The sequence below is a fragment of the Sphingomonas sp. H160509 genome (assembly GCF_024124765.2).
Lineage (GTDB): Bacteria > Pseudomonadota > Alphaproteobacteria > Sphingomonadales > Sphingomonadaceae > Sphingomonas.
In genome coordinates, this window is record NZ_JAMXSR020000004.1 from 1 (window position 1) to 115,343 (window position 115,343).

Sequence of the window (115,343 nt, forward strand, 5' to 3'; positions counted from 1 at the left end):
GATGCGCAGGAAGATCTTAGTGCAGACCCGGTCGACCTCATCATCGATCTGAACCTTTCAGCCCGGAATACGAACAACCCGAAGCTGTCCGCTGGTATGACCTTTCTGGGCCAATTCCTTGATCACGATATGACGTTCGACCCGACCTCTAGCCTTGAGCGACAGGCGGATCCAGAGCACATCGCCAACTTCCGTACGCCGTCTCTCGCGCTCGATAACGTTTACGGAAGCGGACCTGGCGGAAGCCCACACCTCTACGACCGCACCGACGGCGACAAGTTTCTTCTCGAGGAAACTGGCACGCCGAACAAGTTCGATGTTCCCCGCAACAATCAGATGGTCGCGCTGATCGGTGATCCTCGTGATGATGAGAACCTTATCATCTCCCAGCTACAGGTCGCGTTCCTATGTTTCCACAATGCTGTCGTCGACTATGTCCGCGACGAGCTAGGCCTGACGGGCGGCGACGTCTTTCCAGAGGCTCAGCGCATCGTCCGGTGGCACTATCAGTGGATTATCATCCACGAGTTCCTGCGCAAAACGTGCGGCAACGCAGTCGTGGACGACATTCTGATCAACGGGAGAAAGTTTTATAAGTGGCGCAACGAGCCCTACATACCGGTGGAGTTCGCGGTTGGAGCCTACCGCTTCGGACACAGTCAGGTGCGTCCCTCCTACCGTGCCAACTTCGCAGGCAACCCGGATGGCAGCCCGTTCTTCGCCATGATCTTTCGCGAGACGGCGACACCAGCAGGTGACCCGGATGATCTGTCGGGCTCAGTGCGGGCTGCTAGGCGTTTTATCGACTGGCCGACTTTCTTTGATTTCGGCGATAACAACGTGAAACCGAACAAGAAGATCGACACGACCCTGTCGACAGCCCTGTTTCGCTTGCCTTCGACGGTCGTGGGCCAAGTCAATCCCGTTGGAAATCCCTCATCCCTCGCCCAGCGTAACCTGCTGCGACACCTCACCTTCTCCCTGCCCTCCGGACAGCGGGTGGCAAAGGCAATGAAGCTGGAACCCCTGTCAAAGGACATGCTCTCGAAGCTCGCCCCTTGGGGGCTCGACGACAACACCCCGCTCTGGTTCTACGTTCTTCAGGAAGCCGAGTCTCTGGAGAGCGGCGAGCAGCTTGGCCCCGTTGGCGGCCGGATCATTGCAGAAGTTTTCCTCGGCTTGATCGAAGGGGATCGTTCCTCCTACCTTTCACAGGAGCCTGACTGGCAACCGTTTCTAAAAACAATTAACACCAATCATCAGAACGAGCAGTTCTCAATGATCGATCTTCTGCGGTTTGCGAAGGTGGCATGACCTGAGTGTGGATCCCGCCGATCAGCGCCTGATCGTCAAAGCCTAGAAAAGGCATTATGCAAAATGCAAAGGCCATGAACGATGCTTGGACTGCTCGCGCTCGCCGCTTCCTTGATCGCCAAATGTCCCGTAGAGGGGCGCGCACTGTGCTCTGCGCCACTACTTTTAGTGGTCAGATCAATATCGCAAGGTCGACAGCGGGCCAGATTGGCTTAGCGGCTTCTGGGAACAGCCACCAGCTTCAATCATAAACACTAGTCCGCGATGGCGCGGCCTTCTGTCGTCGCCACGATTTCGGTGGCCGCTACGAAATGTAACTGCATTGCCCCCCGTAGATCTGGTAGAAAACGCGTCTGGCTTTGCAGACTGGAAATTCGTACGGTTGTCTGCAGTTATCAGGCCCCAAGCATCGATCGAGTTGCGCACATTGTGGGCTTGGCATGCAAGCGGTGTGGCCGTGCCGTTCAACCGAAGAAATGGATCGCGCTTGTTAGGGTATCGGCGCTATCGCGTCCTTGAGCTAATCGGCAGTGGGGGCCGCGATAGTGGCATCGGAATCTAAGAGTATGTGGCTTGGATTGCTGGTTCTCGTTCTAAGCTTAATGCCGCGGACGGCGTCGGCGGCAGGCGTTGACTTGCGTCAAGCAACCTGTGCTACGAAACTTGCCGACATTGCTACGGATACGGCGGTGGTAGCTGCAAGCTACCGCTGCGGCGCCGACGCGCCGACCGACGGCGGCGATTGGTTGTGGCTGCGTCTGGACGCTTCCCGCCTGAACAGTCTTCCGCCTGGTTGGAAGTTGTTGGTCGATCAGACTCGGTTCGACCGGATCGCAGTGTTGGTTACCAGCAAGAGTGGCGCAACACGTCAAACCATGATGCATTCCGAGCTGAGGGACCACTGGTCGCCCGGTGGCTTACTGGAAATTTACGATAGAGCCGCCCGGTCACGACGTTCACGGTCTTTACCTTGGATTTCGCCACCTCGACGACATCTCGCTCATGCGGAAGATTGTCGCGACGCCCAGCTCGGCGACATCCCCCGATGACACGACATGGTTGCTGCTCATGGGGATGTTTGCCGGAACGCTTCTATCGGCGCTGCTCTACAACGCCGTTATCCATACGGGGCAACGCCATGCGTTTCAACGTTGGTACCTCCTTTGGGTCGCCGTGGCTCTCGCCTATGGGCTGACATGGACGAACGTTGCTGCATTTGTCGTCCCGGGTCTTGTCGGCCCGTTGGTGGTTCGGTTGGACTTTGTGCTCATTGGCCTGATGGTCGCGGCCGGCAACATGTTCTTTTTTGCCGTAATCGAAGAAGGCATCCTGCCGCAGCCTCTGGTTACCGCTGGTCGCCTGCTTTCAGGTGCGGGAGCTGTGCTTGGATTGATGGCCGCAGCGGACATGTGGCTTCCTGTCGTTCTGACCGATCGGCTGCTCAATTATGTGATTGCGGCCACAGGCGTGATTATAGCGGGCTCGTGCTGGATTGCTGTTCGGCGCGGCAGCCGCGTGATCTGGTTCTATCTGATTGGCTGGGGACCAGTGATCTGCGTGTTTCTGGCGCGGCTCGCACGCAACCTTGGTTTCCTACCCCAAAGCGATGCCGTAGACATGGCGACTTTCGCGGCGCTCGCGTTCGAGGCGCTGATATTGTCGCTTGCCATCGCAGACCGGTTTCACCTGATGCGAGGTGAACTTGAACTCGCGCATCGACGTCGCGAGATTGCCATTACAGAGGCGGAAACGCTGCGGACCGCGGCAGAGACTGATTTCCTGACGGGGCTTGGCAACCGCTCCGCCTTTCACGAGAAAGCGCATGCATTCGTTTCCAGCGGCACGCCATTCGGCTTGTTCTTGGTCGACGTAGATTTTCTTAAGGCCGCCAATGACCATTTGGGTCATGCCGGCGGAGACGCCCTGCTTCGTTGTGTAGCGTCGGCGCTTTCGGCTACGGCCGGCCAGTTGCAGGACGCTCTCGTCGCTCGGGTCGGGGGCGACGAGTTTGCAATTCTGTGCCCAGGCGATCTCTCTGCGGAGAGCGCGCTTGCTAGCGCGATCGCTGCCCTGCAAGGCGAGACTTGGAACCATGCAGATGAGAATTGTAGAATTTCGCTCAGTGTCGGCTCCGCACGCTTTCCGGACGACGGCAAAGCGGTGGATATACTCTTTCAGAACGCTGATCTCGGACTTTACACTGCAAAGCGCCTAGGCCGGGCGCGATACTGCCGCTACGATCCACTACATCGTGCGTTGCGCGACCTCCAAACCGGGTTTACTCTCGATGCCGAAGCCGCTCTGAAGCGAGGTGAATTCCGGCTGTACATGCAGCCGATCGTGTCACTCGCTACTGGAACCGTCTGTGGTTATGAAGCTTTGCTGCGCTGGAATCATCCTCAATACGGCCTTATGACGCCGGATCGTTTCGCGGATGTGCTTGTAGCGGAGAGGATCGGACTGCGTATTCAAGAGCACGTCCTGGAACTTGCTTTGCACCAGTTGCGCGAGCACGCTGATCAAATCGGGGTGCTTAGCGTCAATTTCACCTCGGCTCAGCTGACAGGACCGCATGCAGGCAAGCAGGTGCTCGACCGGTTGGCCCACTATGGGGTCTCCGCAGAGTCACTTTGTATCGAGGTTACGGAAGGGGTGATGCTCGATCGTGCGGCAGATAGCATCCTTGCGAACCTGCAGATGCTACATGACGCCGGAGTATGCATTGCCCTCGACGACTTCGGGACGGGATATGCCTCTCTCGTTCATCTTCGTCGAGTGACGGTAGACCGCATCAAGATCGATCGCTCCTTCGTATCCGGCATGGATCAACCCAACGGCGGAGCGACGGCTATCGTGACCGCCATTATTGGTTTGGGTCGTGGCCTCGGGAAAGTGGTCGTTGCTGAAGGCATCGAGACCGAGGCACAGGCAATTTGCCTACGGCAGCTGGGTTGTCAGCTTGGTCAAGGTTTTTCTCTACGGACGCCCCGCTGCGCAACTTCTGGAAAGCGCGGTGCAAATTGCCAACGAGGTCGCGGCTGTCCCAACTAAGAGACAAGCTATATCTTTGGCTCTCCCCAGCTGAGGTGAAAGCTCAGTGGTCGAGGGCATCAAGTTCAGACAGGCGATTTAGGTGAGCCGGGGGGCTCTCCTGCCATACTTATCGCGGTTATCTACATAGTCGATTCGACCAGTTTGCCCCGGTGCGTTTTGGATATAGCTCTGACGGAGTGCACGTAACGCCGTCCCGAGAAGATCTTTTTTGAAAAAACTTGGGATGACCAAAAGCGCTCAAAGCCGGAGCCGTTCGCGCCGCTCTGGCGTTTAGGGTCAGGACCCATTGATCTGAGCGGCTTGATCTGATTCAGGCTCCGTGAGGAGACCGAGGATGAGCGACCTGTACTGGCTGACCGACGAGCAGATGGCGCGGCTCGAACCGTATTTTCCCAAGAGCCACGGCAAGCCACGGGTTGATGACCGGCGAGTGTTGAGCGGCATCGTTTTCGTCAACCGCAACGGGCTACGATGGTGCGATGCCCCTCGGGAGTATGGCCCACACAAGACGCTCTACAACCGGTGGAAGCGATGGGGCGAAAGGGGTGTCTTCCTCCGCATAATGGAAGGACTGGCGGCCGCGAGCGCCACGCCGAAGACGATCATGATCGACGCGACCTATCTGAAGGCGCACCGCACGGCGTCCAGCCTGCGGGTAAAAGGGGGGCCTTGGGCGGCTCATCGGTCGCACCAAAGGCGGTATGAATACGAAGCTGCACGCCGTCACCGATGCAGAAGGCAGACCGCTCAGCTTCTTCATGACCGCGGGCCAGGTCAGCGACTACACCGGCGCTGCCGCGCTGCTTGATGATCTACCCAAGGCGCAGTGGATGCTGGGCGACCGCGGCTATGACGCAGACTGGTACAGGGACGCCCCTTCAGGCAAAGGGCATAACGCCCTGCATTCCGGGGCGAAAATCCCGGATCATCCCCGTCAAATATGACAAGCGCCGCTACCGAAGCCGGAGCCGTATCGAGATTATGTTCGGTCGTCTGAAGGACTGGCGCCGCGTCGCTACCCGCTACGATCGATGCCCGACCGTCTTCTTTTCCGCTATCGCGCTCGCCGCCACCGTCATCTTCTGGCTCTAATCAATGAGTCGTGACCCTAGGTGACCGATCCTGTCTCGCTCTCGCTGTGCAGCTGGGAGTCCCTGCCCTCACCGCCGATCGCGAATGGAAGAAGGCGAAGGTCAAGAACTTAAAGCTTGAGCATATCCGATAGCCCAAGCCTCGGCGGTCCTGACCTGCGCCGATGACTTCGTGCTTTCAACGACGGTCGGCTCTCTGGCTGATGCCAAAGGGTGGTGATCTGTCTGTCCGCGTCTTGGCAAAGGCCCCTGCCCTTGACCCGTAGCGATTCGGCCTTTCAGCGCCATTTCCATCCCTTGCTGGATGATGCTGTAGGGGTTGGCCAATTCGGGTTGGACGCTATGCCCGTAGGCCTAGATCCCCTCGTCGTCCGAGGCTGCTGCGATTCTGAGGGGCCTGTCGTGCGCCGCTGGTGATCTTCCGCGCGAGGTAGAGCTTGAGGACGCCGGCGGTGTGAAACTTACCCGGTCGGCACATCGACAATCACTGTTCCGCATCCACTACAGCAGCATTTTCTGCAGTGCTTTGTAGTAGCAGGAATTACACTTATCGCTACCACGCAGATGCAGCAACGCGCGGCGTCGAACTAACGAAAGCCAGCCTCTGCCCCGGCGACGCAAGGTCATCGGGATCAGCGCTGGCTTCCTACTTCTCAGCCCTTTTCGTAGTGATCGAGCAGAATTTCGAGAAAGGCGCCATAGGTGTACCGTTCCTTCTTGGCAGCCGCCTTAAAGCGCGTGAGCATATCGTTTGGCGCGCGAATGTTCAGCTGCCCTTCTGCGTCAGCTTCACGGCTGGGAAATGCGGACGCTCGATCAACAACCCGACGCTGCTCGTCCGCCGTTGCCTCTGGCCGTGCGGTCGGTCGACTTGGCTGAAAGTCATCTAGGCTCCCAAAGTCAAGTGCCTTACGCGCGGAGTCCGTCATGCTACCCTCTTCAGACCTGCGCTATAGTAGCGCAGCATGGTTACGACCTCGGCCGCAAAGTCGGCCGCGTTCCTGACTGCGGCCTCCACATTGTTAACGTCTTTTGAGGACAAGCCACGCGGGCCACCACCAACTGAAAACAGCGCTGAATAGGCATCACGGTCGTGGATCTCGGTGGCAAATACGGGTGTTTTCTCGTTTGCCTTAAATTGCCCTGATACGAAGCGAGCTGTACGCGACTTCGCAACGACGCGGGTCTGTGTAAAAAAGCACCGCAAACGGGATATCACGCCGCACCGCTTTCATGTCGCGCTTGATCTCTTGGATGACGTCGATAGCCGCCAGCGCATCTTGCTGTTGCTCTTTCATCGGGATCACAACCAAGTCCGACTGACTGATTGCATAGCTCGTCAGGCGTGATGCCGTTCCCTCGAGATCGACAATCACGAACTGGTTGTCAGCGCTCGCAGCATCGATCTCGTCCAAGATCGTTTTCTCGGATGCGTTCGTTACTACCGTCAAACGCTTGGGTTTCCCCGGGAGCGTCGACCAGGTCGTCAGCGGTCGCCTAGGGTCTGCGTCAATCAAGCAGACGCTGGCGTGCTCCGCTAGCTCGCATGCCAAGATCAAGGCGGAGGTAGTCTTACCCGATCCGCCTTTCGAGTTCGCAAACGTCACAACGGCCATTAGCCCCTCCTGATAGCATTGGCTAGCATGTGCTACGCATCAATATCCTACAGCGTCGTAGCGTAAGCTACGCTATCGAACAATACCCTATGCTATGCTATCGTATCCTATAATATTCTATCTAAGGCTAGCACGCACTATAGTAAGGTAGCATATCCTAGCTTTCGCTAGCATCGGCTAGGCCACAGATTTTTCTCGTAACTTTCAACAAGCTAGCTCAATCTAACATATGCTAGCACTGACTGAGTTGTCACAATCCTAGACCGATCACCACGAGCCAAAAACCAGAAGCCGCTGAAACAATCTTACAAAGGCCCATCACGATATCGAGGGAACCACGACGCGTCACGTTCCACGTCCGGTCAATCCTTGTACGGTGGCTTAACATCTCGTCGACCGCGAGCAGTGAGCCCACCACAAAGAGCAGGATCGTTACCGCTTTCGCGAAGGTCTTCGCATCCATGTCGAAAATGATGAAAGTCATTATCAGGAGGGGAAGTGGGAATTCCGTAGATTGCCCCTATCAAGTCGATTACGTGTGGATCGGCGCCGAAGGTGGGACCCCGGCAAAGTCTCGTAAGCTAATGAATTTGCCTCGAAGCTTTGCATAGCCAAGGATCCCAATCAGCACCCCTCACAACCCACGGCTTCCAAAGGATTACAGGTAGTTGTCTCGCTTAGAGCGGGGTTCCGCTTTCGGCGCCGATCCACACCACGAGTCCGTGTCCACTTTATGCACCCTAGTGGATGTCGGCTTTATATCCAAGGCGTCGCCAACCATGATGCGTACTAGCCCTCCGCTTGAACGGTCGCCGAAAGCACGAAGGTGGACAGGCCAAACTGGAAACGGTCGGCGAAAGCACGAACTTTCGCACTCGATTACCGCCACGCTCAGGCCTATCATCGTCCTCAACACCCAATCTTCGTGCTTTCGCCGACCGATTGCCCGGTGTCAGGGAGCGAGGCATGAGCCTAGCAAGACCACAAGGCGACCTGTTCTCGCTCGACAGCCCCCTCCTAACCGAGGTCCGGGGCGAACAATCCCTTATGGCGTTCCCGTTTTTTGCCCTCAGCAAGGGCAAGTGGACGAAGCCGCTCGCCTATCGGAATGAATCCGTCTCGATCGAAATCGTCGCCACCTCTAAAGGCGTCGCGACGATCTACGACAAGGAAGTGCTTCTCTACATCGCCAGCTTGATGGTGGCCAAGCTCGAGGCCGGTGTGGGCGTGTCACAAGAGTTCTATTTCACGGCGCACGATCTATTCCGGATTACTGGGATCAGCGGCTCCGCCCGGTCCTATTCTCGACTGTCAGACGCTCTGGAGCGCCTACAGGGTACGCAGATCAAGACGAATATCGAAGCTGGCGGCGAGGGCCAGGCCGGTTTCTTCTCATGGCTGTCGGAAGCCCAACTCCATTACTCGAAGACGAAAACGGGCGTTAAGCGACTGAAGGCCGTGAAGGTACGCCTCTGCGACTGGCTTTACCGCGCCATCCTTCGCGACCGTCGTGTCCTCGACTACGCGCCCAGCTATTTTCAGCTCGGGCCGGTCGAACGACGCCTGTATGAAGTGGCGCGTTCCGCCTGTGTCATAGGTCCGATCGACGTCGACCTCGATGAGCTTCGCCTGCAGCTCGGCTACCAAAGCTCCCTCAAGCATTTTCGCTTCGAGTTGAAACGTATCGCCGACGAAGATGTCATTCCCGGCTACGCGTTCGACCTAGTGGACGCTCCCGTAACACCGGCCAGCGGCCGCGCGCGACGCAATGCAGGTGCTGCTCGCGTCAAGATTACCCCACGCGCACTGGTCGCAGCCGCTTAACACCCTTCTCATAGCTGCTGCGAATCGGGTTCGGAGTCCATTTCAATCGGTCGGTGAAAGCACGAACTTGGGTCGGCGAAAGCACGAATCTCGGTCGTCAAAAGCACGAACCGCGCCAGCAACGGTCGGCGAAAGCACGAACTTATTCGTACCTCGGTCGGCGAAAACACGAACACTAGCTGTTTCGCAAAGCCGTCGCTTTAGCCACAATCAAATTTGGACTGGTTGCACGACGCGACTGGCGAGACAGGGTGCGGGCTGTGACCACATAAAGGAAAGCCCGGCGCAATGGCCGGGCATCCCAGAAGTCTTAATGTGAGAGCCTTGCAGGGCTTCCACGGGTCCATTTAACGACCTTCACATAGCGACTTTCGAGCTTCGGTTCAAGGATGCGCGCTTTGCGCCACGGCATTTCTTTGCCCGGTCCCAGCCCCAAAAGGGGATGAAAGATGCAAGCCGTATCAGTCGCACGCGCGAGCTTCATGGCGCTCGAGCGCATAACGATAACTCAGACCCACGCACGATCAGGCGGGCCTAATCCCACCCGCGGCAAGGTCCACCCGAACAGCCGGCTCGCCGGCACGTTCGAAGACGATTTCTTCTACAGCTACGCAAAAGGCGAGACCGATCGGATCTACGCCCGTGCGGCCGAGCTCGAGGACCAGAAGAACGCAATCCGACGAAGCGCCAAGGCAGAGGGGCGCGTCCTCACCCCGGACGAGCGACGCATAATGCTGCTAACTCCAGGGGCTCTGAAGATCCTCAAGGTACTGCTCGAACTGGCCCGGACCTGCGCCGGCAAGGTGTTCCCGACGTGGGAGTGGATCGAGCAGAAAAGCGGGCGATCGCGCGCGACGGTCCACCGTGCCCTTAAGAACCTGGCCGCGGTCGGCCTATTGGATAAGCAGCGCAGATGCGTCCCGATCAAGCCGACCGCCGATCGGCCGAAGACCAAGAACGAGCAGACATCGAATGTCTATCGGATGCGCTTCCCCGACTGCTTCGTCAGGTTTCTGCCACGCAAGATGCGACCTGTACCGCTCCCCGACGATGTAGTTCAAGGCGAGGTCGATCGGATCGAGGCAATCGCCGCCATGCGGCTCTGGCGGTCGCCGCGGCAGGTCGCGACCGAGGATTTCGAAGAGGCGGGCCTGCGCCGCATCATGCTCAGTCTCGCCACAGCGATCGAAAGGGAAGAGTCTCAAAAAAATGGTCAACCGCTGATAGATTCATTTATTCTGCGAACAGACGGAGTTGGCCTAATCGGCCAACGCTTTACCGTCTGACAACGTAATGACGTATTACCAACGAAACAGCTGTTAAAGACGCAATACCCGGCACAACGGTGAGACACTAAGCTTCGCTTCGCGGTGCACCCGAGGGGCGCATACGTTTTCTGCTGCGTTCTGATAGCTGTCGTGGCGCTTGCTGATCCGGTTTTTCCGTACGAGTGGCGTCTGGTCGGATACCGAGATTCACGTCTGGCGCGACGGCCGAGGCCTTCCGCTTCGCCGCCAGCCTGGTTTGTGCCGCTCGAGGCGATCGGCATGACCCACAAGCCAGTCTATCTCGCGACCGCGCACCTTAGGGTCACGACTCATTGATTAGAGCCAGAAGATGACGGTGGCGGCGAGCGCGATAGCGGAAAAGAAGACGGTCGGGCATCGATCGTAGCGGGTAGCGACGCGGCGCCAGTCCTTCAGACGACCGAACATAATCTCGATACGGCTCCGGCTTCGGTAGCGGCGCTTGTCATATTTGACGGGGATGATCCGGGATTTTCGCCCCGGAATGCAGGGCGTTATGCCCTTTGCCTGAAGGGCGTCCCTGTACCAGTCTGCGTCATAGCCGCGGTCGCCCAGCATCCACTGCGCCTTGGGTAGATCATCAAGCAGCGCGGCAGCGCCGGTGTAGTCGCTGACCTGGCCCGCGGTCATGAAGAAGCTGAGCGGTCTGCCTTCTGCATCGGTGACGGCGTGCAGCTTCGTATTCATACCGCCTTTGGTGCGACCGATGAGCCGCCCAAGGCCCCCTTTTTTACCCGCAGGCTGGACGCCGTGCGGTGCGCCTTCAGATAGGTCGCGTCGATCATGATCGTCTTCGGCGTGGCGCTCGCGGCCGCCAGTCCTTCCATTATGCGGAGGAAGACACCCCTTTCGCCCCATCGCTTCCACCGGTTGTAGAGCGTCTTGTGTGGGCCATACTCCCGAGGGGCATCGCACCATCGTAGCCCGTTGCGGTTGACGAAAACGATGCCGCTCAACACTCGCCGGTCATCAACCCGTGGCTTGCCGTGGCTCTTGGGAAAATACGGTTCGAGCCGCGCCATCTGCTCGTCGGTCAGCCAGTACAGGTCGCTCATCCTCGGTCTCCTCACGGAGCCTGAATCAGATCAAGCCGCTCAGATCAATGGGTCCTGACCCTAGCCTTGTGGTCCCGCACCCAATCTACGACCCTCACCGCCTTCGCTCCTTGCCGCCACGCCGGTAAGTTATCTCGGGAACGGAATGTCTGCAATTGGGCGTTCTGGACGTTGCCCCCTTTTGCGACGCGACACAGCCGTTATCGGCCTCGAATGTCGCAAAAGCAGCGACATTCGAGACGTTCGAAACCTAGGACTTGCGCGACATGACCAGAAAGCGAAATTTTCGCCGCGGTTGGCGCGGGCGCGTTGCCGTAGTCGAAAAGGGCGCGCAGGGTTGCTGCGCGCCCTTTAGGTTCACCAGATATGGACCCGGTCGGCGGGGGCAAGATACAGCGCATCGCTAGGCTTCACGCCGAACGCCGTGTACCAGGCGTCGACGTTCCGAACGATGCCGTTGACCCGGTAGAAGGGCGGCGAGTGTGGATCAGTGAGCAGGCGCGCGCGGGCCGCACCCTCGCGCAACTTCGCCTGCCACGCCTGCGCATAGGCGAGGAAGAACCGCTGGTCGCCGGTCAGCCCGCCGATCACCGGTGCCTTGCCGTGCACCGCCTGGTATTTCTGGTACGCCGAATACGCCGTTTCGACGCCCCCCTAGATCGCCGATATTCTCGCCGAGCGTGAGGGGCACCCTTCACGTGCACGCCAGGAATTGGTTCGTACGCGTCATACTGCTTGGACAGCGCAGCCGTACGCTGCGTGAAAGCAGCACGCGCTTCGGGCGTCCACCAATTTTCGAACTTACCGGACGCGCTGAACTGGCTCCCCTGATCGTCGAAGCCGTGACCCATTTCGTGGCCGATGATCGCCCCGATCGCGCCATAGTTGACCGCCGCATCCGCCTTCGGATCGAAATAGGGCGGCTGCAGGATCGCGGCGGGGAAGGTGATCTGGTTGTTGAGCGGATCGTAATAGGCGTTCACGGTTTGCGGCGTCATGCCCCACAGCGTGCGATCGACCGGCTTGCCAAGCCGCGACAGGTCGAGCCGATGCTGGAACTCGCCCGAGCGCATCGCATTGCCGACCGGATCGGCGCGCACGACGTTCAACGACGCATAATCGATATACTTCACCGGATGACCGATCCGCGGATCGAACGCGGCAAGCTTGGCAAGCGCCTGGGTCTTGGTCGCCTGGTCCATCCAGCCGTTCGCGCCGATCCGCTCCTTGTAGGCGGCGCGCAGGTTGGCGATCAGCTCGCCCATCTTCGCTTCGCTCTCGGGCGGGTAATGGCGCTTCACATAGACCTCGCCGACGGCCTCGCCCATCGTGCCGTTGACCAGCGCGATGCCGCGTTTCCAACGTGCACGCTGCTGCGGCTGATCCGCGAGCGTCTTGCCGTAGAAATCGAACGTTGCTTGGTCGAACGCCTTTGGCAGCATGCTCGCGCTGGCGGATGCGAGCCGGAATTTCATCCAGTCCTGCCACGTCGCGACGGGCGTGGCGGCGAACAGCTTGCCGAGCTCAGTCAACGCGGTCGAATTGGTCATGTAGACGATCGGAAAATTGCCGTATCCCGCGGTCGACAGCAGCAACGGCCAATCGAACTCGGGCGCCAACGTCTTGCGGCCAGCAGCATCCATCGGCTTCAGCATGGCCTTGAGGTCGCGCGACTGCACCGGCGACCACTGGACCTTGGCCATCGCTGTTTCCAGCGCGACGATCCGGTCAGCCTTAGCCGACGCGTCGGCGATACCCGATAGCGTCAGCATCTTCTCGACATAGGCGCGGTACGCGATCCGAAAGGTGTCGTACTTGGGCCCCTGTTCGAGGTAGTAATCACGCCCGCCCATGCCGAGCGAGCCCTGCCCCGCGGCAACCGCATAACGCTTGGGATCAGCTGGATCTGGCAGTTGGCCGACCTCGACTGGGGCGGCATAGCCGACCGTCGAGAACAAGGTCTGGAGCTTCTGCTTGTCGTTCGCTGCGTCGATCTTGGCGAAATACGGCTTTAGCGGCGCGGCACCGGCGCGCTCGATCGCGGCCTCGTCCATGAAGCTGGCGTAGAGATCGCCGAACTGCTTCGCACCGGGGCCAACCGCGGCCGGATCACGCGCAGCATCGTCAAGGATCGTGCGAACCTGCTGCTCGGCCTGGTCGGCGAGGATCACGCTACCGCCGGCGGACGTGCGGTCCGCAGCGATCTCGGTACGCTTGTTCCAGCTGCCGTTCGCATAGGTCCAGAAATCGTCGCCCGGCTTCACGCCCTTGTCGGCCGCGGTTAGGTCAATCCCGAACGTGCCGTAGCGGGTGCCGGTCGGCGCCGTTGACCTCGTGCCCGCCGGTGGCGCGGTCTGGGCCAGTGCTGACGCGGACAGCGCTAGTGTGGCGACGCCTAGCGACAGGCGGGAGAAATGGTTGAACGGCATCGCAGCTCCTTCGGTATGGAAAATTTCAGGACGTGAAAGTCGTTTAAGAGGGGTCCCGTCGCATCAGCCGCGCCAGCGCGGCGAGATTTGGCTTTTGTCCCGCATTCAACAAGCTGGCGCGAAAAACGCGCGCGAGCAGGACGAATTCTATCGCGATGAAAAGCGCGAGCGTCAGCGCGCTGCCAACGATTTCCCACACCGACACGCCTCCGCCGAGCCGCGCCAGCATCGTGAACGGCGTGTAAAGCGGTATCCAGGTCAGCACTTTGAGTGCGGTGGCGCCAGTGTTTGACAGAATCCCCTGCGCGACAACCGTGAACGGCATCGCGATGACCATAAGCACCGGCGTCAGATAGCTCTGTGCATCCCGCATTGAATCGCTCATCGCGCCGATCGCGAGAAGGATCATCGAGACCATGAGATAGCCTGCCAGGAAGAAGTAGAGCATCACCAGGATGATCCACGGCGAGGCGAGAGGGGCTATCGCCATTCGCAGGAAAGTGCCGACCGCGCCCTGCGTGACGAATGCAGCCCCTGCCGCGCACAGCGCCCAGACCAGGACCATCGTCAACCCCACCGCGACCGTCCCCGCAAGCTTGCCGTACAGCAGTTCGTCTGGGCTGATGCAAGCCAGCACCGTCTCGATCAACTTGTTCGACCGCTCCTCGACCAGCCCTTGGAGGATCCAGTTGCCAGACAGCAGCAGCGACATCAGCAGAATGTATGCGCTGAGCAACGGCACGATCGAACGCACCAGCATCCGTTCGCGGCCGCCACCCGGTGCCGGCGTCGAGATAGCAATCGCTGGTACCAGCGTGGTCGCAGCGCCGGCTTGGTCGGAGGAGAGCCCGGTCGATTGTAGATATGCCGCGCGCACCCGCAACGTCAGCACCGACTGCAGTGACTGGACGAAGTTCGCGGTCGGCTGTTCGCTCGACCAGAGGCGCGCGGCAGTCGTACTCTTCCCGAACCCGCGCGGGATGTACACTGCGTAGTCGAGCGGCTTGGCCTTCGTGTCGCCGAACTCGCCGGGCTGAATCAGCGGCTTGAGCAGCCGATCGAGCGCTGCGGGGTCGGCCTTGGCGATCACCGGCGGGGTCGAGACGATCGTGAAGTCCTGCTCGGGCGGATCGAAGGCAGGCGTTTCAGGTGTCGTCACACGCTTCATCGTCACCAGCGCGGCCGGCATGCCGCCCGCCTTCACGAACGCTGCGACCTCCGCATCGTCGTAAAGCCGGTCGTGCTGCGCCCAGAGCGCTGCGGGATCCGCCCGGTCTAGATCGTAGCGTTGCGCATACCGTGATAGCGCGGTGAGGATGCGCCGCTGCCGATCGCTGTCGAGCCGCGCGCGGATCGCGATCGCCTCGCGGCCTTCGGGATCGATCAGCATCACGCGTTGAACCTTGTCGGAACCCATCAGCTTGGTGGCGATCGGTCCAATTGCGAGCGCGATGGGCAGGATAAGCAGCGTCAGCCAGAAGCTGCGCATGCCGGTGATCTGCCGGAACTCGCGCATCGCGACGAGGAGGATGTTGTGGATCATGACGGCTGCCCCTGCGTATCGGCTGAATTGGTACCGACGAGGTGGAGGAAGACCTCGTGCAGGCTAACCTGGTGCTGGTCGAACCGGCGCAGCGCGATTCCCTGTTCGGTCAGGCATTGCAGGACGTCGGCCGGGTCAATGCCGTCGCCAAGCGTCACGTCGTACGTCCGCCAACCGTCCGGGTCCGTTGCGACCTCCTCCGCGCGATCCACGCCAGGGCACCGCATCGGCGTATCGCGCGAGACGATCCCGAGCCGTGCCGGCAACCGGCCGCGCGCTTCGGGCTGCGTCCCCCTCGAACACCTTGCGCCCCTGCGACAGCAGCAGCAGTCGATCGCACAGCCGCTCGGCATGCTGCATGACGTGCGTCGAAAAGATCACCGTCGCGCCACCGCGCGCGGCACCCAGTATCTCGTCTTCGAGCAATCCTTGGTTGACCGGGTCCAGCCCCGAAAACGGCTCGTCGAGCAGCAGCAGTTTCGGGCTGTTTACCAGGGTGGCGGCAAGCTGGACCTTCTGCGCCATGCCCTTCGACAACTTGTCGATCTGCATCTTAGCCGAGCCGGCGAGTCCGAACCGCTCGAGCAGGTCGTGCCCCTTGGCGCGCGCCGCGGCGGTCGTCATGCCCTTCAACCGGCCGAAATAGGTGACGGTGTCGATCGCCGACATCCCGCGGTAGAGCCCGCGCTCCTCGGGCATGAAGCCGAGTTCAGCCGCATTCTCGCGCCCCGGCGGACAGCCCAGCACCGCGATCCGCCCCGATGTCGGACGCAGGATGTCGAGCACCATCCGCAGCGACGTGGTCTTGCCCGCACCGTTGCCGCCCAAGAATCCGAAGATTTCGCCCGGCTTTACAGTGAAACTCAGTGTGTCGACGGCCGTCCGCTCGCCGAACCGCTTCGTTACGTCGTCGAGAACCAGTGCGTCCATTCTCTATTTCCCCGTTTCTGTCATCGCGGTCGGTACGTCCGACGGTTCGTCGATCACCCTCAGTAGGTCGCCGGGCTGACACTCGAGCACCCGGCAGATCGCTTCCAACGTCGTGAAGCGGATCGCCTTGGCCTTGCCCGTCTTCAGGATAGACAAGTTGGCGAGCGTGATATCGACCGCCTCTGACAATTCGGTCAGCGTCATGCGGCGCTTGTAAAGCATGTCGTCCAGGCTGACCGCGACCGGCATCAGACCGTCGTCGCTAGATCGTCGCGCATCCGTGCACCAATCCGGAAAACACGTGCCAGCACAAAGATCATGACGACCGCGATCCACCCGCCGAGCGACGGGCTCCAACCAATCGCGTCGAGCTTGAGGGCGGCGATCCAGCGCATCAGCGCGCCCAGCACTAGATCGAGGCACTGAAGGACCAGCAGTGCCCCGCCGATCCGACCGAGCAACGTGGCGTTTGCGTCGACGAACGGATCGCCTGCCTGCACAGTCGCGACGATCCGGAGCAGGCTGGCGAGGATCGGATGGATTGCGAGCGCGGAAGCGATCCCCAGCACGACCATCAGCCGCATCGCCATCACCGCGTCCGCGACATCGAGCGACGGCCCGTATTTCGCACCAAGCCGGAGCGCAAGCGCGTGTCCGAGTGGCCAGGACAGCGCGAGTGCCGCCGTGAACATCACCAGCAGGACGATGTTCATGACTAACATCAACCTTAGTAGGATCGTCGCACCTGTGAGAACGCGATCCTTCTGCAGTATCGATCGGCGCCCCTCACCCACCACTTCCACCCCCGGCAATGTATTGGTAAACGATATTTTGCATACTGATAATCGACAAGCGGATTTTGGTTCGTTTCCGTTCTTGTTGGGCGGGACCCGGGATAGCGGGCACTGTTCGCATTTGAGCTAAGTTACATGTTCACCACGCAATCGGCGAACATGCGGGTGATGAATGTGCCGGTAGCAGGTCGAGCTGATCCCGCGGCGCCGTCGACCCAATCGCCCTTTTGTGCAATTCCCGCCGTGCTTCGTATTCTCAAAGGAGCCGAGACAGTCTGCATGACCGTTCCGAGGGCGGCGACACTGTCCTGCTCGAGCGCCGCGCACCCGGGGCGACGATATGCCCGAGCGAGGTGGCTCGCTAGATCGCAAAGGACTGGCTTAGCGCGATGCCTGCGGTCCACGAAGCAATGATAAGTGAGACAGCGACGGGCCGATACGTCCAAGCTCGAAGGGACAGCTGTTTGAATTGTGATCGGGAAATACAAGATCCGCCGTAACAACCTAATAAGTTTTTTTGGAGCTAACTATTTCCACGGATGGCACAAATATGTAACCCCCTCCATGCACAGTCTGTATAATAGCATTTTGCTTATCAGAATAGGATAGCTTTTTGCGTAATCGTGATATTGTTACATCAATAGTGCGGACTTTACACGATGTTTTTCCACCGGTGCCCACCTCATACAACTTATCTCGGGTTTGCAGAATTCCTCTGTGCTTAATAAAGTGAACTAAAAGCCTCACTTCTGTAGCTGAAAGCATAATGTGGCTGCCACTCGAAAATGTGATACTTAGCATCTCAGCATTGAATAGTAGCCCACTAAACGTATATACTAGAGATTCCCGTACCAGAGATCTCGCACATTCAAGATTACTGATGACGCCCGACCGTCTTTTTTAGCAAAGATCGTGATCTAGCCAGTATTTCCAAAGCGTCTATATTGGAAGATAAGTGCCCGTCCAGCCCAAGGTCGAGTGCGAGAACCCGGGAAGGGTAGCCGGAGTTCACCCCGTATAACAATATCGCAGGAAAATTTGGCAATGACGCCAGTGTCCTAATCAGGACGAACTTATCTATTGAAGCATCATCTTCACAGATGATGAACAGATCAATGTCACTCTTTAACTCGTCATCAAAAAGTGACTTGGCATTTGCAGATCTTACAACGTTTATACCGTATCTCAAAAGCATAGTGTCGAGATTGGGATATCTATTTATGATATCTTCTACAATGGCTACGTTAAAACTACCGGATTTTATGAGATAATCTTTGAAAACAGACAATGTCATATCTTATGCCCAGCAGTGATATGTGCATCTACGTACGTTATTATATCAATAAGTTAAATATCAGGAGGCCTCGATTGCTCAAGGCCTCCATCTAAGGCTAATATGTCTTTAGAACTTAAAGTTCGCGTTAGCAAAGAATGACCGGCCGACATAATCGTAACCGGAATATAGTGGAGCATTGCCAATGGTCGTAAAGCCAATAGCGCTAATCCGGGGCGGGGCCTTATTGAACATGTTCCGCACACCGACCGTGAACTGATACTTTTTCTCAACGTTAAACTGTACCGATAACGAATGAAGAAAATAGTCATTCGCTTCTAAATAGTAGCTGTCCTTATACGACTGTACTAAATCGGGATCGCTAATACCTGTAAGATTGTCATACGCGAAATACTTGTACGTCTTGCTATGATCGCCATCGATCCAGTCGAGACCGTACCGTACAGTTACCGCACCTGAGGTGTATGTAGCGTCGAAGTTACCCGTCCAATCAGGCGATGTCACAATGCCGTTGGAATCCGTGAGAAACTCCTCGGGAAAAAGGCGTGTCGATTGTTCGGTATATTTAGTAACGCTGGCATTCAGAATGAAACGCCCGCCCAACAGATCGTGGGCATATCGGCCGTTAAATTCGTAGCCCTTCACGATATTCTCGGAGAGGTTGACGAAGCTGCTGACAACGGAAAGTGCTTGGTTGCCATCACGTGTAACAAACCGGCAGAACCCAGCGGTAGGATCAAAGTTAGCAGCTGAATAGCAACGGTTTAGAATGGTACCAGCGTCAAGGTCCGAAACTCCGTTCTCAACCTTTACATCGAAATAGTCCAACGAAAGCGATATTGAGCCTAGAGCGTCCGGTAGCTTCGGGCTGATGACCGCGCCGAAGGTCAAATTCTTTGATGTTTCCGCGCTCAGACCTGCTTCTGCGCCGCCCACCCGGAACGTTGTTACACCACTTCGCTGCTCAAAGTCCGCAGGCAATCCGATCGCTGCGCAATTGCGCGCCACGATCTGCTGGTTAGGCGATTGATCGCCGGCAACCGGCAGAGCACTGCATGGGTCAGAGTTTGAGCCAAGAAAGCCGCTGGTTGACCCAAGATACTGTTCCGCGAGTGCCGGTGCGCGATACGACGTACCATAGCTGCCCCGGAAGCCAAAGCCGCGGAAGGGCTCCCACTCGCCAGCGATCTTGTACGTCGTGTCCGAACCGTAGGATGCATAATCTGTATAGCGGGCGGAACCAGTTAGATTCAGGCGGTAAAAGAACGGTTTGTCAGCGAGAACCGGTAGGAAGATTTCGCCAAACCCTTCCTTCACGTTATCCTTGCCCACAGTTGGCGTCGCTGCCGTTAGGCCAAACAGGTTGCCATTGATCGAGTTTGCATCCGGTTGATCATTAATGCTTTGGCGACGATACTCTGCGCCCAGCGATACTTGAATATCCCCGCCTGGAAGTGCGAACAATGGCCCATCGATATTGAAGGCGAACGTTGTTTCGCGAAATTTTGTATTTCCGATCGTGTTGGCAACGATGTAATTACGAAATGCTGCTGGTAGATTGCCGCCGATAACGGCTGCGCTGAGAGCGGGTGCAGCGACGCAGGTAGGGTTGGATGCTGCGCTCGCGCAGCTAAATGTTCCGTTTGCGTTTGCGACGACGTTCAGCGAGTTTGCAAGACGGTCGGTAAGAAACGATTCAGCGGTATAACGTGCATCGTTCCAAGACTTGCCAACATAGGCGTCATACCGCCACTTTGGGAAAAAGAAGTCGCCACGAACACCACCGGAAGCACGGACATAATCCACTGTTTGATTTGACGATGTCAAACCGTAACCAATGAAAGCTCTCGCAGCGATATTTTTGCCACTAGACGTTACTGTTGGATTGGCGAACAGACCATTTTGAAGGTCTGCCGGAAGGAGCGGGCTACCCTGCAAATAGTCCAGCGAAAGCTGTCGGTACAGTGGCGAACCAGATTTACGGCGTGTCCCCAGCAGTTCTGCGTAGACTTCGGCATGGCCTAAAATATCGAGCTTATACGTGCTCGAGAGGTAGCCGGTGTATGTCTTAACACCAGTAATGAGCGGCTCTTTTTCTTGCTGCGGATCAAAAGTGTCCCGATCATAATTCCCAACACCTAAATAACCCGGGAATGGGCCAGATGTGACTCCCGAAGCCGGAACGAAGCGATTGAACCTTCCAACGACGCCACTGGTACGGCCAATGGCATTACGGGTTGGCAGGCCAAGCGTGTTGATCGTTGTACCGCCGTTATCAAGCGTGAAACATGCTCTCGGATCATCCGGGGAAAAGTTATCGCCAGACCCGAACGCCGAGCCTTCGCCGTCCAAAAATCCTCCAATTGGACACTTGAAGAAGGGCACATCGTTTCGAGCTAGTGCCTCACGCTTACGGTATTCGATGGAGCCGATAATGCTCAAACGATCAGCTTGCACACCGAACGTTGCGGCAGCACGTCGATCGATACCCGCTCCAACCTGTGGGACGTTAGTTTGAAGGTCGAGTTGGAGACCTTTCAGCTTTTTATCGGTGATGATGTTCACGACGCCGGCAATTGCGTCAGAACCGTATACCGACGATGCGCCGGCCTTTAAAATCTCGATACGATCAATGATTGCCGTGGGAAGCACATTTAGATCGGCCGCAAGGACCGATCCCCGTGATCCACCGGGAGCAAGGCGCCGGCCATTCAAAAGAATGAGAGTACGGGCTGGCCCGAGGCCACGCAGGCCTAGGGTATTTGCGCCAGTACCTCCGTCCGTAACAAAGCCTCCATAGGCGTTATTAATCTGCGAAGTACCTTGCGTAACTGCGTTGCTCTGCAGCGCGTCGGCAGCGCTGTTGAAGCCGGCCTGAGTTATCTCTTCCTTGCCGATAACGGTGATCGGCTCTGCAACGGAATATTCGTCGCGTCGAATGCGCGAGCCGGTGACCGTGATATCGCCATTCGTATTGGCGCCGGCCTCATCGGCTGACGGAGCCATTGGATTTTTCGCATCATCTGGGACCTGAGTAGCATCCGGCCTTGGACTTGTTTGATCAGTTGCTGACGTTTGGGCTGTTACCGTGGTTGGAAGACCCGCGAGAACACCGACTAGCGCCGTGGCGCCTAACAAGCTCTTCACATTCATAATTTGCCCCCTGAAGCACCCGTCCTGTTCCCGGGTTTCTTACCGTGGCAGTTTCGGTCGCATTCATTCGATCACGCAAGCGCCGATGAAACGCATGAGTCAGATTATGAACGTTTATTTCCTCGCTGTAGCAAATTTGCAACAATCAGAGCCTGGTATCGATCGTAAACGACTAGTTATTATGGACAACGGATGGAAATGAAACCGTTTCCGTTCGCATTGGCGCACCGCCATCACCTCCATCACCGTCGACTAACTGCGCTACACTTTGGCATGCCCCTTGATGCGTTGCGACCGACGGTCCGGCCGTCGCGGCGCTGACCTGCTCGCTATAGATCGTGGTGCAACCGGCCGCATCTAGCTTGGCGAGCCGTTGTGCCAGGTCCTGGTCGGTGGGTGAAACGCGTGCGTGGCTATAAATCATGCCAGCAACGTGCACTGGATTTATGGGTCACGGAAGTGCCCGGTTTTGTACGGTTTTTCGTTTGATGCAAAAATTGTGAATTCCGTATCAGCGACACTAAGCTCGTGGAAGGCAGGCGTTGCTGCTGTAGCAAGGGCTGCATGAGCGACGCCCACAACACGCAGACTGACAAGCAGGCAGAAGCCGCCCTCGCTAGATTAACCGCAAACGAAAAAGAGTGCTTACGCCGCCGGTTGCTACCTCAGACCGCAAAGGAGATGGCATCCGATCTAGGCATTTCGCCACATGCCGTAGAGAAGCGGCTGAAGATGGCGCGTGCCAAATTGGGTGTCTCCACATCGTTGGCCGCGGCACGGCTTTTGGCGGGCGCTGAAGGGGACCAATTACTGGTACCTCATATTCCGGACCTTCCGGACGGCAGAAACCAGCCTCAAGACAGCGACGTCGCGGTGCCTTCTGTATGGGCAACGAGCCTCCCAAAAGGATTGACCATGATTGCTGCTATCTGCCTGATCGCCCTAGTTGGCCAAGACGTTCCGACAGTGTCAATTGCTACACAGGCCCACTCCGTTTCGGAAAATTCAAAAGGCGTCTCAACAAGATTAGGTGTGGATATACCTAAAGTATCTATTAACAACTCAAAAGAATATAGCGGTTGGAAAGTTCCTCAGCCGACGCGACGTGAAAGTATAGATCGTGTCCGTCGGGAAACTGTTTTTATGGCTCAAGGTATCGCATGGAATATAAAAAGGCACCCTTTCGGCTCCCCCGATTTTTACGGATATTTATTAAACGAGGTATACATTCGCTCTTTATCAGAAGCGATAATATTCAAGTATTCTAGAGAATCTGGTTTACAGGTGATAGAAAGTGTAAATCCTTACAATCGCTTTATCGAAAAAGACATTAAATATAAAGATATCAAATCACTCAATTCGATAGGTGACAGTATATCCGTATTTTATAATGGTTCTTTCGGCACGATTGTACGGATGCCAATGGCAAACACATTCGTCTATGCGACTCGACGTCCGTATAATATCAAGACATAGTCGCCGCGCTCTCGATGCCGGCGACGTACCGCTTCCCGCCTCGCCTCTCCTGCTAAAGCCGGAGCCGTGCTGTCGACCTGCCCACGCGATAACGTTGATGCAAAACTTTTGATTTTTGCATCAGGAATGTCCGGGATGGGAAGAAAGCCGCCCGTCCGATTTTAGCCTGCGATTCACCCATTCAGAGTATGCATTCGGTGAGCGCCCCTCTAGTTTGGCGCGACTGATGCTACGCGGCTTGCGCGATGGCTTCGGGGCGCTGTTGTCGAGCTTTCCACTCCCACGGCAACAGCTCGTGAAGTCGTGTCTGCGGATGGTCGGAGATCTGCGCGATGACGTCGCGGAGCCAGGCATGCGGGTCGACGTCGTTAAGGCGGCAGGTCTGGATCAGCGTGTATATGGCGGCCGCACGGTCACCGCCGCGGTCAGAGCCGCAGAAGGTCCAGTTCCGGCGCCCGACCGCGACGGTTCTCACCCGGCGTTCCGCGGCATTGTTGGTCATGCAGATCCTGCCGTCAGACACGAAGCGGGCAAAGCTAGCCCAGCGTGACAGCATGTAGCTGATGGCTTTGGCCAGATCGCCCTTGCGCGACAGGCGGCCATATTGCTGGCGCAGGAACTGCTCAAGGTCGGCGACGAGCGGGGCGACGTAGACCTGCCGCGCGGCGAGCCGTTCGCTTGCGTTCCGACCCCAGATCACGCGCTCGGCTGCGAAGATCGCATCCATGCGGGTGACGATGTCGACCGCAAGCGGCGTCCGGCTCAGGCGAGCTTCCTTGAAGAACGGGCGACGGGCGTGTGCCCAGCACGCTGCTTCCAGGATGGGTCCTGGCTTGCGGCCCGCGGCGTAGAGTGCGTCATAGCCGCTATAGGCGTCCGCCTGCAGGATGCCGGCATACCGAGCAAGCTGCCGCTGCGGATGGGCGCCTGTGCGGTCGCGGGTGTAGTAATAGCAGACGGCGGGCGGGTCGGTCCCGCCAAAGGGGCGGTCGTCGCGAACGGATGCCCAGATCCTGCCCGTTATGGTCTTGCCGGCTGCCATGACCGGCACGGTCGTATCGTCATGGTGGATGCGCTCGCCGGCGAGGATGTGCGCCTCGATGAGATTGACCAGGCCGCGCAGCAGGACGGTGCCGTGGCCGACATAGTCGGCAAGAGTCGACACGCTGATGTTCATGCCTTCGGCGGCATAGGTCTCGCTCTGGCGGTTGAGCGGCTGGTGCAGGCCGAACTTGTTGAACAGGACCATCGCCAGCAGGTTGGGGGCAGCAGATGCACGCGGAATGGGGTGGAAGGGCGCTGGCGGCTGCGTGATGGTCTCGCAGGCCTTGCAGATGAACTTTTCGCGGACCGTCTGCACGACGATCCACTGGCGGGGAACGACCTCGCGGCTCTCCGTGATGGTCTCGCCAATCTTCTTTAGCTCTGCACCGTGACAGCATGGGCAGCTCTCTGGGGCGGGTACGACGACGCGGTGGCGGGGGGAGATCGGCAGATAGCGGAGCGCGGGTCGGCTTCTTGCGGGTGAACGGCACCACGGGAACGCCAGCTGCACTGGCTTTGGCGACCGCTATCTCAGCGGCGAGCTCATCCTCGGTCGCAGTGGCAACAACGTCCTCGAGTTGCATTTCGAGCTGGTCGAGCAACTGCCTGTGCCGCTCGGACGACTGCCCCCATTTGTCCTGGCGTGCCTTGGCGATGCGTAGCTTGAGATCTTCGATGATGGCGTGTGCATCGGCGACCTGAGCCTGGGCGATGGCGGCGAGTGCCTCGGCCTCGAGCTGAGCTGCACGAGCGATGACGACAGTGTGACGCTCGGCGATCAGCAGCGCTTTGAGCGCTTCAATATCATCGGGAAGGGCCTCGATGCCGGTGTTCATCGAAGCTCATTTTACAGCAGAAAACCGTCAATTTGTCGAGTAGTTTAGCGCCAAAACGCCAGGAAAACCGGGCGTTTTAGCCCGCCAGTTCGGGCCTGAACGTGTATTGTGGATTCCGCCAGTCGATGCCTTCCAGCAGGAAGCCGAGTTGCCCCGCCGAGATCGAAATGACGCCGTCAGATGTCGCCGGCCAGGTGAACCGACCGCGCTCCAGCCGTTTTGCGTAGAGCGACATTCCGAGGCCATCGTGCCACAGAATCTTCAGTAGATCGCCGCGGCGACCTCTGAAAACATAAAGGTCGCCGGCATGCGGGTTGCGTCCGAAACCCTGCTGGATCTGCATCGCCAGCGACGACATACCCTTGCGCATGTCCGTCTTGCCGGCGGCTATCCAGACCCGGGCCCCGCCCGGAACAAGAATCATGCTTTGAGCTCGCGCAACGCCGCCACCAGCAAGCTCGCAGACACGCCGCCAGCCGCACGGATGGTCACACCGCTGAGCTCGATGACCAGCATGTCGGACGCACCGTGGTCGATCTCGGGCGGATCTGCATGAACGGCCACGGCTGCAAAGCCGGTCGGCTGCGCAAGCTTGCTGCACAGTTTGCGTCGCCAACGGTAGATCGACGAGGGCGAGATATCGGCAGCGCGCGCGATAGCGGCAACCGACGCGCCAGGCACGATGGCTGCCTCCACCAGGGCAAGCTTCCGCTCGTCGCTCCAGTGGCGACGCCGCTCAACGCCGGACAGTACAGTGATCTGGGTCATCGCCACGTCTCTAACCACGGTGCAAACCACAGCGCTTGCACTGTGGCTAACATCTCAGCTCAGACCGTCACCCGCCAGATGCCCCTCACCGGATGCAGACCATTCAGACAGACCTCCGCGCATTCTGCGGATAGGCAAGCTAAAACGACGCTATGGTTGCAGGCGAGCAGGCGTCTCCGCAGTAATTTTCTCGCCTAGACGGCCGTCGGGTCGTTCTTACAGTTCGCAAACCCCGCCCGAACCTGCTTGGCTGTCCAAAGCCCGCGAGGCGATTTCGAAACGACGAGTGCAGAAGTTGCATTGTATGTAGGTACGGTCGCGTCGCCTGACCGGCCGAGACCACGATCATGAAAGCAGAGCCGTAGGGAACCCGGACCTGCTGATAATACCCGAAAGCTCATCACCCATCCTTTGTCCCTGCGGAATATACTCGCGCCTTTCGCGCTCTTTTCCACCATCACGAACCCATAGTCGGCGAAGCTTGTCCTACCCGCCAACCGGCGTGGACCGACAGAATTTGGAAAACTGGTCAGGTTCAGGTTCTTTATGATCCCGTTTATGGTTCCAGCATCGGAAGACGCAGCTTGAGCTGATCCACTTACTGCGAGCGCAGTGAGGGTAATCAGAATGCTCTTTTTCATGCTGTTCACCTTTTCCGCGGAAACGCGACGATATGCAACGATATGTCCCCTTTCAAGCGGAGCAGGGTGCCGCCTAACGACCGTCTTTGGACGTTCCCGCCCGATCTGGCTTTCTCGGAGCGGATCCCTTGTGAGACGTCCAAGCCGTCCCGCTGATCGTTCCCAATCAGGAATGTCAGAATTTAAGGTTTGGCATCCGTTTCTCTTGCGAACGGCCAGTCGAAAGATCCCATAACGAGCCGCCCAGTGGCCTTAGGATCACGGTTATTCATACGCAGTACTAAGTCGGTTGAAAGGACGAAGTAGCTGTCAGGTGCCGAGGCATAGAGAGGTTCGCTGACACCCTCCTTAAGCGAAATAGCCAAGCTCGGTCCGTTCGCGGTGATCGAAAAGGAGCCGAGATCGGACACGGCGTAGGTTCCGATTAGGCGAGCGCGGATGTCGGCCGGGATCGGCACGCTCGCGCGCTCGATGCTGTGGTAACTCGGCCAGCCGTAGGTGGCGGCAACGCTGCGGGTGATTTCTGATCCCAGCTCGGCACCCTGGGCACCATTCGTCATGACCGCCACCCCGTCGCCCGACTCGGTATAGGCGACCATGAAGTTCTCGTATCCCTCGTTGCTGCCGCCATGCGCGAAGGCGCGATCGGCAGGTGTCGGGTGAACCTCAACGCCGAGGCCCCATTCCCCCTTGCCGGGTGTGAGCATTACCGTCGCCAGCGATTGAGCGAGAATGCTGTCCTTCTCACCGCGCGCACTGTCTCGCACGGCCATAGTGAAACGCAGCAAATCACTTGGGGTGCTCCACAGACCAGCGGCGGCCAGCTCTGGATAGGTGTGTGGCCCGCCGGGCACTGGCTTGCCCGACCCGTCATGCGGCCATGCGGCAGTCGCCAGCGAAGCGGCGTCGAGCGGCTGCGCGAAGCTGCTGCGCGTCATGCCGGCAGGCTGAAGCACCTCGTCTCGAAGAACCTCGGTGAATGGCCTGCCCGTCACATCGCCAATCAGTTTTTGAATGACCGTGTAGCCACCGCCGGAATAGCGCCACATCGTCCCCGGTTTCGTATCCACAACAACCGGCTTGGTGTTTGCAGGGGCACGTCCGGCAAGCACGTCGTCCACGCTCGGCACAGTGATCCCCGCAGCGTAGCCTGGGAAGCCATGCACCGTGGTTCCCGCCGTATGCGACAGCAATTCGCGCAGCGTGACGTGTTCACCCGGTGGCGTAGGCAGCTTCCATCCCCTGAGTTGCGCGTTTACAGAGCCGTCCAGCGTCAAGTGGTGCTGCTGGACGAGGCGCAACGCAGCCAGCGCCGTAATCGGTTTGCTGATCGAACCGGCCTGGAACAGCGTATATGGCGTTACGGATGGCCCACCCGCTCGCGTGATCCCGTACCCTTTCGACCATTCAATGATGCCGCCATGCAGAACGGCGACGCTGACGCCAGGCACATTCAGCCGGCGCATCTCCGCTTCGATCGTGCGGCGTGGTGCTGGTGTACCCGCCAGTACAACGGCAGACGTCAGCCCCTGCTCGACCACAGCGATCCTAGATGGCGTGGGAGCAGCCTGCTGGGCTGTTGCGGGGATGGGCAGCAGGGCCATCATGTACGCTACTCGAACCAACTTGCTCATAGCCTCACCACCACGTGTACTATCAAGGTAATACACACGGTATTATCGCGCAGCAAGCGCCTTTCGTGCTTTGGTGTCTTCGAGTGGACACCTACGCGGATTCCCATTTTACCATCCCTCGCGAGAATGTCGGCTCGGGCAAGAACGCCCAGTTACAGACCTATTCGCCTTAATGCAGGGCGCCTTAGAGCAGCCGCTTGTTCAGCCTGCAGGCGCCGACTTTTTCGCTGACATCAGAGCGAGAAATTTTCTCGTTACGACCCAGTTGCCGGCAAACCGGAATTTTTCCTCCGCCGAATACACTATGGTTTGGGTGCAGGATTTATCTGCAAGTAAAAGCCGGCTACCTTCTTCCCAATAACGAAATAGGTAGTGGTAAGCTCGTGCTCGCCAGATTTGGCTGATACCGCTCCATACGGGCATGCACGTTTAACATCAACAAATTGCATGTTATCTCTATTAGGTATCCTAAAATTTGTTTTTCGCATAGATATTATGCGGCAACCATATTTTTCAAGTGCACTTAATATCGATATTGAGTCTTTGTTTAGCGGTCCGCCAACGTCACCCATCCCGAAGGTGGCGTCAGTAGTCAGCATAGCCAGTACGGTAGTCCAATCGTCCCTCGCGCTTGCTTCTAATAAATGTTTAACAACTATGACTGGAGTTTCGACGCCTGACATCGCAACGATTGGAGAAATCGCAACTAATGCAGCAATGAGGGACATAGTCAGCTACCTTGCCATCAAAGCACTAGCTTAGCTGCATAGCGAACTGTCGCAAACCAATTGGGTTGCCGCTAATCGGCCGTTGCCTTCCTACTAAACAAACGTCCGCCTACCCGGATCGCGGACCGAAAGCGGCCCAGCCGCTAACCTTCCCATCCTGGACATTCCCGAAATTCGATCCCTCATGAGAATGCGGGATCGTACGAGAACGCCCACGTTCGGACGTTCTCAAACGCTCTTGCCCTGCCTATTAGCGGACGTCAGGATGCCGAAATGACGAGAATCAAACGGCTGCTTCAATTGTCTTCGCTCGGTTTATCACTCGTAGCATCACTAATTTCAGCACCTGCGCAGGCGGCACCCGATCAGGTTAAGTCGGTATCCACGTCAGGGGCCGAAGACATCGTCGTGATGGGTACGACGAGAGCACGAATTAACGGCACAGTAAATCGAATGACTGCCGCTAATGGTGCGCAAATTCCGCGTTGGAACACCTCTATATGCATTGCCGTGCGAGGCGTGCTGCCAGACCGAGCCTACTCTCTCGCTGACACACTCAAACTGAATGCGCGAGCGGTAGGGGTGTAGTTGAGGGGCGGATCATGTTCTCCGAATGTCGAAATCTTCATTTCGGGACAAGCAGACGCGCTCGCGAGTCAGTTCTTGCGTCATCAACCCAATATGTTTCGGGACGTTGCCCGATACGGAAGACCGCGCTCGCGTGACCGGGCAGAACTGCTAGGTCCCGAACCGGTACGATGGACCGTGGGCACGGTCAGAGAATTGCGCTTGGGCGTCGCGTCTCGGCTTTCCCAACCATCGAGAGAAAACAAAGATCGGTTGCTAATAATTGTCGATTTACCTCGATGTGGCAATGTAACGTGGGAGCAACTCTACGCCTACCTTACTATGGTAGTGTTATCTAACCCCGAGCATACGAAAGATGGAACTAGTGGAACGATTATGTCGCTGTTCGATGTTGGTATGACTGAAGATAAACCCAACAGTTTAACTGACCTCGACCGCTTCCTGCTTAAAGCCTTGTATGCCACTGAAGAGCAGGTTCCAGCAATTTCCCAGTGGATCGCCATGACGGACTTCATTCTTCGTCAACGTGACAAACCTAATTTGAGATAACTCGATCTGCCTGCTGTCTTCATTGATCAAAATGCCGTTGTTGTAGGTTAGTCAGATGGTTCACAACGCGGTATCTTTTGCCCAATAGCGGACGGGCCGCTTTCCTTCTCATTCCGGACATTCATGATGCAAAAATCAAAAGTTTTGCATCAGGAATATTGGGACGATGACCACCGCTGCCGGCCAGCACGTCTATGATTTCATTGGTTGTGGTTGGCGCTGTCCTGCTGAGCGCACTGGTCTGCCAACCAGCGTTGCGCAGCAGTCTCTGTGCCCGCGGATCCTAACTGCTCGTCCGGCATAATTGCGCCGACGTAGTCCTTTCCCGTTCGGTCCTGAACGCTGGTCTCGGTTAGCACGAGGAATGCTCTATCTCTGAGCGGGTACACCTTGTTCGCGGTAGTAAGACCAGCGGAAGGCAACCCGAAAACGCGGGTATGAGGGCGCCCAATGAAAGCGATTGCCGCCATCTCACCGGAACTGGCTGTGCGCGGCCCGATCAAAATGGCGACGGGGGCAGAGGGATTGCTTGATCTCGAAGGCAGGCGGGCTCGGTGGAAGCGCTTCGGCAGAAGGAAAGATATTCCCCATCGACCGGATCCATGCCTGCTTGGTGCCGTCTGGGAGAACAAAAAAACCGAATGGCGGTTTCCCGAGCAGAGGATCCAAACCCCAAAGCATTGGCCACATGTTGCCGCCGCCATTGCCTCTCAGGTCGATGATCCAGCCACACAAGGGAGACTGCTCCATACGTAGGAGAGCGCCGCGCACTGATGAGGTGTATGCGGCTCCCAACGACTGCCCATCCGATCCCAGAGTATTTAACTCTGGAAGGCGAAGATAACCAAACCGCCCGTCCGTAATCTTTGATGTTGGCATCGGGGGGCTGACAGGTGATCTTTCGCTTGGCTTCGCAGACGCGCTGTCATTGTTGGTCGGAATAGAGGAGGGCTCAACCAAAAAGGAATGGGGTTCGCGCAGCGCTCCGAGGATAAAGCGTATTGCAGGATAGGTATCTGCAGGTCGCTTCGCGTCAGCCATTAAGATTTGCGCGCGCGGGACTAACTCCGCCCAATTTACCTGGCTGCGGTTGCGGTGATGCTGCCTGATTAGACCCAGAGCTTGCTGAAAGTACTTGTCGGCCGTGTCACTCGGCGCAGCGGGTTCCCCGGCCGCAGCCAAAACCACGCCAGCAGCGAGAAAAAACATCGCTTTCCGCACGGACTGCCTCCCCGTTTTATCTACATTATGCCGTCGAGAATTCCACGCGCAAGCATACTCGATCGCTATGACCTTGGCATTCCATCAATTGGCATCGCTTGGCCAAGGTCGCATTACAGCGATCCGACATGCATGATGCGAAAGTCACGAGTTTTGCATCACATTCGCGGCGAAAATCGCCGGCGTTAGAAATCTGCGCCGCCCGTCTGGATCGTCTGCGCGGTGTTTCGGAACGGATGCCGGCTTGATGCACCCAATATATCCGCTTTCGGGTGAGCCCTACTTGGCCGCCGACCCGTTCAGTCGCTGTTGGGTACCCCGAATGCATTTGGGCCGGCCGGTCCGCCCTTGGCCTGACCACTGGGGGCGGGCCGTTACCTACTTGGGAACACTCGGCAGTACATGCGTTCGCATCGGGCCGATCCGTGCTCGCCCATTCAGACGGCAGTCGCCATTGCTCATTATATGGTGGATTGCGACGGAACGCCTTCGAAGCTGCCCGACCGCTCGTCACCGACGCCCGCTGATGACGGATGGGTGGTCGTGTCAGGCCGGCTTTCGTCAAAAGTTGTTAGGCGGGGTCCGCCCCTTGCGTTCGGTACAGCCGGGATATCGTCGCCTGATCGACACCAAATAGAGCTGCGACGGTGCGCTGCGTATCGCCATCAGCGAGCCGTTGTAGCGCCACCGCCTGCTGATGAGGGGAAAGGGCAGCGCGCCGGCCGAACTTCACGCCACGGGCCTTGGCTTGGACCCTACCGGCAGCGGTGCGCTCGCTAATACGATGGCGCTCGTAGCTCGCCGCCACACCCAGCACGGCAATGATAACCTCTGCGAATTGAGACGTGGTGTCCACCATCGGCTCTGCGATCGAGCGAAAGCCGGCACCGGCTTCTTTCACCGCATAAAGAATGTTCAACAGGTCGCGGGTATTGCGGGCGAGACGATCGGTCGCCATCACCATCAACACGTCGCCGGCATCAAGCACACCGATCGCACGCTTGAGTTGCGGGCGCTCGGTCGTCCCGCCGCTGACTTTCTCCTGATAGATCCTCGTGCAGCCGGCTGCGCTGAGTTCGGCGAGCTGCTGCGCCAGGTCTTGACCGGTAGATGAGACGCGTGCGTAGCCGTAAATCATGCACCGGTTGTGCATTGGATTTATGCATCACGGAAGCGCCTGATTTTCGACCGTTTTTATCATGATGCAAAATTCGTGAGTTCCGCATCAAAACCATGCCGTGCTGAGTTTAGATGCGGTCGTTTCAGGTCAAGGCGTTAGCCGCCATTGGTGAGAGAAGCGCTTACGACCGAGCCGCCGCTAATCTATATGGCATGCATAGAGCTTGCATCGTGCTTGGAGGCTGACACGTGATTTTCATTTTGATGCTTATTGCTGCGGCGACGGCGCTCTGGCCACCAGCTCAAGCCGATTGGCCGGTCGGCAAGAAAATCAAGCTAGCCGTGGTGCTGGAACCACGATCAAATAAACAAGGTATAGCTGAAGACTTTGACGCAGCCGTTCGTATTACAAGCGTCGACAAGGTTGGACTCGATCCCGCCATGTCTTTCACTCGCGGTATAAGTTTGCAGGTTTCAACAATCGACGGGATACCTGTCTTGCCTGTGTTTCCGCCGGCTGGATCACCGCCCACTCCGCCCATTACTGACACTACCTACTTGACGAAGGTAGGTCATGAAAAACCGATGTTGGTAAAGCTTAAAGAAAACCCCCCACACGATATTCCCTGGCGCTGGGCGATACCGCGTGCGCGCGATCGTTTCGATATTCGACTGGCGCCACAAGCCTGTACGCTACGAACAGTTCACTTCACCCTCGGTCATAATTGATGTCAGCAATAGCTAACTGATAGCCGACCGCCGGGATCTCGTTCGTGATGCAAAACCTTTGATTTTTGTATCAGAATGCCCGTGTCTTTGCATTTCAGACGGTAGGCAGCTCGGGGGTAATCTGCTCCTGTTCGATTAATTTAGTAAGTCGGAGTCTACCAAAGAATCCGAAAGGCCAAACTGTACGATCAGGTAGGTCGATTCGAAGCCGATTTCGGTCTGTCGGTCGCAACGCTGCTATCAATCGAACTGCTTCGCGAAGAGTATCTGTGCATAGCAGATCCTCTTCGTTTCGGTATCTCCTAGACGCTCTACGCCGCCACAATAGCGCGCGATCGTCCCAAGGGATGTTGCACATTCCGGCCTCTCCGTCTTTCAGAGCGTATCGTAGCCGCGATCGTCACCCCTTAGGTCGCACCATGCGCCGAAACCTGCGTTGCAAAATAGACCCCTTTTGCGACGCGGCTAACCGCTTTCGGGCTTGCGTAATTTGGAACCTGTCAGCGTTTTTTCGGTGGTGTCACTCGTGATGATTGGTTTGGGCCATGCCTTGGTACATCCAAACCTTCGGCCCGCCGTTGAATGGCTCTGTAGGCCGTCAGAAGGATACAGGCGAAAAAGGGCTGAGCGCCGGCCGGGTACGCTACATGGCAAAGGCGCTCAGCATCGAGGTTAGGGAGGGAGAGTCGTCCCAGGCCTTTCTGGCAGAATATGGTTAACATTTAGATAACCTGCGACCGTCCGCCGAATTACTCGGCGAACACATTGCAGGCTGATGCAGAATTTGTGATTTTTGCATCGTGGACGCGAAAGTTGGTAGACGAGCTTGACGCGCCGTGACTCTCAAGTCCGTCAGTTGGCCAATCTTTTCCGCCGGACGACAACGTACAGCACGCTTGTTGCCAGCGTTACCGGAAGGGCACTGACCGAAAGCACGAGTACTGCAAAAACGAGGATGCCACCTCCGTCAGTACCCTCGGGGTTGCTCCGTGTTGCTACAAACGCCAGCACATTCATGATGAATGGCAAGAAAGCAGCCCCAAGCAGAATGGCAATAATGGAGCTATGCCCCATCACCCGCCGTCCTGCAGTCGCCATAAATCCAGCGGTGATTAGTGCCACGATAGCAGCCAGCAGTACCAAAGTGCCGATACCGTCACGGCCGGCAATGGTGTTTGGATGCGATAATGCAGACCAGAGCGCTTCTAACACGGCGTTCTCCGAACGTGAGGGCGATAAATCAGTCTGCCCGATAGCTAGCCGCTACGACCGAATTATTGGAACGGTAGCGCGTGCGTATTGCTACGGCGCTACACCTTCGATGTTACGATCGACCAGCCTCTGAAGCCGGCGCGCGGCGGGGGTGATGCATGACCAATCGGCAGGGGCGACCAGACGCCGCGCACCGTTGCGGATCATGATCACCGGGATCGGAGCGTTGGTGATGATGAGGTCTTGCAGTCGATGCTTGTGGCCCTCGCAATCGGGATAGCCCACGCCCTCGCGCAGCGCAGCGTCGAACGCGGAGCGGATAGCGGCAAGGCGAGGTGCGGGAACCGTGCCGCTCCGATCCTTAGGTTGAGGATAATAAGTGGGCCAAACAATCCCAGCCGGCGTCATGATCCGGTATCCGCCGCTAACTAGGTCGAGGGTCAGCCGGCGCGGCGGTGTGAATTCGGACAGTTCGACATCGATTTCGAGCGTGCGGGGTGCCGAAACATCCTTGGCCAATGAACCTTCAAGGGCGAGGACCAAGGTGAGGATCGAAAGAAGCACAGGCCATTCCTTCGCAGCGTCATTGCCGCGCAGACGATGTCACCTAAGCCTAAATGCGTCCAGATTTGTTCGGGGCGATTCCGGCCGATCGCGTACCCGCCGACTTGATGCAAAACTTTTGATTTTTGCATCACGAACGACCGAGATGAAGAAGTCAGCGGACAATCGCCCTAGCTCGAAAACTGAGTTGATCCGTTCGATAAAGGCCACTAGCTCCGCAAAGATGCACAGCAAAAAAGCGATCCAATATAGTTCGTAGTCTAATTGTGGCTTTTGGGATCGGGGGAAGCTTTATATTTGTCGTTAAGCCCGTAACTAATCACCCTGTGCCCGCTTGGCTGATTATCCCTGCCTGTCTCAGCATCGTATTAAATTGCGCTCTAATTTACTCAATATTTCTTGATGTTCGCGAATCTGGTGCGATGAAGACAAATAGCCCGTTGACGTCAAAGCACTTTATACCGATAATATGTGTAGTTCTTCTGTTTCAGGCGCAGCTGATTATTTTGTCGTTTGGCGATCTACAACACCGACTATTAAATTTCTCGCTCATAGCACTGCCGATCGGTATTGGCATCCTGCTCGGCCAACGGGCGTTAGATGGTGGCGTTCGATTGTCTTTGATTTGGTTGCTGACGCTGGCTGCTTATATCATTCCAGCATCATTTCTTATATTGAGCCCACCGGAAACCGTAATTGCAAAGTTCGCCGTCTTGTCACCGCTGCTCTTTGGGTTGCCAGCTCTTGCTACATGGTTGGCAAGGCGTGTCTCTTGTATAAGCTCAGTTCATTGACCGTATACAACGTCCACTAATGGGTGTCCCTGACGTTGCAAAAGGGACCCTTTTTGCGACGCGGCCCGTGCCAGCTTCGATTCTGGGAATAGGATCAATTTCTAGACTGCGCGAGCCCTTAAAGACATTATCGCACCGAGAATGCCAGACGGGCAGACGGGGGGCCTTGAAACGATTTAAATTGCACCGGGGCGATCCGCTTCCAGCGCCTCGTCAAATATTATGAGCGCTACGCCAAAACACTCGCAGCATTCAACGTCGTTGCCTTCGCCTGCCTCATGATGAAGCGGGCAGTTGCCGTTGCCGCAATTTCATAACCGCCTTTACCTGTGAGATTTCCGAAAGATTTGAAAAAAACCATGGCGATCCCAGCTTACGGCGCTCGCAAAGGCTTGGGTTTGGTCTCGAGCTCCCTTGGTACTCTCGTCGTCGGTGGTGATCGAGCTAGTGTTAGCGGGCGATGAACTGCCAGATTACGCCCAATATAAATGACGGACGGTTACAATTAAGCGACAATCGGAGGGTCTAAAGCGGTAAATAGAGCGTTTATAGATTCGACCGGTTTAAAGGTCACGTCACTAGAAGGACAGACCTATGCGTATTGCAACCCTTACTGCTATTGCCGCCATCACACTTTCGTCTGCGGCACTTGCACAGACCACTTCCACGGCGGGTGCTCCGACTACCTCAGCTCCTGCGACGACAACGCCAAATCCTGCGTCGCCTAGCACGTCCACTCCGCCCGCCTCCGATCCGGCAATGACCGCGCCCGATCCGATGGCGAGTGCCCCCCGCACCCGACCCGATGGCAAGTTCGTCCACATCGACCGATTCTACGATGACGACCCAGACCCCGGGCGAAACGACGGCAACGACGACCAAGACCAAGTCGAAGAAAAAGCGCCCTATGTGATCGACCCTGCATCAAGGTAACGTAAACCCCGGTCGCGCGAAAGCTGGCCGGGGTTTGTATGTCAACGCTTGATGATCCATTCTAGAATTTGAATTGGGGTTGAAGAGGGCATGCTACGAATGTTCAAAACGTAATCTAATTCACTTGTAAGAAACTAGCCACGCTCCTGTTTGTTACAAAATAGCGGTCATGCCGAAAGTGATAATCGCCATTAAGATTATGAAGAAATAGCGAAACGGCCTCCACCGGATTATCAGATACAGACTGGTAACAGTCACTGCGGTGATCAAGGCAATTCCGGAAATTCCTCGAGCTATGCCCGTCGCCAGCCCATTTCCGGCCGCATCGCTACCACCGATCGTTACGTTCATTCCGATAACCCCAACCAGGCAGCACCAGGCGAACATACCCCACATAGCGTATGTCATAGGGCGAGGTTTTCCACCGCGGGGATGGCGCTGATTCCGGAATATGATCAGACATGGAATGGAGCATGTTACAGGTGAAGAGGGTGATCTACGCCACGATTATTTGACGGCGAGAAGGCAATAGGCGCGCGCAAGGAAAAGGGTAAAGCATGCAATTGAGCGGTTTGATCGCACGACTGGGACGGCATCTCGATCTCACCGACGCCGAACGCCAGGCGATCCTGCACGCCGAACGCGGCGAGCGGCGGTTGCGTGCGGGCGACGTGCTGGTCGCGGAAGGTGGTGAAAGCCACGCGCTGTATGTCGTGCGACAGGGTTGGCTGCACTCCTCAACCAAGCTGTTCACCGGCGGGCGCCAAATTCTGCGGTTCCACTACGCTGGCGACCTGATTGGGACGTCAAGCATGGCGTGGTCGCAGGCAGCAGCGACGCTGACCGCGATCTCGGACTGCATCGTGATCGATTTGCCAAAAACCGAACTCGGGCTGCTGTTCCGCGCGCAACCGCGGATCGCCGGGCTCCTCTATGCGATCGCCGCAGCCGAAAACGTCGCGATGAGCGACCGGCTGACTACGATCGGGCGGATGGGGGCGAGCGAACGGCTTTCCACGCTACTACTCGACATCATGGCGCGGTTGAGGGTGACGGCAGGCGGGATCGTCGATTCCTTTGACCTGCCGCTGACGCAGACCGATATCGGCGATGCCCTCGGGCTGACCAAGGTGCATGTGAACCGGACGATCCGGGCGCTGGAGAAGGCGGGCGTGATCGAGCGGAACGGGCGGCGGTTCCGGATCGTCGACGAGGCGGCGCTAGTCGCGGCAACGGGGTTTACCGATCGATACGGCGAGATCGAGACAGCGTGGCTGCCGCCGGCGGTTTGAAGGCGGCCAGTTTTTGATCCTCTCTACTAGGGAGAGGGATCATTCCAGATCAGCTACGATCAACGACGAACAGCGTAACGCGGTCGTACGTCGCCGGATGGGCTTATCTGCCCAATGGTATGAATGGTCATTAGGTCGCCGACGAGGCGCGCCGGCTCCGCTTAGGGTTGAAATTGCTGTTCATTACCTGCTTCGCAGAGAACGCGGCAGTCGGAAACGGTCATCTGGAGCCGGGTTTGGAACTGCTCACCAAGCCGTTCACGCTCGAAGCCCTCGCAAACAAGGTTGGAGACATGATGAAAGCGGTGGCTGCCTAACGGGCCAGATACCGAACGGCGTTCCCATATCGCCATGCTTTTGGGAATGGCTAAAACCACCCAATTTGAGACGCTGAGCAAAGCATCTGGCTATCCCGATTGCGGACCTTGGTGGTTGGTGCAACGCGACGTCAGGCAAACACAAAAATGGGCGACCGAAGCCGCCCTAAGGTAAGCTGTCGAAAGGGGCCCTAACGACATGCAAGAATTAGGTTAAGCTGACTGTCCCATCAAGGCAACCCACATCATGAAAATTCTAACTTCAAGACATGAAGTACGCGTTTCGGCGCCAGATCCAACGCTTTCCGCGCCCCGTTATTGTCGCAACGTGTACGCCCAAGTAGGTCTTTGCAAACTGTTGTCGTGTCTTTTGGGCAACAGCCCCTTCGCCAAAGTCAGCCTACTCCCTTACGTTCTTTACAGATTGGGACAGCCCCCTCCTACCTTTCGCTACGTCCTTCAGGGGTCACGTTCAGGCGTGATGGAAATGGGGCGTCGCATCCGGGGATCGCAGTGCGGCCGACCGGTTCAGGTAGGGGATAAAGATGAAAAGTATTTCGCTCACGACCAAAGCACTTTTGCTTGCCGCGGCCACGCCGTTCGCATTCGCAGGGACGGCAGCATTTGCGCAGGACGCGACAACGCCCGCGCCGGCACCGGCGCAGGAATCGCCTGCCGCTACTCCGGTTCAAAACGCGGTGAACGCTACCACTGACCAGACTGATCCCGCGACCGCGCAGACGCCCGGCGACGAGATCGTTGTCACCGGCTCGCTGTTCCGTCGCACAGACACCGAGACGCCTTCGCCTGTCACCGTCCTGACCAGCGAGACGCTGCAGCGTGCGGGCGTGACCACGATCGCCGATGCGCTGCGTTCCGTTTCTGCCGATAGTGCGGGCTCGATCCCGACCGGCTTTCAGGGCGGCTTCTCGGCCGGCGGTTCCGCCGTGTCGCTGCGTGGTCTGGGCGTTTCGTCGACACTCATCCTGATCGACGGGCTTCGTTCGTCCGCATTCCCCATCAACGACGATGGTCATAACTCGTATACCGATCTGAATTCCATTCCGTTCAGTGCGGTAGAGCGGGTCGAAGTCCTGAAGGATGGTGCATCGTCGACCTACGGTGCCGACGCGATCGGTGGTGTGGTCAACGTCATCCTCAAAAAGCACTTCACGGGCGTTACCGGCACGGCCGAGGGTGGCATCAGCGAGAAGGGCTATGGCTCTCGGTACCGCGCGAACATGACGGCAGGTATTGGCGACTACAACACGCAGGGCTTCAACTTCTACGTCAATGGCGAATACCAGCGCGATGGTCGCATCTCTGGTCGCGACGTCGGTTTCCCGTACAATACGAACGACCTATCTTCGATCGGCTTGGCCGACAACAACGCCGCTGACAGTTCGCTAACCACCGCCACGACGAACGCCGTGGTCGTACGCGCAGGGCAGACCAATCCGAACAATCCTTTTGCAGGCAGCATCACGAACACGCCGAGCGGCACGTACGTCAGTGGCACAAACCCGACGACCGGCGCGCCCATCCTGTCGCCGTTCTACAATTTTCAATTGTTGAACGCCAACTGTCCTACCGGCACGTTTACGTCGACGAGCGGGGCCAACCGGGGCACCGGCTGCGCCCGCAATCTGATCAGCGATTATAGCCAGGTTCAGCCGTTGCAGGAGAAGTTCTCCTTCACCAGCCGGCTCAGCTTGAAGATCAATGACAATATCGATGCTTATGTCCTGGGCAGCTATTCGCACAGCCAGGTCAACATCATCTACCCGACGAGTTCGCCGACCCAGATCCGGCAGCGCCAGCCTTATGGCGCGTCGCCGCTGACCGCGTCGAACAATCCGGGCATCGTATTACCGCAGTATGTCTGCGCCGCAGGCGTCAATTGCTCCGCGGCAAACGGTGTCGTCAACCCGAACAACCCGTTCGCTCTCGCAGGCGAGAACACCGCGGCCCGCATCTATTATCTGTTCGGCGATATCGCCAACGGCTCCAATCGCGGCAACGAGGTGATCCGCGGCGCGATCGGTTTCAATGGTCGGTTTGATGGTGGTTGGGACTGGCGTGTCGAGGCTGTCGGTGCGCGTGACAATCTGAAGATCGAGCAGTTCGGCACGCCGAGCATTGCCGGGCTTCAGCAGGCGGTGAACACCGGCGCCTACAACTTCGTCAACCCGGAGTTGAACACCGAAGCGACCCGCCAGCTGGTTGCGCCGAACATCATGGCCCGCGCCTCCACGTCGCTCGCCTCGCTCGACGCGTCGATCTCCAAGGAGCTGTTCCAGCTGCCCGGCGGTCCGTTGCAGCTCGCCGTCGGCGGACAGGTGCGTCGCGAGACGCTCGATAATCCCGGCACAAACCCGGATCTGCTGAACTACAGCAACACGGCAGCGGCGTTCGGCAAGCACACCGTGTCGGCCGGATATTTCGAGCTGAATGCCCCGATCGTGAAGCAGTTCGAAGTGAACGCGTCGGGTCGCTACGATCACTATTCGGAAGGGTTCAGCAAGTTCTCGCCAAAAATCGGCGCCAAATTCACGCCGATCGAGCAGCTTTCGATCCGCGGTACCTTCTCGAAGGGTTTCCGCGCACCGACCTTCGCCGAGAGCAACCCGCGCTCGAGCTTTCCCGGCTTTGTAACCTATTCGCTGCCCGCATCGTTCGTCGCACAGCATGGCGGCACGGCGAGCAACAATCCGTATAACCTGCCCTACAGCATCGGCGGCGGATTCTCGGGCAATCCCGACTTGAAACCGGAGCAGTCGCGCAGCTTCACAGGTGGCTTGGTGTTCGCACCGAACCGCGTATTCAGTCTGACCGTCGACTATTACAACGTGAAGAAGACGGATGTGATCGTGGCCGGTCCGAACGCCGGTGATGCACGTGCGGCATATTACTCGCAGACGAACCTGGCCGCAGCGACGGCAGCGGTAGCGGCTATTCCGGGATACTCGGTGGGTGTGACCGACGCGATCGATCCGCTGTTCCCTGATGCATTGCCGCGCTTGCTTGTGGTCAACGGGCCTTACGTCAACGCCGGCTACTTCAGGACGCAGGGTATCGACTATTCGGCGACGGCCGCCGTGCCCATCAACGACACCATCAAGTTCACCAGCCGCCTCGACGTGACCCAGGTCCTTAAGTTTAACGTTGATTTCGGCGATGGTGTGGTTCGCAAGTATGTCGGTACGCTCGGACCATACGAGTTGTCCTCGGGCGCAGGCACGCCGAAGTGGCGTGGTAACTGGCAGAACACGCTCGAGATCGGACCGCTCTCGCTGACCGCGACCGCTTATTATGTTTCGAAAATTCGCCAGGTCGCGGCCGACGAAGAGTCCGCCGATGCCAATGGTAACATTGACCTTTCCTGCGGTGCGGCTGCGGCAAACCTTGGATATAGTTACCCATCGGATGCATCACTTGCAAAGTATTGCAATATCAAGCGCTTCATCTACGCGGATCTGAACGCGACGATGAAGGTGAACGAAGACTTTTCGTTCTTCCTGAACGTTGGCAACTTTACCAACGAAAAGGCGCCGATCGCAAACGCATCCTACTCGGGCATCAACTATCTGCCAAGCTGGCACTACGCCGGTGTGGTTGGCCGTACTTTCCGTGCAGGTGCTACTTTCACGTTCTAAAGTCCGCGTTGTTACAGAACAGGAGTGCGTGTAAGCGGCTCCTGTTTTGCTAACACGACGTTGATGACGGTGAAGCAGACGTGGAATAAGCAGTCTTGAATATTGTGTAACCTAGCGAGGTTCGACGACGAGCCGGAGACTATCATCGAACGATTCGGTGCAAAGTGGCTCGCCGAGAAACCAGTGGACAACCGTTTCAACCCGGTCGAACTAGTGCCGCGCGGTCGGGCGTATGCAGTTCGGCGCGATGGCAAGGCCAACGGCTTGGACGTTATGAGCTGGGATCTTGTCGGCAATGGTTCGGCCTACCCAATCACAAATGTCCGTGACCTCAAGCGCTGGCGGCCGCGGCTCGAGAAGCCCGAGGGCCGATGCCTGATACCACTCACCGAATTTTGTGAGTGGACGCCCGAGAGCTTCAAGGTGGGAGAAGGGCGGCCGGTAAAGGGCGAGATGTGGTTTGGCGTGACCGATCAAGAGGTTTTTGCAGTAGCCGGTGTGTGGCAGCAGCTGGGCGCCAAGCGATGGTTTGCGATGCTTACATGCGATCCGAACGAGTTGGTGGCGCCGATCCATCCTAAGGCGATGATCACGATCCTGCGGCCGGATGACCACGAGCGTTGGCTGACCGGTAGCTATGACGACGTCCTGGCTCTGCAGCGGCCATATCCGGCTGACCGGATGACCATACGTGGGCCAGTGTTTCCGACCCGCCAAAGGGTAGTATGAAACCGCGCGCGCCCATCTGCTGTCGATGCCGCGACGGACGGAAGGGTGCGGTACATGAAGCGCGCCGTTAGGTCAGAATCACCGTGGCAACGCCGAGTATGGACAGTAAAATGCTGGTCACTACTAGCCACCTGCCATTCGGTCGTGGGGACGACAAGCTAGCTCGGTGCACCGCAACCAGCAGAAGGGCGGTACTGAGGAGGACGATGGCACTATCTAGCAGATCGCCCTGCGTCTCTGTCATTACCGGTTCCGTGATTTTATTGTCTAACGGCCATGCTAAGTTTTGTCTGTCGTCGTCATGATAGCCGGATGAAGATCTGTGCGCTGCCGTCTGCAGCTTGCCTAAGTGGCTGCTCTGACTCGAGAAGCAGCTCTTCCGCTTTACTTCTCAACCCTAACATTCCGAAAATTCGTTCCTATTTGGGAAAGGGGTCATTGGCAGGCGTACGCCATCGGTGTGCGAATTGCGTGCGCTCCCAGACATGCAGCGCTGGATCCAAAAAGGCCGCAAGCTAAATGCCAGCGGCCTCCCTGAGTTGGTTGTTAATACGAGTTTGCCAGCCGGCACCTCCACTTTTGAACCATTCGACTAAGTCGCGATCCAACCGTAACGTTACAGGCTGCTTCGGATTCTCGGATTTTGGTCGCCCACGACGGACTAGTTTAGGCCCTTGGAAAGCATCCGCTTCCTCAAACCAAACGTCATCCAGCTCTGGGCGGACGTCATCCGCTTCGATCACGCTGTTCGTGATACTTTCGTCTCTCTTTCTCATTGGCTTTCCACATCGTTATGATGCGGCGCTCGCCGTTGCGGAGTGTCCAGACCACAAGCGTCAGCTCGTCATCTAGCATTCCCAATGTAATTACCCGAACTTCGCCGTCACTATGTTTCGTGTCGGGTCGGGAAAGATGAAATCCTTCAAAAACTTTTCCCGCGTCCGCAAGGTCGAGGCCTCGTTCTAGTACCTTCGCACGTTTAACCGCGTCGTATGTACACCGCATCATTAGTTATTCCCTTAAGGCTTTTTGCCCGGAGGCTGCATGGCGTCGTCATCGAGGGTCCTTCCCGTGGCTAGGATGCAGACGGCTAATAACCAGCTGCATTTATGTACATACGGAATATGCGGTGAGTGTCAATAACGTACGTACATAAAGGTGGTGATGCCCGTAACAATTAGGGCCATTACGCTGGTGTTGCCGCTGCAAAGGGCTGAGCGTGTCGCATCCGGGGCGATCGATGAGTGGGCGGATAGCCTCTCTGCGGTGACCATAGATTGCGAGAAAGCCCTGCGTCCCGATCCCCTGCCAGCTGCCATTGAAGTTCAAGGGCTGCACCGTGTGATCACATGATGATCCTGAGCATCGTCATTCCCAACAACCCGTCGGATGCCGACCGCGAGGCGGTTCTTAAACCGCTTCTCGCCTACAACACGGCGCGTGCAGGCGATCCCCGCTTCCACCCCGTCGCCATTTTGCTTGCCGATGAGGCCGGCAACCACGTCGGCGGTCTATGGGGCAAATGTGCTTATGATTGGCTGTTCGTGGACCTTCTTGCCGTTCCGGAAGAGCATCGGGGCGAGAACCATGGAAGGACGCTCATGGAGCAGGCCGAGGAGATCGCGCGCGCCAACGGCTGCGTCGGAGTTTGGCTTGACACCGACGAGTTTCAGGCGCGCGGTTTCTATGAGAAGTTAGGCTTTGAGGTATTCGGCACGCTAGACGACCATCCCGTTGGTCAGAAAAAGTTTTTCCTTCGCAAGCGATTCTGAAAATTGGCTTGGCTACGGTTCGCACCAATAGCGGATTAAGAACACCACCAACCCTGGCATTCCCAAAACTAGATCCAGACCGTGCGAAAACTCGCTGGGTGATTCCACAAGGTTGCTGACGGGCGTATGCTGTAATCATGGCATATATCGAGGGTCATGCGCGCGACCAGGCGCTGCTGCTGCCGGCATCGGTAGAGGATTATGTGGCAGCGGATAGTCCGGTTCGGTTCATAGACGCGTTCGTTGATGACCTCGATCTGGGCGAGGCCGGTTTTCATCGGTCGCGGCCGAAGGCGACGGGGCGCCCAGGCTATGACCCGGGCGACATGCTCAAGCTGTACCTGTACGGCTATCTCAACCGGGTGCGGTCGAGCCGACGGCTGGAAGCCGAGGCGGCACGCAACCTCGAGCTGATCTGGCTGCTGCGTGGGCTTCGGCCAGACTACAAGACCATCGCTGACTTTCGGCGCGACAACCGGAGCGCCTTCAAGGCAGTGTTCCGCGCCTTCGTCGTCCTATGCCGCAAGCTCGACCTGTTCGGGCGCGAGCTGCTGGCGGTGGACGGCACGCGGCTGAAGGCGGTGAACAACCCGGCACGCAACTTCTCCCGTGACAAGCTGGCCAGGTATATTGCCGCGGCCGACGAGCGGCTTGAGGGGTATATTGCCGAGATGGACGCCATCGACCGCGGCGAGGATGGCCATGCGCCTGGCCGCAGCGGGGCACTGGCCGCGAAGATCGCCAGGGTGCGCGAGCGGCGTCAGGCCCAGGAGGCGATGCTGCACGAGCTGAACGCCAGCGGCGAGAGCCAGATATCGCTAACCGACCCCGATGCGCGCGCGATGGTCACGGGTCGAAAGACCACGGTCGGCTACAACGCGCAGGTAGCGGTGGATGCGAAACACAAGCTGATCGTCGAGCAGCACGTTACCAACGCCGGCACCGACATGGGTCTGCTGGCACCCACTGCTGGGGCGGCGAAAGACGCGCTAGACGTCGAGCAGATCGATGTGGTCGCCGACATGGGTTATTACAAAGGCGAGGACATCGAAGCATGCGAGGCGAATGGTATCACACCCTTCGTCGCCCGGCCGAGACGGGGCAGCGCCATCGCCAATGGCCGTTTCTCTAAGGATCTCTTTCGTTACGATGCCGAGGCGGACGCGTACCACTGCCCGGGTGGCCGGACCCTCGACATCAGCTATCGCGCGGTGACGCGCGGCCACGCCAACATCCAATATTCCAACCCCGCCGCCTGTTCGGACTGCGCAATCAAGTTGAACTGTACCAGCAGTCGCTGGCGGCGCATCAACCGTTGGGAAAACGAGGCGGTGCTGGACCGCATGGCGGCGCGCTTGGTTGCGCGCCCTGATATTCTTGCCGTTCGCCGCGAGACGGTCGAACACCCGTTCGGCTCGATCAAGCAATGGATGAACCAGGGCGCATTCCTGATGCGCGGGCTGGAGAAGGTTCGCGCCGAGTTCAGTCTGACCGCGCTCGCCTACAATCTAAGAAGAGCCATTACCCTCATCGGCGTGCCGGGGTTGATCAGGGCCGTACAGGCCTGATCAAGCTCGCCAAATCTGCTGCGCAGCGCTCAATGGCTTCCCCTTGAAGCCACCACAGCGCCACCAGAGCGCCACCACGGCAGTAACTCAAAAATATTTGCGCCCAGCTCCACCGTTTAACAAAAGACGTCCGTGCTCATGTGACGGCGAGTTCTCGCACGGTCTGAGATCCCTCGCGAGAATGCGGCATCGTACCAAAACGCCCGATTCTGTTGAAAAAGTCGGGCTTGCAGTAGTGTTGTCGGTCTGATTCAATCTTCGCCAGGCAAGCGGAGACAGGCCGATGATGGGCGAGCGGACGGTGGCGCAGGAGGCGCTGTTCTACAGCTTCAGTCTGGAGCGACATGTCCCCGCGGATCATATGCTGCGCTCGGTCGACCGGTTCGTCGATCTGTCGAGCATCCGCGAGCACCTGAAGCCGTTCTACAGCGAGATGGGACGGCCATCGATCGACCCTGAGTTGATGATCCGCATGCTCATCATCGGCTACTGCATGGGGATCCGTTCCGAGCGTCGGCTATGCGACGAGGTGCATCTGAACCTGGCCTATCGCTGGTTCTGCCGGCTGGGGCTTGAAGGAGATGTTCCCGACCACTCCACCTTCTCGAAGAACCGCCATGGTCGCTTTCGCGACAGCGACCTGCTGCGCAAGCTGTTCGAAACGACGGTCGAGCGCTGCATGGCCGAGGGGCTGGTCGGTGGCGAAGGCCCCGCTGTTGATGCGAGCCTGATCCGGGCCGGTGCCAATCGTCAGACCGGAGACCCGGGTAGCGAGGGTCTGCCGCCCGAGGCCAACAATCGTGCCGTTCGCGAGTATCTTGCCGTCCTCGACGATGCCGCATTCGGGGCGGCTACGTCGGTCGTGCCGAAGTTTCTGGCGCCGGCAGATCCGGCGTCGCGCTGGACCTGCGCGCATGGCGGGCAGGCCTATTACGCCTACTCGACCAACTACCTCATCGATCTCGACCATGCCGTCATCATGGACGTGGAGGCGAGCACCGCGATCCGGCAGGCCGAGGTGACCGCCTGCAAACGGATGATCGAGCGCGTGCAGGACCGGTTTGGCGTCTGGCCCGAACGGCTCGCAGCGGACACAGGGTATGGCTCGGCCGAGATGCTGGCGTGGCTCGTCCACGAGCGCGATATCCACCCGCACATCCCCGTATTCGACAAGTCGGTCCGCCGCGACGGCACCTTCGAGAGGGCAGACTTCCGCTATGACCTGAGCGACGACAGCTATGTCTGCCCTGCCGGCAACCGCCTGCGTCCCCGCAACCGCAACTTCACGCAAGCCCGCGGCGATGTCGGCCAGGACGGCTTCATCCGCTACCGCGCCCGCCAGCAGGACTGCGCGGGCTGCGACCTGCGGCAACGTTGCACACCCAACACGCCAGCACGGAAGGTAACCAGGTCCATCCATGAGGGCGCCCGCGATCTGGCGCGCGATATCGCCGCTACCGACGCCTATGTGACATCCCGTCGTGAGCGTAAGAAGGTTGAGATGCTCTTTGCGCACCTCAAACGCATCCTGAAGCTCGGCCGCCTCCGCCTACGAGGACCAAACGGCGCCAAGGATGAGTTCCTCCCTCGCTGCCACTGCCCAGAACCTCCGCAAGATGGCCAAGCTCATCCCGATGCCGGCGCAGATGGCACCTGCCTGAGACGGCAGGAATGCTTGCCTTGGTTTTATGCCCGGGTCCGCCCCGCACCAAGGCTGGCCTTTTCAACACAATCGCCCAATAGCGGACGTCCGTGAATTTAGGCCTCGTTCCATCCGCCGTTGCGGTTCAAGAAGAGGCGAGCGATAATGTTGCAAGAACCCACGTCGGAGTTGCGCAGCTATGGCGGATGCACCGGTTAAAGGCCCCTCATCCTACTTCCCCTCCATCGAGAAGAAGTATGGTCGCCCGATCGCTGAATGGCAGGCGTTGGTGCGCCAGAACCTCCCGGCGAAGCACATGGATCTGGTTGCCATGCTGAAGACCGACCACGGGATGGGTCATGGTCACGCGAACGCCTTGGTCGCGCACACGTTGGCAGCAGCCAAGAACTAATCGAAGCGGCGATCGGGCGAACGTCCGCTTTCCTCCCCAACCCGGGCATTCCCGAAACTCGATCCCTCGTGGGAATGGGGGGCGTTGGAATTGCCCACACTAGGACGTCGCAGTAGGCCATTTCATCTTCCAGAAGCGGACATCCGTTCAGCCAGGTGCTGCCCAATTTTTCCTTTCCAGGCGGTCATTCTGATAAAGTAGATACCCCTAAGTCTACCCGATCCGGCTACGCCAGCGTGAGCTATCGATTTGTATCTTGCGGGAAAAAATTAATCTAGGGCACCGAACATCGCTGTGACTAGCCAACGGCATGGCGGCGACTGAGAGACGCTGTAGCGCTCCCGCTTACCGGTACCGGGAGCACGCGCATGGCCGAATTCAATGAACTCAACGACCTTATCCAACGCGAGGAAAGAGCCAGGGAACAAGCCGAAGCGGCCAGCAACACTGCGGCACGCTTGGCTCACCTCGCCAGAGCCGACGGGTATCTCAAGAAGATCAACGGCTTGGCCAAGGATGGGTCTGCGTGATCGCCTTTGAAACACCCCAAGAGCATCTGGTCAGGCTGATCGCCGCCATCAGCCATGCCTTGGCGATCGCTGATGAAGGAAGCCAGGCGGTGGTCGGTGCGCATCTGGCGAGTTGTCTTGAAGTCGCAAAAATGGCGCAAACAGCTGATGAGTAGAAATGCGCCATACCCGGTAGATCTCTTCACAATTGGCGGACCAACGGCTCCTGACCAAGCGGATGGACTGTCCGTATGCCGGCGCTGAACCGTGAGCGCAGTGATACCGGTTCTGATGCCGCACGACAGCATCTGGCGCTAACCCTGCTTGCCGTCGGTGGCGAAGACCGAGAAGCCTTCAAAGAGCTTTATCGTCTGACAAACGCAAAACTGTTCGGAATATGCCTACGGATTTGCGGTGATACCGGAAACGCAGAAGACGTTTTGCACGAGGTCTATCTTCTGATCTGGAAACGGGCTGGAGCGTGGCAGCCCGGGCAAGCCAGTCCGATAACCTGGCTCTGCGTCATCACCCGCAATCGTTGCATCGATTGGTGCCGTGCTCAGGCTATCCGACCGGGCGCGTCGAGCGAGCCACTGCCCGACCTGTTCGACGAGCGTCCGAACCCGGAAACAGCTTTGCTGGCAAAGGACGAGAATATTTATCTCATGCGGTGCATGAAAGAACTGGAAGTTCGCCGCCGTGACGCAATCTCCAGGGCCTTCTTTGATGGTCTCACCTACACAGAGGTGGCGGTTCAGGCCGGCGTGCCGGTTGGTACGGTCAAGAGCTGGATCCGACGTGGCCTCAAGCAGCTCCACAGCTGCCTGGGTTGTTCAGAATTCTCCGATTGAATCCCGGCCTTTGGCTCTTCAGAAAAACTCGATCATTTCGTTGAAACCATCTGTGACGGATAGTTCGATCGAGGCAGACAGCGCTTCGTTCTGAAAGGCCCATTGTCAGATCGATCATATGCGGACCGGCACCGTTCTTCGTCGGGAAGGTCCGCTCGTTTTCAGAGGATGCCAGCCCCCGACTTGGCTACGGTCCAGACCGACAGGGCATGGAGACCGTAATAAAAGAGCATGAGCACCGCGAGCGTACCAACATACGCCCGGCCCACCTTCCATCCCGATATCAGCATGCCGGAATCACTCCCCCGGCACATGATCTGGAGCGGAGTCTCGCCAGCAACGAGGGCGATGACGAGGATAAGGATAACGGGGATGTGGCCGACGATATCGAGCATGCCGAATTCAGGCATGGCAGCGACAAAAACGATCCCCAGCAACATGGCGCCTACGCGGCCGAGAATCTCGCGCCCGGCAAGCAGGTAGAATGCCAGGGAAAACTCTACAAAGCCGGCGATCGTGGCAACCGTTGAGAACGCCTGGCCCGCCGTGATACCCGGGTGTGAAACCAGTATCGAGATCGTCCACTGCGGAAACAGAAACTTCTCCACTGCCGTCCACATCAAGCTGAGGCTCAACGACCCGATGAGGATGGGCACGCGATACCGACTGATCACTAGACGTGACGCTATCGGGCTTCCCAGCGCAAGATGCGCTGCAATTCCGATAAAAAAATAGATAGTCGATCATGTAGAAAAGACCGAACTTTGCGACCCCCATCAGGTACAGGCCGACTAAGGCCGCTGCCGCGAAAATCGAAAGTCGTGGTATCAGGACTACGACTGCAGTCGCCAGTTGGACATACCCCACCGCCTGACCGGCGCCATACAGGTCCGGGGTCAGAAGCGATCCGCTCGATGGATCGGCCCACATCACGACGGCAAGATCGCCCCATAGGCAAAGCGCGTAGACTGCCACGCCCGCCCGTACGATCAGATCACTCGCAAGTCCCGCACGCTTGGGATCAACAACGAGTTTTCCTGCTACCCGCGTTGCCACGGCGTCGAGCATGGCGCCAAGCATCACGAGACCGACAAAAATGGCAAAGAGTTCAAGGAACAATGGGGTCAGGACCTGCCCGACAGGCAGCGGCGGTACCGAACCATCGATTGGTCCGCAGAACCATTTCACATGGGCTTCCGCGACACCGGGCACGCCCAGTACCATGACGAGCAACAGGCCCGCTGGCCGTATCGGGAACTTGCTGCTCATCGCCATTCCCTCTTGCGTCGATACAAGAGGTACGAAGGTCATCAGCGGTTAGATGCCCCAATCATCGGCGTGCTGCCGCTCTAACGGTCCGGCACTGACTACGTCTTCCGTCTCAGCATCAGAATTAGTCAATCCTCAAAATGCCATCCAAATCGAGAATGGGAAGACGCCTAGCCGAGTGCCGCCTTGTAGGCCGCAACTGCTGGTCCGAACCCCATCACTAATGCGTCTGCCGTCAGTTCGTGGCCGATGGACGCCTCGGCGATCGGCGGCATAGCGCTGATCAAATCAGGTAGATTGGTGAGGTTGAGGTCGTGACCGACGTTCACCCTCAGCCCGGCAACATGTACCGCCCGCGCTGCCAACGCTGCCGCCGCGAGAGTACGACTGGGACCATTGGCGCGATGCTCGGCTGCATAGGAGCCGGTGTAGATTTCCGCGCCATCAGCCCCGCTTTCGATGAGGCCGCGTACTGCCGTTGGGTCTGGATCAATGAACAGGATTACGCGTCCGCTGACCGCCTGGAAGCGGGCGACGTCATTATAGATACGTATTGCTGCATCTCGATCGTCAAACTTCCAGCCCTCCTCCGATGTGAACGCGGAGGGAGGATCAGGAACGAGTGTGCATTGCTCAGGCCGCACAGCAGACACGATGCGGAATAGCCGATCATCGGGATAGCCCTCGATATTCAGTTCAAAGGTCGGTCTGAGTGGCTTCATCCACTCCGCGAGTGCCGATACGTCGTCATCACGGATATGGCGTTGGTCGGGGCGCGGATGCACTGTAATCCCGTCCGCGCCAGCCTCATGCGCAATGCGAGCAAAGGCCAGTAGATCGGGCACGCCTGTTCGCCGCGAGTTTCGCAGTAGGGCAACCTTGTTTAGGTTCACACTTAGACGCACCATAAACACCGATCCCAAATCGCCTTTGAGACGGGAATTATGGCATGGAGCGGCCAATGGCGAGAGCAAGCCATGGGTTAAACGGCAGGGCAACCGCTGTTGCCTGCAATTCCCGTTTCACGATCCTTTTGGGAACGGTTCCGCTTTCCCGGCCGCGCCTCGTTTGCGGGAATGTTATTGGGGCGTGCTGTTACGCCATCATCTGAATGCACCGCGCCAGTCGTAGAGCGTCGCCGTTGTGGCATACTCACGCAGGTACGAGAGTTTGCCGTCGCGCAGCTTCGCAATAGTCGCACCGTCGAAGCTCTTTTCCTCCCCACGCCACGTGTAGCGAAACGTCCATTCGGCGGTTTCGTCCTCGACTGAGGATCGCACATCGCGGATTGTCCAGTCGATGACCCGGCCGTCTTCGTCGAGCCATGTCGAAACCCATTTTGCGACCCAGTCGTGTCCTCGGTAGATTGGGCCGAAGCTCTCGATGACGACGCAGTCCGGGGTAAGCGTCGCGAGGATCGCATCCACGTCGTGCGCCCGCCAGCCGACGATATATTGCTCCAATAGCGTCATTGATCCGATGCCTTCCTATCGTACTTGAGGCGACGCTCCCACTAATTGCGCGGGTAATGGAGCCGCCTAGCGAGTGATTTCTTTAATTCGAGAACGGTTGCGAGAACCATTTCGCTTTCCCGATTTCCGATCGTTCTTGAGAGTGGGGGGCGGTTGAAATTGCTCAGCCTCGTACGCTCAGGTTAAAATCAAAGCCCCCAAACACGTCCATCACAACCGGCATTCCCACCAACTGAGGAACAAGGAGTGTGCCCCGTCATAGGCGATGTTCGTCTGCTTCTGTAGCCAGATGGCTGAGGGGATCTACATCGTTGCAAACGATAGAGAATTTGATAGTTCGTTAGGCGTGGCCAACGCTCTGCACCCGATTGCCCTCGCACACGCACAGGGGTTGCTGGCTGGGAAGACATCCGGGGTGATGCCCGCCGCGTGTCCATGGCCTATGCAAGATCACGACGCAGTCCTTGCATGGTTTGCAGGGTTTAGCATCGGGGCATTGGTGAGCGCGAAATGCGATCTACGGATGCAGACCCAAATGCCTGTCGCGATAAAGTTTCAGGATCGTTAGCGCTCCCCAGCCACTCCTAATGATGAACATGTGAGCCCCTGTTTTATTGTCGCGTTCTGCACAATCTCTCGCCCAAGCGCACCTGCCGAATTGCGGGCCGTTGGGGGAGGCAACACTGGCAAGCTAATCAGGACTGCGGCATGATCGAACAGGCGCGACCGATCTGAGCGCGCAGGGACGAAACACCGCATGCCAACAATTCTCGTCGCCGCCATCGTGTTGATCGTGATCCTGTCGGTCGTGCTGCGCACGTTCGGCGTAAATCAGGAATACGAACGCGCCGTGCTGTTCCGACTGGGCCGGCTGGGCACGACGAAGGGGCCGGGCTGGTATTGGCTGATCCCATTTGTCGACCGGGTGGTAAAGGTGGATATTCGCACCGTGACTGTGCAACTTGAGACGCAGGAGACGATTACGCGCGACGGCGTCGCCGTGAGGGTCAACGCGGTACTTTGGTATCGCGCCGTAGATCCGGCTCGCGTTGTAACCTCGGTAGAGAAGTATCAGGCGGCAGTTGTCCAGGCGGCGGAAACGGGCATGCGCGACGCCATCGGCCAGAGCGACCTCGATCAGATGCTCAAGGATCGGATTGGCATCAACAAGCGATTGATGGATCTACTGAGCGCGGCGGCAGGACGCTGGGGTATCGAGATCGACGCCGTCGAACTCAAGGACGTTGACATTCCCGAACAGATGCAGCGCGCGATTGCCCGCGAAGCCGAGGCTATCCGTGAAAAACGCTCCCGCATCATCAAAGCCGAGGGTGAGAACGAAGCCGCCCAGAAGCTGGCGGAGGCGGCGACGATGATCGGCAGCGCACCCGGCGCACTGGAACTGCGCCGTCTGCAAACGCTTACCGAAATCGGGGTCGAGCACAACAGTACGATCATTGCCATGCTGCCGGTCGAACTGCTCCATGCGGCCCAGAAGATTGCCGGGCTGCCGCTAGCAGCTTCGGATTAGCCTACAACTCAAACCGCCCTCGCTGCTGAGCTGTTTGCGCTGGAACTGGATGCCAGGCAAATCGCACTATTCGTTCGCGAAATCTCAGCGGACGAATAGTGTCAGTTCGCCTGGCAGTCTCTTTTGTCAATCGTACGGATCACAAACTGGCCCTGTCATGAAAGCACACAGTGCTGCCGTACGATACGGCGTATTTTATAAAGTGTATTATGCGATTTTGGTGCGCATCCGCTTTGCCCGTTTGGCTGGATCGGGATGAGTTTTCAGCAGTCCGATACCACCGCCGCTATCTAGTGTCGCCAGTTTGTCCATCGCAGCCGGGCATGCATGTTGCCGATATCCCTTGGCGGTCATGAAAGTCAGAGCGTAGTCATCAGCCGCGGTCTCAGCTCCTTGCGAATACTGAGCGCTGACCACGTTCTGGATCAGTCCGCCAAGCTCGGAACTGGCGATCGTACGCGCGCCGTTGCTGGCTGTTCCCGCCACACTCAGTGCGGCATCCTGTTGAAGCGCACGCTTCAAACGCTTCTGGCCATGCTGAAGTTTGACATGCCCGATCTCGTGACCGATCACGCAGCGCACTTCATCGTCGGTAAACTTGTCCATCAGTCCGGCATAGACCCGTACTGTCCCATCGCCCATCGCGAAGGCATTCACGTCTTTGACCAGATAAGGCTTGATGTTGAGTTTCAGGCCATCGTAGCTGGTAATTCCCGTGGTCAGTTTGGCCAGGCGGACGGCATAGGGACTCTTAGCCGGGGCGACCGGGTTCTGCCGGTCCATTTCAGCAGACATTTGTGCGAACGATGCGACTACCTGTTCGTCACTGATAGTTGCCGCCTGCGCTACCTTCTTGGCAGACCCTAACAAATTGCCTAGACTTTGCGAAAATGCCGAAGATCCTACTGGAAGCGTTGCCAATCCTACAATCAAAGCTCCAGCGAAAAACGGCGACATTGCGAATGTAAATTTATTGTTATTTTGCATGATTTACCCCCTTACAATATTGAGTGTCGGTATTTTAACGTCATGCGTTTATTAAATGATGCCGTAGCGGTAACGTTCATTGTTGGTTATGGCTTCAATTCGTTGGACTTCAGCGTTTTACCGTCTGTGGCAAACTCGGCGTAGCCGGTTTCCTTGATGTCGTTAGTGGCGAGCCGGCCGTCGATATCGAGCCGCAGCACATGGACGTTGTTGAACGCGCCCGGCGACATCAGCCGCACGCCCGACCACGCGAAGCGGCTGTAGATCTTACTCATGGCATCCTTCTGAGCCGCCATGAACGGCGCAAGGCCAGCGGCGTTCACCTGCGCGAGCGGGGTAACATAATCCGCCAGCTTGAACGCGGCCGCATCACCCCCGCTGACGGTAATGTCGACCGGGCTCGGCGCCGCGAACTCGCCCGTCCGCACGTTTAGGGACGTACCGAGCAGCTTTCGCGGATCAGCCGGATCCTGATACTGAACCGAACAGACAGTCAGCTGGCCTTGCGGTTCGTCGTCGCTGCTGTCGATATCTTTGCCTGAGCTGAAAAAGGAGTTGATCTCCGATACCTTGGCATCTGGGCCGAGATGCTTGGCGATCGCACGGAAACACACGTCCGGCCCTTGCGAGATATTGAGCGCGGCGACCGCCGGTGCATCCGATGTGCTGGCCGGGCCGGCGTGGTTGGCAGTGACATCGGCCGCACCGGTGGTGGCATTGTTTCCCTTGCCGCACGCGGATAGGCCGAGAGTTGCTGTGGCGAGCAAGCACAATGTGGTGAAACTTGGTTTGAACATGGTGGACGTGCTCCCGGGATCGTGACGACCCTACATAGTAAGGCGCTCGTTCCCGTGATGTCGACCAGTAAGCGTCGCGCTCCGCCACGCGACGTACTATGCAACGTTTATGGAACCCGCAAACCACGCTCCCATCCGCACTATAACCCGTACTGCGTGGTGGAAGCCGACCAAGCTTACTCTGTTGATGTGGGCGCTTGCCGGTTGGAACGGCCTTCTTTTGTGGCTCGCGCTAGCTGGGCCGCGTGGGGGGTTATAACAGCGATGCGGCCGGTAATGGCATGGCCAGCATGTTTCGGTCGGTGTTCGTGGAACTCGGCGCCATCGTTGTCGCCGTGCTGGCGCTATTGTTCCTTGTGATCCGCGTTCGCGTCATCCGGATTGCGCTGCTGTGCGTGCTGGCGCTGGTCAGCCTCTTCGTAGTCGCGCTGCTGTAATGCGCGGACTGGCCATGTTTGCTGCTTCGGCGCTTGCATCGATGACGATAGGCACGGCTGCGGCACAGACCACGGCCAGCCGGATTAACGCCGGCACTGCACTTGCTCGACTAATCTATCCACCCGAACTTGACGAGGCGGTGATGACGCTCACGTTCAATGCGGGTGTCGCACCGACCTATCATGCGGATCTCGACCTAACGCCGCTCGAGGCGGCGCACCCTGGCCTGATCGACGCGATGGTAGCGGCCATGCGGGTAGAGTACCGGCGTGCTCGTACAGCCGCGCTGCCGACGCTATGGGCGCGTACAGGTGCGGTCTATGCACGACGGCTGGATGATGCTGAACTGCGCGAGGCGATCGCCTTTCACGCCAGCGATGGGGCGCGGCGCATCCGGGCGCTGGAGATCGCTGTTATAGCGAAAGCGCCGCCTGCTGATGCGGGGGGCGACGCGATCCAGCTGTATCCAGCGGACCCGACGCCCGTCGACGGGGTTGCGCAAGGCATGTTCAATGCAACGCTTGCGGGCGAGAAACTCGCTGCGATTCAGGCAGAGGTGCGCGCGATTAATGACGACTGGAGTGGAAAGGCCGCGCCCCCCGCCGCAATAGTCGAGGCCGCGCTGGCGCGGGTCATGGTCAGGTTCGGCGCGGTGTATGCGCCCACGGCGCCAGCCACGTCGCGGTGATGAAAAGCGAGAACGCTCTCCGCCTCCTTATCGACCATCTCGTCCGCTGTTTTTGCTCTCCTAAGGCCTGACAGTGGGCCGGCTAGAGGATGTTCGGAATCGTACGCTAAGCGCGATCGTCTCGATTGGGATCAATTTCACGAAAGCCGGTGTTGTGCGCCGTACCGGCGAACGCGCTTTGGGTTTAAAATTTATCCTGGCGAACAGGCGTTCGCTACGGATGGCCGTGGATGAGCGAGACTAGCATCAATAGCGCGAAAGCGTTGAGCCCAAGCAAGGTCACCATCACCAATCTGAACCACCGTTTGCGGATCAGCATGAATACAAGGGCGAGGATGCCGACGATGGACAGCGCGACATATTCGATCAGTGCCGTGAAGCCAGCACTCATGCCATTCCCAGCTGCATCGCCTCCCGCCGACGGGGATGATAATTCCACCTCGAAGGCGAGGTAAATTAGCAGCAAATTGACAAGTAAAATGACGGCAAAAACCATCATCAACGGCGATGGCCACTGCCGCTCTAGTTGCGTTGTTGTACGTGGCGGGAGGGTGGTCTGTTGGGTTGCGGAAGTGCGAACCCGTTGCGCGCGATCGGCCATTTCCTCCCACCGCCCGGCCGAACTAAGCGCACGCATACGATCTTCGGATTGGATGGCAGTAGCAGCCTCTGCTCTTGCGGCTTGCGCGCGTTCCCGATATAATTTCGGATCGTCAGTCATGTCGCTCGTCTATCCCTTTCCCCATCACGCTGCCAGCAGTGCCGGCCGGCAGTAAGCGGATCCACCGCCCCCTGATGTCGTAGAAGGAACGCCGTTCGCAGCGCGGCGTGTGTTAGCTTCGATTCTCGAAATTCGATCCCCTTTTGAGAAGGTCGGCCACGATTCCGTAATACGAGGCAGCACGTGGCGATTGGTCATCTGATGACGATCAGATTACGCTCCAGCAGGGTAAGACGCCAGGGAAGTCGGGCTATGTGGATTACACCGGGTGATGGGTCTCCACCAAGGGCGGCGATCTAACAGTCATTCGTGAGTGGTAGCCAAAGCTGTTTTAGCGCGGAAGAACTCAGTGCTGTCGTTCTTCCAGCGAGGTTTTTCGTGATAGCGTGAGCGCGTAATATTGAGCTCCGTTCCGCAATGACAGAACGTATCGCGGCGGGTATCGACCTGTTTGGCAACCGGCATTTGACGAGGGGCATAATGTTCGCATTGTTGAAGGACATGATCGCAGCGGTACGCGAGGGGGCCAGCGAAGGGCTTGCGGAAGCTCGAGAGGAAATCGACGCGGAAAAGGCCTCCAAAACGCTGGATGTTACGGAGCGCTTATCCGCGTTAAAAACGCGTCTCGCTCTTGCTCCGCCGATGGAGCGGATCGTGACCGCGTTCGCCGCTCCGTATCGCGAAACGTTCCTCGGCGAACTTGCCGCTGCAGCTACCGAGACGCGTCCGCCAATCCACCTTCTGTGCATGGATCTTCCACCAAAAGAGCTTAACTATTGGAAGACCCTTATCGCGCGCGATTTTGACGTGGAGGACGCCGAGAGCGCTGAAGTGCTGACGCGGGCACTGCTTGAGAAGGCTCGTAATGCTCCAGAGGAACAATCCGCGGTCTCGCTTGTCCGAGCGTGCCATGTTGCAGCCGGTGCCGCTGGTCTGGGATATACCGATGCCGATCAAGCGTTGATTTGGGCCGCACCTGCCATTTCTATCGCAGCAGCGCGCTTCGCGTCTTGGAACGCGTACGGACAGGCGTTCCTGCATAGTGAGTGCGACGCTGCAGGCAGTAACGTGCTCGGCCGCAAGGTGTTAGCACGCACGGTCCAGCGACTGGTGGACGATCCGATAAGCCCTTGGCGAACGCTGACATGGCCCGCTGCATGACGATCGAACAGAAGGCACGCCGTCTATGATCCTTGGCATCGATCTCGGCACAACCAATTCGCTGGCGGCGATCTGGCGCGACGGCGTGGAGCTGGTTCCGAACGCACTAGGTAGCGTGCTGACGCCATCGGTGGTCAGTCTCGACAAGACGGGTGAGATCGTGGTCGGCGCGGCCGCGCGCGAGCGGCTGACGAGCCATCCAGAGATGACCGCGGCTGCGTTCAAGCGCTATATGGGGACGTCGCGCCGCATCCCGCTCGGCACGCGGTCGTTCCACGCGGAGGAATTGTCGTCCTTCATCATTCGCTCGCTACATGCGGATGCGGAAGCGTTGCTAGGGGAGCCGATCAACGAGGCCGTCATCACGGTGCCGGCTTATTTCAGCGATGCGCAGCGTCGGGCCACGCGGTCAGCGGGTGAGCTTGCCGGACTGAAGGTCGAGCGGGTCCTGAACGAGCCGACCGCTGCTGCGCTTGCCTATGGCTTGGCAGAGCGTGACACTGCCGATGGACCGGTGCTGGTCTTTGACCTGGGCGGGGGCACATTTGATGTGTCCGTCCTGGAAATGAACGACGGCATCGTCGAGGTCCGTGCCACGGCGGGCGACAACTTTCTCGGCGGCGAGGACTTCGACGATGTGGTGGCCGCATGGTTCGCCGGGGCGGTTGGTATGGCGATGCCCGATGGGCTGAGGCCGGAAGGCCAAATGCCCACGGCCCGCCTGCGTCGCGCGGCGGAGGCGGCACGCCGCGTGCTAAGCGGCGCGCCGGTCGCCAGCATGTCACTCACGTTGCCCGACGGAACGACGCGTGAGGCGGAACTAACAACTGAGATCTTCGCGCGCGTCGCGGAGCCGTTGCTCGAACGGCTGCGCACGCCGATCGCGCGGGCGCTGTCGGACAGTCGCATCCGACCCGAGGAATTGTCCCACGTCGTGTTGGCAGGCGGCGCAACCCGGATGCCCATTGTGCGGCGCGAGGCGGCTCGACTGTTTGGACGCCTGCCGCTGCAACGGCTTGACCCCGACGAGGTGGTCGGGCGCGGTGCCGGCGTGCAGGCGGGACTGAAGATGCGGTCTGCTGCGCTATCAGACATCGTGTTGACCGACGTCGCGCCCTACACGCTTGGCATCGAGGTGAACGAGGGGCGACCCGGCGCGTCGTCTCTGGGACGGATGCTGCCAGTGATCGAGCGCAACACCGTCGTGCCGGTCAGCCGGATGCGATCGGTGGTGCCAGGGCGCGACTTCCAGCGCGAGGTGGAGGTCCGCATCTTCCAAGGCGAGGCGCGGTTGGTACGCGACAATATTCCGCTCGGCAGTTTCGAGCTGGCGCTGTCGCCCCGGCGTATTGCCGACCAGTCGATCGAGGTGCGCTTCACTTACGACGTCAACGGCATCCTTGAGGTGAGCGCTAAGGCGGAAGCCGACGGTGCGTCCGAGCGCATCGTCATCCAACACGGACCGGACACGGCCACACCGGAGGAGGCGGAAAGTCGGCTGGCGGCGTTAGCCGCACTGAAGATCCACCCCCGTGAGCAGGCGGTCAACCGGCTGCTGCTGGCGCGCGGCGAACGGGTTTTTGAGGAACGGCTCGGCAGCGACCGTGACCAGTTGGGCGCCATGCTCGGCCGGTTCGAGGCAGCGATCGAAACGCAGGAACCTGCAAATATCGAACAGGTCGGGACCGAACTTGCTCGCCTGCTTCACGAGCTGGAAGCATACCGATGAGCAACATGCCAACACCGGAAGACTGGGTCTGCCTCGGGATCGCGCCGACCGACGCGGCTGACGTTGTTCGTCGAGCCTATCGCGAGCGATTGAAAACGACCGGACCGGAGGTGGATCCGGAAGGCTTCCAGCGCCTGCGTGCTGCCTATGAGGCTGCCTTGCAAGCCTGCCGTTCGACACCCGCGCCTATTATTCAAAGCGCGGTGGATGCGGATGAATTCATTGCCGCGCTCGCCGCACGCCGTACCGCGGGTGACGAAACGGGCGCAATCGCATTAGTTGATGACACCCGCGCATCGTACCCGCCCGGATCTGCCGCCAGCGAGGTAATCGAGGGCGCTTTGCTGGACCACGTCGCGCTTGAACGGACGCTCTCTCCTTCCCTGTTCTTGCATCTCGTCCGCCTGTTCGATTGGCGCGACACGCAAGGCTACGCAGCGCGGCGTGATCCCGAGCATCATGCGATGGTGCTCGATCGAATTGCGGCGGAGGACTTCTTTGCCGCCTTTTCCGCCTATGCGCGGGTGCCGGAGGGACAGCTCGAGGCACTGGTGCTCGCGCCTTATGGAGAGGCACTGGAACGGCTGACCAGAGACGGGATCGGCCCCGAGCAACGCGCCGAGATCCGTGGCATCTTCGATCAGTTCCTCTCGCACGGTGGGTTGCTGATCAGGCGGCTGGACGGAGGGACGCTCGCGCTGCTGCGGCAGGCGGTCGAAGGCCCGCCGCTTCTCGGTGAGCCTGTCACCACGTCGAGCCAGGCGGCGGTGTCACCGCCGGTCGGTACGGTAACACCCATCATCCCGACCCTTTCCGGCAAGACGAAGTGGAAGATACGCGCCGCCACGGTTGCGCTCGTCGGCGCGGTCGTTCTCGGCAAAGTCTTCTACAAGTCAGATCGTCCTACGTATGGCGGTACCGACACCGCGCTGTCGGCAAGCGTCGCGCTCCCGCTGCTTAAGGATCCCAAGGTGAGGTGGGTCGACATGGTGCAGGAGCCGGACGGTGTCCGCGTCGACTGGGCGCCGGTCATGCGGATGCGACATGCGATCCAAGACCTGCGCGTAGGCTACAACGACGAGAAGCCGAACACCGTCTTTCCGCTACCGCAGTTCGACGCGCCGATCGGCTTCGTCGCGCCGCCCAGCATCACCGCGATTTCGATGCGCATACGCACCAGTGACGGCGTGTGGTCGGAGATCCGCCGCTATCCCGTACCGCAGGAGAAGAAGTGATGGCGGACATCGCGGTGTTCGGCGCCAAGCGCCCGTTTGCATCGGTTGAGCAGCGCTGGGCCTACGCCGTCGGGGCCCCTTATCATGTCGGCCATGGTCACCCGGTCGACGGGCTCCCTGAGGCAGTCGAAGCCGATGGCGAGCGCGCCATGCTTGCGCGCGATTGGGGGAATTGATGACCGAGCGTCGCTGATCGAAGCGATGAATCATTTGGGCAGCGAAGGGCACCGCCATCGTCTGGCGTTGAAGCTGCGCTATTATGCGATGATCTGGCGCCCCGCGGTTGCCTCGATGCGCGAGGAACTACGCGCCACCATTCGTGAGGGGGGCGACGAGGCAGAGGAAGCAACGGCCAATCTATGGCGGCTCGATGCAGTCCAGGCCGATCTGCAGGGTATCCGATCATCGTCGTTGCTGGCGTTCGACGCCGCACGCGGGATCATGCTGGCGCGCGACGGTCTTATGCTTGGCTGGCTCGAGGAGGACGAGGCATGGGCGTACATACTCGATGTCGCTCGCGATGTTCGCCGTAGCTATGCGTCCTGGACGGCATTTGGCGACGACTTTGTACTGTCGCGCAACGTGTGGGCGGGTAACGGCGATCCGGACGTCTTCGACACGGTAGTGGCGCTGCTCGGCCGTAATGCGGCTAGTCCATGGCGGACCCTGGCTTGGGACGCAGGCTATCTGTCCGTTCCGGCGCCAGTGCGTACCGGTGCCGATCTGGTCTGGACGCTGGAGCGGCGCTGATGCGAAGCGCTGCGCAACTGTCCTTGGCGCTTCGTTGCGCGCTAGCCTTCCCTGCCGCTGTCGCGGCGCAGGCTTTGGCGCGCCCGGCCTTTCCGCCAGGCATCCAGCCGCTTTACCGCGAGATCGGAGACTGGATAATTGTCTGTGACAACACGCGTCAGTGTGTCGCCAAATACCTTCTTGGCGATCATGACGGCGACACCAATCCGTATGACGAGGATGCCGGGATTGTAATCGCCCGCGGGGCTGGGCCGGCTGGAGACCTAACTGTCGACGTCACGGCGGGTTCGAGCTTCGACCCGAACACCATTCGGATCGACGATGCTATGCCGCGGCGTCGACCAAAATGGGAAAGGTTCGACGAGAACCGCGGCGCGAGTATTGATGACGTCGATGCGCTGTCGTTCGTCCGCGAAATGCGCGATGCCAAAACGGTATCTTGGTCAGGAAAAAGCCGCGGCTCGCGCGTACCGCTTCGCGGGCTGGCTGCGGTCCTGATCGCGATGGATGAGGCGCAAGGCCGCATCGGCAACGTCAGCGCGTTGGGACGCCCCGGCCCCCGCTCCGCTACAACCACGCCCGCGCCTATTCTACCACCGACGGTGACCCAGGGGCCGAAGCCGAGTCCCTTGGCGAAACCCGACGCGCTCGCCCGAAGCGTGCGTCGGCTGCAGGGGCCTGTACTAGCCGCCCATGATTGCGACCGGGAGGCTGGCGTCGGCGACAGCGCTGATCCGCTCGATGCATCCAGTGCAATCGTCCTGCTGGGCTGCGGTCGGTTCGCGTACCAGACCTCGGTGCTCGCTTTCATCGTGCCGCGTGCTGATCCGGGCAAAGCTAGGCTGCTGATGCTGCCGGATCCCCTGCCCTCTGCCCCGCAAGATTCCGAGAGTCGCGGCGAATATGTCGAGGGCAGCTATGACGCCGCCAATCGCGTCTTTGGTCAATATGCGAAGGGGCGCGGCATGGCCGATTGTGGGTCAGCGCAGGAATGGACCTATGACGGCGCTAATTTCCACCTATCGTCTTACACGCTCCAGCAGCGGTGCGGCGGCGGGTCTGGCGATTGGCCAACGCTGTTTCGCACCCGCATGCAGCCTTCCTTCAGGAACCTTAAATCTGGCAGTACGCCTTCAGCTAGATAGTATGCACAAGACCATCTTCTGCCGATTCAAAGCTCCAAGCTCGTAGTCGATCGGTTCGGTGCAGGCTTGCGATCCTGTCGCTCGTCATGCCTGGCTGACATCGGTATTAGTGACGATCGTTCGCCGCCAAATCGGCGAAGCCGGGATGCCGCATCGACGCCGGACCGTATGCCAGCGGCCGTCGGTCTTCGTCTGCAGGGTAACCCAGAACGGCGCCGTAGCCCCCAACGTTTGCCGGATCACAACGCGTCCCGCCCCACAGACAAGTGCATCGAGCGCCGCTTCGAGCTCAGGCGGCAGTCCCTGCTCCGGACGATGCAGATCGATAGGGTCCAGATCCCATCCTGCCCCCCAGCAATGGATCGTGCCCTTCTCCAATGCCAGCGACAGCTCGAACGACAGCCCCGGTTGAACGAGAAACGTACAGGGCACCTCAAGTGGCACATCGCTGCGCCACGAAGGGTCGAGTGCATGTCTTCGCGCAAACTGCTCCAGCGAGGCCCGCGTGGCAGATTGATAGCTTGCCCAGGTCCGCCTGCCATCCGCCCACACCCGCTGCGGGGTGAGAGCAGGCGGGATTGGTGACGATACCGGCCAGGCGAGGATTTGTACCTTCCCCTGTAAAAACTCGTCATCGTTGATGAGCCCACGCTCGCGCATTTCCGCGAGCCCATGGATCTCGTCAACGATGGAACGCTTCGGGACGGGTGGCGTCAAGGCAGGTCGCTTCGATGGTTTCCCTTCCTTCCGATTAGAAAGACACAAGACCAGCGCTACCGCGATAGGACCTGTACACAGGCCAAGACTCATCCAAAGCGCAGGCGAACGTCCCTTGAAGGATGCGATTACTCCGCCGACGCCGGCGCTGATGAGCATTGAAACGATCAAAAGGTTCATGCTGACATGGCCTTGACTACCAGGGCGCAATTCGAAAGCGGCACGGAAGCGGGGATCAGCGACAGGACGTGAGCGGCAAGCGGCACAGTTCCAAGATTAGCGCTGAACGTCAGCAAGGCACCACGGAAGGTGACATCCAAATTGACGGTGCCCGGGGCCTGGCGGACGTCGATGCGCTCGATCTCGTCCCATGATCGCCGGTGCCGGCTAACCACCCGAAAGTCGAGTCCATCTGGCGTAACGACCAAGGACGGCTTGGCGTTGTTCGTCGCTACCGCATACCACCAAGGCAGACCCCGCACGCCTGCAAAGGTCGCAAGTACCGGGATATGCGCCCCGCCCATCTGATCTATCGTGATATTCGCAGTAGTAGCGTGCTGGTAACGGCTGCGTGCCAGCAGCCGGATCACCCAAGGCCAACCCTTGATTGAGGCATAGATAAACCCGATGAACGTCAGGAGCTGAACGATCCACAGTATCGCCGCGCCTGCCGTCCAACCGCTGGTATTCGCCGATGCTTTGCCCTCACCCGTGCTCCCGCGCCGATCTGGACAGGGGCCAACATAACGCGCGCGGAGCATGGTCGTCGGCAGAATTTGTGGAGCGCCCCCGATGCGATCGATCCGGCTGGTAGTGATGATGGTGTAATCGCGATCGCTGTTCTCGGTCAGTTCGCGTCTGATGGCCAGCGTGACGCTGTTCCCGCTGCGACACGCCGCCTGGACGAACGCTCCAGATTGAGTCTCGACCGGGCCGATCACGCTGCAATCGGTCGGCCACCGAGCCATGGCGCGCCGCGGGAGATCGGCGGGCATGCACTCCCGGCCAGCAGGCATTGCGGGCCGTCCGGCCACCTCGCTGCGGCTTTCCCACAAGCCAGCGCGCTGCGCCTGTGCGGTAGTGGACAGATTGCCGATCCCGTAAAGCAGCAGCGATAGGCAGTGGCGCCAGAACATCATACGGATGTATTCGCTTCTGACGACGTGTCCAGGCGGCAGCGACACCGCCAGCATCTCGCTAAATATCCCGGCAGGACGTATTCGATCCCCTGCTCAAACCGTAAGTGCCGCCCGCCCGGAGGATCGATGCCCTATCTATTCGTCATTGCCCTGCCGCTTATCGTTTTGTTGGTCGTGGCATCCCGTACGTTCGGGATAATTCAGGAGTATCAGCGCGCGGTCTTGTTTCGCCTCGGCCGACTGGGGACTACCAAGGGACCGGAGTGGTATTGGCTGATCCCCTTCATTGACCGGGTCGTGAAGGTTGCCGTCCCACCCGACGTTTTACTCAGGCGTGGCGCTCAGAAAAGCGTGGTCAATAAGACGCCAATGACGATCACGCTGCCTGCTATAATCTACCGGACGCTCAACACCTCACGAAAGAACCTATGTTCGGCGATAGCGGCACTCGGATCTTCCATCCGAGCGCTCGAACGGGTGCGGCAGGCGATAGGGCAAGCGCTACAAACCAGTCGACCGAAGCGGACAACGAGGGTGACAAGGCTTTCCCTAACAAAGTCGAAGGCCGAAGCGACAGCGCTACAAGCGTTACGCAATCGGCTTCTTTCGAGTAGATACCGCTCGACCGAACGAATAAGTTCAGGGTCGCCCACGACCAATATCCAAGCCATCCTAGATTACGCTGGTGATGGGCGGACTGGCTGCCATTTGCAGGAATATTATCTCAGTTTTTGACCCCGCCAGCATCGCTCGGGCGTTTCAATCACTCGCCACCGTCGAAGTGCCGCAGCAATGGTCATCGCACCGGATCAAACTACTGGTTGCGCAGCGACGATACCATCTCCCGAATTCCAGGAAAGACGACCGTCATGACCCGCCAACGCGCTATAGTAATCGGATCGGGGATCGGCGGCATCGCCTGCGCGATCCGCCTGCAGAGCCTTGGCTTCAATACGCAGATCGTTGAACAGCTCGCCGATGTCGGCGGTCGCGCCTACGTCCGCCGCGTCGACGGCTTCATCTTCGACATGGGGCCGACCGTGCTCACCGTCCCGCATTTCATCGAGGAGCTGTTCTCGCTCGAACGGGACGTAGCGATGCTCGACGAACCGGACTTTCCGCCATCGGTGCTCTCAGAGGGCAGCCGTGTTGTATCAGGCGCCAGCGGGGGCCCAAACACGCGCCGGTATGTCGACATCGTGCCGATTCTGCCGTTCTACCGAATCTATTTCGATGACGGCACCTTCTTCGATTACGACGCCGATCCGGTCAACGTGCGCGCGCAGATTGCGCGATTGGCACCCGAGGATCTCGACGGCTACGAACGCTTCCACGAGGCTGCGCGCGCGATCTTCCAGCGCGGCTTCCTCGAACTGGGCTATACGTATTTCGGCTCGCTAGGCTCGATGGTCGGCGTCCTTCCCGACCTGCTCAAGCTCGGCGCGATCCAACCGCTATTCTCGCTGATCTCGAAATATTTCAAAAGCGACAAGATGCGGCAGGTGTTCAGCTTCGAGCCGCTGCTTATCGGCGGCAACCCGCTGAAGGTCCCCGCAATCTATGCGATGATCCATTTCGTCGAAAAGACCTGGGGCGTGCATTTTGCGGTCGGCGGCACCGGCGCGCTCGTCGCGGCGATGGTTCGCAAGTTCGAGGAACTGGGCGGATCGGTACGGTTGAACGCCAAGGTTGATCGGATCGATGTCGAGAAGCGCGGCCGCAAGCGCGTCGCGACCGGCGTGAGGCTGGCGAACGGCGAAACGCTGGCGGCCGATCTCGTCGTCTCGAACGCGGACTATGCGACGACCTATCTGAGGCTCGTCGACAAGGCGCACCGGCGGATCAATCGCGACGCGCTCGTCAAGTTCCGCAAACAGAGCATGTCGCTGATGGTGATCTATTTCGGGTACCGGATGCAGGATGGCGACCCCGACCTGCGTCATCACAACATCATCCTCGGCCCGCGCTACGAAGAGCTTCTGACCGACATCTTCGAGCGCAAGATCCTCGCCGATGACTTTTCGCAATATCTCCACATCCCGACGATTACCGACCCCAGCCTCGCCCTGCCGGGGCACCACGCGGCGTACACTCTGATCCCGGTCCCGAACAACCAGAGCGATATCGACTGGGACGCGATCGGTGAGGGCTTTGCCGATACGGTGCTGAAATTCCTCGACGAGCGGGGATACATCCCCGGCCTGCGTGAGCGGATCGTCCATCGCAGCTTCGTGACGCCGGACTATTTCAAAGAGGTGCTGGGATCGCATCTCGGCAATGGCTTCGGGGTCGAGCCACGAATGACGCAGACAGCATTCTTCCGCCCGCACAACCGGAGCGAGGATGTCGCCAACCTCTACCTAGTTGGCCAGGGTACGCAGCCCGGCGGCGGGACGCCCTCGGTGATGATGTCCGCCAAGATGACCGCACGGGAAATCGCGCGCGACTTTGTCATCGATCCGCGGATCGTCGCCGGCGTTCCGCTCGTGCCTGTCGATGAAGCCTCCGCAATGGCTTGGTGACCATCTCTCCGCCCTCACCCACTCGATTGTCAGCTAGCTGATCTGCAGGATGAAAATCACGCCATGCCAGGCACCGAAAGCCGAGCGATGCAGCGCAAAACAAAAGCTCTGTCCACAATTCCCACTGTCAGCATAGGCATATCGCCATACAGGGCAAGCAGCGGCAAACGCTGACATAAAGGGGTATCATGGCAGCACATCCGTCATCGACGACGCGCGCGCTCTCGGCGCTCGCACTCATAGCAGGCATGGCAGCTTCGCCAGTTACCGCGCAGTCGACTAACGCGGTCGAGGTCGGCCCTACGGACGACGTTGGCGAGATCACGGTCACCGCTCGTCGCCGGGAAGAGAGTCTGCTGACCACGCCAGTTTCCGCGACGGTTCTATCAGGCAAAAACCTGGTCCAGCAGAACATCCGCAACTTCCAGGATCTGCGCGGCGCCGTATCCAATCTAGAACTGGTACCCCTGCTGTCGGGCGGCACGAGCTTTACCATTCGCGGAATCGGGCAGACCTTCAATCAGGTCAATTCGGACACCAAGGCCGGCTTCTACGTCGACGAGATGTACGTCAGCCGGCAGGAAGGCAACGACCTCTACTTCTACGACGTCGCGTCGTTGCAGGTCCTGAAGGGTCCTCAGGGAACGCTGTTTGGTAAAAACACGACGGCAGGCGCGGTGTTGCTCACGACACAGCGTCCGACCGATCGATTCGAAGGCTATGCGCAGGTCCGCGCTGGCAGCTTCAGGCGGATCGATACCGAGGGTGCGCTCAACGTGCCGCTGACCGATGGCGTCTATGCCCGGGCAAGCTTTCGCACGCAGAGCGTACGCGGCTATATCAAGCACGTTCTAGACGACGACCGCAGCGGGATCGTCAACAATCAGTCGGGCCGCCTTCAGCTGCGTGTCGACAAGGGCGGGCCTTTGACGATCGATCTGCTCGGCGAATATAACCGGTCGAAAACCGATGGCGGCGCGACCATACCCGTCGGCTGCCTTTCCACGGCGGGATACATCCAAAACTACGATGCCCTCCACGCCGTCCCCTATTGCACGGCCTATCCAGTGCTGGGGGAAGGACTACACCGTCTATGGCGGCGCCACTCTCCTTGCGCCTACCAGCGCGGCCGTGACAGACATCGCGCGCGGTGGCGATGCGGGCGGTATCTCTCGTTATGCGGGCCGTGGCCCCTTCAACAACACCGACGCAACGACACTAAACGGCCGGCTCGGCTATGATCTAGGCGGCGGCATCGCCCTGCACTCGATTACCGCGTATCGCCGCTCGCGCGCCCAGTTCTACACGCCAGTGAACGACGCCCCGACTGACATCTACGCGGAATATGATGACACTCGCAGCACGCAGTTCACACAGGAGCTTACGATCGGGGGCACCATTCTGGACGACCGCCTGACGTTTCTCGCGGGCGCCTTCTATTTCCAGCAGAAGACGGACTTCCTCCAGGATACCGGACCCGACTGGATCGACCCGCTTGGCTACGTCTACGACGCCTCGCTCAAGTATCGCAGCTACGCAGCCTTCGCGCAGGCGTCGTACAAGATCACGCCGAAACTGGAGGCGACTCTCGGCGGGCGTTACACCTATGATCGCAAGACGGGCTCGAGCTACGTCTTCTTCGCCGGCCGGGAGAACACGTTCCTCTACAACGGCGTGCCGACGCAGTGCGGCTATTTCAACGGCGACTTTCTCGGAGGGATCGCCAATTGCGGTGGTGCCCCATTCACAGCGCGCGATACCGATCACTGGGACGGCTTCGATCCGAAGCTTCAGCTTTCCTATCGCTGGTCCGACACGGTCTTCACCTATCTAACTGCCGCACACGGTTACAATTCCGGCGGCTTCAACCAGCAATTGGGCGGCCCTTCAGCCGACGGACGCTTCCCGTCTTCCTACGACCCCGAAAAGCTGTGGTCGTACGAAGCCGGCGTGAAGCTCGACCTTCTCGACCGGCGGGCAGTGATCAACCTTTCCGGCTTCTATCAGAAATACACCGACATCCAGGCGAGCGTGAACGTCCTGGTCGGCAACGTCTCTACGCGCCAGGTTCAAAGCGCGGCGTCTGCTCACGAGGCAGGGTTCGAAGGCGAATTCGTGCTGCGGCCGGTGCGGGATCTGACGGTACGAGGCAACGTCTCGTATCTGACGCAGGGCTATGACAGCATTCGCCCGAACGCCGTAACGCTAACGCTCGATACGCCAGTCAATTCCGCACCGAAATACACCTACAGCGCGGCCGTAGCCTATGATCTGCATGTTGGAGGTGGGCTTGTGACACCCAGTGTCGACGTACGAGGTGTTGGCAAGAAGCCCGCGTGCCAGTCGGGTGCCGACTATGTTTGCCGCTTGCCGGCTTATGCACTGGTCGGGTTCCGGCTCGACTACTCGCCTGACGCTGACGGGCGCTGGCGGATCGGCGTTTACGGGACTAACGTCTTGGACAAGGTGACGCAGCAGGCCCGTACGGGGTATTTCGGCGGTTTCGGCATCGACCGCTACACACCCGGTCGGCCGCAGGAGTTCGGTGTCGAAAGTTCGTTGCGGTTCTAAAAATATTGGGTCGAAAAGGCTGAATAGAATTCAATTGACTTGCCGTAGGGGTGAACCTTCGGATTAGCACAGAATCGCGACCGCCTCCTCCCGAAGGACAAGTATTTTAAAATGAGCAATACCACGACTTTGGGGGGGCACGATCTGCGCTCATCGGGATCCCTTCTAATCCCAGCTTGGGTTGGTTCTACAATTGCCCGGGCTAGTTCCGACGAGTGATCGCTTCGATGCTTATCGACAAGCCCCGTTTTGCCGAGCCACCTTGTTCGCAGTAGTCGTTACGAACGACTGCCCACTACTGCAGATAACGATCCGTCCGGATTGCGCCCCCTCACGAACCAGTACGGCATCCTGCTGCGCTTGTCGGATATCTTCCGGGCTGCCTTCTCTTGCCGCTGGAAGTGCAACCTCGGCAATCCCCCGAAGTTAGCCGAACCATGCAGTGCACCTTCTATCTCACGATCGAATTCGCCTGCTTTGATTGCGGATCGCATGTTCACCAGGTAATCGGCAAAGCGATCAGTGGGAATAAAGTTCGTCGTTTGACCACCGATGGTCAATGTTGCCCCGTTTCGCGTGGTGGGTGTAAATGCGACATACTCCCCATCACGAACGAACCATGTCCCTGAATGAACACCGTCGGTCGCCCACGCCTTTTCGGCCAGATCCATATCCTCCAAAACTTCGTTGCGGTCGGAAACCGGGTCGGCAGACGGCGATGAGACTGCATCCTGCAAAACGGATTTAGCCGCGTTAACAATGCTTTCTAGTGACATTTCATTTCTCCAATACTGCGCCGGGACGTTGAGGATGCGATGTGTACAGAGGATGCGATGTGTACATTCGCCTCGTATAGTCGGCTCGAGCCAATCTGTTGGTTCTGTGCACCGTTATTGGGATGGGCTCGTCCCATCACCGGATCTTTGCCCAAGAGTTCGTCATTGCATCCCCCTAAGTCTTGCCGAAGCGGTTCGTCGCCCCGTCGTAGCGTACTTAACGGCCTAGTCCGCAAATCGGGTGCAGGCTCAGTATAGGGCTTGGTAGACCGGAGTCCCATGGACCGCATGCCGCGACTTCGCGGTTTACTCGTACCTAGCGGGAGGATCGAAAATGCCGGCAACTCCACCCAATCTCTACGCACAAGCCCCCGTCTGAAAGTCAGACGGCACGCCACTGTCTGATAACCACCCAGATTCCTTGCCGGGCTTCAACAACCCGGCGCCCGCTTTGATTGATCCGGACGTTCCAGGCGACGAACCGAGCGATACGCCCATGAAGTGTAAGTTCGGATCAGTGTAGAACCGTGCCCCGTCAAGATCTTACTAACTGCCCGTCATAAGCAATAAGGCTAATACTCAAAGTACCTTGATCGGCGTGAAACGAAATCCCAAAGAAGTTACGTTTCGGGGTGTTTTGCGTTGTCAATGACCAATGCGTCTTTTTTCGACGCCTATCCAAAGGTTCCGCGTTCGCTCACAGCCTCCTCGCCTTGATCATTTCGGCATACAAAGCAGCGCGCCCCTAAATGCGCGATGCGAGCCGAAATATCATTGCAGGTTTCGGCTTGTTCTCTTGCCTTCTGTTCGTTTCGAACAAAGTCATCGAGCCTATCAGATTTATCCACGGCGTCCCTCCCATCAAGCGGGAGCGTTGAAGCGTCTCTCAGTCACCGTCATGCTGTTCGCGAGTCACGGCAATGATCGGTGTTAACGCAAAGTCGAACGTGAAGCGAATTTCTACTTTACTTCGTCTTGATGCCGCCTGCTCGGCAACGAAGGGAGCAATCCGACATGGCCCTGGCCGTTAGCTCCTAATGCGTGACAGGACGCGGGCGGCGACATTACTCCGGGCGGCAAGCTTGCGTCCGTAGCGCAACGCGGTGGACGGCGACGACCAGCGCAACGCCTGCGCAATACCAACACCGTCCTCGCCGGCCGCGAAGAGATCTTGGGTGAGCCCCACGCGCAACGAGTGGCTCGACAACGCGCGCGCCGCCTCCTCGACCTTCGCGATCGGCATCTCGACCAGCCCCTGATCGAACGCACTCAGCGCCACCCGCCGATAGATCCCGTTGACGCCCTGCCGGCTCAGCGACGCGGTCCCAACGGTATAGACCGTCCGCGCCGGCTCCGCCCTCTTGCCCTTCAGCTTCTCCTGCCAGTGCCGCGTGTGCCCAGGGATCGCCTCGTACGCCATCGGCGGGACCGCGGCGCGCAAACGGCGCCGATCAACCCCAACGCGGCGGAAGACCGGCCCCTCGGTGATAGCACTCGCGACCAGCCAGGCGCCGACCCGGCGCATCGTGTCCGCGGACAGCCAGCCCCAGGCCCCCTGCCCTTCCTGATCGGTCTTGGACGATGGTATGAACAGGAGCGCCGAGCCATCACTGTGCGGATCGATGTGCGCGACGGTGACCGCGACGAGTTCACTGACGCGCAATCCCGCATCATAGCCGAGCGACAGTAATGCAGCATCGCGCAAGCCCTGCAAATCGCCGCCACAGGCGCCGAGCAGTGCGGTCAGCGTGAAACCCTTGGTATGGGGATCTAGCGAGGCTCCGAAGCGCAACGGGGCAGCCTGACGCTGAGCAGCGCCACGTCGTCGGCGCAGGCCCTTGAGCGCGGCACGGACCATGACGTGGCTGGTGGGCGCATGCCCCCTCTCCTGCATTCCTGACAGACCGTGTGCGGTGGCGAGACTGGCAACCCGCCGGGCGACCGTGGCGGGCTTGGCGCCGCGCGTCTCGAGCATGGCGATGTAGCGGACCAGGTTTTCGGGCTCAGCGGGCAGCGGGGCGACACGGGTGTCCTCACACCAACGCAGATAGCAGGCCAGGTCCGACGCCAGTGCCGCCTTGCTCGCTGCTGCCATCGCGCCAAGCTGCGCGTCAAAGCCGATCTCGCTGACAGGGCCGGCATCAGCGGACAGCGCAAGACCCAGCAACCGGGTAACGCGGGCATCGATCGGCTCGACGATCCCACGCCGCGCGCGGACCGGCAGCCCCTCCCCGTCGGTACGATGGACTACGATCTCGCTCATACCGCACGTGTCCGCTGGTCCGTTTTACCCTGCATTCCGCCTGTGTATCACATCCCTGTAGTTACCATAATGTCCGATTATGGTAAGTGGAGGAGGAAGGCAGATGGCGATGCCTAGTAATTTGTCTATTGCTAGCGTACCAAACTGCTTGGGTACGCGTTCGGTCGACTGGCTGGCGCAGCGCGCTTTGCGTCCCCCAAAATCCGCAGGATGTCGGCCTGGCAACCGTTACAGGCGCTTGGCGTGCGTATCGGCACGACGCCGGCGCCGGTGATGTCGGCCCTGCGCACCAGCCAGCCAAGTAGCGACCCTAGCTCGATCCTTATGACCGACGACCCGCGCCGCGACGCCGTCGTGCTTTGGCTCGCTGCCAACGGTGTGCCGGCAATCGCGGACGTCGCGACGACCGTCGTTCGCATGGTCAACGCGACCCGCGGTTTCGAGGTCGAAGCGCTGGCGTTGCTCGATGCTGCGCAAGACGCGGTGTCAGATGTGCCTTCCAATGGCACCCTCACCCAAGCCTGCGGGCTGGTGGACCTAGGTCCAGATCATCCACTTCAGGGTCTGGCTTGCGCCACAGCTGCAGTCGACAGTCTGATTACTATGGCGGATTTCGCTGAAGGTCAGGGACGTGATGCGATGCTCCCCCCCTCCCGTACGATGCATCATTACATCGCACCCGATCCGGCGGAATGCTGGGCCCTGAACTTCGCGTTTGTCGCCCGCAGTGTCGCGCCGTCCGTGACAGGAATCGTCCCCCCCTACGGTATTTCGGCTCGATCTGAATGACACCGAACGATCTGCTGCGCTCGTCGATCATAGCATCCAGTCGGCGTCCGCAGCGTTCAGGGGCCTAGAGGACATCGAGAGCGCTCTTTACCGCGGTCGCGACGCCCTCGCCGGCCTATCGCGCAACGCCCGTGCCGCTGACGCTTGGGCTCTCAGTACCGCGTTCGGGCCGATCACGCGTGCACAGATTGGACGTGTGCTTGGCCTGTCGCGCTCGGGTGCGGATATACAGGCACACGCGCTCGCCGCTGCCGGACTCGTTAGCTTGAAACCGGGGGGCCGGTTAATCCCCGCCCCGCCCAACCCGTCCGCGTCAGCACCGGCATTCCTTGATGCAGGGCCGCTGGGTGCAGCGAGCGCGGATCTCGACCTTGCGATGGAGGAAATAGACCACCTGTTGTCGATTAGGCGCGACGCTGGCTGAATGATATTTAGGCGCAGTCTAGCGCCGCCATGATCACGGTCGGGGTAGGTGATTTAGGTTCTTCGGCTCTGCTACATTCCTGTCAAAGCCGCCCGAGCCGGTAGCGCAGTTTACCGGGTTTGTTCGATAACCCGATTAGCGAAATGCCACGAGTAAAATTGGCATCACCCGCGCCTACTCGTGATCATGTTGCTGTTCTATATAAAGCTTCCAGGCCTCCTCAAGAATAACCCCCTGCGTGACGCCCCTTCTCTGCGCTTCGTAGGCTATCGCGTCAGACACGTCCGGCATTACTTTCGCATGGATCTGACCTGTCCTCGGGCTCGGTTGCCGACCGCGGCGCCTTTCGGTTCCCTCCCTGGCAACGAAGCCGTGGTCCACGGCCGCGGCGTCGGCGGCGGCAACCGACCGTTGATCTGAGCCCTTGCCGCGCGATTTCAGACTACCGAGGTCAATTTTGAACGGTGCCTCGTCAGTCATTTTGTAATCCCTTCATCAAACGCTGCAGTACAGCTTTCGCAAATAGTTCAGCATTCTTACGCGCTGCGTCGGCATTACCTTGCGGCGGCATCGTATAAAGGTCGCCGCCAAACTCGAAGAGGCTTGAGAACGCGGCTCGTTCGAGCAGGTCAGGTTCTATGACATCGATCCCCTGCCCTCGCAGAGACGCTGCAATCCCGGAATGTTGTTTTGACTTCACTGTCTTTGTCATGGTGAATACTATCGCTAAGGGAATAGCGCGCCCAAGCGCTTCCTCTTCCTCTTGGATCAAAGCGATCGTTCGCGACCCAACTGTTGCATCCAAGGTTGTTGCCCGCATCGGGGTGACCACGAGATCGGCTTGTGAAATGGCTCGCGACATCAACCGGGATGCGATCCCTTCAAGGTCAACAATGACGATTTGTCCGTCACGATCGTTTTCCTTGATCGTTTTGATGATGGTCGCGTCAGTAATGTCGGCGATGACCTTCACACGGTTTGGCTTTTCCCCACGAGACGCCCAATGGCTGACCGATCTGTTAGGGTCGCAGTCGAGAAGTGTAACGGGTACACCAGCGTGAGCAAGTTGCGTTGCCAGAATCACAGCTGTCGTACTTTTCCCGGCGCCACCTTTCGGAGACGCGATCGCGATCGTAGGCATCAGACCCTCCGCGGATTAGCCAATTTACCGGATAAACACATTACAAGGCAAATCCGGTTATTCGTCTTATCCGGTTCCGCCTCGTCATGGTTTCCTTCGAAGAGTGTTAGATATACCGGATTTATATAGCAACCAGATATCACTTGAAATTGGATTTCTCTGATCATCCGGTAACTAGGTTTATCCGGTTAGTCCATAAATCCGATTTTATGGCTTATCAGGTTGCGTTGTCACCGGTTCTCTGCTGGGCCTTGCTACGTAGGCACCATGTGAGGTCTAACTCGCGCAAAAAAACGATAGTTGGAGACCATTCGTTCCTCCCTTCTCTTCCCCGCACGGACCGGGTCACGAAGGCTAACCTACTTACCGGATTTATCGACCAACCGGATAACAATAGTTACCCGGTGCTCGTGATAATCTGGTGCGATCAGCAGCCTGCTTCGATTGCCGTCCGAACCCAATGATCCATGAAAATTAATCCAATGTGGCGGTATGGGCGGGACCCCGACCAGCCCCAATATCCGACGCTGCAAATAAGTAGTAAGGCCGGGCCAATATCAAAACCAGATATTTGAGTCATCCGGTAGTGGAAGACACCCGATTTTTAGAGTCACCAGATATGTCAATTTACCAGATAGCTAGGTTAACCGGATAGGTAGGTTTACCAGGGAGGCATTCTAACCCGATAGGTAACTTGTACCTGATAAGCTGTGTTACCGGGTAGGTTGGGTTACTCGAAAAGTTGGGTTATCTGGTGGTCCGGTAACCGGTAGGTACGGTTGCCCGCTAGGGGCGGTTACTCGATAAGTCCAAGCACCGGATAATCCTGCTAACCGGATATGCGCAGCTATTGGATAGGGCTAAGTGCCGGAGTTCACAACTATCGGCAAATCGCGTCTACAATCATGTACTTACGCCAGACAGGATCAAAGGCGAACTGATTAGCAAAAAGTTCGGTTATCACAGAGACCCGATAATTGGTTTAACCGGGTCGACTAACCTGATATGATCACATATCGGATCCAACTTCAAGTAAGCGAGTTGCTCGGCCAGGCGACCTATGAACCGTGAGAGCTTCAACTCGGATTAGGGACAGACCCGGTTGGAAACTGGCCCCGATAAGCCAACTGACGAACCAGCCGTGTTCGCGTGAGAAGAAACCGGCTTCGTCGAACCGACCGGGTAGCGGACCATGTGATGCCGAAACTTGGCTATAAACAACGGCATATTTGGCCTGATATGTAAGAGCGGTACGTCTCTGGCGTCAGATCATGCGCAACATGTGCGACTTGAGGGGCTGCGAACGCCGCGAGCAGCCTCTAGACCTAACACACGCTCGACGTCCTTTTTCTCATAGCTGCTGCAGGCGTGACCAGCCCGGCGCCGTTTGCCCGTCCGTTATGCCCACGACGTCGATTAGGTCATCATGCCAGGGATCCGACAAACGGGGGGAGGGGAGGGTGGGGGGTAGTCCGGCGCCTTGAACGTCGCTCGATTTGCACGCCCGCCGCTGATCCGCCAGCGCCGCGCCCCCGCTCACTTTGAAGGTCGTCGTGGCCATCGCCGCGATCTACTACCTGAAAGCCACCCGACTGCGCCATCAAGTGCTTGGACAAGGGGAGGCGGCAACACTCCGGCTGGTTCGTTCTGCGCGTCTGTCATCCGGATAATCGCAGCCACTCGTCCCCTTTAGTCAAAGCCTCGCTATCACGTACTCACCTCCTCGATAGTGAGCTTCAACAGCGCCCCTTGGTCCGTTCATCCCAAGGCACCGTCGACGGTGACCTGTCTCGCCACCGCGTACCTGAGACGCTCGCCGAATGGATTTGGACAATTTGAACCTCCCGCCCGGCGTCCACCTCGAGCCGTGAGACGCAGTCGATTGCGGCCTGAACGGAGCGACATGCACCTTCGTTGACCCCAGCACCGGCGTTCAGGAACAGCACTGATCTAGGGCTTGTGGTCAGCCAGCGGCGGATGGACTTTGTGGTGGCCGACGTACCTGCCGCAAACCGGCCGGCATCCTCTTGCAGGCGCGCTAGCTAATGCCATCCAGCCTGCCCGGGTGCCCGTAGAGACGTCGGGGTTCAGGCGCATCGCGTCGGCCAGTGATTGATACCCGAAAGCACGAACTTTTGATGAGACGTCATGCAGTCGGGCACCGGGCCGCCCCGCCACGTCCCAGATCATATCGCCGAGCACACAGGTGAGACGGTTGTAAATAACGGGTGCCAGGCCGTCAGACCTTAAAATTGCTTCGCCGGCGCAGGCGAGCTCTTGCTGAGTGACGTGGTCGGCAAAGAAGTCCCAGTTACCTATGGCCGGGTCGAGCAAAAGATCCGCATCCTGGGCGGCATGCAGTCGTGCGAGTTGGCTAAAAGTCGACGGTGTCGCCGTCCTTGTCGACGGCTCGATAGAGGTAGGCCCATTTGCCATTGACCTTGATGTACGTCTCGTCGACGCGTCAGCTTCGTGAACACCCCGGCCGCTTCCAGTACCAGCGCAAACGCTTCCCCATCTCGGGCGCATAGTGCTGAACCCAGCGGTACAGCGTCGTGTGATCGACACTGACGCCCCGTTCCTGCAGCATTTCCTCAAGGTTCCGGTAGCTGATGCCGTATTTGCAATACCAGCGAACGCCCCCGAGAATGATCTCACCCCTAAAATGCCGCCATTTGAAATCGTTCACGCACGCTCCACCGCCAGCCCAAAGCCGCCAGATTGACTCACGCCAATTTTTGCAACAGAGCCCCCTATGCTGCTTGGCCTGTTTTCCCTCGTCACCCTGTTCGCAGACGACATCCACCAGGCCCGGGCCATCGCCGCACGTTCGGCACACTAGTACACCAAGCAAGCCATCACTTTCAGCGATGCGCTTGCCGCAGTCCGGCGACAATTGTGGGCCGACCAGACTTTCGCCATGTCCCGACAGGACCCCGACCCGCAAAAATCACCCGACGCCATCATCGACCGTCTGGTCGATCTTGCCTGCTACGCGGCCTAGAATGCGGAAAGTCGAGCTGAGATGTTGGTACGCCCGGTCATTGAGCACGACCGTCTATGATTGTCGCGTAGCGCCTTCTGCCGCTGATGCGCTTGCGGCGTCCATGTTTAGTCCAGCCCCCCCGCAGCCGCCGGGCACCCCTTCCACCGAGCCATCAAGCACGGCTGGCTGCGTCGACTCGTCTATCGAGCACCGCATCTCGCCTTTTGAGCACAAAACGATTCGTCTTTCGAACACATTGGAGGTACGTCTCGATTCGTCTATTGAGCACAAATGGGGCGGAGTATGGAGAGCCAGTTAGAGATCATCCCGAACCTGTTCCTTGATCGACAGGAACAGCTCCGGCACCGCGACATAATGAACTTAATGGAGTATCCATTTTTCGCGATCTCCAAGCAACCAGTGTTCGAGACGCGCATCTATGACGACGGTAAAGTCCGCATCGAAGTGAAGCCCGGTCATCGAGGGCTGGCGACAATATGGGACAAGGATATTTTGATCTATGTCGCATCCCAGATCAATCGCATGCTTAATGAAGGCGTCATAGTCACCCAGAAAGTGCGCTTCCACGCCCATGACTTTTTCATATCATGCGGCCGCTCTGCCGGCGGTAGGGCCTACGAAGATCTAGTCTCGGCATTCGATCGCCTTCAATCAACTTCGATCCGTACAAATATAGCCACCAAGAACGGGCAGACTGAGCGCACATTTTTCTCTTGGATAAAGTCAGGCCGCATGACTGAGCGCATGATCAATGGAAAACCAGTTCTCGGCATGTGCGAAGTCGAGCTCGAGGACTGGGTGTGGCGCCAAATCGTCGAAGACCGCACGATTCTCTCGATCGACAGCGCCTATTTTCGGCTAACGAGCGGAGTGGCTCGTCGAGTGTACGAGCTCGCCCGTAAGCATTGCGGCCGGCAATCGCACTGGACAATCAGTCTGCCGAAGCTTGCAGAGAAAATTGGTTATAGCGATGATGACAAACGCAATTTCAAGCGGTTTCTAGGCCAAATCGTCGAAGCGAATGATTTGCCCGAATACGAGGTCCACATCGCGCTTGTCGGTGATACCGAGGGTAAACGGCTGGCGGATTTTAGATCAGTGCGCGGAATTAAAGGCCTGAAGGCGGTATTTACCCGTCGTCCGAACGTGCTCGAAAGACGAGATTCTCAGGACGTGCTCGATAGACGTGCGGGAGATTCCCCCAAGCGATTTGAACAGCACGGTCCTTGTCGTGATCGGGAGGTCCTTCCGCTAGTCGAACCGGAGGAAATGGCAACCGCAGAGGACTTTGCCGGTCTGCTGCAGCGATTCGCCAGCGGGAAGATAGTGTCGAGCTAAGGGATCCTCGTCTATTGAACACAAGGCAAGCCTTTTTTCTCGTCTATCGAGCACGGTCTCGACCGTCTATCGAGCACATGGAGCTCGTCTATCGAACACATCTATTCGTCTATCGAACACAAGGGTCGACGCAACCCCTTGAATCTAAACGCTTATTTTGGCCCTAACTTACTTAACTTGGAAATAATAACATTGATTCTTAACGGAACTACCGAGCAGGAGAGCAAGACGATATGCACGGTGTGAGGCTCCGTTGTGAAGCTGATGCGGAACTGTGCGAAGTCGACCTGGGGCCTGCTCTCCGAGCAAGGTCTTGAAGCGAACGGAATAGGCTGTCCCGCCACCGGCAAGGCGTAGCGGGGGGACCTCATCGCGCACCATGCTGTAGCTACCTGCGTAACCGCGACCGGTGATTTTAACGGCGCAAGTGTTGCGCCGTCAGCTCTGGATAAGGGTCGGCGAAATCACGGCGTGGCCGTGACCGACGGCCTGACCATTCGCGACAGCGATCGAGATCGGCCTGTCGATGACCGGCGGGTTCGCGCATCTCCCGGGTCTCGGCACGGAGCGTACCATAACTCTCGCTTTGATCGATCCGGACCGAGCCAAAGCCTTGTCAGCTGCGTTGGATGCCGTGGCGTTCTTCGCGCGCGCAGAGCCCGGTGAGGGGCGTGTACGGCCCCATGTGGGTCCGAGTAAGCCATGCCGGTCGATCGCGTCTCCTGACACTGCCGAAGCCATTAGCCGTGCCGCCTGAAGCGCCCACCGCTGGGTATGAAGGTAATCAAGGTTCGCATCGATGGCACTGCGGACAAGTTCCAGATCCGTCATTGCCCGGCTCTATGGCGATCGGGATAGGCATCATCCAATTCACGAGCCGCGAGAAACCGGCCGGGATGGGAGGGGGCGGCTCTGACGATCGATCCACCGCGCACGTGATCCAGCCTCGGCGGCGACGATATCGTCGCGCCAGGTATCGCCCACCATCAGCAACTCACTGGCCTCGCATCCCAGGCGTGTCGTCAGGCCGGCGTATACCGCTCTCTCAGGCTTGATCGCCCCTGTATCGAAGGGATCAGTGCCAGATATCCACCAGATCACTCAGGGATGGCCTTCAGCGGGACGGCGTAGGGCAGGGCAGGGTTGGAAGCGACGGCGATCTTCACACCCTGCTCGCGAACTCAGCGTAACGCATCCAGCGTGTTGGAGTAGAGCGCGATCGCCGCCAGTTCCTCATCCAGCATCGCTAGTTTGGCGCCCGGATGCGGTAACCCCAGTGCAGCGTCATAGTCCGCGAGGCCGATCGGCTGAACCATCGGCGAGAGCAGGGGCTCCGCCCGGCCACGGGCTTGCCGGATCAGCCGCTCGAACGGATGCCGCTTGCGACCGATATGGACCAGCATACCGAACGCATCGAATGCAACTGCACGGGTGACCGCATAGAGGCGATTGGCAGCGGCGAGTGAGGCGGACGTACAGCGCGTCGCTGACAGCGCGGGTCATAGCATCGGCGACCACCGCCGCGTCCGGATCGGTTGGTTCGAGGAAGATCATGGCCGCCTCGTCTCCCCGACCGCGGCCGGCGAGGTCAGCCAGGACGGCAGCGTAGGCAGCTTGCTCGGCCAGTGTGCGAAACTCGGAAGGGCATCGTTCATGGCAGGCTCGTCCTGGCTCGATGGGGGTGATGATCGTCGAAACGCCCGTCTCTGTCACGCCAGCTTGTCCAAAGCGCTTCCTTCTGCGACCATAGACCCGCGGTTCGGTCAATCCCGGCCGTGGGGCGTCGTAACCCCGATGATCACAAGTCTGGTCGAGAGCTTCTCGGCCGGGTGGCTGTCACGCATGTCCAAGGCTTGCCTAAAGGTGGCAGCGCCTTGTGCTTGTGCAGGGTTACGAACGCCCGGCTCTCGGGCCGGGCATCGCCTCCGTTTTCAGCGGGAGGTGGCATGTCAAAAATCAGCAAGCGAACGTATGAAGAGCAAGCCGAAGCGCTCAGCCTTATCGGAAGGGTCGCAACTGAATTCGATATCATGACCAAACGTCAGGGAAAAAAATACACCGGCCCTATCGGCTCTGCCGGCCGCGGTATAATCGACGCGTTGGCCATGAAGCGGGGAGCTTTTTTCCGCCCGGTGCCGTTCAAATACATCGAGCTTTGCGAAAACACCGGTCTTTCCCGCGGCACCATTGCAAGTGCCATGAAACGCCTGATTGAGCAGGAGTTTGTAACTATCAGCGGTTCACGTATCGCCCTCATGGCAAAGCTCAGCTTGCCCGGCAAAGCTATTGCTGCGTTCGAGCAGGAACAAAGGAGATGGGCCGATAAATTTGGTGATCTAATAAGTCATTTCGAACTTACCGATGTTTTGGCTGTATTGGACGAGCCGGAGTTTGAAGGTTATGAAGAACGCCAGCTGCTGGAAAGCAAAATATTCACTGAGGCCTTTTGGGCAATGGCGCGAGATAGCGACGAAGAAACGTGATTTATAATCGATTTAGACAATTCTAGAAATGTAGACCGCCGTTGGATCGACAACACATTTTCAACTGTACCATCATGAAGCATTGGTAATCGCCCACCCCGGTCTGAGGCGTTTCATGCGCCCAGGGTAGCGGCGATGGTACCGAAGATGTTAGTCCTATGCGTAAGGGCGTGGTGGCGACGACGGTCCTGATGTCAGCATCGCCCTGAGCCGCCTACAAGGCGCGGTAGCCATTGGTGATCTTGCGCTGGATGACGGCGGGGCGGAGGTCGCACTCGCAGGCATTATTGTTCGGTGCGACCTCGCCGGGGCATACTCGACCGCCTAATTGACCTTGGCTGCTACGCTGCCCGAAATGCGAAAAGTTGAACTAAGACGGATAGGTATACCGCTCGGTAAAGGGGGGGCAAAGCGACCGCCTGATCTGCGCTGCACTACCCCAAGGCCAGTTAGCTCGACCCAGAAGAGATCTAACTAGCTGTGAACGCTGCTTCGGTATGGCCCTACCGATCGGTAAGGCCGTGTAACGTGTCATCCTGCCAAGCTATATACCGATCGGTAGAAGCAGACTTTGTCAAAGGCCAGCATGTCCAGCCAGCAATCGCGTGGGTTCAACCAATCCGAGGCGCTGGACCGCGCGTTGGCGCTGTTCTGGCGCAACGGTTACGAAGGCACATCCATTGCCGATCTGACCGAAGCCATCGGTATCTCGCGACCGAGCCTGTATGCAGCGTTTGGCGACAAGGAGCAGCTGTTTCGGGCTGTTCTGGCCCACTATGGCACCGGACCTGGAGCGTATATCCAGCACGCATTGGACAAGCCGCGAGCAGCTGACGCGATCCGGGCGCTCCTGTTGAACGCTGCGGCCTCGTTCACCTCGCTTGACCCCCCTCCCGGCTGCCTTGTCGTGCAGGGAGCGCTTGCGACGGGCAGGGAAGGGGTAACCGCGCGTGATCTGCTCGTCGCCGAACGGCTGTCCCGCCAGGCCACGGTTCACGCACGCCTGAAGCGCGATGTGAGTGAGGGAGACCTGCCGGCTGGAACCGATCCGGTCGCCATCACCGAGTACATCATGACCTTGCTGAACGGCATGGCCGTGCAGGTGCTCGGTGGGGCGGATGGGCCGATGTTGATCGCGGTTGCCGAGACCGGCCTGCGTGCATTGGGACTGGAGGCACCGGTGAGAGCAGCACCCGACGTTCCGAAAAAAGCATCCGCTCCGTCACCGGGCAAGCGGACCAAAGTTGAAAAGTCACTGGGACAACTTGCGATGGACCTCTGGCCAACAGAGGGTGATTAGGTTCAATCGCCCAAGGGCTCGGATGCCCCCTCTGGACGTCCCGAAATGAACCTACGAACCGGGACAGGCCAGTGCAGCAAAACTCGGGATTTCAGGGGGTTCAGGAGGCACACATCACGCTGTGTCCAGCAGGCATAAACTATTGATATTCATAGGATATGACAGCGTCATACGGCTGTAAGCTCTGTTTGCATGACGTCATACGCGATATGATGGCCGTGTGACGCAAAAACGACCTTGCGCTCCGTGCCGCCTTGGGTCTTGTTACGGCTCTGCATCGCGTCCGCGCAGTCCAATGGGGGACGGGCGTCGCCACCGGGAGCACCATATGAAGGCCAGGCGTCCAGCAATTTCGGTATCGATGACCGAAGACGAGAATGACCTTTTTCGTGAGGAAGCCGCGCGTACCGACGAACCTCTCAACGCGACGATGATCCGTCTGGCGAAGCTCGGTCTTGAACATCAGACGCAGGCCAAGGCTGCAGCCGAGAGCGGCAAGGTGACGCTTATCGAGGCGGTCTCACGTGACGAGCCCGTGGCGCTGCTGACGGCTGACCCCGCTGCAACTGCGATCGTGCCAACCTCCACGGGCATCGTTCCCGTTCCAGCTGCGGCCACAAGCGTCATTGCGTCTGCGTCTGCGTCTGCGCCGGTCCCCGCGCCACGGACCGTGATCAAGCCTACTCCCACGGGCGCTCCCATTTCCTTTTTCGAACGGCGACAGAAGTCCCGGTGGATGCCGACACCTGTTGGTGAGGCACCTGTCGGATCAGACAAGGTCCGCTGGTCGGCGGTCGGCGTGCTATCGGCAGCGCTGGCGCTGATGGTCGTCCCCGGCAACGGCATGGTCGCCGCGGCGGTCAGCCAGACGGTACTCGGCGAGCCGGGCGATGGCATCGCCGCGTCCAACCGGCTATTCGAACACTACAGCCGCCGGGCAGGGCCCCTGCGGCACTGGGAGGCGACCACGCGGCTCGCCGATAACCAGGCGCGGGTGAAGGCATGCGCGGACCGCGCCGACCGGTTCAGCGACTATCGCCGGCTTGTGCCATGCGAGATCCACGTCTCCAGCCGCAGGCGCGCAATCGAGGTCGGACAAGGTATCGTCGACTGATGGCGCGGGCTCAAGTGCTATGCTGACCCCGGCGGTCGTGCGGTCAACGTCCGGTGCCGCCAGCTACTATGCTGCTGACAACTACTACACCGATGGGCAGGCGACCGAGGCGAGCCTGTGGGCGGGGCAGGGGGCCGAGGCGCTTGGGCTTGACGGTCCGGTCAGCCGCGACCCCTTCGAGGCGGTGCTGGCGGGCTCACTGCCGAACGGCGACAGCATATCGACTGGCCCGAACGGCAAGCACCGCGCCGGGCTCGACTTCACCTTCTCCGCGCCAAAGTCGCTGTCGCTGCTCGCCTATGTCGGCGGCGATGCTCGCCTGCTCACCGCGCACATGGCCGCGGTCAAAACGACGATTGGGTGGATCGAGGCCAACCTCGCCGAGGCGCGGGTCACCCGCGACGGCAGGCAGGAGCCGGTCAAGAGTGGTAACCTCGTCGTGGCGCTGTTCCAGCACGACACCAGCCGCGCGCTCGACCCGCAGGCGCATATTCACGCGATCATCGCCAACGTGACCAAGGCGCCTGACGGCAGCTGGCACGCACTCCACAACGACAAGCTATGGGAGGGCTACACCGCGGCTGCTTCCGTCTACAACGCGACGCTTAGGGGTGCGGTTGAGCAGCTTGGTTACACGACCGAGCGTGTCGCCAAGCACGGCCAGTTCGAGATTGCCGGCGTGCCCCGTGACGTGATTGAACTGTTCTCGACGCGCTCGGCCGAGATCGATGCCGGCATGGCGGCGATGAAGCATCGAACGCCCGAGGCGCGCTCGGCGGTAACGCTGAGCACGCGGGCGGCCAAGCCGGCCGAGATCGACCGCGACGTGCTGCGCGCGGAATGGGGTGAGAAAGCGCGAGGGGCGGGGGGTCGATCTACCCGCGATGGTGGCAGTCGCGCAGGAGAAAGCGGTCCGTCAGCCGAAGGCATGGCAGCGGCTGGTGGAAGGGATCAGCGGCATTGCCGCGCAAGGCGCAGCGCTCGCGGAGAAGCTCGGGCTCCAGATCGGTCCCAGGCCGGATCCCCTGGTGCCCGAACGCGCTGGACGGCTGCGTCCCGACGCTTTCGTCGCCGCGCACGCGGTCGCATCCGCCGTCCGCCACCTCGCCGAGCGCGAGGCGGCGTTTCCGGCGCGCGACGTGCTCAAGACCGCGCTCGACATGGGCGCGCCCGTCAATGTGGCGGCGGTCGAGCAGCGCATTGCCATGCTCGCCGAGCGCGGGCTGCTGATCGCCGGCGCCGATGGCGTGATGATGACCACCACCCAGGCGCTCGAGATCGAGCAGCGCATCGTCGCGAGCGTATTAGCTGGCCGCGACGCCGTGCCCGCCATCGTCGCCCCCGGTGATGCCGAGACGCGCGTCCAGCAGATGGCGGTGGAGGCGATGGGCCGCAAACTTAACAAGGGCCAGCTGGCAGCCGCCACCACGATCCTCATCACGCGCGACCGCGTCGTTGCCGTCCAGGGCGTGGCGGGTGCCGGTAAGTCGTCGATGCTCAAGCCCGTCGTTCGCATCGCGACGGCTGAAGGACGGCAGGTGATCGGCCTCGCTATCCAGAACAGCGTTGTGCGCCGGCTCGGTGCCGACACCGGCGTCGAGGCCCGCACGATCGCATCTTTCCTGAGCGAGCATGAGTATCGCCCGGGGACGTCGCTGCGCGGCGCGATGCTCGTCGTCGACGAGGCCTCGATGATCGACAACCGCACGATGGAGCGGCTGGTCGACGTCGCCAGCGCGCACGGCGTCGACCGGCTGGTGCTGGTCGGCGACCGCCGTCAGCTGGGCGCGGTCGAGGCGGGCAAGCCGTTCGACGTCATCCTGCGCGCCGGTAGTCGCACCGCGGTCATGGACGAGAATGTTCGCGCGACCACGCCGCAGATGCGCGGCGTCCATGCCGCGGCGCAGAAGGGCGATGTGCCCGAGCTTATGCGGCTGCTCAAGGCCGACACCATCGAAGCCTCCGGTACTGCCGCCGCAGTGGTAGCCGATCGCTGGATGGCGCTTTCGTTGCAGGACCGTGCCCGCACCGGCATCTACGCGTCGGGCCGCCAGCTGCGCGGCGAAATCAACGAGGAAGTACAGCGCCGGCGCATGATGGCGGGTGAGATCGGCCGCGCCCCGGCGAACGTGACCGTGCTGTCGCCGGTCCACCTGACTCGCGAGGAGCAACGTCTCCCAGAGCATTACACCCGCGACCGCATCGTCGAGTTCAGCCGCGGCGTGCCGACTCAAGGGGTCCGTCCGGGCTTCGCGGAAGTGGTGGGCGTGCAGGACGGCGTCGTCACCTTACGCCGGCAGGGGGCGTGCAGGAGCGGTTCCGCCCGGCCAGGCTCGCCGCCAACCGCGTCGATGATTTTGTGCGCGTTCACGAACGGCAGAACCTGACGCTCCATGTCGGCGACGCTCTGCGCTGGACCGGCACCGACCATGAACGTGGCCTAGTCAACGCCGACCGCGCTCAGCTAACTCACATCGCCCCCGATGCGCTTACCGTTACCACCGCCGATGGTCGCGCGCTGCGCCTCGAGCGCGGCGACCCGATGCTGAAACGGCTCGATCTCGCCTACGCGACTAGCACGCATGCGGCGCAAGGCGCGACCAGCGATCACGGCATCGTCGCGGCCGACAGCCGCGAGGGCAAGCTCATCACCACCAGCCTGCTGCGCGTGCTGGCGACACGCGTGCGCGAAAGCGTCACGTTCGTCGTCGATGATGGTAGGCGGCTGGAGAAGGTGGCGGAACGGCAAAGCGGTGAGAAGACAGCGGCGAGCGAGGTCGCGGGGCCGGGGGTTCCACCGCCCCGGAGCCCGGATACCTCGCAGATCCGGTTGCCTGGCTCGCCGCCGGTCGAGGCCGATGCGATCGGTTGCTACGCACGGGTATTCGCGGCGGTGGAGGACGCGAGTCGGCAGCGCGAGTGGCCGGAGCGCGAGGATGTCCGCGCCATGCATGCCGGCGCCGACAGGCTCGACCAGTTGCGGCCGAAGGGCGCCGAAGATCTCAGGACCGTGCTGGACCGCACGCCCGAGTTGGCGCGCGAGATCGCGGCCGGCAGGATGCATCAGGCATGGCGGGCATGGGCCGATGAGGGACGAGCGCGCGCCAGCAGCGGACCGGACTATGCCGACCGGTTCGTGGCCGACTGGCGCGCTGCGTCTGGAGAGCGCGCCGCAGCGACCAGCGAGGACGCGACCTGGCGGGCGGAACGCAAGCTGGAACGGCTGATCGAGCGCATGGACAATCAGCCTGCGTTGGAGCGGGCATTGGATCGCCAAATCCCCGAGCGTCAGCTCGAGATCGATCGTTCCGGTATTACCCGCGCGCGAGACATGGGCATGGGCTTATGAAAGCAGGGAACTCGAGAGGCCTACAACTCGCATTCTGTCACCAATAGGTAGGTAGGCATCGGTATCAAAACCGCTCGAGACTGTTGAAAAACGGCTGGTTGCGACAGTGACGAAGACGTGATTCACTCCTGGAAAGGCGTCAGGGGTTTACGAGCATGATGGGTCGACAGGTGACGCAAGGCGCGCTGTTCTACGGGTTCCGGCTCGACGATCATGTGCCTGCCAGTCACCTGCTCCGACGCATCGACGGGCTGCTCGACTTCAGCTTCGTGCGCGAGGCGCTGGCGGCGAGCTACAGCACGAGCGGACGGCCCTCGATCGATCCGGAACTGATGCTCAGGATGCTGTTGATCGGCTACCTATTCGGCATCCGCTCGGAACGCCGCCTTTGCGAGGAGGTACATCTCAACCTCGCTTATCGCTGGTTCTGCCGGCTCGATCTGGCCGACCGGGTGCCCGACCATTCCACCTTCTCCAAGAACCGGCACGGCCGTTTCCGCGCCTGCGACCTGCATCGTCTGCTGTTCGAGCAGGTGGTCGCGCGGTGCGCCGCGGCAGGGCTGGTAGCGGGGCGCGACTTGGCGGTGGACGGCAGTACCATCATGGCCGACGCCAGCCGCGAGAAGAAGCTGAAGGGGGCCGACGCCGCAGACGAGCTTCGTGCCGGGGAAAGCATATCGCGACCCGTCGCCGAATATCTGGCGGCGCTCGACGCCGCGTTGCCGCCAGATCCTGACGAACCTGCGACCGTCAATCCGACCAGCATCTCGCCGACCGATCCGCAGGCGGCGCTCACCTGCAAGCACGGACCGGCGCGCTACGCATACGCCATCAACCCCCTGCTCGACCTCGATACCGACTGCATCCTCGATGTGGAGGCGACGCCGGCGCGCTTTTCATCCGAGGTCGCGGCAACTCGGACACTGGTGTCGCGTGCCGGCACCACACTGGGCATCACACCCGAGAGCCTCGCGGCTGACAAAGCGTATGGCAGCGGCCCGTTGCTCAGCTGGCTAATCGACCGAAAAATCACCCCGTACATCCCGGTCATCGACCGCAGCCGCCAGCGCGACGCCTTCTTCACCCGTGATGCCTTCCACTACGATCGGGAGGCCGATGCCTATCGCTGCCCGGCGGACAAGCCACTCGGCTATTGCGGCACCAAACGCGCCAGCCAGGTTCGCGTATACCGAAGCCATGTTGCCAATTGTGCTGGCTGCGAACTGAAGCCCCGATGCACCGTCAGCCGGAAACGCAGCATTACCCGCCTCGTCAGCGAGGATGCTCGCGATACCGTGCGCGCCCTTGCCGGCACCGACGCCTATGTGCACGCGCGGCGTCGAAGACAGCGGATCGAGCGCGTGTTCGGCCACCTGAAACGCAACCTGGGGCTACGAACGCTTAAGCTGCGGGGCCTCGCCGGAGCAGCCGAGGAGTTCACCATGGCTGCCGCGGCATACAACCTTCAGCTGCTGGCCCGGCAGGCCGCGCCGGCCTGATACGCGGCGCATCCTCCGGTGTCCGGCGTCACCAGACATCCGCCACGCCGATTTCGCGCAGGCCTTTTTCAACGGTCTCGGACGGTTTTGACACCACGAGCTTGGGATTGTGACGTCAAAGTATGCGGTTACCAGGCCCCAACCAATAGCTCAGCCTGCTGCAACACCGTCTGTACGGCTTCATCCTGAAGGTCGGGGGGAAGCCATATTTCCGGAGAATTCGCTTCACCAGCACGCGCATGCGCGCTCTGGCGCTTTCGCGGTGCGACCAGTCGACCGTCGCATTGGCGCGGAGACTGTTGACGAGCTCCGCGGCGATCAGCTTGAGGCTGTCGTTGCCCATGATGTCGACCGCGCTCTCATTGTTCGCGAGCGCGTCGTAGAACGCGATCTCCTCCGGCGTCAGACCCTCGGCCTCGCCCCGCGCCTGGCTGGCGCGGATCTCCTTGGCTAGGTCGATCAGCGTCTGCAGCACCTCGACCGTGCTGACCGCATTGGTGTGATAGCGCGCGATCGCGTCGGTCAGGCGCTCAGAATAGCGGCGGCTCTCTACGGCGTTGGACTTGCTCCGCGATCGGATCTGGTCGCCGAGCAGCTTGCGGAGTGCCTCCAGCGCCAGGTTCGGGCGGTCCATCGCCTTGACCTCGGCGAGGAAGTCGTCGGACAGGATTGAAATGTCGGGGGGTGGTCATCCCCGCGGCGCGCAGGATGTCGACAATCTCGGTCGACACGACCGATCGATCGATCAGCTGCTGCACCGCGAAATCGCGCTCCCCCGCTGACCCGATGGTGCCGGACTTTGTGAGGGGCGGCGCGGATCGTCTGATAGAAAGCGATGTCGTCGCGGATCGCTCTAGCCTCGTCGCTGGCCGCACTGAGAGCATAGGCCTTGGTCAGCGCCAGCACAGCATCCTGAAAGCGACGGTGCGCGGCCTTGCGTGCTTCGTCCGACGTTTCCCTTCGCAGCCGCGGCATGTTGGCGCGCAAGGATGAACTCGATCGCTTGCGACAGGCATTTCAGCCGCGCGACGGGGGTGCCCGAAACGCCCGGCGTGACGTCGAAGCCGTGGAACATTGTCGCCACGATGTCGAACTGCCGGAGCAGCACCGCGACCGCCTGTGCCTCGTCTATCCCGGTCTGCCCCGCGTCCGACGCGGAATATTGCCCGAGCGCCTTTTTCAAATTCTGCGCAATGCCGATGTAATCCACCACGAGCCCGGCGGGCTTGTCGCGGAACACCCGGTTCACCCTCGCAATTGCCTGCATCAGCCCGTGGCCGCGCATCGGCTTGTCGATGTACATGGTGTGCATCGAAGGCGCGTCGAAGCCGGTCAGCCACATGTCCCGGACGATCACGAGGCGGAGCGGATCGGCAGGGTCTTTGGCGCGCTTTGCCAGCAGGTCGCGGCGGGCCTTGTTGCCGATATGCGGCTGCCAGGCGGGGATGTCCGCGGCGGAGCCGGTCATCACCACCTTGATCGCCCCTTTCGTGTCGTCGTCGCTGTCCCAGTCGGGGCGCAGCGCGACGATCGCGTCGTACAGCGCCACGCAGATCCGCCGGCTCATGCAGACGACCATCGCCTTGCCCTCCATCGCCGCGACCCGGTCCTCGAAATGCGCGACCAGATCGGCCGAGACCATCTCGAGCCGGTTCTTGGAGCCGACCAGCTTTTCCACCGCAGACCAGCGCTGCTTGAGCCGCTCCTGCTCGCTGGTCGCCTCGTCCTCGGTCAGACCGTCAATCTCGGCGTCGATCACCGGCAGCGCTTCGGGCGGGAGCTCGATGCGGGCGAGGCGGCTTTCGTAATAGATCGGCACCGTCGCGCCATCCTCGACTGCGCGGCTGATATCGTAGACGTCGACATAGTCGCCGAACACCGCAGGCGTGTTGACGTCGTCCTTCTCGATCGGCGTGCCGGTGAAGCCGATGAAGGAGGCATTGGGCAGCGCGTCACGCAGGTATTTCGCAAAGCCGTACGCCAGCTCGCCGGTCTTGCGGTCGATCCGCGCGCGAAAGCCATATTGCGAGCGATGCGCCTCGTCGGCAATGACGATGACGTTGTGCCGGTCGCTGATCCGGGGATAGGCGCTGGTCCCGGACGCTGGCGCGAACTTCTGCATCGTGGTGAAGATCACTCCGCCCGACGCGCGGTCGAGCCGGGCCGCCAAATCCTCGCGGCTGTCGATCTGGATCGGGGTCTGGCGGATCAGGTCGGCGCACATCGAGAAGGTCGCGAACAGCTGGTCGTCGAGGTCGTTGCGATCGGTGATGACGACGATCGTCGGGTTCTCGAGTGCGGGCGTGCGCACCAGTAGCCCCGCATAAAACGCCATCAGGAAGCTTTTGCCGCTGCCCTGCGTGTGCCAGATCACGCCGATCCGCCGGTCCCCCGCGGGATGCGCCGCGGCATCGGGCAAGCCATAGTGCAACGGGCTTTCGCGGAAGGCCGCGCCCGCGGTTACGCCCGGCACGGCGCGCAGCGTCGCGGCGACCGCGCGCTGGGCGGCGTGGAACTGGTGATAGCCAGCGATGATCTTGACGATTCCGCGTCCCGCATCACCGAACACGGTGAAGTCGCGGATCAACGTCAGCAGACGGTGCTTGTCGAGCACGCCCGCGATCATCGTCTCGAGCTCGGGCACGCCCTTGGGCGCGATCGCGTCGCCGTCGACGGTGCGCCATGGCATGAACCGCTCCGCATCGGCTGTGAGCGACCCGATCCGCGCGGTCACGCCGTCCGAGGCGATCAGCAGCGCGTTGGTGCGGAACAGCGATGCGATGTCGCTCTTGTAGGTTTGGAGCTGGTTGTACGCGCCGGCGACGGTCGCATTCTCGTCGCCGGGGTTCTTGAGCTCGATCACCGCGAGCGGCAGGCCGTTGACGAACAGGACGATGTCGGGGCGCCGCGCATGCCCGCGTTCGATCACGGTGAACTGGTTGACCGCCAGCCAGTCGTTCCTGTCAAGCCCGGGGGCCATGGAGAAATCGATCAGCCGCACGCGATCGCCGCGGATGCTGCCGTCGCTGCCGCGATATTCGACCGGCACACCCTCGACGATCAGCTTGTGAAGGCGGCGGTTTTCCTCGACCAGCGAGGGTAGCTCGACCGCCATGACCTTGCGGATCGCATCCGCACGCGCATAGGCGGCAATCGCGGGGTTGAGCCGGTCGACAGCGGCGGCGAGTCGGGCTGTGAGGATGACGTCGCCGTTCGTTGCGCGTTCTGGCGCGCTGCCATCGGGGGATGCATCGACCCCGTACGCGACCTGCCAGCCATGCTCCGCCAGCCAGGCGAGCGTCGCTTCCTCCACCACGGATTCGGTCAGCTTCGCCATGGGCGCGTCTTTCGGTGGGAGAGGGGGGCGGGTCAGCACAACGCCGCGACGGCACTTTCGGCATCGCGGACGCGGATTGCGCCGGACATCAGCTTGGGGAGGAGGGTGTCGCGAGTTTTGGTGAGGTTCGTATTTTCCTGCAGGTTGGCTTCTCGCATCGCGTAAAGTCGTGCGGCAGTTGTGTCGAAAGACCGGATCACATTCATTGGCGGCTTTACTACAGGCATGCCGTGAATATGATTGCGATTGAGCGTTGGCACCGCAGAGCCAGCGTTAAACGACGCAAGGTCCATCTCTAGCAGCGCATGGTATGCATATAATGGCGTGGCATTTGGATACTCTTTGACCCAAAGCGACGTATTGAGAGGCCAAAAGTCTTGGGTTACGTAAAAGACACCACCAAGAACTCCAGACCTACCGGTGCATACACCCGGGCCTGCCACGCGCATCTCATTGTGAGTGCCGCTCGGCCCGCTTGCGGCAATTACAGGAAAGAGCCCATCCGTGCGGGTGCCTTTCGGCAGATCAAATCCTCTTTGAAGCACCAGTACGTCACTCAACGCGGACCATCCCCAACCTTCCGGTGTCCCGTCTTCGTTAAGGTTGTTGGGAAAGGTAGCCCATAGACCTTGATCGAGATAGGCGGGGCGGCCGTCGGCCTTGGCGCGGGTGGGGCCGAAATCGACGAACCAGTCCCGGAATAACGCCCGCGCGCTCGCCTCCAGCGTCTCGTTCATCCGCCGGTTGAGTTCGATCTTGTCGTCGAGGGCGGTGAGAACGGCGGCAATGGCCTTTTGTTCACTAAGCTCTGGGACGCTGACCTCGCGAACATACACTGCCGAACGGGTTGTCGAAGGAATCGGCGAGCCGTCGTCAATCTCGCCAAGCTTGTGGTGAATGATCGCGTAATAAAGCCATCGCATATCAAGCTCGGATTTAATCGAAACATAATACGCGGTATCGATTACATAAAATGGGTCCGCCGAGTACCGGACGCCGCGGTATGCACCCTTTCGGCCCAGAATAACTCCTGGTCCCGGTGCCAGTGAAACATCCGCCCAACCCACAGCGCCGTTTGAGCCAAATACTCGATAAGGGCCATTTCTATCAGCGTAACCGCGAATTCCCTTTCCATATTCTAGGGAAATTTCGTCGCCCCAAATGCTTTTCCGCCAAGGCTTCATCACGCCGCTCCATCCACAAACAGCGCAACCAGCCGCTCGTTGATATAATAGTTGTTCCGCCCGATCCGGTGCTTGGTCAGCAAGCCCCCCCTCCGCCAGTTCGTCCAGATATTTCGTCGCGGTCGGGCGCGACACGGTCAGTTCGGTCTGCACATAGTCGATCCGTGTATAAGGGTGGCGGAACAGGTTGTTCAGCAGGTCCTGCGAATAGATCCTGGCGTGGTCGGCGCGCAGGCGCTGCTTGTAATCGGCCATCAGGCTGTGGATCGCCTCGATCAGGCGCAGCGTCTCCTGCGCGGTCTCGGCGACGCCGCGCAGCATGTAGAGCAGCCACGGTTCCCAATCGCCGGTATCGCGCACCGATTGCAGCAGCCGGTAATAGTCCGGCTTGCGGCTGGTGATGAAGCGGCTGAGATACAGGATCGGAATGTCGAGCAGCCCGGTCCGCGTCAGGTACAGCACGTTTATGATCCGCCCGAGCCTTCCGTTGCCGTCGGGGAAGGGGTGGATGCTTTCGAACTGGTGATGGATGATCGCCATCTTGACCAGCGGGTCGAGCTCGCTGTGCCCGCGGCCTCCGACATCGTCGTCGTTGATGAAGATCTCCAGCGCGTTCATGTGCGCGACGATCGCGTTGGCGTCCTGCGGCGGGATATAGACCATCGCGCCGGTCTGGTCGTTTTTGAGCGCGGTGCCCGGCGTCGCGCGAAACCCGCTGTCGGTGCGCTTGAGCATCTGGAACATGGTGATGATCATCGTGTTGGTCAGCAGCCCGCCCAGCCGGTGCTGTTCGCTGAAGCCATGACGCAGCGCGTCGGCATAGAGCGCGACTTCCTTCGCCGCCGGGGAGGACGGGCTCTCAGGAAAGGCGCGGGCCTGGAACAGCTCGTCCTGCGTGGTGACGATGTTCTCGATTTCGGAGCTTGCCTTGGCTTCCTGCATCGCGAGCGTGTCGATCAGGATGCCCTGATTGGGGGATCGACGCGGCGCGGCCCTTCAGCTCGGCGAGGTGCCGGTGCGCCTGCGCGAGCGCGCGGAGCACCGCGGGCGTTTCATCCAACCCCGGCGGGGGGCAGATCGGGAATGGTATAGCTGGGCGTCAGCACGGGGCGGGGGTGTCGATCAACATTCTGCCAAAGAGTTTGCACATGGTGCGTGACGTGTAAAGAAAATCGCATTTTGTTAGCACGTCGCGCGAACGTAAAAATGTGAGCGTCATCCTGCGGGGACGATGACATCGGCGAGCCGCTGGCGGATCACCTCGGTCAGCCGCGCGCTTTCGGCGAACTGCTCCTCCAACGTTGCCTGCAACGCGGCGAAGCGTTCGGGGAAGGGGGTGCCGTCCTCCTCAACATCCTCGGCACCGACATAGCGGCCCGGGGTCAGGACATAGCCATGCCCTGCGATCACGTCATGCTTCGCGGCGCAGGCGAAGCCGGGGATGTCCGCATAGCCCTCACCTTCACGCCACGCGTGATAGGTGTCCGCGATCATGGCGATGTCGGCGTCGCTGAACTCGCGCCGGGTGCGATCGACCATATGGCCGAGTTTGCGTGCGTCGATGAACAGGATCTCGCCGCGGCGGTCCCGCAGTTTCTTGTCGCGGCCGACGCCGTTCGACTTGTCCTTGGCGAGGAACCAGATGCACACCGGGATCTGCGTCGAATAGAAGAGCTGCCCCGGCATCGCGATCATGCAGTCGATGACGTTGCCGTCGACCATCGCGCGGCGGATATCGCCTTCGCCGTTCTGGCTCGACGACATTGAACCGTTGGCGAGGATCACGCCCGCGGTGCCGGTCGGCGCGAGGTGGTGGAGGATGTGCTGGAGCCAGCCGAAATTGGCGTTGCCCGCAGGCGGCGCGCCAAATTTCCAGCGCGCGTCTTCCTTCAGCCGGTCGCCGCCCCAGTCGGAAATGTTGAACGGCGGGTTGGCGAGCACATAATCGGCGCGCAGATCGGGCAGTTCGTCCTTGTGGAAGCTGCCCTCGCTGTTCCATTTGATCTCAGCATCGATGCCGCGCACCGCGAGGTTCATCATCGCGAGCCGCCACGTCGTATGGTTCGATTCCTGGCCATAGATGGCGATGTCGCCGATCCGCCCGCCGTGGCTTTCGACGAACTTTTCGGACTGGACGAACATCCCGCCGCTGCCGCAGCATGGATCGTACACCCGGCCTTTATAGGGCTCGAGCATCTCGACCATGGTGCGCACGACTGAGCGCGGGGTGTAGAATTCTCCGCCGCGCTTGCCCTCGCTGCCCGCGAACTGGCCGAGGAAATACTCGTACACGCGCCCGAGTACGTCGCGCGACCGGTCGGCATTGTCCCGGAAACCGATGCCTGAGACGAGATCGATCAGCTCGCCGAGCATCACCGCGTTGAGCCCGGGGCGCGCATAGTCCTTGGGCAGCACGCCCTTGAGCCCTGCGTTGACCTTCTCGATCTCCAGCATGGCGTCATCGATGATCTTGCCTATGCCGGGCTGCTTGGCGTTCGCCTGCAGGTGCGACCAGCGGGCGTCCTTGGGGACCCAGAAGACGTTGTCGGCGCGATACTCGTCCTCGTCCTCGGCGCCCTCGGGATATTCCGCGAGCAGCTGCGCGCGCTTCGCTTCGAATCCTTCCGAAATGTGCTTGAGGAAAATCAGGCCGAGCGCGACGTGTTTGTAATCGGACGGCTCCATGTTGCCGCGCAGCTTGTCAGCCGCCTTGAACAGCTCGGTTTCAAAGCCGAGGTCTCCGCCGGTCGCGGCTTTTGGTGCTTTTGCCATAGGTGTTAGACGCTGTCCCTTTGATGCGTCCCGGTAGCGGTCCGGATCGAAGAACGAAAAGCTTTATCGGGCAGAACCGTACATCGATCGGCTATCGTCGAGCATGCTTATTGGCGTGGGCGTGATCCAGTCCGCGCCCCGCAGCGGATACGGACCGTAAAACAGGTCACCGAGCGCGCGCCGATAATGCGCGTTCATCCAGCGCCGGCGGCGATGTTCGGGGCCGTCGTAAATCATGTGACAGCGCTGACAGAGTGCCACCAGCTGATGAAGTGCGCTGTCGCTGGGATCGTGGTTGAGGTGTGCGCAGGCCAGCACCACCGGTGTCCACCGGCCCTTGAGGAGGATGTTCTCGACCGGCCGTCGCACTCGTCGGCCCCTGCCGTTCCGCCAGCAAAGCCGGTCCCTGTCCCACCAGCGCCCGTCGCCCAGGTGAAATACCTTCTGTCCATGCGGACGTGCGCAATGCTCGCACCGTCCCTTTGCCCTGACGAAGCGCACAAGCTGCGACAGCTGCGGCCAGTCGATCGGGTACAGGAAAACATGCTCGGGACGGATCGGCATCACACAAGCTCCGGTACAGCAGCCGTCAGCGCGCGATAGAGCGTGGCGTGGTGGCATTTCAGCAGTTTAGCTGCCTCACGCACGGAGGTTCCCTCGGCGACCAGTCGCTGACCTAAGGCAATCTGTTCCGTTGTTAGCTTAGGCGGCCGTCCGAAGCGTACTCCCCTCGCCTTGGCCGCTACCCGCCCGCTGCTGGTGCGTTGGTGGATCAGCTCGCGCTCAAACTCGGCAATGCCGGCAAATACGGTCAGCACCATGCGACCCGCTGGCGAAGTCGTATCTGCCCAAGGCTCGGCCAGTGAGCGCAGGCCGGCTCCGACATCCTTCAGCTTCTCGGCAATGTCGAGCAGGTCGCGGGTGGAGCGTGCCAGCCGATCGAGCCGCGTCACCACGACCGTGTCTTCGTCGCGCAGCTGCTCGATCATCTTGACCAATTCGGGCCGGTCACGCTTCGCGCCCGAGATCTTTTCCTCGAACGTTCGCTTGCATCCGGCATCCTTCAACGCGGCGCGTTGCAGCTGGAGATCTTGGTCATCGGTGGACACACGGGCGTAGCCAATCAGCATGTCGCATAACTGTATCGGAATAAACGAGTTATGCAGCTAACTTTTGCGACATCGATGTACGAGAGAATACGAACGCCAAGGGTGGTGTCGCGGAACTTAGGCCTTCCCCGGTGCGGCCCAACCGATCCGCGCTAGCGTGCCAATCAGGGTAGAGCGCGGTACCTTGAAGGTCCGGCAGACGGACGCTTTGCTGGCTCCGCCATCGAGCGCGGCGGTGATCCGTTCGAGCGTTTCCGCGTCGATCATCGGCGGGCGGCCACCTTGGCGTCCCCGTCGTTTGGCAGCGGCCAGTCCTGCCATCACCCGTTCGCGCGTCAGCGCACGCTCATATTGTGCCAACGCGCCGAACAGGGAGAACAGCAACTCGCCGTGCGGCGTCGTTGTATCCATCTGCTCGGTTAGCGATCGGAACGCGATGCCGCGCACCTTCAGGTCGGTGACGATCGTCAGCAGGTGCGGCAGTGAGCGTCCGAGCCGGTCGAGTTTCCAAACGACCAGCGTGTCGCCCGCGTTTAAATAGTTGAGGCAGGCTTTCAGCCCCGGCCGGTCGTCGCGCGCGCCGGATGCCTTGTCGGTATGGAGATGCCGATGATCGACACCAGCTGCGACCAGCGCGTCGCGTTGAAGATCGACCGTCTGGCGGTCGTCGGCCGACGAAACCCGCATATATCCGACCAGCATGTACGACAAACCCCCGAAAGCATATTCTCGTACACTTTATCAAAGCGACAGGGTTTGTCGATCATTAAGACCGAAGGCGGGTGTGGTTCGGCCAAAGTGCAGGTCAGGGGTGTCGGCAATCATGTGTTTGTCGTCAGAGGCGCGAATTACAGTTTCCAGCCAACCCCGCGGTTAACGATCCACTGGCGCTCCGAATCGCCGCCGTCAAAAGTAGCTTGAATGGAGTACACGCCGTAAAAGGGGCAGCAAAATTAACCATTCAATCTAGGTTATATAGATTCTTAATAATACATTAACAAAATCTGCGACTTTTCCAGAACCAGTACGTACCTTCATTCAGTCGGCAGACCACTAGGGTCAATTCAATAAGCCGATTGTTTAGGAGGCGAAATGAAAAAGGCTCTTTTAGTGGCTTCGGCCAGCGTGCTCGCAATTTCGACACCCGCTCTCGCGCAAACCTCGACATCGTCAGTAACGAACACTGGTACGGCTGCCGAAGGCGATGCGGTCAATCGATCGTATAATTCTACAGACACAACGAGCGGGTCGTATAATCCGACGACAAACTCGACAGATAACGCGAATAATTCGACGAACAGCGCCGATAATTCGGTTCGAACAACCACGGACAATGCCAATAACTCAGCCAACTACGCTGATAATTCCGCGCGTACGACCACCGACAATTCCGATCGCTCGTACAATACGTCGGACAGCTCGGATCGCTCGTCGGCTGCAACCGGCGCTCAGGTAGCAGCGAACAATGGTGGCTCGGCTGCGGATAATCGGAACATGTCCACCTATACGCAGACAACCGACAACTCGGATCGCTCGTCGACGAATACGTCGACGCCAAGCACGGCTTCTGGGGCGCAAGTCGCCGCCAATAACGGCGGATACGCGACCGACAGCCGTGATATGTCCACGGCGAATAATACCCAGACCGCGGATAACTCGGATCGCTCGACGACATCGACCGATAATTCCGATCGATCAACTACGAGCAATACCGCCGACAATTCCAACCGTTCGACGAGCAGCAGCAGCGCAAATGGTGCTCAGGTCGCCGCAAATGGCGGATCGTCGGCGTCCGATAACCGCAATATGTCGAGCACCGATAATTCGAACCGATCGGTAACTGACAATTCGGACCGATCAATGACCGATAACTCGGATCGTTCAACGACTGACAATACGCGCAATACAACGACGAACAGCACGGCTAGTGGAGCGCAGGTTGCTGCTAATGGTAGTGGTACTGCCAGTGACAATCGCGACATGTCAACTACCGACAATTCGAATCGGTCGGTGACGGACAACACGCGCAACGCCACGACAACCAGCACGACGAACAGCACCGCGAGCGGAGCTCAGGTTGCGGCCAACAACGGTTCGACCGCCAGTGACAGCCGGAATATGTCGACGACGGATAATTCCGATCGCTCGGTCACCGACAATACGCGTAATACCACAACCAACAGCAGCGCCAGTGGCGCACAGGTTGCAGCTAACAATGGCGGCACCGCCAGCGACAGCCGCGACATGTCGACTACGAACACCGATAACTCGAGTCGTTCGACGACTAGCAGTTCGGCCAATGGCGCACAGGTAGCTGCCAACAACGGCGGGTCAGCAACGGACAGCCGCAACCTGTCGACAACCGATAATTCCGACAACTCGGTCAAGACGAGCGCTTCAAATGAAGGAACAGGGTCAGTAGCAAATGGCGGCAACGCAAGTTACGCCGACTCGTCGACTGCGCTTAGCCCTGCGGCGTACGGCGGAACCGGTTCGGCCGCGACAGCCAATGCGTTTGGCAATAGCGCAGTTGTTTCGTCTGCGACTCTTGCCAGCTATGTGACTGGTGTTCGAGTGAATTTTGCCGCTCCTACGGGCAACGGTGAAGGCTCGATTAATAATAGCTTGACGACAGGGGCCGGCGCTTTCCAGAATTTCGCTGGTACCCAGTCGTTAAATATGAACACCGGTGCTGCTGCATCGCAAAACTCCGCAGTCAACGTAAGTGTTTCTGCTGGGGCGATTAACCTCGGAAACTAATTGATGAAAGCGGCGAGGTAGCGTCAGCTGCCTCGCCCTCTCACTGATTATGGGAGGTAAATATGTTCAAGCTACTCACTTTATATGCGATATTTCCGCTAGCGGCATTTTCAGCGTCTGCGTCAGCTCAGGTGCAGACTACGACGACCACTATGGGCGGAATCACGTCGCCCGCTGTACCGGACGACAACCCGCTCCCATTCAATGCTACCGAAGCAGTAGGTAATGACGATCTGAACGCTGTCACCGGTCAGTCAGACTTGACACAGGTCGTCAACGCGCAAAACAATGGCGTGGTAAGCGGCAATACCGTAACGGGAAATTCTCAAACCGGCACCATACACTTCGACAGTAGTTCGTTCCAAAATCTGAATGGGCTATCGCTGTTGAGTGCCAATACTGGGAATAACGTTTCGATAAACTCATCGTTAAACGTGAATGTTGCCATAAATCATTAAATGGCAAAGGCTGGTTATCTTGAAGCGTTTACGCTTGCAACGTCAGTTGTCATGACTGGATGTTCAAGCGTGCCTTTGCCAGAGGGGGGCGCACCGGTAAACTTCTCGAGTAACCTCAACTTTACCGTTCCGGTCACAAGCATGATTGGCCGGAAGTTCGAGACGGTGGTACGTCAGCAATATGATTTCAGCTGTGGTTCGGCCGCGTTAGCAACCCTACTTCGGTTTCATTACGATGACCCGCAAAACGAGCAAAGCGTGTTTCTTGGTATGTGGCGCGACGGTGACCGAGCGCAAATTCAAAAACTGGGATTTTCCCTCCTCGACATGAAGCGCTACCTAGCGGCACGGGGGATCGCAGCCGATGGTTACAAGGTAAGCTTGGCACAGGTTGCTGCCGCGAAAATACCTGGGATCGCGCTGATAAACTTTAATGGATACCGGCACTTTGTCGTGGTCAAGGGAATAGACAACGACACGCTTATACTAGGTGATCCATCACTCGGCTTGCGTCGAGAGAAGATAGATCGCTTCCAGCATCAATGGAACGGCGTGTTTTTCATAGTCAGCGGCCGACAGCAGGTAGGGCAATCCCATTTTAATATGGCAAAAGATCATGTGAGAGCGCCGCAGGGACGTGTGTTTCCGGGCGGCGATCCCCTGGACCTTGCTGCGCTAGCGCTTACCCGGCCACAGCCAGGAGATTTGTGATGATGCTTGCACTAGCGTTACTCTCCGCAGCTATCTCTTCGACCGATCTTTCGGATCAATTACCGGTACCCGATACCGAACTTGCAACGATGCGCGGCGGGGTGCTCCTTCCTAACGGATTGAATGTCGCAATCGGGATCGACATTCAAACCAGGATCGATGGTGTTCTTGCGTTACATACGATCTATTCCAGCGAGAGTCCTACGTCAGGTGTTCGCATTTATACCGACGGGACGACAAGTCCGCGTACAGCGGCCACTAGCCAAGCAGTAACAACGGGCGGGGATAACACGGGCATGACCGTGCTGGTGTCGCGCTCGCCTACCGGAACGACGATTACCCCGTCGGCGGGCGGCGGGGCAATGACGGTGAACGTCGTAGCCGGGCCGACATCCGGTTGGTTGGATGCGTCAGGGCAAACGAACGTGCCCGTTGTTGCAAACGGCCCGGCGATCTCGGCAAACGCGGGAGCAATCGCGTTATCGATCAACGACCAAGGGACGCGTGTCACCTTCGCCGGTCCATCGATTGAAGTTCAGCATCTTGTCGGACAGGCGACGGGAGTGGTTATTGCAAATACCGCCAATGATCGAACCATCGACACGGTAAGCTCAATTAACGTAAACCTGGTAGGCCTACCGGCTGATCTACTTGGTGGAACCTTAATGATTAACCGAATCGCCGCTGAGGTTGCTAGTAGACGCTGAGAGAACGCTAGAAGACGATAAAGGGTAATGTCTTGGCACGATGTATGACGATCAACTGTGCGGTAGCGATCAGCGTAGTAGCTGGAGGTATGGCGTTGGCACCCCCAGTCGATGCTCAGGGTGTTCCGACCGATGCAACATCGAGCACAGGAGAGATGCGAAAAGCTCTTGCCGATGAACGAGCAGAGCTTGTCAAGCAGCAAAGAGCTTTAGAAGCCCAGCAGGCCCGCATTGATGCCCTCGAAGCTAGGCTTAATGGCGGTAGTAATGTTTCGGCGACCGCAACAGCTTCCACCCTTTCGCCTGGAGGTGTCCCCCTTCCATTGTCTCCACCACCGGCGCCTCCTCGCGCAGTTGCGCAAACAGCGCTTCCCCTTGGCAACGGTGTTCAATCCGTCGGCGCCGCACCTGTTGAGCAACGACAGGTTCAAGTCGCCGTCCTTTCTGAACAGGGTGGCATCATTACCAAGGCTGGGCGGTTAACCCTCGAGGGGGATTTTGAATATGCTCGCTCAGACCGAAACAACGTGGTCTTTCGCGGGGTGCAGATTCCGGAAGCTGTGTTGATCGGCGTTTTCGATATTAATCAAAGTCGGCAGGACGTACTAACGGCTGCAATCGTAGCCCGGCTCGGCCTAACGAGCCGTTTCGAGATAAATGGCCGACTACCGTTCATTTACCGATCAGATAAATCTGTGCTGGCACCGGTTGCTAATCCCATGAGCCCGAACGCCGGTCAGATCGACAGTCCGGTCACGGCACGCGATCTGGGCGACGTTGAATTTGGCGTACGCTATCAGATTACAAATGGGCGCAACGGATCCCCTTATCTGATCGCCGGCGTTCAAGCCGTAGCCCCCACTGGCTCAGACCCTTTCGGCGTTGCTCGCGATGCTCTGGGAAATGCACTCCGCGGGGCGACTGGCGCAGGATTTTGGGGTGTTACACCGAATTTGACCGCGATCCTTCCGTCTGATCCGGCAGTCCTGTTTGCCACAATCGGCTACACGCGAAACTTTGGGCGGATGATCGATCGACAGATCGGACCCACATTAATTGATTATGTCCGCCCTGGAGATGCGCCGTCGGGAAGCGCCGGCATTGCCATCGCGCTTAATCCAATTACGTCGATTAGTTTTGGTTACGCTCACACCTGGGCGTTTGGCACGAAAACCCGGTTGAGAATGCTGAGCACCACGGATAATTCTCCCGGACCGACCATTGATACAGAAAGCCGTGATCTTCAGCTTGGTAGATTTCTATTCGGGGTTAGTTATAGAACTAGCCCAAGTACCACCATCAACTGGAACGTGGAAGTCGGCGCCACTAATGACGCATCAAGTGTAAGAACAACGCTTAGAATCCCATTTACCTTTGACGCGTTCTGAAGGTTATTAAAATCTCCGCGTCAACTAGCAGCGGATCACTATTTGTATAGTCTAGAAAGCTTCTTTCCATCTATAACCGCCCGTTAACAATATGCATTTTTGAAAAAACATTAATGCAGGCCAGTTAGCACATATAGTTGCATGATCTACTATGATTGAACTAAATAATCCAGTTATAGCAAAACTATCAAAAGTTGTCGGACTGAGTGACGGCGATAACCATATATTCAATGAATTATGCAAAACTACTATTTTAGTTAATTCACGACGAGATATAATCTCTGACGGTAGTCGCCAAAATGGAGTTTATTTACTTCTCGATGGGTGGGCTTGCCGATATAAGACTCTCAAGGACGGAAAGCGTCAAATCATCGCGATACTAATTCCAGGTGATTTTTGTAACTTGCACGTGGGCATTTATGACCAAATGGATCACGCGGTTGGTGCGATAACGGCAACAACGTTAGCGTACGTCGATCGAGTTCAATTTGATGCGCTTACACAGTCGAGACTTGCAGTCATGCGCGCCTTGAGATGGACGGCTCTGGTCGACGAAAGCCTGTCACGTAGCTGGTTAGTCAGCCTTGGAGTTCGTAACGCACGCGAACGATTGGCGCACCTGGTATGCGAATTGCGCGAGCGTAGTAGCAATATCGGCTTAGTGAAGAATAACCACTTTCCTATGCCACTTACCCAGAACGACCTCGGTGATTCGTTAGGATTAACGCCAGTCCATATTAATAGGGTTGTTCGAGCATTGGCAGTCGAGCAATTACTTAAGATAGAACGTGGGACTGTTAGTATCATTAATTTAATTGAGCTACGAAAGATTGCTGAATTTGACAATAATATATTTCATCAATCTCTCGTATATTGAATCCGCCGCTCTTGACAGCGAATGACCGCCCATTATCGGTTTCACTATCGTAAAGTTTCGAAAGCTGTCGGACGGCTCGATACCAACTATCGCCGTTCAGCGGTCAGAGCGTCCGCGTTCAGCCTCGGCTCACCCTCTGCGTTGCGAAGGCGTATCTTTTCACTGTGGATTCCAGATCGTTGCATCGCAATGTCGCTGGCATTTACGCGTACGGAGACGGCCGATGTCAGAACCCAGTAAAAGTGCTTCTGCGAATAATGGCTGCCAACATCCAAAATCTGTTTCAATTTGCCGATCAGCGAGAGTATTTCGTCCATGGCGCTAAGTTGGCCGGTGTCCAAGCTATATCTTTAGAACGATATCTGCCCTCCGAGCCGGCTTGAGTCTTAAGTCGTTTGGTTCAGAATACTGCCAATATCGGAAGGATAAGGCGGTTATTGCAACCCTGGCTTTGTAGATATTCCATGCCAAATTAATAACCTGGCAGAAATCCATCGGGGTCCCGTTTTCGGCGCTCATCCACACTTCCATCGATGAGGACCGCCTTTCGGATAACTCATTGTTGCGGTGCATCTCTCGACCGATGGTCGGCCAGACAATTCCGAACCGGTCGCATACGCTGGCGAAATCGGGTAGCGCGGACTGGATATATTGCCGTTATCTGTGGATCGGCGTGGAAAAAGGGCTCTGACTCAATTTTGATGCAGTTATGAGGTCTGCTGGCGTTGGCTCCAGATGGGATTATCGTCATGCACAAGGCGCTTCACCCCTCGTCTCTCATCCCTGCTGGGTTTGCGATGGTCGCGGCGTCCAGCGATGGCGACCGAACGACCGTTACGGTTCGCAGCATTTCGAAATCGAGCTGTTGTCCCACGTGCGGAACTGACAGTAACCGGGTCCATAGCCGCTATCAGCGTCGTATCGCCGACCTGCCACTAGCTGGGAGATCAGTTCGCCTGATCGCCGAAGTTTGCCGTTTTCGATGTGCAGCGACCCAGTGTGGGCAACAGATCTTTACTGAGCAGTTTCCCACTGGGGTATTGGCGCCTTGGGCGCGGCGTACCGGGCGTCTCGACGTCCTCGTACATCATCTCGGGCTGGCGCTTGGCGGCCGGCCTGCCGCAAGCCTGGCCAAGCGACTGATGCTCCCGGTCAGCAACGACACGTTGCTAAGAGTGGTACGTCGGCGCGGGTGCCCGGTAAGGCCAGCGCCGACGGTCATAGGTATCGATGACTGGGCGTGGCGGCGCAATCATAGATACGGCACGATCATCTGCGATCTGGAGCGGCGAAAGCCAATCAGCCTGCTCCCGGATCGTGAACCGGCAACGGCTCAGGCATGGCTTACCACCCAGCCACAGATCACGGTCGTCGCCCGGGACCGCGGTGGGGCGTATGCGCGGGCTGCCGCAAAGGCTTTGCCGCACGCAGTCCAGGTCGCGGACCGCTGGCACCTGATGGAAAACGCGAGCCATGCATTTCTTGAGGCGGTCCGTCGGTCGATGCGCCAAATCCGCCAATCCGTCGGTGCCATGACCATAAACCCCGCCCTGCTGACAGCGGCGGAGCACCTGCAATATCAGGGATATCTTCACCGTGAGGAGACCAATGCTTCCGTCCTGACGATTGCCAAGGACGGGGCATCTATCAAGGAGATCGTGCGCCGCACCGGACACAGTCGTGGCCTGGTCCGCCGAATTTTGCGTGGCGAACGTAGCGATGTGTTCAGGGTTCGGGAGAGCTCATTGGAAACCTATCTGCCGTGGCTGGATCGAGAGTGGGCAGCGGGATCTCACAATGGTGCTGACCTCTGGCGACGCCTGAGATCACAAGGATTTCGTGGGTCGCTGCGGGTCGTAACCGAATGGGCTAGCCGGCAGCGACAGGCTGAGCGGGTCGATACGGAGTCCCTTCACCGCGTGCCCTCGGCAAGAACTATCGCCAGGTTGATGACGACCGGGCGCGATACCCTGTCGAGGGCAGAAACTGTGACGGTTGCTGCGGTAGAGGCAGGCGTACCGACGCTCGTTGAGGCGCGTACCGTCGTCGAGGGATTCCACGAAATGATCCGGCTCAAAACAGAGGGGGAATCTCGTTCCCTGGATCGAGCGTGGCCGAGCCAGCCTGGTAGCGTCTTTTGCCAATGGAATTGCACGCGACGTCGCCGCGGTTCGAGCCGCCATCATCACCTCGTGGTCAAACGGGCAGACCGAAGGGCAGATCACTAAGCTGAAGTTGGTAAAACGGCAGATGTACGGACGCGGTAAACTGGACCTACTCGAAGCGCGATTGGTCGGCCCCGCATGGCTCTGAGATCATCAAATGTGCGTCAGAGCCCTTTTTTGGACGCCGATTGACAGCCGTTATCATAGATTAAAATCTTCGAGCCTTTCCTGGAGCAATTTCAATGTCATCACACACCCATGACATTGCGTAGAAGGTCGATGCGGAAGAGGGGGGTGTTCATAAGGACGGCCCGAACGAGATATTGCTCACAGTAGGACGTCGCAGTAGGCCATTTCGTCTTCCCGAAGCGGACATCCGTTCAGCCGGGTGCTGCCCGGTTTCCCTTTCCAGGCGGTCATTCTGGTAAAGTAGATACCCCTAGGGCTGCCCCGATCCGACTACGCCAGCGTGGGCTATCGATTTGTATCTTCCGGGTAAAAATTAATCTAGGGCACCGAACATCGTTGTGACTAGCCAACGGCATGGCGGCGACTGAGAGACGCTGTAGCGCTCCCGCTTACCGGTACCGGGAGCACGCGCATGGCCGAATTCAATGAACTCCACGACCTTATCCAACGCGAGGAAAGAGCCAGGGAACAAGCCGAAGCGGCCAGCAACACCGCGGCGCGCTTGGCTCACCTTGCCAGAGCCGACGGGTATCTCGAAAAGATCAACGGCTTGGCCAAGGATGGGTCCGCGTGATCGCCTTTGAAACACCCCAGGAGCATCTGGTCAGGCTGATCGCCGCCATCAGCCATGCCTTGGCGATCGCTGATGAGGGAAGCCAGACGGTGGTCGGTGCGCATCTGGCGGGATGTCTCGAAGTCGCGAAATTGGCGCAAACGACTGATGAGTAGCAATGCGCCCTACCCGGCAAACCTTTTCGCAATTGGCGGACCAACGGCTCCTGACCAAGCGGATGGACTGCCCGTATGCCGGCGCTGAACCGTGAGCGCAGTGCTACCGGTTCTGATGCCGCACGACAGCATCTGGCGCTAACCCTGCTTGCCGTCGGTGACGAAGACCGAGAAGCCTTCCGGGAGCTTTATCGTCTGACAAACGCAAAGCTGTTCGGAATATGCCGAAGGATTTGCGGTGATACCGGAAACGCAGAAGACGTTTTACACGAGGTCTATCTTCTGATCTGGAAACGGGCCGGAGCGTGGCAGCTCGGGCAAGCCAGTCCGATAACCTGGCTCTGCGTCATCACCCGCAATCGTTGCATCGATTGGTGCCGTGCCCAGGCTATCCGACCGGGCGCGTCGAGCGAGCCACTGCCCGACCTGTTCGACGAGCGTCCGAACCCGGAAACGGCCTTGCTGGCAAAGGACGAGAATATCCATCTCATGCGGTGCTTGAAAGAACTGGAAGTTCGCCGCCGTGACGCAATCTTCAGGGCCTTCTTTGATGGCCTCACCTACACAGAGGTGGCTGCTCAGGCCGGCGTGCCGGTTGGTACGGTCAAGAGCTGGATCCGACGTGGCCTGCGGCAGCTTCATAGCTGCCTGGGTTGTTCGGAATTCTCCGGCTGACACCCGGTCTTTGGCGCCTCAGGAAAAGCTCGATCATCTCGTTGAAACCATCTGTGACCGACAGTTCGATCGAGACAGACAGCGCTTCGTTCTGAAAGGCCCATCATCAGATCGATCATATGCGGACGGGGCCCCGTCATTCATAGGGCAGGTCCGCTCGTTTTCAGAGGATGCCAGCTTCCGACTTGACTAGTGTCCAGACCGACAGGGCATGGAGACCATAATATAGGAGCATGAGCACCGCGAGCGTAGCAACATAGGCCTGGCCCACCTTCCATCCCGATATCAGCATGCCGGAATCACTCCCCCGGCACATGATCTGGAGCGGGGTCTCTCCAGTAACGAGGGCAATGACGAGGATAAGGATAACGGGGATGTGGCCGACGATATCAAGCATACCAAATTCAGGCATGGCGGCGACAAAAACGATCCCCAGCAATATGGCGCCTACGCGGCCGAGAATTTCGCGCCCGGCAAGCAAGTAGAACGCCAGGGAAAACTCTACAAAGCCGGCGATCGTGGCAACCGTCGAGAACGCCTGGCCAGCCGTGATCCCGGGATGTGAAACCAGTATCGAGATCGTCCACTGCGGAAACAGAAACTTTTCCACTGCCGTCCACATCAAGCTGAGGCTCAGCGACCCGATGAGGATGGGCACGCGATATCGACTGATTGCCAGACGTGACGCTATCGAGCTTCCTAACGCAAGATGCGCTGCAAGGCCTAGAAAGAACAGATAGTCGATCATGTAGAAAAGACCGAACTTCGCGACCCCCATCAGGTAGAGCCCGGCTAAGGCCGCTGCCGCGAAGATCGAAAGTCGCGGGATCAGGACTACGACTGCAGTCGCCAATTGAACATAACCAACCGCTTGACCGGCGCCATACAGGTCCGGGGTCAGAAGCGATCCGCTCGATCGATCGGCCCACATCACGACGGCAAGATTGCCCCATAGACAGAGCGCATAGACTGCCACGCCCGCCCGTACGATCACGTCGCTTGCAACTCCCGCACGCTTGGGATCCACAACGAGTTTTCCTGCAACCCGCGTTGCCACGGCGTCGAGCATGGCACCAAGCATCACGAGACCGACAAAAATGGCAAAGAGTTCAAGGAACAATAGGGTCACGACCTGCCCGACAGGCAGCGGCGGTGCCGAACCATCGATGGGTCCGCAGAACCATTTCACATGGGCTTCCGCGACACCGGGCATGCCCAGTACCATGACGAGCAACAGGCCCGCTGGCCGTATCGGGAACTTGCTGCTCATCGCCATTCCCTCTTGCGTCGATACAAGAGGTACGAAGGTCATCAGCGGTTAGATGCCCCAATCATCGGCGTGCTGCCGCTCTAACGGTCCGGCACTGACTACGTCTTCCGTCTCAGCATCAGAATCAGTCAATCCTCAAAATGCCATCTTTTTTAAGAAAGGCTGCAGCGTCAGCCGACGTCCGCTAACGCCATCTGCCTTCCCAATAACGGGCGGGCCGCTTTCCTTCCCACAATGCCCGTTCGGCAAGCAATTGATCAGAAAACCCGGTCTGAAACGCCACTGTGCGACAAACGGGTGTTTTACGACACGTGGGCGGATGACATGTAGCACTGGCAAGCCGCGCCGATCAGTATCGACAGTTACAAAGCAATAGCTCGTTCTGCTGTCGCAAAAATCAGCATTTTCGCGACAACGCTGCGGCAACTCCAGCCCCTTGGATCACCGATTAAAGAGCGTCAGCTCGCAGCAATGGGCTGATCGCCGTCCTGATGATCCCGTGAAAGCCTGACAAAGCGTCCCCGACGCAATGCGATCACGAGTAGACCAACGCCCAACATCACTTCGACAATCAATCCTGGTACGGACGCCTCTACTCCAAAGGCACCCCCGGTCAGCGCGTTGGTGCCGGCAATATGCGGCAGAAGAACCCCGCTTATCGCGTAACCGGATATCGGCGCTCCGAAGATACCGCCTTGGGTAAAGTTCCAAGCGAAGTGCTCGCCAATCACGCCCCATAGGCGCCTGGTAAGCATGTACAGAGCGGCCGACACCAAGCCTCCTTCAACACCGACTGCGATCGTGCTCCACCACGTCGCGTTAGGATTTGCCCAGTGTCCCGCTCCGAACAATGCGGAGCTAAGTAAAATCGCCGCCCAGCTGCCGAGCCATCGCTCCATGATACGGAAGAATATACCCCGCGTGATGATCTCTTCGATCACGCCGGATTTGAGCGAAATGACGATCACCGGCAGTACCACGGTCGCTGGATTGACACCGGTCACGCGGTACCCGCCAAATGCCGCAATAATGCCGATCACGATCGAAAAGGACACCGCCCCGATCGTCATTCCTGCACCGAGCTCGCGGAGCCAGCCGTTCATCGCAAATTCGTCGCAGCGTGGGCGGCGTTCTACAAAGCGAACGAAGAGCCAGTACACGAATACGAACACGGCTACCGTCAAGATCGCGGCCGGCAGCGCCACTCTGATGTCGTCAATATGCGGCTTGATGCCGAGCAGCCGAACCGTTTGTCTAGAGGCTGTTATGAACCTGCGGCGCAGGCAGCGGCTTGCTTCATCATGAGGCAAGCGAAGGCGACGACGTGAAGTCCTGCGAGTGTTTCAGCGTAGCGCTCGTAGTCTTTGACGAGGCGTCGAAAACGGGTCGCCCATGCGAATGACCGCTCGACAACCCAGCGTCGCGGCAAGAGGACGAAACCACGCTTGGCCTCGGGCAATTTGACGACCTCAAGTGTGATGCCGTGTTTGGCTGCGGCGTTGGCGGCTCGCTCGCCGGTATAACCCCTGATCGACCCAGGCAAGTTCGACGGTGTCGTTGGTGACGGCCTGCACGGTACGCGCGAGCCGCTCTACCTCGCCGCGGTCTTCTGCGCTGGCCGGCGTGACATGAAGTGCCAGCAGGTGGCCCAGCGTATCGACGGCCATGTGGATCTTCGAGCCCTTCTTGCGCTTCCCACCGTCGTAGCCGGCACGCTCGCCGCTCTCCGGTGTGGAGCGCAGCGTTCGGCTGTCGATGATCGCGGCGGTCGGTTCGGCCTTGCGGCCTGCCGCCAGGCGCAACACCGCGCGCAGATCGTCGACCAGCGCCTCGAAGCATCCTGCCGCCAGCCAGCGCTGCGTCTGCTGGTACACCGCCGCCCAGGGCGGAAGGTCGTTCGGCATCCACCGCCACGGCGCACCCGTCTTCACGATGTAGCGAAGGCCGTTGAACACCTCGCGCAGGTCGTGCCCCCGCTGGCCGGCATCCTCGCGCTGCAACAGCAGGTACGGTGCGACCAGCGACCACTCCTCGGTGCTGACGTCAGACGGGTACGGCTTGCGGCAAATGCTCATCCGATACCGGATGAATCAGGCCCGCCTCCAAGTCCATAACAGACTCTAGCGGCAGCAAACATCGCTACTGCGATGGCGACAAGCACCGGCGGGTAGTGGATCACCCGCCAAACGCGGCTGCCAGGTGGCGTACAAGGAAGGATCGGTGGCATGACGGCTCCCTGATTCACCTAGCCGCTAAGTCGGGCGGCTTTGCGCAGTGTGCTCCCTCCACCTAAAGACATGCAATTCGAAACGTAGTACATTCGCCAGGCTATCAAGCCGAAGCAGGAAACAGCCGACCCTGAAGTAAGGCATTTGCGGATTTCAATTTCGCTCAAAGCGTTGCTCGCGATCTCGGCTCCTAACATGGCTTATCTCATGTTACTCTTTCTCCGGGAGAAGGGTTGATGCTCAAACTAACAGTCCTGCTATTCACCTGTGTCGCAACCGGCGTTGCTGCACAGGATGTTCCTGCGGCCGAGTCTCACGCTCCAGCAGAGCACGACGGGATGAACCATGGCGACATGGCTGCGCCTAAAACGCCTCAGATCATGCCGGGTTATGGCAATGGCGGCTTCACGATCACCACCAAAGTGCCGCAGGCGCAGGCGTTCTTCACCAATGGGATGCAGCTTGCCCATGCTTTCGCCCATACTGCTGCGATCGCTGCAATGGCCGAGGCGGTCCGGCTAGATCCAGCCTGCGCCATGTGTCTGTGGGGCCAAGCTTGGGCGTCAGGCCCGACGATAAACTACGGTAAGACCGCCGAGGAGATTGCGCCGCTTGCCGAGATGGCTGTCAAGGCCGGCATGCTGGCAAAGACCGCGAGCACCGACCGCGAGAAGGCACTGATCCACGCGCTCCAGCTACGGTACAACGATGGTGGCGGGAGCAAGCCGGGGGATCTTGCTTTTGCCAAGACAATGGCGACGCTCGCGGCACGCTATCCGGCCGACAACGAGATCGCGGTGATGGCGGCTGACGCCTGGCTGATGACTGAGGCGAAAACACCCGACGATTGGAAAATAAACGCCGAGCTTGCGATGCCGCTCCTCGAAGGCGTGCTGAAGCGCAACCCCGACGACACGCCGGCGATCCACTTCTACATTCACGCGACCGAGGCCGCCGGCGTGCCGGTGCTGGCAGAGCGGTATGCGGACAAACTCGCCGGGCTTGCGCCTAAGGCCAGTCACCTGATCCATATGCCAAGCCATACCTTCTACTGGGTCGGGCGCTATCAGGACGCGGCTAACGCCAATACCCGCGCGGTGGCGATTGGCGTCGAAAATGCGCGCGTGCTTGGATTGCCGCCCCCCGCCGGCGTTTGGGGTCTGCCTTATCACGTCCACAACGTGACCTATGGGCTGGGTGGTGCACTAGAAGCAGGCGACGCAAAGACGGCACTGGCATTAGGGCGCCCGCTCGTCGAGGTCTCGCAGGTCCGCCCGAAAGCTAGCCCGTTCAGCCAGGTGATCGCCGCTAGCGGTTATTTCGCGATGGCGCGGTTTTCTGAGCCGGCGGAGATCCTGGCGTTGCCGCAGCCCAAGCTGCTCACGCTGATCGCCGCTTGGCATTATGCCCGCGGCGAGGCTCTGGCGCGTAAGGGTGATGCTGCTGGCGTCCGCGTCGAGGCCGCGGCCATCCAGGGTACGACGGGCAAGTTGAGCGACGACGACGGCTCGCGTCAGGCTCAGCAGCTTACGCTTATTGCCCGCAACGTCCTGACCGGACGCGCCGCGATGCTCGAACATCGCACGCCCGATGCGATTATCGCGTTCCAGCAGGCAGCCGAGCTGCAGGAGGGTGTGGAGTTCTCGCTAATGACCGACCCGCCCGCTTGGTATTATCCCGTACGCCGCGACTTGGCCGCGGCGTTGCTGGCGGCTGGCGACACGGCCGGAGCGCGTAAGCAAGCCGAAGCAGCGTTGACGTATCGAACTAAGGACCCAGGCACGCTGGCTCTAATCAAGACGATACGTCGGAACTAGGCTGTCTACTTTTCATCACGTTCAGCCATGTCGTTGTCTCAGAAGCGGCGACATACGCGACATCCAAAAGTCAGGATATTCGCGACAAACCGCCGATGAGGTAAAGGTTGGTCTCTGGCATAAGGATACAGCCTGCTTTACCAGTTGGTAATGATCCGCTCGGCTTCACGTGCGAGTTGCTTGAGCGTTGTCAGGTCCGGCGCCTCTTTATGAGCAATGGTGTCTGCTATACATAATGTACCCAGACCGTAACCGGCGCGATCGACCAGAGAAATGCCTATATAGAATCGAACGAATGGTGGAGCTGACACAGCAGAGAATCTTGAATATGTCTTATCTTTATGGGTATCTAGGATAACTAGCGGATCGCCAAGTTGTAGTATGACTCGTTTGCAGATCAAACTAAAATGCGCATGTTCATCATCGTTTAGACCAATAGAGGTTACAAGCCTTTGATTATCTCCGCTTATTAACGAGATAAACGTAATAGGACTTTTCATATTAGTATATGCATCAATTGTGATGCGCTGAAGCTCAGAGTCCCGATGGCTGACCACAGCCTCTGTCTTATTGAACCTGACGAGATGCTTCGATCCGTTTTCAGGTGATTCCATGGTTACAGTTTCCCTGCTGTGCGCAGACTAATAGCTTTTTTACGGCCGACGATGACATGGTCTATGAGGACTATATCAAGTTGATCGCAGAGATCGGAAAGCCGCCGCGTGCACTTGATGTCATCCTCGCTAGGGCTTGGATCTCCACTGGGATGGTTATGCGCGACGATGATGGAGGTGGCACCGAGCTCAATTGCACGTCCGACAATCTCTCGATTGTAAAAGGGGGGCGGAATTTACTGTTCCCACTGCCATCTCTTCATCCGCCAGCAACTCATTCCTAGGGTTTAGGTAAAGCGCCCTGACCCGTTCCCTCGTCTCGAACCCCATTTGAAATTTGAGATAGGTGAGAAGCGCAGACGATGTGCCTATGATTGGCCGGTCGGCCGCTGTGCCTCGGAGTGAAAGAGCGACTGCTGACCGACACCAGCTTACGGCGTTGATGATTGCATCATCAGCGCCGACACGCCGCAAACGCGCGGACGAACCAGCAAGGACGGAAGCCAACGAGCCGAACTCGATCAAAAGAGCACGCGCGGTAGATGCCGGATCTAGTATTTTTGACGCGGATCCTTTGATGAGTTCCTCGATCGCCCGGCGCTCCTCACCGCGCGATGGCGGCTCCAGATGCCCAGAGCGAGGAGAAGAAGCACCGGATAGCTCGAAGCTTCCTCCATCACCTGGTAGCCAAGCCGCCACATGCCGGGGGTAGTCAGACGGGCAACATGAGCCGTCGTCGAAAGAAGATGTAGTGCAGCTGCGCACAGGACCCATCCTTTTCCGCTCCGCACGCCAATGATCGCCAGTCCTGCTAGCAGGCCACAGTCGATCACCAGCAAGGAGCGCTCGAGACTGTAAAAGCGAGTTGCTGATGATGATCCAAGAACCACCGTCGCTAATGCCGCAGTCCAGCAGAGTGCCGCGACCGCTAGCTCAGGCTGTCTGAGATAACCGACTATCCCCAGTGCACGACCTCGGCCACGCCAAGCGAGAACCGAGAGCACAATTAG

At 59.0% G+C, this 115,343-nt stretch carries 105 protein-coding genes and 5 pseudogenes; 55 read left to right on the forward strand and 55 right to left on the reverse strand.

All coding sequences use genetic code 11. The annotated features are described in order from the left end of the window. The 3 genes and pseudogenes from NHF48_RS23220 to NHF48_RS23230 form a co-directional block, all read left to right on the forward strand. A partial coding sequence (locus NHF48_RS23220; protein ID WP_263817114.1) for a peroxidase family protein occupies window positions 1-1,314 on the forward strand: 1,314 nt, incomplete at its 5' end. A 912-nt stretch (window positions 1,315-2,226) separates the two neighbouring features. Continuing rightward, window positions 2,227-4,365: a putative bifunctional diguanylate cyclase/phosphodiesterase gene (locus tag NHF48_RS23225; RefSeq protein ID WP_253072776.1), complete on the forward strand. Its 2,139-nt coding sequence runs from the start codon at window positions 2,227-2,229 to the stop codon at window positions 4,363-4,365. Between the two features lie 337 nt (window positions 4,366-4,702). Beyond that, window positions 4,703-5,460, forward strand: a pseudogene (locus tag NHF48_RS23230) (IS5 family transposase). A 1,132-nt stretch (window positions 5,461-6,592) separates the two neighbouring features. Here the strand turns inward: NHF48_RS23230 and NHF48_RS23235 are convergent. Continuing rightward, complete coding sequence (locus NHF48_RS23235; protein ID WP_263817115.1) at window positions 6,593-7,075, reverse strand: ParA family protein; 483 nt, start codon at window positions 7,073-7,075, stop codon at window positions 6,593-6,595. Window positions 7,076-7,325: 250 nt separating this feature from the next. Beyond that, window positions 7,326-7,559 (reverse strand): hypothetical protein, encoded by a 234-nt coding sequence (locus tag NHF48_RS23240; RefSeq protein ID WP_253072778.1) that lies wholly within the window; start codon window positions 7,557-7,559, stop codon window positions 7,326-7,328. Window positions 7,560-8,041: 482 nt separating this feature from the next. Here NHF48_RS23240 and NHF48_RS23245 point away from each other — a divergent pair, with 482 nt between their 5' ends. Together NHF48_RS23245 and NHF48_RS23250 are read left to right on the forward strand one after the other, a co-directional pair. Beyond that, a complete protein-coding gene (locus NHF48_RS23245; protein ID WP_253072779.1) occupies window positions 8,042-8,899 on the forward strand; it encodes a replication initiator protein A in 858 nt (285 codons plus the stop codon). Window positions 8,900-9,348: 449 nt separating this feature from the next. Then, window positions 9,349-10,185, forward strand: a complete 837-nt coding sequence (locus tag NHF48_RS23250; RefSeq protein ID WP_253072780.1) for a helix-turn-helix domain-containing protein — start codon at window positions 9,349-9,351, stop codon at window positions 10,183-10,185. Between the two features lie 318 nt (window positions 10,186-10,503). Here the strand turns inward: NHF48_RS23250 and NHF48_RS23255 are convergent. The 10 genes from NHF48_RS23255 to NHF48_RS23290 form a co-directional block, all read right to left on the reverse strand. Then, window positions 10,504-11,261, reverse strand: a protein-coding gene (locus tag NHF48_RS23255) for an IS5 family transposase (RefSeq protein ID WP_253072781.1) whose coding sequence is annotated in 2 segments (ribosomal slippage) — window positions 10,504-10,940 and window positions 10,940-11,261 — 759 coding nt in all. Because the reading frame shifts where the segments join, the coding sequence is not laid out codon by codon here. Window positions 11,262-11,618: 357 nt separating this feature from the next. Beyond that, on the reverse strand, window positions 11,619-11,870 hold the full coding sequence (locus NHF48_RS25590) for a M13-type metalloendopeptidase (protein WP_342454787.1): 252 nt from the start codon (window positions 11,868-11,870) through the stop codon (window positions 11,619-11,621). Then, window positions 11,849-13,690 carry a M13 family metallopeptidase gene (locus NHF48_RS23260; RefSeq protein WP_342454789.1) on the reverse strand — a complete coding sequence of 614 codons (1,842 nt, stop codon included), beginning with the start codon at window positions 13,688-13,690 and terminating at the stop codon, window positions 11,849-11,851. The genes NHF48_RS25590 and NHF48_RS23260 overlap by 22 nt, the downstream gene beginning before the upstream one ends. A gap of 43 nt (window positions 13,691-13,733) precedes the next feature. Continuing rightward, complete coding sequence (locus NHF48_RS23265; protein ID WP_253072782.1) at window positions 13,734-15,233, reverse strand: ABC transporter permease; 1,500 nt, start codon at window positions 15,231-15,233, stop codon at window positions 13,734-13,736. Beyond that, window positions 15,230-15,391 (reverse strand): DUF4162 domain-containing protein, encoded by a 162-nt coding sequence (locus NHF48_RS23270; protein ID WP_253072783.1) that lies wholly within the window; start codon window positions 15,389-15,391, stop codon window positions 15,230-15,232. Before NHF48_RS23270 ends, NHF48_RS23265 begins: the two co-directional genes overlap by 4 nt. Beyond that, the gene (locus NHF48_RS23275; RefSeq protein WP_253072784.1) at window positions 15,369-16,163 is read right to left on the reverse strand and encodes an ABC transporter ATP-binding protein; all 795 of its coding nucleotides are present in this window, start codon (window positions 16,161-16,163) and stop codon (window positions 15,369-15,371) included. Before NHF48_RS23275 ends, NHF48_RS23270 begins: the two co-directional genes overlap by 23 nt. Before the next feature lie 3 nt (window positions 16,164-16,166). Next, window positions 16,167-16,412, reverse strand: coding sequence for a helix-turn-helix domain-containing protein (locus NHF48_RS23280; protein WP_253072785.1), 246 nt, complete (start codon window positions 16,410-16,412; stop codon window positions 16,167-16,169). Beyond that, window positions 16,412-16,885, reverse strand: a complete 474-nt coding sequence (locus tag NHF48_RS23285; protein WP_263817118.1) for a DUF2975 domain-containing protein — start codon at window positions 16,883-16,885, stop codon at window positions 16,412-16,414. Before NHF48_RS23285 ends, NHF48_RS23280 begins: the two co-directional genes overlap by 1 nt. A gap of 576 nt (window positions 16,886-17,461) precedes the next feature. Continuing rightward, window positions 17,462-17,758: a helix-turn-helix domain-containing protein gene (locus NHF48_RS26370; RefSeq protein ID WP_446741242.1), complete on the reverse strand. Its 297-nt coding sequence runs from the start codon at window positions 17,756-17,758 to the stop codon at window positions 17,462-17,464. Between the two features lie 601 nt (window positions 17,759-18,359). Beyond that, window positions 18,360-21,404: a TonB-dependent receptor domain-containing protein gene (locus NHF48_RS23290; protein WP_253072787.1), complete on the reverse strand. Its 3,045-nt coding sequence runs from the start codon at window positions 21,402-21,404 to the stop codon at window positions 18,360-18,362. A 564-nt stretch (window positions 21,405-21,968) separates the two neighbouring features. Here NHF48_RS23290 and NHF48_RS23295 point away from each other — a divergent pair. Then, window positions 21,969-22,880: a sigma factor-like helix-turn-helix DNA-binding protein gene (locus tag NHF48_RS23295; protein ID WP_253072788.1), complete on the forward strand. Its 912-nt coding sequence runs from the start codon at window positions 21,969-21,971 to the stop codon at window positions 22,878-22,880. 229 nt (window positions 22,881-23,109) lie between these two features. Here the strand turns inward: NHF48_RS23295 and tnpC are convergent. Then, a protein-coding gene (tnpC, locus tag NHF48_RS23300; RefSeq protein WP_253072837.1) for an IS66 family transposase occupies window positions 23,110-24,703 on the reverse strand; the annotation gives its coding sequence in 2 pieces (ribosomal slippage) (window positions 23,110-24,363 and window positions 24,365-24,703; 1,593 coding nt in all). Between tnpC and NHF48_RS25595 the strand changes: the two genes are divergently transcribed. Beyond that, window positions 24,608-24,808: a hypothetical protein gene (locus NHF48_RS25595; protein WP_253072845.1), complete on the forward strand. Its 201-nt coding sequence runs from the start codon at window positions 24,608-24,610 to the stop codon at window positions 24,806-24,808. The two genes, tnpC and NHF48_RS25595, sit on opposite strands and share 96 nt — an antisense overlap. 28 nt (window positions 24,809-24,836) lie before the next feature. Here NHF48_RS25595 and tnpB read toward each other — a convergent pair whose 3' ends face one another. The 4 genes from tnpB to NHF48_RS23325 form a co-directional block, all read right to left on the reverse strand. Then, window positions 24,837-25,184, reverse strand: a complete 348-nt coding sequence (tnpB, locus tag NHF48_RS23310) for an IS66 family insertion sequence element accessory protein TnpB (protein ID WP_253072789.1) — start codon at window positions 25,182-25,184, stop codon at window positions 24,837-24,839. After that, window positions 25,181-25,528: an IS66-like element accessory protein TnpA gene (tnpA, locus tag NHF48_RS23315; RefSeq protein WP_253072790.1), complete on the reverse strand. Its 348-nt coding sequence runs from the start codon at window positions 25,526-25,528 to the stop codon at window positions 25,181-25,183. Before tnpA ends, tnpB begins: the two co-directional genes overlap by 4 nt. An 823-nt stretch (window positions 25,529-26,351) precedes the next feature. Then, window positions 26,352-27,803, reverse strand: coding sequence for a serine hydrolase domain-containing protein (locus NHF48_RS23320; protein WP_253072791.1), 1,452 nt, complete (start codon window positions 27,801-27,803; stop codon window positions 26,352-26,354). A gap of 302 nt (window positions 27,804-28,105) precedes the next feature. Next, window positions 28,106-28,531, reverse strand: coding sequence for a hypothetical protein (locus tag NHF48_RS23325; RefSeq protein ID WP_253072792.1), 426 nt, complete (start codon window positions 28,529-28,531; stop codon window positions 28,106-28,108). Window positions 28,532-29,494: 963 nt separating this feature from the next. Here NHF48_RS23325 and NHF48_RS23330 point away from each other — a divergent pair. After that, window positions 29,495-29,668, forward strand: coding sequence for a hypothetical protein (locus NHF48_RS23330; RefSeq protein WP_253072793.1), 174 nt, complete (start codon window positions 29,495-29,497; stop codon window positions 29,666-29,668). A 200-nt stretch (window positions 29,669-29,868) separates the two neighbouring features. On the opposite strand, the gene NHF48_RS26375 is transcribed toward NHF48_RS23330, so the two are convergent. From NHF48_RS26375 to NHF48_RS23340, 3 genes are all read right to left on the reverse strand, one after another. Further along, window positions 29,869-30,171, reverse strand: a complete 303-nt coding sequence (locus NHF48_RS26375) for a S41 family peptidase (protein ID WP_446741243.1) — start codon at window positions 30,169-30,171, stop codon at window positions 29,869-29,871. Then, entirely contained in the window at window positions 30,140-30,889 is a 750-nt protein-coding gene (locus tag NHF48_RS25600) for a S41 family peptidase (RefSeq protein ID WP_253072794.1), read from the reverse strand. The genes NHF48_RS26375 and NHF48_RS25600 overlap by 32 nt, the downstream gene beginning before the upstream one ends. Before the next feature lie 571 nt (window positions 30,890-31,460). Then, the gene (locus NHF48_RS23340) at window positions 31,461-32,027 is read right to left on the reverse strand and encodes a recombinase family protein (RefSeq protein ID WP_253072795.1); all 567 of its coding nucleotides are present in this window, start codon (window positions 32,025-32,027) and stop codon (window positions 31,461-31,463) included. 230 nt (window positions 32,028-32,257) lie between these two features. Here NHF48_RS23340 and NHF48_RS23345 point away from each other — a divergent pair, with 230 nt between their 5' ends. After that, window positions 32,258-32,737, forward strand: a complete 480-nt coding sequence (locus tag NHF48_RS23345; protein WP_253072796.1) for a hypothetical protein — start codon at window positions 32,258-32,260, stop codon at window positions 32,735-32,737. Between the two features lie 852 nt (window positions 32,738-33,589). Here the strand turns inward: NHF48_RS23345 and NHF48_RS23350 are convergent. Both NHF48_RS23350 and NHF48_RS23355 read right to left on the reverse strand, forming a co-directional pair. After that, a complete protein-coding gene (locus NHF48_RS23350; RefSeq protein WP_253072797.1) occupies window positions 33,590-33,949 on the reverse strand; it encodes a hypothetical protein in 360 nt (119 codons plus the stop codon). Window positions 33,950-34,039: 90 nt separating this feature from the next. After that, the gene (locus NHF48_RS23355) at window positions 34,040-34,513 is read right to left on the reverse strand and encodes a hypothetical protein (RefSeq protein ID WP_253072798.1); all 474 of its coding nucleotides are present in this window, start codon (window positions 34,511-34,513) and stop codon (window positions 34,040-34,042) included. A 326-nt stretch (window positions 34,514-34,839) separates the two neighbouring features. Here NHF48_RS23355 and NHF48_RS23360 point away from each other — a divergent pair, with 326 nt between their 5' ends. From NHF48_RS23360 to NHF48_RS23380, 5 genes are all read left to right on the forward strand, one after another. Continuing rightward, complete coding sequence (locus NHF48_RS23360; RefSeq protein ID WP_263817121.1) at window positions 34,840-35,307, forward strand: hypothetical protein; 468 nt, start codon at window positions 34,840-34,842, stop codon at window positions 35,305-35,307. A 1,496-nt stretch (window positions 35,308-36,803) separates the two neighbouring features. Further along, complete coding sequence (locus tag NHF48_RS23365; protein ID WP_263817122.1) at window positions 36,804-37,532, forward strand: Crp/Fnr family transcriptional regulator; 729 nt, start codon at window positions 36,804-36,806, stop codon at window positions 37,530-37,532. A 173-nt stretch (window positions 37,533-37,705) separates the two neighbouring features. After that, window positions 37,706-37,849 carry a hypothetical protein gene (locus NHF48_RS23370; protein WP_263817123.1) on the forward strand — a complete coding sequence of 48 codons (144 nt, stop codon included), beginning with the start codon at window positions 37,706-37,708 and terminating at the stop codon, window positions 37,847-37,849. 545 nt (window positions 37,850-38,394) lie between these two features. Then, window positions 38,395-41,505, forward strand: a complete 3,111-nt coding sequence (locus NHF48_RS23375) for a TonB-dependent receptor plug domain-containing protein (protein WP_253072803.1) — start codon at window positions 38,395-38,397, stop codon at window positions 41,503-41,505. A gap of 102 nt (window positions 41,506-41,607) precedes the next feature. Further along, complete coding sequence (locus NHF48_RS23380; protein ID WP_253072804.1) at window positions 41,608-42,234, forward strand: SOS response-associated peptidase family protein; 627 nt, start codon at window positions 41,608-41,610, stop codon at window positions 42,232-42,234. 515 nt (window positions 42,235-42,749) lie between these two features. Here the strand turns inward: NHF48_RS23380 and NHF48_RS23385 are convergent. Both NHF48_RS23385 and NHF48_RS26380 read right to left on the reverse strand, forming a co-directional pair. Then, window positions 42,750-43,010, reverse strand: a complete 261-nt coding sequence (locus NHF48_RS23385) for a BrnA antitoxin family protein (protein WP_253072805.1) — start codon at window positions 43,008-43,010, stop codon at window positions 42,750-42,752. Then, window positions 42,961-43,242, reverse strand: a complete 282-nt coding sequence (locus NHF48_RS26380; RefSeq protein ID WP_446741244.1) for a BrnT family toxin — start codon at window positions 43,240-43,242, stop codon at window positions 42,961-42,963. Before NHF48_RS26380 ends, NHF48_RS23385 begins: the two co-directional genes overlap by 50 nt. A 344-nt stretch (window positions 43,243-43,586) precedes the next feature. Between NHF48_RS26380 and NHF48_RS23390 the strand changes: the two genes are divergently transcribed. The 7 genes and pseudogenes from NHF48_RS23390 to NHF48_RS23420 all read left to right on the forward strand — a co-directional run bounded on the left by NHF48_RS23390 (window position 43,587) and on the right by NHF48_RS23420 (window position 48,988). Next, window positions 43,587-44,006, forward strand: a complete 420-nt coding sequence (locus tag NHF48_RS23390) for a GNAT family N-acetyltransferase (protein ID WP_253072839.1) — start codon at window positions 43,587-43,589, stop codon at window positions 44,004-44,006. Window positions 44,007-44,143: 137 nt separating this feature from the next. Then, window positions 44,144-45,574, forward strand: a complete 1,431-nt coding sequence (locus NHF48_RS23395; RefSeq protein WP_253070079.1) for an IS1182 family transposase — start codon at window positions 44,144-44,146, stop codon at window positions 45,572-45,574. 283 nt (window positions 45,575-45,857) lie between these two features. Further along, a pseudogene (locus NHF48_RS23400) lies at window positions 45,858-47,235 on the forward strand (transposase). A 180-nt stretch (window positions 47,236-47,415) separates the two neighbouring features. Then, window positions 47,416-47,628, forward strand: coding sequence for a DUF4287 domain-containing protein (locus tag NHF48_RS23405; protein ID WP_253069721.1), 213 nt, complete (start codon window positions 47,416-47,418; stop codon window positions 47,626-47,628). Between the two features lie 368 nt (window positions 47,629-47,996). Then, a complete protein-coding gene (locus NHF48_RS23410; protein WP_253072806.1) occupies window positions 47,997-48,158 on the forward strand; it encodes a hypothetical protein in 162 nt (53 codons plus the stop codon). Beyond that, window positions 48,155-48,313 (forward strand): hypothetical protein, encoded by a 159-nt coding sequence (locus NHF48_RS23415; RefSeq protein ID WP_253072807.1) that lies wholly within the window; start codon window positions 48,155-48,157, stop codon window positions 48,311-48,313. Before NHF48_RS23410 ends, NHF48_RS23415 begins: the two co-directional genes overlap by 4 nt. Window positions 48,314-48,388: 75 nt before the next feature. Next, window positions 48,389-48,988, forward strand: coding sequence for a sigma-70 family RNA polymerase sigma factor (locus NHF48_RS23420; RefSeq protein ID WP_253072808.1), 600 nt, complete (start codon window positions 48,389-48,391; stop codon window positions 48,986-48,988). Between the two features lie 161 nt (window positions 48,989-49,149). On the opposite strand, the gene NHF48_RS23425 is transcribed toward NHF48_RS23420, so the two are convergent. From NHF48_RS23425 to NHF48_RS23435, 3 genes are all read right to left on the reverse strand, one after another. After that, window positions 49,150-49,644 (reverse strand): hypothetical protein, encoded by a 495-nt coding sequence (locus NHF48_RS23425; protein ID WP_263817129.1) that lies wholly within the window; start codon window positions 49,642-49,644, stop codon window positions 49,150-49,152. Window positions 49,645-50,427: 783 nt separating this feature from the next. Beyond that, window positions 50,428-51,165, reverse strand: coding sequence for a pyridoxine 5'-phosphate synthase (locus NHF48_RS23430; RefSeq protein WP_253072811.1), 738 nt, complete (start codon window positions 51,163-51,165; stop codon window positions 50,428-50,430). 195 nt (window positions 51,166-51,360) lie between these two features. Further along, window positions 51,361-51,729 carry a nuclear transport factor 2 family protein gene (locus NHF48_RS23435; RefSeq protein WP_253072812.1) on the reverse strand — a complete coding sequence of 123 codons (369 nt, stop codon included), beginning with the start codon at window positions 51,727-51,729 and terminating at the stop codon, window positions 51,361-51,363. 757 nt (window positions 51,730-52,486) lie between these two features. Between NHF48_RS23435 and NHF48_RS23440 the strand changes: the two genes are divergently transcribed. Next, window positions 52,487-53,260, forward strand: coding sequence for a slipin family protein (locus NHF48_RS23440; protein WP_253072813.1), 774 nt, complete (start codon window positions 52,487-52,489; stop codon window positions 53,258-53,260). A 207-nt stretch (window positions 53,261-53,467) separates the two neighbouring features. Here the strand turns inward: NHF48_RS23440 and NHF48_RS23445 are convergent, their stop codons facing one another. Then, complete coding sequence (locus tag NHF48_RS23445) at window positions 53,468-54,247, reverse strand: M48 family metallopeptidase (RefSeq protein ID WP_253072814.1); 780 nt, start codon at window positions 54,245-54,247, stop codon at window positions 53,468-53,470. 86 nt (window positions 54,248-54,333) lie between these two features. After that, the gene (locus NHF48_RS23450; RefSeq protein ID WP_263817131.1) at window positions 54,334-55,014 is read right to left on the reverse strand and encodes a hypothetical protein; all 681 of its coding nucleotides are present in this window, start codon (window positions 55,012-55,014) and stop codon (window positions 54,334-54,336) included. A gap of 311 nt (window positions 55,015-55,325) precedes the next feature. On the opposite strand from NHF48_RS23450, the gene NHF48_RS23455 reads away from it, so the two are divergent. Continuing rightward, entirely contained in the window at window positions 55,326-55,481 is a 156-nt protein-coding gene (locus tag NHF48_RS23455; protein WP_253072816.1) for a hypothetical protein, read from the forward strand. 41 nt (window positions 55,482-55,522) lie between these two features. Further along, window positions 55,523-56,170, forward strand: coding sequence for a hypothetical protein (locus NHF48_RS23460; RefSeq protein ID WP_253072817.1), 648 nt, complete (start codon window positions 55,523-55,525; stop codon window positions 56,168-56,170). A 214-nt stretch (window positions 56,171-56,384) separates the two neighbouring features. Here the strand turns inward: NHF48_RS23460 and NHF48_RS23465 are convergent, their stop codons facing one another. Beyond that, window positions 56,385-56,891 (reverse strand): hypothetical protein, encoded by a 507-nt coding sequence (locus NHF48_RS23465; protein WP_253072818.1) that lies wholly within the window; start codon window positions 56,889-56,891, stop codon window positions 56,385-56,387. Window positions 56,892-57,308: 417 nt separating this feature from the next. Between NHF48_RS23465 and NHF48_RS23470 the strand changes: the two genes are divergently transcribed. From NHF48_RS23470 to NHF48_RS23495, 6 genes are read left to right on the forward strand one after another with little or no spacing between them, the layout of a single operon-like run. Then, the gene (locus NHF48_RS23470) at window positions 57,309-58,052 is read left to right on the forward strand and encodes a DUF1266 domain-containing protein (protein WP_253072819.1); all 744 of its coding nucleotides are present in this window, start codon (window positions 57,309-57,311) and stop codon (window positions 58,050-58,052) included. 25 nt (window positions 58,053-58,077) lie between these two features. Then, window positions 58,078-59,781, forward strand: a complete 1,704-nt coding sequence (locus NHF48_RS23475; RefSeq protein WP_253072820.1) for an Hsp70 family protein — start codon at window positions 58,078-58,080, stop codon at window positions 59,779-59,781. Further along, window positions 59,778-61,016 carry a hypothetical protein gene (locus NHF48_RS23480; RefSeq protein ID WP_253072821.1) on the forward strand — a complete coding sequence of 413 codons (1,239 nt, stop codon included), beginning with the start codon at window positions 59,778-59,780 and terminating at the stop codon, window positions 61,014-61,016. Before NHF48_RS23475 ends, NHF48_RS23480 begins: the two co-directional genes overlap by 4 nt. Next, a complete protein-coding gene (locus NHF48_RS23485) occupies window positions 61,016-61,192 on the forward strand; it encodes a hypothetical protein (protein ID WP_253072822.1) in 177 nt (58 codons plus the stop codon). The genes NHF48_RS23480 and NHF48_RS23485 overlap by 1 nt, the downstream gene beginning before the upstream one ends. A gap of 25 nt (window positions 61,193-61,217) precedes the next feature. Continuing rightward, entirely contained in the window at window positions 61,218-61,766 is a 549-nt protein-coding gene (locus tag NHF48_RS23490) for a DUF1266 domain-containing protein (RefSeq protein WP_253072823.1), read from the forward strand. Continuing rightward, window positions 61,766-62,911, forward strand: coding sequence for a DUF1176 domain-containing protein (locus NHF48_RS23495; protein WP_253072824.1), 1,146 nt, complete (start codon window positions 61,766-61,768; stop codon window positions 62,909-62,911). The genes NHF48_RS23490 and NHF48_RS23495 overlap by 1 nt, the downstream gene beginning before the upstream one ends. An 84-nt stretch (window positions 62,912-62,995) precedes the next feature. Here NHF48_RS23495 and NHF48_RS23500 read toward each other — a convergent pair whose 3' ends face one another. Together NHF48_RS23500 and NHF48_RS23505 are read right to left on the reverse strand one after the other, a co-directional pair. Beyond that, window positions 62,996-63,808: an SHOCT domain-containing protein gene (locus NHF48_RS23500; protein ID WP_253072825.1), complete on the reverse strand. Its 813-nt coding sequence runs from the start codon at window positions 63,806-63,808 to the stop codon at window positions 62,996-62,998. After that, on the reverse strand, window positions 63,805-64,821 hold the full coding sequence (locus NHF48_RS23505; RefSeq protein ID WP_263817138.1) for a DUF3617 domain-containing protein: 1,017 nt from the start codon (window positions 64,819-64,821) through the stop codon (window positions 63,805-63,807). Before NHF48_RS23505 ends, NHF48_RS23500 begins: the two co-directional genes overlap by 4 nt. 72 nt (window positions 64,822-64,893) lie before the next feature. Here NHF48_RS23505 and NHF48_RS26385 point away from each other — a divergent pair, with 72 nt between their 5' ends. From NHF48_RS26385 to NHF48_RS23520, 4 genes are all read left to right on the forward strand, one after another. Next, the gene (locus tag NHF48_RS26385; RefSeq protein ID WP_446741245.1) at window positions 64,894-65,502 is read left to right on the forward strand and encodes an SPFH domain-containing protein; all 609 of its coding nucleotides are present in this window, start codon (window positions 64,894-64,896) and stop codon (window positions 65,500-65,502) included. Between the two features lie 134 nt (window positions 65,503-65,636). After that, a complete protein-coding gene (crtI, locus tag NHF48_RS23510; RefSeq protein WP_253072827.1) occupies window positions 65,637-67,289 on the forward strand; it encodes a phytoene desaturase family protein in 1,653 nt (550 codons plus the stop codon). Window positions 67,290-67,477: 188 nt separating this feature from the next. Then, entirely contained in the window at window positions 67,478-68,530 is a 1,053-nt protein-coding gene (locus tag NHF48_RS25605; protein WP_253072828.1) for a TonB-dependent receptor plug domain-containing protein, read from the forward strand. Beyond that, the gene (locus NHF48_RS23520; RefSeq protein ID WP_253072829.1) at window positions 68,421-69,860 is read left to right on the forward strand and encodes a TonB-dependent receptor; all 1,440 of its coding nucleotides are present in this window, start codon (window positions 68,421-68,423) and stop codon (window positions 69,858-69,860) included. The genes NHF48_RS25605 and NHF48_RS23520 overlap by 110 nt, the downstream gene beginning before the upstream one ends. A 278-nt stretch (window positions 69,861-70,138) precedes the next feature. Here the strand turns inward: NHF48_RS23520 and NHF48_RS23525 are convergent, their stop codons facing one another. Together NHF48_RS23525 and NHF48_RS23530 are read right to left on the reverse strand one after the other, a co-directional pair. Beyond that, complete coding sequence (locus NHF48_RS23525; protein WP_253072830.1) at window positions 70,139-70,636, reverse strand: hypothetical protein; 498 nt, start codon at window positions 70,634-70,636, stop codon at window positions 70,139-70,141. A 1,027-nt stretch (window positions 70,637-71,663) separates the two neighbouring features. Next, entirely contained in the window at window positions 71,664-72,899 is a 1,236-nt protein-coding gene (locus tag NHF48_RS23530; protein ID WP_253072831.1) for an integrase, read from the reverse strand. A gap of 273 nt (window positions 72,900-73,172) precedes the next feature. Between NHF48_RS23530 and NHF48_RS23535 the strand changes: the two genes are divergently transcribed. Next, a complete protein-coding gene (locus tag NHF48_RS23535) occupies window positions 73,173-73,688 on the forward strand; it encodes a hypothetical protein (RefSeq protein WP_263817140.1) in 516 nt (171 codons plus the stop codon). A 598-nt stretch (window positions 73,689-74,286) separates the two neighbouring features. On the opposite strand, the gene NHF48_RS23540 is transcribed toward NHF48_RS23535, so the two are convergent. The 4 genes and pseudogenes from NHF48_RS23540 to NHF48_RS23555 all read right to left on the reverse strand — a co-directional run. Next, on the reverse strand, window positions 74,287-74,592 hold the full coding sequence (locus NHF48_RS23540; protein ID WP_253072833.1) for a chromosome partitioning protein ParB: 306 nt from the start codon (window positions 74,590-74,592) through the stop codon (window positions 74,287-74,289). Beyond that, window positions 74,585-75,253, reverse strand: coding sequence for a ParA family protein (locus NHF48_RS23545; protein WP_253072834.1), 669 nt, complete (start codon window positions 75,251-75,253; stop codon window positions 74,585-74,587). The genes NHF48_RS23540 and NHF48_RS23545 overlap by 8 nt, the downstream gene beginning before the upstream one ends. Window positions 75,254-77,203: 1,950 nt before the next feature. Further along, window positions 77,204-77,587 (reverse strand): hypothetical protein, encoded by a 384-nt coding sequence (locus tag NHF48_RS23550; protein WP_253072835.1) that lies wholly within the window; start codon window positions 77,585-77,587, stop codon window positions 77,204-77,206. A 43-nt stretch (window positions 77,588-77,630) separates the two neighbouring features. Beyond that, window positions 77,631-77,942: pseudogene (locus tag NHF48_RS23555) on the reverse strand (IS6 family transposase); the annotation flags it as partial. A 600-nt stretch (window positions 77,943-78,542) separates the two neighbouring features. Between NHF48_RS23555 and NHF48_RS23560 the strand changes: the two are divergent. After that, on the forward strand, window positions 78,543-79,598 hold the full coding sequence (locus NHF48_RS23560) for a replication initiator protein A (RefSeq protein WP_253072836.1): 1,056 nt from the start codon (window positions 78,543-78,545) through the stop codon (window positions 79,596-79,598). 526 nt (window positions 79,599-80,124) lie between these two features. Continuing rightward, on the forward strand, window positions 80,125-80,355 hold the full coding sequence (locus NHF48_RS26390) for a protealysin inhibitor emfourin (protein ID WP_446741246.1): 231 nt from the start codon (window positions 80,125-80,127) through the stop codon (window positions 80,353-80,355). Between the two features lie 113 nt (window positions 80,356-80,468). Here NHF48_RS26390 and NHF48_RS23565 read toward each other — a convergent pair whose 3' ends face one another. Continuing rightward, window positions 80,469-80,699 carry an HAD family hydrolase gene (locus tag NHF48_RS23565; protein WP_263817144.1) on the reverse strand — a complete coding sequence of 77 codons (231 nt, stop codon included), beginning with the start codon at window positions 80,697-80,699 and terminating at the stop codon, window positions 80,469-80,471. An 80-nt stretch (window positions 80,700-80,779) separates the two neighbouring features. Beyond that, window positions 80,780-81,001 carry a hypothetical protein gene (locus tag NHF48_RS23570; RefSeq protein ID WP_253072717.1) on the reverse strand — a complete coding sequence of 74 codons (222 nt, stop codon included), beginning with the start codon at window positions 80,999-81,001 and terminating at the stop codon, window positions 80,780-80,782. A 543-nt stretch (window positions 81,002-81,544) separates the two neighbouring features. Between NHF48_RS23570 and NHF48_RS23575 the strand changes: the two genes are divergently transcribed. The 7 genes from NHF48_RS23575 (at window position 81,545) to NHF48_RS23605 (ending at window position 89,343) form a co-directional block, all read left to right on the forward strand. Further along, window positions 81,545-82,081 (forward strand): winged helix-turn-helix transcriptional regulator, encoded by a 537-nt coding sequence (locus NHF48_RS23575; protein ID WP_253072718.1) that lies wholly within the window; start codon window positions 81,545-81,547, stop codon window positions 82,079-82,081. 586 nt (window positions 82,082-82,667) lie between these two features. Continuing rightward, window positions 82,668-83,381: a TetR/AcrR family transcriptional regulator gene (locus NHF48_RS23580; RefSeq protein WP_253072719.1), complete on the forward strand. Its 714-nt coding sequence runs from the start codon at window positions 82,668-82,670 to the stop codon at window positions 83,379-83,381. Between the two features lie 361 nt (window positions 83,382-83,742). Beyond that, window positions 83,743-84,495 (forward strand): hypothetical protein, encoded by a 753-nt coding sequence (locus NHF48_RS23585; RefSeq protein ID WP_253072720.1) that lies wholly within the window; start codon window positions 83,743-83,745, stop codon window positions 84,493-84,495. A 19-nt stretch (window positions 84,496-84,514) separates the two neighbouring features. Further along, window positions 84,515-85,843, forward strand: coding sequence for a MobF family relaxase (gene mobF, locus NHF48_RS23590; protein ID WP_253072721.1), 1,329 nt, complete (start codon window positions 84,515-84,517; stop codon window positions 85,841-85,843). Between the two features lie 37 nt (window positions 85,844-85,880). Further along, complete coding sequence (locus tag NHF48_RS23595) at window positions 85,881-86,882, forward strand: AAA family ATPase (RefSeq protein ID WP_253072840.1); 1,002 nt, start codon at window positions 85,881-85,883, stop codon at window positions 86,880-86,882. After that, the gene (locus NHF48_RS23600; RefSeq protein WP_253072722.1) at window positions 86,855-87,844 is read left to right on the forward strand and encodes a hypothetical protein; all 990 of its coding nucleotides are present in this window, start codon (window positions 86,855-86,857) and stop codon (window positions 87,842-87,844) included. The genes NHF48_RS23595 and NHF48_RS23600 overlap by 28 nt, the downstream gene beginning before the upstream one ends. A 155-nt stretch (window positions 87,845-87,999) precedes the next feature. After that, entirely contained in the window at window positions 88,000-89,343 is a 1,344-nt protein-coding gene (locus NHF48_RS23605) for an IS1182 family transposase (RefSeq protein ID WP_253072723.1), read from the forward strand. Window positions 89,344-89,458: 115 nt separating this feature from the next. Here the strand turns inward: NHF48_RS23605 and NHF48_RS23610 are convergent, their stop codons facing one another. From NHF48_RS23610 to NHF48_RS23645, 8 genes are all read right to left on the reverse strand, one after another. After that, entirely contained in the window at window positions 89,459-89,977 is a 519-nt protein-coding gene (locus tag NHF48_RS23610) for a DUF3387 domain-containing protein (RefSeq protein WP_263817145.1), read from the reverse strand. After that, a complete protein-coding gene (locus tag NHF48_RS23615; RefSeq protein WP_263817146.1) occupies window positions 89,893-90,249 on the reverse strand; it encodes a DUF3387 domain-containing protein in 357 nt (118 codons plus the stop codon). Before NHF48_RS23615 ends, NHF48_RS23610 begins: the two co-directional genes overlap by 85 nt. Then, window positions 90,197-92,680: a type I restriction endonuclease subunit R gene (locus NHF48_RS23620; RefSeq protein WP_263817148.1), complete on the reverse strand. Its 2,484-nt coding sequence runs from the start codon at window positions 92,678-92,680 to the stop codon at window positions 90,197-90,199. The genes NHF48_RS23615 and NHF48_RS23620 overlap by 53 nt, the downstream gene beginning before the upstream one ends. Before the next feature lie 32 nt (window positions 92,681-92,712). After that, a complete protein-coding gene (locus NHF48_RS23625; protein WP_263817149.1) occupies window positions 92,713-94,806 on the reverse strand; it encodes a Fic family protein in 2,094 nt (697 codons plus the stop codon). A 273-nt stretch (window positions 94,807-95,079) separates the two neighbouring features. Continuing rightward, window positions 95,080-96,636 (reverse strand): class I SAM-dependent DNA methyltransferase, encoded by a 1,557-nt coding sequence (locus tag NHF48_RS23630; protein ID WP_253072725.1) that lies wholly within the window; start codon window positions 96,634-96,636, stop codon window positions 95,080-95,082. Between the two features lie 63 nt (window positions 96,637-96,699). Then, a complete protein-coding gene (locus NHF48_RS23635) occupies window positions 96,700-97,200 on the reverse strand; it encodes a hypothetical protein (protein WP_253072726.1) in 501 nt (166 codons plus the stop codon). Next, a complete protein-coding gene (locus NHF48_RS23640; protein WP_253072727.1) occupies window positions 97,200-97,766 on the reverse strand; it encodes a recombinase family protein in 567 nt (188 codons plus the stop codon). The genes NHF48_RS23635 and NHF48_RS23640 overlap by 1 nt, the downstream gene beginning before the upstream one ends. Before the next feature lie 96 nt (window positions 97,767-97,862). Continuing rightward, the gene (locus NHF48_RS23645; RefSeq protein ID WP_253072728.1) at window positions 97,863-98,447 is read right to left on the reverse strand and encodes a recombinase family protein; all 585 of its coding nucleotides are present in this window, start codon (window positions 98,445-98,447) and stop codon (window positions 97,863-97,865) included. 390 nt (window positions 98,448-98,837) lie between these two features. Between NHF48_RS23645 and NHF48_RS23650 the strand changes: the two genes are divergently transcribed. From NHF48_RS23650 to NHF48_RS23675, 6 genes are all read left to right on the forward strand, one after another. Beyond that, on the forward strand, window positions 98,838-100,505 hold the full coding sequence (locus tag NHF48_RS23650) for a hypothetical protein (RefSeq protein WP_253072729.1): 1,668 nt from the start codon (window positions 98,838-98,840) through the stop codon (window positions 100,503-100,505). Between the two features lie 62 nt (window positions 100,506-100,567). After that, window positions 100,568-100,963: a hypothetical protein gene (locus tag NHF48_RS23655; RefSeq protein ID WP_253072730.1), complete on the forward strand. Its 396-nt coding sequence runs from the start codon at window positions 100,568-100,570 to the stop codon at window positions 100,961-100,963. Further along, window positions 100,964-101,674, forward strand: coding sequence for a C39 family peptidase (locus NHF48_RS23660; RefSeq protein ID WP_253072731.1), 711 nt, complete (start codon window positions 100,964-100,966; stop codon window positions 101,672-101,674). Next, window positions 101,674-102,381: a hypothetical protein gene (locus tag NHF48_RS23665; RefSeq protein WP_253072732.1), complete on the forward strand. Its 708-nt coding sequence runs from the start codon at window positions 101,674-101,676 to the stop codon at window positions 102,379-102,381. The genes NHF48_RS23660 and NHF48_RS23665 overlap by 1 nt, the downstream gene beginning before the upstream one ends. A 44-nt stretch (window positions 102,382-102,425) precedes the next feature. Further along, a complete protein-coding gene (locus tag NHF48_RS23670) occupies window positions 102,426-103,769 on the forward strand; it encodes a transporter (protein ID WP_253072733.1) in 1,344 nt (447 codons plus the stop codon). 151 nt (window positions 103,770-103,920) lie between these two features. After that, window positions 103,921-104,646: a Crp/Fnr family transcriptional regulator gene (locus tag NHF48_RS23675; RefSeq protein ID WP_253072734.1), complete on the forward strand. Its 726-nt coding sequence runs from the start codon at window positions 103,921-103,923 to the stop codon at window positions 104,644-104,646. A gap of 86 nt (window positions 104,647-104,732) precedes the next feature. On the opposite strand, the gene NHF48_RS23680 is transcribed toward NHF48_RS23675, so the two are convergent. Further along, window positions 104,733-104,987 (reverse strand): hypothetical protein, encoded by a 255-nt coding sequence (locus tag NHF48_RS23680; RefSeq protein ID WP_253072735.1) that lies wholly within the window; start codon window positions 104,985-104,987, stop codon window positions 104,733-104,735. Window positions 104,988-105,395: 408 nt separating this feature from the next. On the opposite strand from NHF48_RS23680, the pseudogene NHF48_RS23685 reads away from it, so the two are divergent. The 4 genes and pseudogenes from NHF48_RS23685 to NHF48_RS23700 all read left to right on the forward strand — a co-directional run bounded on the left by NHF48_RS23685 (window position 105,396) and on the right by NHF48_RS23700 (window position 108,404). Next, window positions 105,396-106,959 (forward strand): annotated as a pseudogene (locus NHF48_RS23685) (ISL3 family transposase). 453 nt (window positions 106,960-107,412) lie between these two features. Beyond that, complete coding sequence (locus tag NHF48_RS23690) at window positions 107,413-107,574, forward strand: hypothetical protein (protein WP_253072736.1); 162 nt, start codon at window positions 107,413-107,415, stop codon at window positions 107,572-107,574. Further along, window positions 107,571-107,729, forward strand: a complete 159-nt coding sequence (locus NHF48_RS23695; protein ID WP_253072737.1) for a hypothetical protein — start codon at window positions 107,571-107,573, stop codon at window positions 107,727-107,729. The genes NHF48_RS23690 and NHF48_RS23695 overlap by 4 nt, the downstream gene beginning before the upstream one ends. A 75-nt stretch (window positions 107,730-107,804) precedes the next feature. Next, window positions 107,805-108,404, forward strand: coding sequence for a sigma-70 family RNA polymerase sigma factor (locus tag NHF48_RS23700; protein WP_253072738.1), 600 nt, complete (start codon window positions 107,805-107,807; stop codon window positions 108,402-108,404). A gap of 163 nt (window positions 108,405-108,567) precedes the next feature. Here the strand turns inward: NHF48_RS23700 and NHF48_RS23705 are convergent, their stop codons facing one another. The 3 genes and pseudogenes from NHF48_RS23705 to NHF48_RS23715 all read right to left on the reverse strand — a co-directional run bounded on the left by NHF48_RS23705 (window position 108,568) and on the right by NHF48_RS23715 (window position 111,749). Beyond that, window positions 108,568-109,674 carry a hypothetical protein gene (locus tag NHF48_RS23705; protein WP_253072739.1) on the reverse strand — a complete coding sequence of 369 codons (1,107 nt, stop codon included), beginning with the start codon at window positions 109,672-109,674 and terminating at the stop codon, window positions 108,568-108,570. 458 nt (window positions 109,675-110,132) lie between these two features. Further along, window positions 110,133-110,984: a CPBP family intramembrane glutamic endopeptidase gene (locus NHF48_RS23710; RefSeq protein WP_253072740.1), complete on the reverse strand. Its 852-nt coding sequence runs from the start codon at window positions 110,982-110,984 to the stop codon at window positions 110,133-110,135. Then, window positions 110,939-111,749 (reverse strand): annotated as a pseudogene (locus NHF48_RS23715) (IS5 family transposase). The gene NHF48_RS23710 and the pseudogene NHF48_RS23715 overlap by 46 nt, the downstream one beginning before the upstream one ends. Window positions 111,750-112,282: 533 nt before the next feature. Here NHF48_RS23715 and NHF48_RS23720 point away from each other — a divergent pair. Further along, window positions 112,283-113,719: a hypothetical protein gene (locus NHF48_RS23720; RefSeq protein WP_263817156.1), complete on the forward strand. Its 1,437-nt coding sequence runs from the start codon at window positions 112,283-112,285 to the stop codon at window positions 113,717-113,719. Between the two features lie 137 nt (window positions 113,720-113,856). Here NHF48_RS23720 and NHF48_RS23725 read toward each other — a convergent pair whose 3' ends face one another. The 3 genes from NHF48_RS23725 to NHF48_RS26400 are packed head-to-tail and all read right to left on the reverse strand — an operon-like array spanning window position 113,857 to window position 115,107. Beyond that, window positions 113,857-114,333 (reverse strand): GAF domain-containing protein, encoded by a 477-nt coding sequence (locus NHF48_RS23725; protein WP_253072742.1) that lies wholly within the window; start codon window positions 114,331-114,333, stop codon window positions 113,857-113,859. Window positions 114,334-114,335: 2 nt separating this feature from the next. Next, window positions 114,336-114,569 (reverse strand): JAB domain-containing protein, encoded by a 234-nt coding sequence (locus tag NHF48_RS26395; RefSeq protein WP_446741248.1) that lies wholly within the window; start codon window positions 114,567-114,569, stop codon window positions 114,336-114,338. Continuing rightward, a complete protein-coding gene (locus tag NHF48_RS26400) occupies window positions 114,523-115,107 on the reverse strand; it encodes a JAB domain-containing protein (protein WP_446741247.1) in 585 nt (194 codons plus the stop codon). Before NHF48_RS26400 ends, NHF48_RS26395 begins: the two co-directional genes overlap by 47 nt. Between the last annotated feature and the right edge of the window lie 236 nt (window positions 115,108-115,343).

What these genes read in the sequence shown, in the direction of transcription:
- NHF48_RS23405 (WP_253069721.1), top strand. Translation starts at nt 47,416, where the DNA reads ATGGCGGATGCACCGGTTAAAGGCCCCTCATCCTACTTCCCCTCCATC.
- NHF48_RS23340 (WP_253072795.1), bottom strand. Translation starts at nt 32,027, where the DNA reads ATGATTTACGGCTACGCACGCGTCTCATCTACCGGTCAAGACCTGGCG.
- NHF48_RS23465 (WP_253072818.1), bottom strand. Translation starts at nt 56,891, where the DNA reads ATGACTGACGATCCGAAATTATATCGGGAACGCGCGCAAGCCGCAAGA.
- NHF48_RS23630 (WP_253072725.1), bottom strand. Translation starts at nt 96,636, where the DNA reads ATGGCAAAAGCACCAAAAGCCGCGACCGGCGGAGACCTCGGCTTTGAA.
- NHF48_RS23285 (WP_263817118.1), bottom strand. Translation starts at nt 16,885, where the DNA reads ATGTTAGTCATGAACATCGTCCTGCTGGTGATGTTCACGGCGGCACTC.
- NHF48_RS23725 (WP_253072742.1), bottom strand. Translation starts at nt 114,333, where the DNA reads ATGGAATCACCTGAAAACGGATCGAAGCATCTCGTCAGGTTCAATAAG.
- tnpA (WP_253072790.1), bottom strand. Translation starts at nt 25,528, where the DNA reads ATGACCCAGATCACTGTACTGTCCGGCGTTGAGCGGCGTCGCCACTGG.
- NHF48_RS23535 (WP_263817140.1), top strand. Translation starts at nt 73,173, where the DNA reads ATGTCGGCCCTGCGCACCAGCCAGCCAAGTAGCGACCCTAGCTCGATC.
- NHF48_RS23605 (WP_253072723.1), top strand. Translation starts at nt 88,000, where the DNA reads ATGATGGGTCGACAGGTGACGCAAGGCGCGCTGTTCTACGGGTTCCGG.
- NHF48_RS23700 (WP_253072738.1), top strand. Translation starts at nt 107,805, where the DNA reads ATGCCGGCGCTGAACCGTGAGCGCAGTGCTACCGGTTCTGATGCCGCA.
- NHF48_RS23280 (WP_253072785.1), bottom strand. Translation starts at nt 16,412, where the DNA reads ATGCCGGTCGCGGTCAGCCTGGACGACATGCTTTACAAGCGCCGCATG.
- NHF48_RS23660 (WP_253072731.1), top strand. Translation starts at nt 100,964, where the DNA reads ATGGCAAAGGCTGGTTATCTTGAAGCGTTTACGCTTGCAACGTCAGTT.
- NHF48_RS23390 (WP_253072839.1), top strand. Translation starts at nt 43,587, where the DNA reads ATGATCCTGAGCATCGTCATTCCCAACAACCCGTCGGATGCCGACCGC.
- NHF48_RS23635 (WP_253072726.1), bottom strand. Translation starts at nt 97,200, where the DNA reads ATGCCGATCCGTCCCGAGCATGTTTTCCTGTACCCGATCGACTGGCCG.
- NHF48_RS23435 (WP_253072812.1), bottom strand. Translation starts at nt 51,729, where the DNA reads ATGACGCTATTGGAGCAATATATCGTCGGCTGGCGGGCGCACGACGTG.
- NHF48_RS23275 (WP_253072784.1), bottom strand. Translation starts at nt 16,163, where the DNA reads ATGGACGCACTGGTTCTCGACGACGTAACGAAGCGGTTCGGCGAGCGG.
- NHF48_RS23440 (WP_253072813.1), top strand. Translation starts at nt 52,487, where the DNA reads ATGCCAACAATTCTCGTCGCCGCCATCGTGTTGATCGTGATCCTGTCG.
- NHF48_RS23320 (WP_253072791.1), bottom strand. Translation starts at nt 27,803, where the DNA reads ATGAGCAAGTTGGTTCGAGTAGCGTACATGATGGCCCTGCTGCCCATC.
- NHF48_RS26380 (WP_446741244.1), bottom strand. Translation starts at nt 43,242, where the DNA reads ATGATGCGGTGTACATACGACGCGGTTAAACGTGCGAAGGTACTAGAA.
- NHF48_RS23330 (WP_253072793.1), top strand. Translation starts at nt 29,495, where the DNA reads ATGTCGCTGTTCGATGTTGGTATGACTGAAGATAAACCCAACAGTTTA.
- NHF48_RS23640 (WP_253072727.1), bottom strand. Translation starts at nt 97,766, where the DNA reads ATGCTGATTGGCTACGCCCGTGTGTCCACCGATGACCAAGATCTCCAG.
- NHF48_RS23525 (WP_253072830.1), bottom strand. Translation starts at nt 70,636, where the DNA reads ATGTCACTAGAAAGCATTGTTAACGCGGCTAAATCCGTTTTGCAGGAT.
- NHF48_RS23445 (WP_253072814.1), bottom strand. Translation starts at nt 54,247, where the DNA reads ATGCAAAATAACAATAAATTTACATTCGCAATGTCGCCGTTTTTCGCT.
- NHF48_RS23530 (WP_253072831.1), bottom strand. Translation starts at nt 72,899, where the DNA reads ATGAGCGAGATCGTAGTCCATCGTACCGACGGGGAGGGGCTGCCGGTC.
- NHF48_RS23325 (WP_253072792.1), bottom strand. Translation starts at nt 28,531, where the DNA reads ATGTCCCTCATTGCTGCATTAGTTGCGATTTCTCCAATCGTTGCGATG.
- NHF48_RS23490 (WP_253072823.1), top strand. Translation starts at nt 61,218, where the DNA reads ATGAATCATTTGGGCAGCGAAGGGCACCGCCATCGTCTGGCGTTGAAG.
- tnpB (WP_253072789.1), bottom strand. Translation starts at nt 25,184, where the DNA reads ATGATTCTTGTTCCGGGCGGGGCCCGGGTCTGGATAGCCGCCGGCAAG.
- NHF48_RS26400 (WP_446741247.1), bottom strand. Translation starts at nt 115,107, where the DNA reads ATGGGTCCTGTGCGCAGCTGCACTACATCTTCTTTCGACGACGGCTCA.
- NHF48_RS23540 (WP_253072833.1), bottom strand. Translation starts at nt 74,592, where the DNA reads ATGACTGACGAGGCACCGTTCAAAATTGACCTCGGTAGTCTGAAATCG.
- NHF48_RS23245 (WP_253072779.1), top strand. Translation starts at nt 8,042, where the DNA reads ATGAGCCTAGCAAGACCACAAGGCGACCTGTTCTCGCTCGACAGCCCC.
- NHF48_RS23705 (WP_253072739.1), bottom strand. Translation starts at nt 109,674, where the DNA reads ATGAGCAGCAAGTTCCCGATACGGCCAGCGGGCCTGTTGCTCGTCATG.
- crtI (WP_253072827.1), top strand. Translation starts at nt 65,637, where the DNA reads ATGACCCGCCAACGCGCTATAGTAATCGGATCGGGGATCGGCGGCATC.
- NHF48_RS23420 (WP_253072808.1), top strand. Translation starts at nt 48,389, where the DNA reads ATGCCGGCGCTGAACCGTGAGCGCAGTGATACCGGTTCTGATGCCGCA.
- NHF48_RS23480 (WP_253072821.1), top strand. Translation starts at nt 59,778, where the DNA reads ATGAGCAACATGCCAACACCGGAAGACTGGGTCTGCCTCGGGATCGCG.
- NHF48_RS23675 (WP_253072734.1), top strand. Translation starts at nt 103,921, where the DNA reads ATGATTGAACTAAATAATCCAGTTATAGCAAAACTATCAAAAGTTGTC.
- NHF48_RS23375 (WP_253072803.1), top strand. Translation starts at nt 38,395, where the DNA reads ATGAAAAGTATTTCGCTCACGACCAAAGCACTTTTGCTTGCCGCGGCC.
- NHF48_RS23665 (WP_253072732.1), top strand. Translation starts at nt 101,674, where the DNA reads ATGATGCTTGCACTAGCGTTACTCTCCGCAGCTATCTCTTCGACCGAT.
- NHF48_RS23395 (WP_253070079.1), top strand. Translation starts at nt 44,144, where the DNA reads ATGGCATATATCGAGGGTCATGCGCGCGACCAGGCGCTGCTGCTGCCG.
- NHF48_RS23235 (WP_263817115.1), bottom strand. Translation starts at nt 7,075, where the DNA reads ATGGCCGTTGTGACGTTTGCGAACTCGAAAGGCGGATCGGGTAAGACT.
- NHF48_RS25605 (WP_253072828.1), top strand. Translation starts at nt 67,478, where the DNA reads ATGGCAGCACATCCGTCATCGACGACGCGCGCGCTCTCGGCGCTCGCA.
- NHF48_RS23595 (WP_253072840.1), top strand. Translation starts at nt 85,881, where the DNA reads ATGGGCCGCAAACTTAACAAGGGCCAGCTGGCAGCCGCCACCACGATC.
- NHF48_RS26385 (WP_446741245.1), top strand. Translation starts at nt 64,894, where the DNA reads ATGCCCTATCTATTCGTCATTGCCCTGCCGCTTATCGTTTTGTTGGTC.
- NHF48_RS23455 (WP_253072816.1), top strand. Translation starts at nt 55,326, where the DNA reads ATGGCCAGCATGTTTCGGTCGGTGTTCGTGGAACTCGGCGCCATCGTT.
- mobF (WP_253072721.1), top strand. Translation starts at nt 84,515, where the DNA reads ATGCTGACCCCGGCGGTCGTGCGGTCAACGTCCGGTGCCGCCAGCTAC.
- NHF48_RS23410 (WP_253072806.1), top strand. Translation starts at nt 47,997, where the DNA reads ATGGCCGAATTCAATGAACTCAACGACCTTATCCAACGCGAGGAAAGA.
- NHF48_RS23560 (WP_253072836.1), top strand. Translation starts at nt 78,543, where the DNA reads ATGGAGAGCCAGTTAGAGATCATCCCGAACCTGTTCCTTGATCGACAG.
- NHF48_RS26390 (WP_446741246.1), top strand. Translation starts at nt 80,125, where the DNA reads ATGACCGGCGGGTTCGCGCATCTCCCGGGTCTCGGCACGGAGCGTACC.
- NHF48_RS23475 (WP_253072820.1), top strand. Translation starts at nt 58,078, where the DNA reads ATGATCCTTGGCATCGATCTCGGCACAACCAATTCGCTGGCGGCGATC.
- NHF48_RS23570 (WP_253072717.1), bottom strand. Translation starts at nt 81,001, where the DNA reads ATGCTGGTCCATATCGGTCGCAAGCGGCATCCGTTCGAGCGGCTGATC.
- NHF48_RS23250 (WP_253072780.1), top strand. Translation starts at nt 9,349, where the DNA reads ATGCAAGCCGTATCAGTCGCACGCGCGAGCTTCATGGCGCTCGAGCGC.
- NHF48_RS23505 (WP_263817138.1), bottom strand. Translation starts at nt 64,821, where the DNA reads ATGCTGGCGGTGTCGCTGCCGCCTGGACACGTCGTCAGAAGCGAATAC.
- NHF48_RS23545 (WP_253072834.1), bottom strand. Translation starts at nt 75,253, where the DNA reads ATGCCTACGATCGCGATCGCGTCTCCGAAAGGTGGCGCCGGGAAAAGT.
- NHF48_RS23430 (WP_253072811.1), bottom strand. Translation starts at nt 51,165, where the DNA reads ATGGTGCGTCTAAGTGTGAACCTAAACAAGGTTGCCCTACTGCGAAAC.
- NHF48_RS23670 (WP_253072733.1), top strand. Translation starts at nt 102,426, where the DNA reads ATGACGATCAACTGTGCGGTAGCGATCAGCGTAGTAGCTGGAGGTATG.
- NHF48_RS23645 (WP_253072728.1), bottom strand. Translation starts at nt 98,447, where the DNA reads ATGCTGGTCGGATATATGCGGGTTTCGTCGGCCGACGACCGCCAGACG.
- NHF48_RS23295 (WP_253072788.1), top strand. Translation starts at nt 21,969, where the DNA reads ATGAGCGACGCCCACAACACGCAGACTGACAAGCAGGCAGAAGCCGCC.
- NHF48_RS23385 (WP_253072805.1), bottom strand. Translation starts at nt 43,010, where the DNA reads ATGAGAAAGAGAGACGAAAGTATCACGAACAGCGTGATCGAAGCGGAT.
- NHF48_RS23580 (WP_253072719.1), top strand. Translation starts at nt 82,668, where the DNA reads ATGTCCAGCCAGCAATCGCGTGGGTTCAACCAATCCGAGGCGCTGGAC.
- NHF48_RS23460 (WP_253072817.1), top strand. Translation starts at nt 55,523, where the DNA reads ATGACGATAGGCACGGCTGCGGCACAGACCACGGCCAGCCGGATTAAC.
- NHF48_RS23650 (WP_253072729.1), top strand. Translation starts at nt 98,838, where the DNA reads ATGAAAAAGGCTCTTTTAGTGGCTTCGGCCAGCGTGCTCGCAATTTCG.
- NHF48_RS23485 (WP_253072822.1), top strand. Translation starts at nt 61,016, where the DNA reads ATGGCGGACATCGCGGTGTTCGGCGCCAAGCGCCCGTTTGCATCGGTT.
- NHF48_RS23495 (WP_253072824.1), top strand. Translation starts at nt 61,766, where the DNA reads ATGCGAAGCGCTGCGCAACTGTCCTTGGCGCTTCGTTGCGCGCTAGCC.
- NHF48_RS23500 (WP_253072825.1), bottom strand. Translation starts at nt 63,808, where the DNA reads ATGAACCTTTTGATCGTTTCAATGCTCATCAGCGCCGGCGTCGGCGGA.
- NHF48_RS26370 (WP_446741242.1), bottom strand. Translation starts at nt 17,758, where the DNA reads ATGCTAAGTATCACATTTTCGAGTGGCAGCCACATTATGCTTTCAGCT.
- NHF48_RS23585 (WP_253072720.1), top strand. Translation starts at nt 83,743, where the DNA reads ATGACCGAAGACGAGAATGACCTTTTTCGTGAGGAAGCCGCGCGTACC.
- NHF48_RS23290 (WP_253072787.1), bottom strand. Translation starts at nt 21,404, where the DNA reads ATGAATGTGAAGAGCTTGTTAGGCGCCACGGCGCTAGTCGGTGTTCTC.
- NHF48_RS23690 (WP_253072736.1), top strand. Translation starts at nt 107,413, where the DNA reads ATGGCCGAATTCAATGAACTCCACGACCTTATCCAACGCGAGGAAAGA.
- NHF48_RS23720 (WP_263817156.1), top strand. Translation starts at nt 112,283, where the DNA reads ATGCCGGGTTATGGCAATGGCGGCTTCACGATCACCACCAAAGTGCCG.
- NHF48_RS23240 (WP_253072778.1), bottom strand. Translation starts at nt 7,559, where the DNA reads ATGACTTTCATCATTTTCGACATGGATGCGAAGACCTTCGCGAAAGCG.
- NHF48_RS23620 (WP_263817148.1), bottom strand. Translation starts at nt 92,680, where the DNA reads ATGGCGAAGCTGACCGAATCCGTGGTGGAGGAAGCGACGCTCGCCTGG.
- NHF48_RS23625 (WP_263817149.1), bottom strand. Translation starts at nt 94,806, where the DNA reads ATGCAGGAAGCCAAGGCAAGCTCCGAAATCGAGAACATCGTCACCACG.
- NHF48_RS23470 (WP_253072819.1), top strand. Translation starts at nt 57,309, where the DNA reads ATGACAGAACGTATCGCGGCGGGTATCGACCTGTTTGGCAACCGGCAT.
- NHF48_RS23265 (WP_253072782.1), bottom strand. Translation starts at nt 15,233, where the DNA reads ATGATCCACAACATCCTCCTCGTCGCGATGCGCGAGTTCCGGCAGATC.
- NHF48_RS23610 (WP_263817145.1), bottom strand. Translation starts at nt 89,977, where the DNA reads ATGGACCGCCCGAACCTGGCGCTGGAGGCACTCCGCAAGCTGCTCGGC.
- NHF48_RS23575 (WP_253072718.1), top strand. Translation starts at nt 81,545, where the DNA reads ATGTCAAAAATCAGCAAGCGAACGTATGAAGAGCAAGCCGAAGCGCTC.
- NHF48_RS23655 (WP_253072730.1), top strand. Translation starts at nt 100,568, where the DNA reads ATGTTCAAGCTACTCACTTTATATGCGATATTTCCGCTAGCGGCATTT.
- NHF48_RS23260 (WP_342454789.1), bottom strand. Translation starts at nt 13,690, where the DNA reads ATGCCGTTCAACCATTTCTCCCGCCTGTCGCTAGGCGTCGCCACACTA.